Source organism: Herbaspirillum sp. C7C8 (assembly GCF_022627875.1).
In the GTDB taxonomy this organism is placed as follows: Bacteria; Pseudomonadota; Gammaproteobacteria; order Burkholderiales; family Burkholderiaceae_D; genus Herbaspirillum.
In genome coordinates this window covers 1-112,383 of the sequence record NZ_JABXGG010000014.1, presented here as the reverse complement: position 1 = coordinate 112,383, position 112,383 = coordinate 1, and the positions used below count along the sequence as shown (strand labels likewise).

Below are 112,383 nucleotides of genomic sequence, written 5' to 3'. Positions count from 1 at the left end.
CATCCTGGTCGCCCCGCTGATGACCTGTTCGGCGCGCCTGCCGGTGTATGCCCTGCTGATCGGCGCTTTCATTCCGCATCGCCCGGTGCTGGGCATCTTCAACCTGCAGGGGCTGGCGCTGTTCTGCCTGTATGTGGCGGGGATTGCGGCCGCCATGCTGGTGGCCTGGGTGGCCAAGCGCATTGGCCGCTCGCGCCAGGAGCGCGCGCTGTTGATGGAGCTGCCCTCCTATCGCCTGCCCAACGCCCGTGACATCGCGCTGGGCCTGTGGGAGCGCGGCGCCATCTTCCTCAAGCGCCTCACAGGCGTGATGCTGGCACTGACCGTGCTGATGTGGGCCATCTGTACCTTCCCCTCGGCACCCGAGGGCGCGACCCGCGCGGCCATCGATTATTCCCTTGCCGGTTATATCGGTCACAGCCTGCAAGCGATCTTCGCTCCGCTGGGCTTCAACTGGCAGATCAGCCTGTCGCTGATTCCGGCCTTTGCCGCCCGTGAGACTGCCGTGGCCACGCTGGCCACCGTCTATGCGGTCGGCGGCGAGGAAGGTGCGGCCCTGCAGAGCGCGCTGGCTGCGCATATCTCGCTGGCCAGTGCCCTGTCGCTGATGGTGTGGTTCGCCTTCGCGCCGCAGTGCATGTCGACCCTGGCCATCATCCGCCGCGAGACGCAGTCCTGGCGTCTGGTGGCGCTGTCCTTCGGCTACATGTTCGTGCTGGCCTATGCGGCCTCTTTCCTGACCTACAACGTGACGAGGTGGCTGGCGTGAATCACACCCTGTGGTGGCAATATGCGGTCATTGCCGCGCTGGTGACGGCCAGCGCACTCTACATGCTGCGCAAGCTGGCGCCCTCGGTGAGCTGGCGCTGGCAGGCGCGCCTGGCCAGCTGGCTGTTGCGACGTCGGTCGGGCATGTGGCAGGCGCTGGGCCGGCGCTGGTTGCCGCCGGCCAAGGCGGGCGGCTGTGGCGGAGGCGCCTGTGACGGCTGTGGCGACAGCAGCGAGGCGCTGCCACCGCTGGAACAGAAAATCCAGTTTCATCGCCGCCGCTGACGTCGCACGGCGGCGATGGTCCTGCTCAGTGCAATTCTTCGGCCTCGAAACCGGCGGCGCGCAAGGCTTGCAGCACCTGAGCCAGATGCGGTCGGCCGCGAGTCTGCAAGACCAGTTCGATATCCACGTTCTGCGCCGCCAACAGGGTGAAGGCGCGCTGGTGGTGCACTTCATCGATGTTGGCACCAGCCTCGGCCACGATGCCGGTGATGCGGGCCAGCGTACCGGGCACATCCCGTGAGCTGACCTTTACCCGCGCCAGGCGTCCGGCGCGCACCATGCCGCGTTCGATGATGGCCGTCAGCAACAGCGGGTCGATGTTGCCGCCCGACAGCACCAGCCCTACCCGCTTGCCGCGGAAGCGGTCCGGATAGCGCACCAGTGCGGCCAGGCCGGCGGCGCCCGCCCCTTCTACCAGCGTCTTTTCAATCTCCAGCAGCATCAGCACGGCTTGTTCGATATCGCCCTCGTCGACCAGCAGCAGCTCATCGGCTTCACGCGCGATGATGGCGCGGGTGAGCGTACCGGGCGTTCCTACCGCGATACCCTCGGCAATGGTGCTGGCGCCCACCGGGTGCTCGGTGCCCTTGACCGCGTTGACCATGGTCGGGAAGCGCCGCGTCTGCACGCCCACGATCTCGATGTCCGGCCTGATCGCCCGCGCGGCCACGGCCATGCCGGCCAGCAGGCCGCCACCGCCGATGGAGACCACCAGGCAATCCAGGTCCGGTACCGCCTTCATCATCTCCAGCGCCACCGTGCCCTGGCCGGCGATGATGGCCTCGTCGTCATAGGGATGGACGAAGGTCAGCCCTTCCTTCTCGGCCAGTTCGTAGGCATGGGTGCGGGCCGCTTCGAGAGTATCGCCATGCAGTACCACGTTGGCGCCGAAGCCGCGCGTACGTTCTATCTTCACGCCCGGCGTGAAGCGTGGCATGACAATGGTGGCCGGCAAGCCCAGCCGTTGGGCGTGATAGGCCACGCCCTGTGCATGGTTGCCGGCTGACATGGCCACTACCCCGCGCGCCCCGCCTTGGCTGGCGGCAACATCCACCATCTTGTTGCAGGCGCCGCGTTCCTTGAAGGAGGCGGTGAATTGCAGGTTCTCGAATTTGAGGAAGACCTGGGCGCCGACGATCTGGGACAGCGTGCGCGATTCCACGCAGGGTGTTTCCAGGATCTGGCCTTGCAGCCGGCGCGCGGCGGCTTCGATGTCGTTGAGCGTTGTCATGTTGAGATTGTAGAGCCAATGCACGGGTTTGTAGCAGTTCGATCAGGGATGGCGCAAGGATGGCGGTAAATCAAAGCCGAAGGCCCCGCCGCTTGCAGATTCGAAAAAGAAGCGGCCGATTTTTGCGCAGTCATTGATCGCCGGCCCCCGGAAAATTACCGTCCGAACAAAGCAAAATTTCTTTGCAAGTGGTCATTGAAGTCCGCCGCTGCGGCGACTAGAGTAAAGACTCGTCGCGCCGCCAGCTGCTTCTTCGAGCAGACGCCCGCCAGCCCGGTTGCGGCACCCGGAAGTGCCGTGTGCGGCCTTCCCTTCTACGCAGATCCGAACAGTCTCAGCAGTTCTCACCAAGGAGATACCCATGAGCATGGCCACCCGGCACCCGGATGCCCGATCGTCCCCGCCCCTGCCCTTCAGTCCTCTTGTCCCGCCGCGCGAACGGATGCGCTACCAGCAGCGCACCACCCCGCTGCTGTTGAAACTGGTCGAGCTGGACCCGCGTGAAGTGATCGACGGCGTCATGACCCCCCATGGTTACCTGACGGCCGACGTCACCCCGGTCGGCCCCATGCGCGAGGCTTGCCCGCATTGCGAGGGGGTGGCGCTGCAACTGGTGCTGCGGCATCACCATGTAAATCGCAGCCACCTGTTTTGCCGCGTATGCACGCGGGTGTATGACGCGCTCAACGAGAGCGGGTATTCGGTATTGACGATTTGATGCGGATCGGGACATCACGCGCAGGGCGCTGCTGAAAAGTGGCGCCCTGTTTTTTCGCCTGGATTTTGTAGGGAACGCGCACACCAGGCTCGTTCGCCGGAAAATCTTTGGTATTGCGGGATACCAACAGCAAGGAGTATTCCTGTGCCGACGCCCAGATGATGGCATCGGGCAAGCGGATACGACGTTGCTGCCGGATTTGCACTGTGTGTGTGGATTCCCTTGACCATCTTGCCTTCTTGCACAGTAGAATCAGCCCTCTCAATGCAACAAGAGAGATGCCAATGGAATACGCGTACAAGTTGATGGCCTCGCCGGCCGGTCTGCTCAAGCTGGTGGCCCGGGGCGATCATCTGGCGGCCATCCTGTGGGAAGACGACGACGCCCTGCGGGTGCGCCTGGGCGAGATGGTGGAGGATGAAGACCGCGCGGTCTTGATCGAGACCGAACATCAGCTGCGCCAATACTTTGCCGGTGAACGCGACAGCTTCGATATCCCGCTGCATTTCGAAGGCACCGAGTTCCAGCGCCAGGTGTGGTCGGCCCTGCTCGACATTCCTTATGGACAGACCCGCACCTATCTCGATATCGCGCGCCAGCTCGGCAACGAAAAGGCGGTGCGCGCCGTGGGCGCGGCCAATGGTCGCAATCCCATTTCCATCATCGCGCCCTGTCATCGCGTCATCGGCGCCGGTGGCGAACTGACCGGCTTTGCCGGTGGATTGCACGTCAAGAAACTGCTGCTGGCCATCGAGGGCATCTCCACCGAAGGCCGCGACATCGGCCAGGTCATCGATCCGCGTCGCAAAGCCCAGTCACGTAGGCGGGAAGATCCCAATCAGCTGTCGCTGCTGTAAAGTACAAATGATATAAACGATATAAATCATATAAATTATTGTTGCCTGGCCGCCTGCGCCTGCTTCCTCTCCATGTCGACATGGGCTTCGCGCTTAGAACCATCATGCTTGAAAATGATGGTTCTTTATTCTCCCGGGGTATATAGAGCGGGGATGAAAAACAATCCCCCGCTGCCCACCGAGTCAGCCGGGACCGGAGCCAGCATCGGAAACCCTTGTCCCGTGCCGGTTTGCGGCGATATGAAGGTTTTTGCGGCAGTGCAGTTCAGCAACCGCGTCCATGCGCTCCTGTCAAGTTTCTCGGGCTTTCCGAGAGGCTTGCACGCAACGTCAGGGTGAAGCCGACGGCATTTTGAGCCCACCACGGGCAGAGTGCGCTAAAGTACGCGTCCTGCCCGGACAGTGGTCAGCCCTCCGCGCCGAGGGTGGCATCCTCCCCAGGATCCCTGTCCGCCGGCACTCTATTTGAAGAAGCAAAGGGAGCAAGATGAGTTCATCTCACACCAATCCAGGCCTTTCCCTCCGGTCGTCCAAATTCCACATGATTACCCTGGCAGCGCTGGGCGTGGTGTTCGGCGATATCGGTACCAGCCCGCTGTATGCACTCAAGGAATGTTTCAGCCCCGACCACGGCATCGCCTTTTCACACGGCGCGGTGCTGGGCATCATCTCGATGCTGTTCTGGTCCATCTCCATCGTGGTGACCATCAAGTACGTGATGTTCGTGCTGCGCGCCGACAACAACGGCGAAGGCGGCGTGCTGGCGTTGATGGCCTTGTCGCTGCGCTCGGCCATATCGGGTTCGCCGCGCGCCAAGCTGCTGATGATGCTGGGCGTCTTCGGCGCCTGCATGTTCTACGGCGACGTGGTGATCACGCCGGCCATCTCGGTGCTGTCGGCGGTGGAAGGGCTGGAGATCGCCGCGCCGCAGACTGCCCATGCGGTCATTCCGTTGACGCTGCTCATCGTGGTGGTCCTGTTCCTGATCCAGCGGCATGGCACCAGCGTGGTGGGCCGCTTCTTCGGGCCGGTGATGTTCCTGTGGTTCTTCTCGCTGGCCTTGCTGGGCCTGTACAACATCATCAAGGCACCCCAGGTGCTGGTGGCGATCAACCCGTATTACGCCGTGCACTTCATGGCCGAGCACTCGCTGCAGGCCTTCATCGTGCTGGGGTCGGTGGTGCTGGTGCTGACCGGGGCCGAGGCGCTGTATGCCGACATGGGCCACTTCGGTATCAAGCCGATCCGCTATGCGTGGCTGTTTACGGTTATGCCTTCGCTGCTGATCAATTACTTCGGCCAGGGCGCCAACCTGATCGCCAATCCCAAGGCGCTGGCCAATCCCTTCTACCTGATGATCCCCGATCCGCTGGTGCTGCCCATGGTGCTGCTGGCCACCTGTGCCACGGTGATTGCCTCGCAGGCGGTGATTTCGGGCGCGTTCTCGCTGACCAGCCAGGCCATCCTGCTGGGCTTCGTGCCGCGCATGCGCATCCTGCACACCTCCGAGGACGAGCAGGGCCAGATCTACATCCCGCTCATCAACTGGATGTTGCTGGTGGTCGTGGTAGCCGTGGTGCTGGCCTTCAAGAAATCCGACAACCTGGCCGCTGCCTATGGCGTGGCCGTGACCACCACCATGGTGATCACTACCATGCTGCTGGGCGTGGTGATGCGTCATATCTGGAAGTGGCGTACTCCGGCCGTGGTGCTGGCCGTCGGCGGCCTGCTGGTGGTGGATCTGGCCTTCTTCTCGGCCAACCTGCTCAAGCTCACCGAGGGGGGCTGGTTCCCGCTGGTCATCGGCGGCGCGGCCTTCTTCCTGTTGATGACCTGGTACTCGGGCCGCATGTTGCTGCGCATGCGCATCAAGGATGACGGCATTCCGCTGGAGCCCTTCATCGAGGGTCTGCTGGCGCATCCGCCGCATCGGGTGGGCGGCACCGCCGTCTTCATGACCGGCAATATCGCCACCGTGCCGGTGGCGCTGCTGCACAACCTGAAGCACAACCGCATCCTGCATGAGCGGGTGTTCTTCCTGAAGATCAGCATCTGGGATGTGCCCTTCGTGGCCGACAGCGAGCGTCTGACCATGAAGGAGCTGGGCGGCGAGGTCTACCTGCTGCGCGCGGCCTTCGGTTTCAAGGAAGCGCCCGAAGTGCAGAAGGTCATGACGCTGACCGAACAGCAGTTCGGCCACCACTTCGACCTCATGGACACCTCCTTCTTCCTGGCGCGCGACACGGTGGTGCCCAGCAAGCTCCTGGGCATGTCACTGTGGCGCGAGCGTCTGTTTGCCTGGATGTACCAGAACGGCGCCAAACCGTCGGACTTCTTCCACATCCCGGCCAACCGGGTGGTGGAGCTGGGGACCAAGGTCGAGATCTGAGCAGGTGCGGGTTTGCTCAAAGGATGCCGTTCAGTGTGGTGCTGAACGGCATTTTTCTTGGTCGCGGAAAATGTCTCAGGAATTCATATGGCCGGGTAGTATCGAAGTGCCAGGGCCGCACCATGGCAGTATCGGTGCAGTATCGTTCACCATCAGCTTTAGGCAAGGAGCAGCAGGCACATGAACAAGATCAGGATGATGGGCGCCCCCACCGATGTGGGCGCCAGCCGTCGCGGCGCCTCGATGGGACCGGCGGCGCTGCGCGTGGCCGAATTGCAGCGCGGTCTGCAGCAGCACGGGCTGGAGGTCATCGATGGCGGCGACCTGGGCGGCCCGGCCAATCCGCAGCAGCCGCCGGTGCAGGGGCTGCGCCATCTGGAGCAGGTGGTGCAGTGGAACCGGACGGTCTTCGAGGCGGTATCGGCCAGCCTGGCGCAAGCCGAAGTGCCCTTGCTCATGGGCGGCGACCATGCCCTGGCGGTGGGCTCCATTGCCGCCGTGGCGCAGCACTGCCGCAGGCAGGGCAAGTCTCTGCGGGTGTTGTGGCTCGATGCCCATGCCGATGCCAATACCAGCGACTCCACCCCGACCGGCAATATCCACGGCATGCCGGTGGCCTGCCTGCTGGGCGTGGGGCCGGCGGCGCTGACCGGCCTGGGCGGCCAGACCCCGGCCTTGCAGCCGCAGCAGATCAGCCAGATCGGCATTCGCAGCGTGGACCGCGAAGAAAAGCGTCATCTGCGCGAGCTGGGCGTGCGCGTCTTCGACATGCGCCACATCGACGAGTACGGCATGCGCGCCACCATGCAGGCGGCGCTGGCCGACATCGGGCCCGATACCCACCTGCATGTCAGTTTCGATGTCGATTTCCTCGACGCCGCTCTGGCGCCCGGTGTGGGCACGGCCGTGCTGGGCGGGCCGACTTATCGCGAGGCGCAGCTTTGCATGGAGATGATCGCCGACACCGGTCGTCTGGCCTCGCTGGACGTGATGGAACTGAACCCGGCCTGCGACGTGCGCAACCAGACCGCCGAGGTGGTGGTGGATCTGGTCGAAAGCCTTTTCGGGAAATCCACCCTGATTCGACAAGACCTCTCATTGCCTGCAATTGGAGGTTGAAGGAAAGCCGGCAATGCCCGATCATTCAGGGTTTTGTAGCCGCCGGCGGGCGGGAACCAGGGCATGTTGCCCGCATTCCCGCACGCCGGGAAGCGCCCGCACACCGGGGCGGCAGCGAGCTGTGCACGCATCTTGCTCTCCCGGTTCATTCCTCCGTCAGAAAGAAGTCATCATGTCCCTCAAGAAATTGTTCACCCTGGCCGCCAGCGCGCTGGCCCTCTCCTGCGCTGCCGGCACCACCCTGGCCGCTGACCAGACCTATGTGGTCGGCGCCGGCGGCACCTACCGTCCCTTCGAGTTCGAAACCCCGAAGAAGGAACTGGTCGGTTTCGACATCGACCTGATCAAGGCCATCTCCAAGGCGTCCAACTTCAAGATCCAGCTGGTCAGCACACCCTGGGAAGGCATCTTCGCCACCCTCGGCCAGGGCGACCGCGACATCATCATCTCGGGCATTACCATCACCGACAAGCGCGCCCAGATCGTGGACTTCTCGCTGCCCTACTTCCCGGCCGAGCAGGTCATCATCACCAATGCCGATGCCAAGATCGGCTCGCTGGCCGACCTGAAGAAGACCCAGGTGGCCGTGGTCAATTCCACCGCCGGTGACATCGTGGTCTCCGACGAACTGGGCAAGTCCAGCACCGCCATCCACCGCTTCGACAATACCGTGCTGATGCTCGAAGAACTCTATCGCGGCGGTGTCGATGCTGCCGTGGGCGACGTGGGCGTGATCAAGTTCTACATCAAGAGCCACCCCGAGAAGAAGTTCAAGGTGGTCGGTGACACCAAGTTCGTGCGCCAGTACTTCGGCATCGCCGTCAAGAAGGGCAACACCGAACTGCTGGAGAAGATCAACGCCGGCTTGAAGCAGATCGTTGCCGATGGCACCTATGCCAAGATCTACAAGACCTGGTTCGACGGCGACGTGCCGACCCTGCCGCTGAAGTAAGCTCCCCCGGCGTACCGGCTTGCCCTGGCCGGGCGCCCCTCCGAGAGCGCCGCCCCGCACCATGGTGCGGGGTGTGCTGCCTGTCCTGCCGGTTTCATTTTTTCCGCTTTTCTCAACATCTCCGTTTGAACGGATTCATCATGCACTCCTTCTTCCAATGGGAAATCATCGGCGAATACGCACCGCTGTTCGTCGAAGGCACCTGGATGACCTTGAAGGCCGCGATCATCTGCGTCATTGCCGGCACCTGCTGGGGCCTGGTGCTGGGCGTGGGCCGCCTGGCCGAGGCGCGCCATGGTTTCTGGAAATATTTCCTGCGCTACTGCGTGCAGTGGCCGATTCGCTTCTATGTCAGCTTCCTGCGCGGCACGCCCCTGTTCGTGCAGATCCTGCTGATTCACTTCGCGCTCATGCCGATGCTGATCAACCCCAGTGGCGGCCTGATCCTCTCCGGTGACCTGGCGCGCGAGATCCGCTCGCACTATGGCGCCTTCACCTCGGCGGTGCTGGCCATCACGCTCAATTCGGGCGCCTATGTGTCGGAGATCTTCCGCGCCGGCATCCAGTCGATCGACCGTGGCCAGAGCGAAGCCTCGCGCTCCCTGGGCATGAGCTACCTCGGCACGCTGCGCCGCGTGGTGCTGCCGCAGGCCTTCCGCCGCATGCTGCCGCCGCTGGGCAACAATGCGATTGCCATCGTCAAGGATTCCTCGCTGGCCTCGGCCATCGGTCTGGCCGAACTGGCCTATGCTGCACGGACGGTCTCGGGCGCCTATGCGCGCTACTGGGAGCCGTACCTGACCATTTCGGTGATCTACTGGGTCATCACGCTGGCGCTGTCGGCGCTGGTGCGCCATCTGGAAGCGCGTTACGGCAAGGGAGATGCACGATGAGCACGATGATCAAGGTCAACCAACTGCAAAAGAGTTTCGGTCAGGCGCACATCCTGCGCGGCATCGACTGCGAGATCCGCGCGCGCGAGGTGGTGTGCGTGATCGGGCCGTCGGGCTCGGGCAAGAGCACCTTCCTGCGCTGCCTCAACGGCCTGGAGGAAGTCAGTGATGGCGACATCTTCATCGAAGGCGTCAAGCTCAATGATCCCAAGGTCAACCTCAATGCCTTGCGCGCCGAACTGGGCATGGTGTTCCAGCGCTTCAACCTGTTTCCGCACATGACGGTGCTGGAGAACCTGATCATGGCACCCATGCAGGTCAAGAAGCTCTCCCGCCGCGAAGCCGTGCTGGTGGCCGAGAAGCTGTTGCAGAAGGTGGGCCTGCTGGAGAAGATCGATGCCTTCCCCAACCAGCTCTCCGGCGGCCAGCAGCAGCGTGTGGCCATTGCCCGCGCGCTGGCGATGGAACCCAAGGTGATGCTGTTCGATGAACCGACCTCCGCCCTGGACCCGGAACTGGTGGGCGAGGTGCTGAGCGTCATGAAGCAGCTGGCCGAGGAAGGCATGACCATGGTCGTGGTTACCCACGAGATGGGCTTTGCCCGCGAAGTGTCGGACCGGGTCTTCTTCATCGACCAGGGCGTCATCATGGAAGAGGGGCCGCCGCAGCAGGTGCTGGGTGAACCGATTCATGAACGTACGCGCGATTTCTTGCGCAAGGTGCTGTAAGCCTCAGTGAAAAAGTGAAAACGCCGGGACGGATCCCGGCGTTTTTGATTTCAGTGATGCGCGCCCAGCACGATGGCGCCCGCCGCAATCACCAGGCAGGACAGCACGCGCCGCAGCGTCAGTCTTTCTCCCATGAAGAGCGTGCCGATCAGGAGCGCAAACAGCACCGAGGTCTCGCGCAGTGCCGAGACCATGCCCATGGGCGCCAGTGTCACGGCCCAGATCACGATGCCATAGGCCAGCAGCGACATCACGCCACCTGCCAGTCCGATCCAGGTGTCCTTGTGCGACAGTACCACCGGCGAGCGGCCGTGCTTGTACTGGTAGAGCAGCGCCAGCGGGATGCTGTCGCCCACGAACAGCCAGCCTGCATAGGCGATGGCATCGCCCGCCAGCCGCGCGCCAATGCCATCGGTGATGGTATAGGCCGCGATGAAGGCCCCGGTGGCCAGCGCCGCCAGCGGGGCGGACAGGTGTTCGCGCTGGCGCATGGCGCGCAGGTTGGCCAGGCTGACGATGCCCACCGAGACCAGCGCAATGCCGATGACCGTGTAGAGCCCCAGCTGCTCGCCCGCGAACAGGGCTGCGCCCAGCGCCACCAGCAAGGGCGAGGAGCCGCGTGCAATCGGATAGGACTGGCCGAAGTCGCCGATGCGGTAGGCACGGATCAGAAACAGGTTGTAGCCGGTGTGCAGCAGGCCCGAGAGAATGATGTAGAACCAGCTGTCGGCCTGTGGCAGAGGACGCCACAGCACCAGCGGCACCGCACCCAGACCGGCGCCCAGCGTCATGAGCGAGAGCGAGGCCAGGCGGTCGTGGCTGCTTTTGAGCAGGGCGTTCCAGGAGGCGTGCAGCAGGGCAGCCGCCAGGACCAGGGCGATGACGGCCAGGTTCATGCGGCCAATCCGGCATCCAGATCGGCCACGCAACGCCACAGCGCATGACCTGAGGCCAGGTACTTGCGCTCGAAGGGCGTGATGGGGTGCTCGGGGCACCAGGCTTCGGTCTGGAAAGTGCCGCCAGTCAGGTGGTTCAGGGCCGATGTGAATTCTTCGACATAGATTTGCCAGTTGCTGCGGCATTCCAGCCGTCCGCCCAGCGCCACGATGAAGGGAAACACCGGATGACCCTGCCAGCGCCGGGCCAGGTGGCCGATCTTGGGCCAGGGATTGGGGTAGAGCAGATAGTGCTGCGCCGGACGCAGACCGGCCTGATGCGCCAGGCGCCAGTAATCGACCAGATCGGCGCGTACGAAGCAGAGGTTGGTCGGCTGCGGACCATCCCAGTGGGTATTGCGCGCCAGGCGGTTGGCCGACTGATCGATGCCGATGACGAAATGGTCCGGATGGCGCATGGCCAGGTGCAGCGTCGACAAGCCCACTCCACAGCCGGTATCGAGGATCAGCGGCGCCTCGCCCGCCGCACGCCAAGCGGCCAGGCTGGCATCAAAGGCGCGCAGGTTGTAGTCGGTGACGGGTTTGCGGAAGGGGTGGGCCGGATCGGCGTGGCGCGCCACCAGGGTGGCCAGTTGCTCGTGCACGCCGGTCTGGGCGCTGCGGATGGGGGATGAATTCACGACAAGGTGCGGTAGGCGGCAAAACGCCATTTTAATGGACACCGCCACCCCGTCGCTGATGACAAGCTGACCAAAAAAAACGCCGCGCGGTGGGCGCGGCGTTGTTGCCTGTGAAGCGGGAAAACCCGACCGGATCAGTGCAAGGTCATGGGATGACGCATCATCACGTCATAACGGCTCAGGAAGTTGTCGATGTCTTCCATGGACGGCTCGGAGGCAATCAGTTCCTGGACATCCTTGCGGAACAGTTCGGCCGCCGGGCCATCGATGTAGATCTCGCGCTGGCCGGACTTGTCCATGATCTCGTAGCCGCCGAAGCGCAGGGCTTCGTGGTCGGTATCGGCACCGAATTCGACGACGCTGTACTGCTCACTGTTGTAGATCAGGTTCATAGTGACTCCTTATGCTGGAATACTGCTTCGAAAAGGAAGTGGCGCCTTCACCGTAAATTTCAAGACCCTTCACCTGGGCCGCGCCTCGTGTGCATTTCTGCTACTTCGATACAGCTCCCTCGGGGAACGCCGCGTCGCTTGCGCTCCTGAGTCTGTTGACGGCAGCTTTGCCCAAAAACTTTGATGGCTGCCTTCTTGCCTGATGATCCAAAACCGTCATGAAGCACTGTCACCTGCTGAAGATAGATGACAAGCCTGCCCGGAAGTTCATCATGCCGCCCCGGGCCGGGTTGCGCACTGGCAAGCCAGACGACACCTTCAGCATGCCGCTGTCGGACGCAAAAGAACATCAGGAAAATTCTGACGCCGCCACAGTCCCGTGACGGCGTTGCCCACGCACATGCTCAGGCTACCAAAAGAAACGGGACCGCGCTGCGGTCCCGTGGTGCTTGTCCCTTGTGCCATGTGGCTTGTCGATGGCTCAGTGATTCTTGCGCGCCAGCTTGCCTGGTTCCACGCCCAGCTGCTTGAGCTTGCGGTAGAGGTGGGTGCGTTCCAGGCCGGTGCGTTCGGCCACGCGGGTCATGCTGCCGTTTTCGCGCACCAGGTGGTATTCGAAATAGGCGCGCTCGAAGGCGTCCCGCGCTTCGCGCAGCGGCAGGTCGAAGGAGATGTTGGCGGCATTGTCAGCCACCTGACCGAAGGGGGCCGTAGCCGGCGTGCCATGATGCAGTGGTTCGCCGCCCAGCGTGGGCGCATAGGTGGTCACCGGGGCCGCGTGTTCGGGCGCATGCAGGCTGTCGGCGGCGCCATTGACCACGGCGGCCACCGGGGCCGGACGATAGCTGGCCGGGCGCACCGCTTCACGGCTGTGCGAGAGGCCCTGCTGCACGGCCTTGAGCAGCTTTTGCAGGGCGATCGGCTTTTCCAGGAAGTTGAGCGCGCCGATGCGGGTGGCTTCGACGGCGGTGTCGATGGTGGCGTGACCGGACATCATGATGACCGGCATGGTCAACAGGCCATCGCGTTGCCACTCCTTCAGGAGCGTGACGCCGTCGGTGTCGGGCATCCAGATGTCGAGCAGCACGAGGTCGGGGACACCGGCCTGGCGAAGCTCGCGTGCCTGCTGCGCGTTTTCCGCAGTGGTCACGACATGCCCCTCATCGCCCAGAATTTCTGAGAGCAATTCGCGGATACCCATTTCGTCATCGACGACCAGGATGTTAGCCATGTGCTGCTTTCCTCGCTGCTAGTTCATTGTCCAAGTGTTCGATCTTGTTCCGGGCCGGCGCGCTCAATGCGGCGTTGGCGAGCATGCCTTGATGAACTGCCGGGTCCCTCCCGGCGCCTTGCTGTCGAATCTTGATCCTGGGGACGGTTTCCGGAGAAAACTGTCTCTTAATCAATAGGTGCTAACTTTACCAGCAAAATTACAATTTTTGCGCCCCGGCCATCGGTCCGATTCTGGATATCGATGCGACCACCATGTTCCTCGACGATTTTCTTGACCATCGCCAGCCCCAGACCGGTGCCTCTGGCCTTGGAGGTGACATAGGGTTCAAAGGCGCGCGCCAGGATGGTGGGCGAGAAGCCGGGGCCGTTATCCATGATCGACAGACGCACCGCTGGCCGGCGCTGGCCGTCGGTGCCGGCAATATCGATCTGCTCGGTCAGCACGTCGATGCGCGGTGCGCTCTGGCCGTCATCGGTCACGGCATCCTGGGCATTCTGCAGCAGATTATGGATGACCTGGCGCATCTGGGTCGCATCGCCCATGACCTTGCTCATCTCCGGTGCCAGGCGCGCGTGGATCACGTCGCGGCCATCGCCGGCCAGGTAGAGGTTGAGGATTTCCTCGATCAGGGCATTCAGATCCAGTGCCACCGGCTTGGCTGGCGGGGTCCTGGCGTAGTCGCGGAAGTCGTCGACCATGCGTTTCATGGCCGTGACCTGGTTGACGATGGTGGTGGTGCCCTTGTCGAGGATGGCGGCGTCGGCTGGCATGAGCTTGTCGGCCAGGCGGTGCTGCAGGCGTTCGGCCGAGAGCTGGATGGGGGTCAGCGGGTTCTTGATCTCGTGCGCCAGGCGGCGCGCCACCTCGCCCCAGGCAATCGAACGCTGGGCCGAGATGACGTTGCTGATGTCATCGAACACCACCACGTAACCGACGCCGTTTTCCACCGGCAGGTGCGAGCCGCGTGCCAGCAGGGTCAGCTTGTCGTGGTCGGGCTTGCCGCCTGGTTCCTCGTTGGCATCGCGCAGTGCGCCGGGCTGGCGCGAGAGCTCGAACTGGCGCTGCCAGTGCAGGCCGTCGGCACCATCGCTGCTGTGCTGGGCCAGTTGTTCGGAGAAGGCGCGGATGATGGCCTGGGCAAATGGGGCCTGGCTGTCGATGGTCTGCAGGGGGGTGCCGATATTGGCCGAGAAATCGTGGCCCAAAATGCGGCGCACCGAATCGTTGGCGCTGACGATGTTGAACTGGCCATCCAGCACCATCACCCCGGCCGACATGTTGGCCAGCACCGACTCCAGGTAGGCCTTGGCGTTCTCCAGCTCGGCCCGGTTCCTTTCCACCGAGGTGCGCGCTTCCAGCAGCTGGCGCGTCATGGTGTTGAAGGATTGGGTGAGCGTGCCCAGTTCATCGGAGGTGCTCACGATGGGGCGAGGTGAGAGATTGCCCTCGGCCACCGCCTTGGTGCCTTCGGCCAGCAGCAGCAGCGGCTTGGCCAGGTCGCTGGCGATCAGGAAGGCACTGGCGATGGCGGCGAAGATGGCCAGCAGCAGGGTCAGGGTGAGGGTGACCAGGTAGATCTTGCGCAGGCCCGAGCGCGAGACTGAACGCTGCTGGTATTCGTTGTAGGCCAGTCGCAGTGTTTCGGCATTGCTGGCGAGGTAGTCGGGCACCGGCTGGAGGATCTGCAGGTAGCGCGTTTCGTTCTGCAGGGACATGCCGCGACTGGGGGCCGGTACCAGCACCACCACGTGCAGCCGCAGGTTGCCGTCGGCGTCGGACTCGCCATTGGACGGGCGGGTATCATCGCTTTCCACCGCCGAGAAGGCGCGCGAGACCCGCGCCTGGCGCATCGCCTGGCTGCTGGGCAGCACGGGCGTGAGTGAACCGATGGAGCCGCCCACCGTACTCATCACCTGGCCATTGCCGTTGACGATGGTGATTTCCATGTTCTGGTCGCGCTGGCGGGAGAGGTAGGTCACCTGCTCCGAGTCGCTCATGTCGGAGAGTTCCTGGGCCATGCCACGCGCCCGCGAAACCAGGTCCGAGAGCGAGGAATCCAGGGCATTGCGGCCCAGGTTGAGGCCCGATTCGAGCGCCGCCTCCATGCGCACGTCGAACCAGGATTCGATGGAGCGCGACACGAACTGCACCGACATCAGGTAGATCACCGCTCCCGGCACGATGCCCACCAGCGCAAACATCAGCACCAGTCGCGCCAGCAGCTTGGAGCCGAACTTGCCGCGCCGGTAGCGTTTGTAGAGCCGCCCCAGCAGCAGCAGCACCAGTCCCAGCAGCGAAATGGCGGCCAGACCGTTCAAGAACAGCAGCCACGGGTAGTGCTGCTCGAAGAGGGCGGAATTTTCGGAGGCCGAGGCCAGCAGGAACAGCAGGACGCTGATGACGCCCCCGCCGACCACCAGCAGATAGCGTAAGGTGCGGCTCATTCGGGTTTGTAGTTGAATTCGATCCAGTCCGAGGACAGGCGCCAGTCACTGTTGTTGAGCGCATTGACCTGGAAAGGCTTGGGCAGCTGCGCCACGTCCAGGCGCATGCGCAGGCCGACCTGGTAGGTCTCGCCGGACTTGAGGGTGTTGTTGTCGGCGACGATCCAGCGCGGCGGGCGGCGGATCAGGGTCAGCGCGTCCTCGAGGTTGGTGAAGCTCTGCTGCAGCTGGCCGCTGATGGCGGTGTGGTATTGCCGGGTCAGCACGTTGTAGGACAGACGCAGGGTGCGCGTGAGCGAGACGCTGGTTTCGTCGAACCAGTACCAGCGCCGCCGGGTCAGCTGGACCTCGGTGGTGAAGTACAGGGGCACACCGCGCGAGAGCGCATCTTCCAGGCCGCGATTGAGGTCGAAGTCATAGGAAACCGAGAGGCGGTAGCCTTCGTCACTGGCTTCGATGCTGGCCTGGTTGATGGTGATTTCGGCGGCCTGCACGGCCAGGGTGGAACAGGCCAGCAGCAGCGCCAGCAGCCATTGCAGCACCGCGCGCAACAGCCGGGAGGGCTGGCGGGCGGGCGCGGGAGTCGGGAAGGGGGCCGATTGCGTCAAATTCATGCACCAGGTTTTTGGAACAGCGCATAGAACAGGCCATCGTGATCGGCATCGGCACGGGCCGTCGGCAACAGTTGGCCTGGAGCGGGCAGCCGGATGGCATGGTTTTTCTGCGCGAAGGCGATCGCTTGCTGCTCCGATTCCTGGGGCCACAGCGAGCAGGTTACGAGCAGCAATTTACCATCCGGTCGCAGCATCTGCCAAAGCTTGTCCAAAATTTGCGCAGAAAGTGTTGCAAGCTGCACGGTGTCGGTCTTGCGACGCAGCCAGCGAATATCCGGGTGGCGCCGCACGATGCCCGAGGCAGTGCAAGGTACGTCGGCCAGGATGCGGTCGTAGCCCTGGCCATCCCACCAGCTGTCGTCGCGGGCGTCACCCGTGAGCAGCCTGGCCTTGAGCTGCAGCCGGTCGAGGTTCTCGGCGATGCGCTGCAGCCGGCGCGGGTCGTGATCCAGTGCCTGCAGGTCGAGGTCGGCCAGTTCCAGCAGATGGCCGGTCTTGCCGCCGGGTGCGGCGCAGGCATCGAGCACCCGCATGCCGTCGGCCACGTCCAGCAGCGGGGCGGCCAGTTGGGCGGCCGCATCCTGTACCGACACCACACCCTCGGCAAAGCCGGGGATCTGCTGCACCGGCATCGGCTTGTCCAGCCGCACCGCGCAGGGACCGACGGCACGCGCGCCGATACCGGTCTGCTGCAGCGTGGCCAGGTACTGCTCGACGCTGGCGCGGCGACGGTTCACGCGTAGCGTCAGCGGCGGCGGCTGGTTGCCGGCGTGGAGGATGGCCTGCCACTGCTCGGGATAGGCGGCCTTGAGACGGTCGATCCACCAGGTCGGGTAATTCCAGGTAGCGGGCGGGGTCTTGCCGGCCTGCGGCATGAGCGTCGCACGTTCGCGCAGGAAGCGGCGCAGGATGGCATTGACCACTCCCTTGGCGAAACTCATGTCCTGGCTGATGGCGGCCGCCTCCACCGCCTGGTCGACCACGGTGAAGCTGTCGTAGCCGGCTTCTTCTTCATTGACCAGCAAGGCCAGTGCCGTCACCAAGAGGCCGTGCAGCACTTCCGGTTGCGGCGGCTTGTTGGCCAGCAGGCCCAGCAGGCTGTCGCTCAGGCCGAGCTGGCGCATGGCGCGGTAGCTCAGGTCCTGGATGGCACCGCGTGCCGGGGGCGGCGCATCGCTGCGGGCGAAGATCTGCGCCAGCGCCTGCGGCAGCGCATGGCCGGCGCCCACGGCGGCCACTGCCTGGGCGGCATAGGCCAGCTGGTAGGCCAGGGAATCGGCCTTGGCGCCGGGGGAGAGGAGAGAAATCTGGATCACGTCTTGGCTGGCTCAGGAAGATACGACAGCGCCCGTGTTGCAGCACGGCAATGACCGGTGCGAGGGGCGCGGGCCGCCAGTGTACCAGCGGCCCATGCTGACCACACCTGCGTCATGCGTTTTCGTGCGGCGGTCCTGGCCGCAGCAGCGCAGTCGCAGGGTGCCCGGAAACGACAAACGGCTGCCGCGGTGGATGATCGCGGCAGCCGTTCGGCCAGGGTGCATCAGGTCCGCAAGCAGCCGGCGCCATCGCGGCCCCGGTCTTGCCCGGCCATCAGACGCCCCAGAGGATGTCGTAATTGCCCTTCTTGGCTTCGCGCAGCATGTCCAGCAGCGGATAGGCGCGGGCCGAGAAGCTGACCGGTTCGATCTTTTCGTGGTTGTGGTCGTCGACGTCGGCGTTGTGGTGGGCGTTGACGTCACGCGCCAGTGCCTCGGCCGCTTCGTGCGACTTGCTGGCGTTGATCTGCTGTTCCAGCACGGCGACGGCGTCACCGGCCTCGGCGGCAGTGATCACGCCACGGGCGAGGTCCTTGTGCAGCAGGTCCAGGATGGGTTTGGCGTGCGACTCGTACATCACCACATCGGCAGCCGCTTTTGATTTGAATGTGATCAGCATATTTCCTCAGGGTCTTTGATTGAAAACGTTTTTTGGGGCGCGTACGTCAACGCGCACGCGCTGGAAATGCGCTGCAGACTGCATCCGCATTTCTGCGGGAATGCCCGTTTGGAGTGACAGGCAACACAAGAATACTCTGCTAGCCGGAATCTTGTCATCCGGCTCGGCCCCGCTCAGCTTGGTTTGAAAGAGCTGAAAAAGGTTTCAATATTTTCCTCGGTGAAGGCTTTTTCTTCCCCTACGATGAGAATCTGGTACACCCGGCGTTCCCGTACCGCCAGGCGGGCCACCAGCCGCAGGGGGCGGCCCCGGGCCGCGCCGTGCGCATCCAGATCGAGCGTGCGCGTCAGGCCCGTGGTCTTGCCGGGCCAGCGCGGCGAGCCTTGCGGCTGGCCGCCGATGTTGTTGAGCAGGGCGGTGCGCATCGCGTCCAGCGCCCGGTCGGCCGCTGCCGCATCGGGCAGCTCGGCCGTACCCACGGCGAAGGTGAGGCCGTCGACCTCGGCGGCGGTCATGCTCATGTCGACCTTGGGGCCGTCCAGGTCCACCGGGCGCGTCACGCTGGCCGGCTTGGCTGGCAGCAGCACCACGAAATGCGCACCGTTGTCGCTGGCTTCGCGCCAGTTGTAGCGCGGCGAACAGGCCGCCAGGCACAGGCAGGCCAGCGACAGCAACAGCAACAGCAGGGCAGGACGAAGAGGGCGCATGGCAACGGTCCGAAAACGGCGAGAGAGGCATCATAACAAAGGCGCTTGCAAGCCAATATGAAGCAAATAGCGCGTTTGTCCGATGGTCTGCGCGCAATTCTTGCGGTATAAGAACGCATCGAAACGGACCCCCTCGACCGATATGAATCAACATACCCAAACCGGCCTGCCGGAACTGACCCTGCGCGGCATGCTGCTGGGCGCGCTCATCACGGTGGTGTTTACCGCCTCCAACGTCTACCTTGGCCTGAAGGTCGGCCTGACCTTTTCCTCGGCCATTCCCGCTGCGGTGATTTCGATGGCGGTGCTGCGCCTGTTCTCCAATGCCAACATCCTGGAAAACAACATGGTCCAGACCCAGGCGTCTGCGGCCGGCACCTTGTCTTCCATCATCTTCATCCTGCCGGGCCTGGTGATGATGGGCCACTGGCAGGGCTTCCCCTTCCTGCAGACGCTGGGCATCTGCGCCGCCGGCGGCATGCTGGGCGTGATGTTTTCCATTCCGCTGCGCCGGGTGATGGTGGTGCAAAGCGCGCTGCCCTATCCGGAAGGGGTGGCGGCCGCTGAAATCCTGCGCGTGGGCAGTGCCGACGCCGACGGTGGCGAGCAAACCCGGCGCGGCCTGCGCGATATTCTCTTCGGCGGCACCCTGGCAGCAGCCTTCAGCGTGATTGCCAGCGGACTGAAGCTGTTTGCCGAAAGCATCAGCCTCTGGTTCACCGCCGGGGCCTCGGTGGTGCGCCTGACCATGGGATTTTCGCTGGCGCTGGTGGGCGCGGGCTACATGATCGGCATCGTCTCCGGCATCGCCATCCTGATCGGGCTGGTGATTGCCTGGGGCGTGGCCGTGCCTTATCTCACGGCGGTGACCCCGCATGCGGCTGACGTGGCCATGTCGGACTTCGCCAATGGGCTGTGGAAAAGCCAGGTGCGCTTCATCGGTGCCGGCATGATCGGCGTGGCGGCGGTCTGGACCCTGGCCACGCTCTTCAAACCCATGCTCGAAGGCGTCAAGGCCTCGCTGTCGACGCTCGCGCGGCGCCAGCAGGGCAGCACCGAGCGCACCGATCAGGACATGTCGCCGCGCTGGATCATCGCCATCAGCCTGGCCATGATTGCGCTGCTGGCGGTGGTGTTTGCCTCCTTCCTGTCGGAGGCGCCGGTGTCGCCGGCGCTGTTCATCGGGCTGATCGTCTATGCGGTGGTGTTTGCCTTCGTGTTCGGCTTCCTGGTGGCGGCGGCCTGCGGCTACATGGCCGGGCTCATCGGTTCCTCCTCCAGCCCGATTTCCGGTATCGGCATCGTGGCGGTGATTCTGGTGTCGGTGCTGCTGCTGGTCTCGGGTGCGGTCGATCCGCTGCTGGCCACCCCCGACGGCAGCAAGCTGGCCATCGCGGTGGCGCTGTTCGTGACCGCCGCCATCATCGCGGTGGCCGCCATTGCCAATGACAACCTGCAAGACCTGAAGACCGGCCAGCTGGTCGGCGCCACGCCCTGGCGCCAGCAGGTGGCGCTGCTGGTCGGTTGCGTGGTGGGTGCGCTGATCATTCCTCCGGTGCTCAATCTGCTCTACAACGCCTACGGCTTCACCGGTGCCCTGCCGCGCGCCGGCATGGATGCGGCGCAGGCCCTGGCGGCGCCACAAGCCACGCTGATGACGGCCATCGCGACCGGCATCTTCACCCGTGAGCTGAACTGGACCATGCTGGGCGTGGGGGTGGCGCTGGGCATCGTGCTCATCGTCATCGACTGGCTGCTGGCTCGTCGTGGCGGTGTGGCGCGCCTTCCGGTGCTGGCGGTGGGCATCGGCATCTATCTGCCGCCGATGGTCAGTAGCGCCCTGTTCCTGGGGGCCTTGCTGGGCTGGCTGATCGAGCGCGCATTGCGGCGTCGTGCGCTGGCCGCTGGTGCCGATCCGCAGGCCTATGCGGACCAGCCGCGTCAGCGTGGCATTCTGGTGGCATCCGGCCTGATCGTCGGGGAGAGTCTGGTCGGCGTGCTCTTGGCGGCCATCATCGGCTTTACCGGCAAGGATGCACCGCTGGCCGTGGTGTCGGGGGCGTTTGAGTCGACCGCACAGTGGCTTGGACTGGTCGCGCTGGCGCTGGTACTGATCGCCTTTGCGCGGCGCATCCTGCCGGCGCGCTGAAGAGGCCCTAATACCCGCCCAGCATGCGCCGATACTGGACCGCCTCGGCCACGTGCGTCTGCAGGATGTGTTGGGCATCGGCCAGGTCGGCGATGGTGCGGGCCAGTTTCAGCACCCGGTGATAGGCCCGCGCCGACCAGTTCAGCCGCAGCATGGCGGCCTGCAGCAGTTGGGCGGCGGCATCGTCGTGCTGGCAGTACCGGTCGATCTGGCTGCCACCGAGCTGGCTGTTGGGTTTGCCCTGGCGCTGCCATTGACGTTCAAAGGCGTGTGCGACGCGCTTCGCGATGGCGGCGCTGGATTCGCCCGGTTGCTGGCTGGCCAGTTCGGCGGGGCTCAGGGCGCTCACATGGATCTGCATGTCGATGCGGTCCAGCAGCGGACCGGACAGGCGCGCCTGGTAGCGCTTGACCACCTCGGGCGTACAGCGGCAGCGGCCTTGCGGATCACCATGCAGTCCGCACGGACAGGGGTTCATCGCCGCAATAAGCTGGAAGCGCGCCGGGAACCGTGCCTGCCGCGCCGCACGCGATATCACGATATGCCCCGATTCCATCGGCTGGCGCAGCACGTCAAGCACGCTGCGTGGGTACTCGGCGATCTCGTCGAGGAACAGGACCCCATGATGCGCCAGCGAGATTTCTCCAGGCCGGGGCGCACTGCCGCCGCCGACCAGCGCCACGGCGGAGGCCGTGTGATGTGGTGCGCGATAGGGGCGTTGGCGCCAGCGATCCATGTCGACACTGCCGCTCAAGGATTGCACCGCCGCTGACTCCAAGGCCTCTTCCAGCGTCATCGGCGGCAGGATGCCGGGAAAGCGCGTGGCCAGCATCGACTTGCCGGCACCGGGTGGCCCGACCAGCAGGATGCTGTGCTGGCCGGCCGCGGCCACTTCCATCGCGCGTCGCGCCTGTAACTGCCCTTTGATGTCGCTGAAATCCGGATAGGTCGGCACGTCCACTGCCGACCGTGGCGGGTGCCGCTGCAGCCGGGCCGCAGGGTCGCGCGTACTGAAGTGGCTGCAGACCTCCAGCAAGGACCTGGCGGGAAGGATGTGCGCCTCGGGCAGCAGTGCCGCTTCGTCGGCATTGGCCGCCGGCAGGATGAAGCTGCGTGGCTGGCCGTGGTCCTGGTGCTCCCGCTGGATGGCGCAGGTCATGGCCAGCGCGCCGCGAATGGGCAGCAACTGGCCAGACAGCGACAGCTCTCCCGCATATTCATGATCGTCCAGCCGGTCCGCAGGAATCTGCTCGGAGGCGGCCAGGATGCCCAGCGCAATGGGCAGATCGAAGCGTCCGGATTCCTTGGGCAGGTCGGCCGGAGCGAGGTTGACGGTGATGCGGCGGGCAGGGAATTCAAACCGGGCGTTTTGCAGCGCTGCCCGAACGCGATCACGGGCTTCCTTGACCTCGGCTTCGGGGAGCCCGACGATGGTAAAGGCCGGCAAGCCATTGGCCAGGTGCACCTCGACCGTCACAGGCGGGGCGCTCATGCCGGCCAGGGCGCGGCTGCGCAAGACTGCCAGGCTCATCGCAATGCGCCCGGCAGCTTGTCAGCAGGAAGAAGGGAAGGGGGAGAAAAAGAGAAAAGTGTCCGGGCCAGGATCATGGAGTCTGTTTTTGCTGAGCCTCAAGCTCGGCAACACGCGCTTCCAGCGCCTCCAGGCGGGCACGGGTCTTGGCCAGTACCTGGGCCTGGACGTCGAATTCCTCGCGCGTGACCAGGTCCAGCTTGGCAAAACCCTGACTCAGCATGGCCTTGACGTTCTTCTCGATGTCCTTGGCCGGAGAGTTCTCGATCGCCTTGTTGATCTTGGATTGCAGGTCTTCAAAAAATGGGGGCTTGTCCATGTCGGATCTCCTTGGCTGATAGCTGTACTGCAAGTTTAGCGGTTTCCCGCTCATCCTCAAACCGCGATGTCCTGTACAGACTGCATTTTTGTGCACAGGTGCCGTCACGAGGTTGAATTTTCCTTCGGGAAATGCGCCGACTTGGTGATCCTGGCCTCGCCCGCCACCCACGCACCAAAATGTGATTGCCGCGTCCGATGCAGGTTTGACAAAAAACAAGCAATATCGCACCAATGACGTGCATTGACAGCCTTGATGCACTATTTTGAAGCTGTTCTCGAAAAAAATCGTTGCAAATCTCTGGTTTCACGCAAAAAGACAAGTCTGCCTTGCCGAACGGACATGGCACGGCTCCTGCTAAAGGGTTTGGGCAAAGACAAAAAACGACTTTATTGTTCAAACATAAACCAGAGGGAAAGTCATGAAGAAACTGATTCTTGCAACAGCCATCGCCGCATCCTTCGTTTCTACCGTGGCCCGCGCCGAAGACGCCAAGCCGGATAATGAATTGAGCTTCAACGCCGCCGTGGTGAGCGACTACCGCTACCGCGGCCTGACCCAGACCCGTTTCGACCCGGCGCTGCAGGTTGGTGCTGACTACACGCACAACCCGACCGGTCTGTACGCCGGCACCTGGCTGAGCAACATCAAGTGGATCAAGGACGCCGGCACCCTCACCGGTACCGATACCAAGGGTAACGTCGAGTGGGACATCTACGGCGGCAAGCGCGGTGACATCGGCGGCGGTTTCACCTATGACGTCGGCGGCCTGTACTACTACTACCCGGGCAACACCCTGGCCAACAGCGGCGCCAAGAACGCCAATACCTTCGAACTGTACGGTCAGGTCGGTTACGGTCCGGCCTACTTCAAGTATTCGCAATCGCTGACCAACCTGTTCGGCGCCGTCAACAGCAAGTACAGCCAGTACTTCGACCTGGGTGCCAACATCGAGACCTACTATGGCGTCATGCTCGGTCTGCACCTCGGTCACCAGAACGTGCGTGGCAACCCTGGCCAGTTCAGCTACACCGACTGGAAGGTCGGCCTGTCCAAGACCTTCGACGACGCTGCCGGCATCACCCTGGGCCTGGCCTATGTCGGTACCGACCTGAAGGACGGCGTGACGACCACCCCGGCATCGGATGGCACCAAGAACGTCGGCAAGAACGGCTTCGTCTTCTCCATCAGCAAAACTTTCTAACAAGAGGTTCGTATGAAACTGATCACAGCGATCATCAAACCGTTCAAGCTGGACGAGGTGCGTGAAGCCCTCTCCGCGATCGGTGTGCAAGGCATCACCGTGACTGAAGTCAAGGGCTTCGGTCGTCAGAAAGGCCATACCGAGCTGTATCGCGGTGCCGAGTATGTGGTCGATTTCCTGCCCAAGACCAAGATCGAGGCGGCCGTCGACGACGCCATCGTCGAACGCGCCCTGGAAGCCATCGAGACTGCTGCCCGTACCGGCAAGATCGGCGACGGCAAGATCTTCGTCCAGGACCTGCTGGATGTGATCCGTATCCGCACCGGCGAGACCGGTAAAGACGCTCTGTAAAAAAGGGGAATTCTAATGAGCATGAAGAAAATGTTTTCCGGCGCGCTCGCCATTGGCGCGCTGTTGTTGGCGGTAGGCTTTACCGCTCCGGCCCAGGCGCAGGACGCGCCCAAGCCTGAAGCCGCAGCGGCCACCGCCGCTGCCCCGGCCGCTGCCGCTCCGGCTGCGCCCAAGGCTGACGCCGCTGCCCCGGCGGCGGCTCCCGCCGCACCGGCCGCTGCTGCTGCCGCGCCGGCACCGGTGCCCAACAAGGGCGATACCGCCTGGATGCTGGTCTGTACCGCCTTCGTCATCCTCATGACCCTGCCTGGCCTGGGTCTGTTCTACGGCGGCCTGGTCCGCAGCAAGAACATGCTGTCGGTGCTGATGCAGTGCTTCATGATCTTCTCGCTGATCTACATCCTGTGGTTCGTCTACGGCTACAGCATCGCGTTCACCGAGGGCAATGCCTTCTTCGGCGGATTCGACCGACTGTTCCTGCACGGCTTGACGGGTGACTCCAACACCGGCACCTTCAGCAAGGGCGTGGTCATTCCGGAACTGGTCTTCGTGGCCTTCCAGGGAGCGTTTGCCGCCATCACCGTGGCGCTGATCATCGGTTCCTTCGCCGAACGCGTGAAGTTCTCGGCGGTGATCCTGTTCTCGATCCTGTGGTTCACCTTCTCCTACCTGCCGATGGCCCACATGGTCTGGTTCTGGCCGGGTCCGGACGCCTTCACCGACGCTGCTGCCGCTGAAAAGGCGACCGCCATCTCGGGCTGGCTGTTCCAGAAGGGCGCGCTGGATTACGCTGGTGGCACCGTGGTGCACATCAACGCCGCCATTGCCGGCCTGGTCGGTTCCTACGTGATCGGCAAGCGTATCGGTTTCGGCAAGGAAGCCTTCAAGCCCCATAGCCTGACCCTGACCATGGTCGGTGCCTCGTTGCTGTGGTTCGGCTGGTTCGGCTTCAACGCCGGTTCCGGTCTGGAAGCCAACGGCACTGCTGCCCTGGCCTTCGTCAACACCATCCTGGCTACTGCTGCCGCTGTTCTGTCCTGGAGCTTCGGCGAATGGATCGGCAAGGGCAAGCCTTCCATGCTGGGTGCCGCTTCCGGTGCCGTCGCTGGCCTGGTGGCGATCACCCCGGCCGCTGGCTTCGTGGGCGTCATCGGCGCCGTGGTCATGGGCCTGATCGCTGGTCTGCTGTGCCTGTGGGGCGTGAGCGGTCTGAAGAAGATCCTGGGTTCGGACGATGCGCTGGATGTCTTCGGCGTGCACGGTGTGGGCGGCATCCTGGGTGCCATCCTGACCGGCGTGTTCGCAGCCCCCAGCCTGGGCGGCACCGGCATCTATGACTACGTGGCCAACGCCGTGGCACCGGATTACTCCATCGGCGGCCAGGTCTGGATCCAGTTCCAGGGCGTGCTGACCACCGTGATCCTGTCGGGTGTGGTCTCCTTCATCGCCTACAAGATCGTCGACGTCGTCATCGGCCTGCGTGTGACCGAGGAAGAAGAACGCGAAGGCCTGGATATCTCCAGCCACGGCGAATCGGCTTACCACTAAGCATCTGTCGTACTGAGTCTGCAGTATTCCTTCGGGGCTGGAAACGGCCTCTTTATCAGGCGCCTTCGGGCGCCTGTTTTCATTTGTAGGCATTTGTACGCGTTCGTACGCTTCACAACATGAAGAAAAGCGCATACTTGTCATATCGCCAAGTTGTCTGCCGGGTTGTCGCTTTTTCGTCATTTTTCTTCATCAAAAAAGCTTTCCCGATGCAATGCCGCGTCGCAGGCGGATAATTCCCGAGTAATTGAGTCGGACTCTTTAAAATGCCGTCTTCATCGCCATGTGAACACTCCCGCCCACGCCTTTGCAGCGACCGTGGCCGGGCCGGGCTTTGCTGAAATGACAACGGCGGTTTCTACCGCGTTGCAACACGGTTTCAGGAATCCGCTAAAATCGACACTCGCTGCCGGCATTTACATCTCGTTAAGGTCTTTTATGGTCCCGCATCTTGTCACCGCTCTCAATGGTCCCCTGCTGGAGCTGGAGAAGAAAATCCTGGGCGCCACGCCGGCCATCGAACGCTGGTTCCGCATGGAGTGGCAGGAGCACACGCCGCCCTTCTATTGCTCGGTCGACCTGCGCAACGCCGGTTTCAAGCTGGCCCCGGTCGACACCAACCTGTTCCCGGGCGGCTTCAACAACCTCTCCCCGGAGATGCTGCCGCTGGCGGTGCAGGCGGCCATGGCGGCCATCGAGAAATACTGTCCGGATGCGCGCAATCTGCTGCTGATCCCGGAAACCCAGCCCGGCAACACCTTCTACCTGCAGAACATCGGTCGTCTGATGCAGATCTTCCGCCAGACCGGCCTGAACGTACGCCTGGGCAGCCTGGCGCCGGGCGCAGCCAAGCCGCAGCAGATCGAGCTGCCCGACGGCACTCATATCACGCTGGAACCGCTGGAGCGCTCGGCCAATGGCCGCCGCCTGGGCCTGAAGAACTTCGATCCCTGCACCGTGCTGCTCAACAATGACCTCTCCAGCGGCATTCCCTCGGTGCTGGAAGGGCTACATGAACAAAGCGTCCTGCCGCCGCTGCATGCGGGCTGGGCGCTGCGCCGCAAGAGCAATCACTTTGCCGCCTACGATGAAGTGGTGAAGAAATTTTCCAAAATGGTCGAGGTCGACCCGTGGATGCTCAATCCGCTCTTCGCTAAGGTTGGCGACATCGATTTCCAGGAGAACACCGGCACCGACGCGCTGGCCGACAGCGTCTCCTCGCTGCTGTCGAAGATCCGCAAGAAGTACAAGGAATACGGCATCAAGGAGCAGCCTTTCGTCTTCATCAAGGCCAATGCCGGCACCTACGGCATGGGCATCATGGCGGTCAAGGATGCCAGCGAGATCAAGGATCTGAACCGCAAGCAGCGCACCGGCATGCTGGCCGGCAAGGAAGGGCTGGAAGTCTCGGAGGTGATCGTGCAGGAAGGCGTGCACTCCTTTGAGCGCATCAACCAGGCCGTGGCCGAGCCGGTGGTCTACATGATCGACCGCTACGTGGTAGGCGGATTCTATCGCGTGCATGCCGAGCGCGGCGTCAATGAAAACCTCAATGCGCCCGGCGCGCATTTCGTGCCGCTGGCCTTCGCCCAGCAGCATGCCCTGCCGGACATGCACGCCAAGCCGGGCACGGCTGCCCCCAACCGTTTCTACATGTATGGGGTGGTGGCGCGGCTGGCCTTGCTGGCCGCCTCGGTGGAGATGGAAAAGACCGACCCCAACCCGGAAGTTTATTAATATCGCGCCCTTGCCAGGCACAACAGGACCCTAGCCTCATGAAAATCGCTTTCCTCGCCGATCCTCTGGAGTCGTTCAAGACGTACAAGGATTCCACCTTCGCCATGATGCGCGAGGCCGCGCGTCGCGGCCACAGTATCTACGCCTTTGAACAGGGCGACCTGGTGCTGGAAAGCGGCCTGGTGACGGCCAATGCCTGCAAGATCACCCTGACCGGTGATGCCGATGACTGGTATCGCGCCGACAAGCCGGCGTCGTCCTTCCTCTCCGAATTCGATGCGGTGATCGTGCGCAAGGATCCGCCCTTCGACATGGAGTACATCTACACCACTTACCTGCTGGAACTGGCCGAGAAGCAGGGCGCGCGCGTATTCAACAAGCCGGCAGCGATCCGCAGCCACAACGAGAAGCTGGCCATTGCCCAGTTCCCGCAGTACACCGCGCCGACCCTGGTCACGCGCGACGCCAGGCGTCTGCGCGCCTTCCACGACGAGCACCAGGACGTGATCCTGAAACCCCTCGATGGCATGGGCGGCATGGGCATCTTCCGCGTCAAGGCCGATGGCATGAACCTGGGCTCCATCATCGAAACCCTGACCGACAACGGTCAACGCACGATCATGGCACAGCGTTTCATTCCCCAGATCAGCGCAGGCGACAAGCGCATTCTCCTCATCGGCGGCAAGGTGGTGCCCAATGTGCTGGCACGCATTCCGCAGGGCAACGAGGTGCGCGGCAACCTGGCCGCGGGCGGTTTGGGCAAAGCGCAGCCGGCATCGGCACGCGACATCGAGATCGGCGAGGCGCTCGGTCCGATCTTGTATCAACGTGGCCTGTTGCTGGTAGGATTGGATGCGATCGGCGACTATCTCACCGAAATCAACGTGACCAGCCCGACCTGCTTCCAGGAAATCACCGAGCAGACCGGGTTTGATGTGGCGGCGATGTTCGTGGATGCACTGGAGGCAGCCGCAGGGGCAGCAGAGGCAACAGGGTCGGTCCGATAATGGGATCGACAGAGCATGACGGGCTGCTCGGGGAAAAGCGCGTCGCATCAGATGGCAACAATTCCATGGTTGGTATTCTTCTCTTGACGCACGCCCCGCTGGGGCAAGCTTTCCTGGCCGCCGCCACGCACGTCTTCCGCGGCCGTCCCGAACGGATGGAGGCGATCGACGTGATCGCCGACCAGAACCCGGCGGAGGTGCAAAAACTGGCCATCGAGGCCGTCGGTCGCCTCGATGATGGCAGCGGCGTACTGGTCATCACCGATGTCATGGGCGGCACGCCCTCCAACTGTACGGGCTTCCTGTGCGGATTGGGCAACGTGCAGGTGATCGCCGGCATCAGCCTGCCCATGTTGCTGCGGGCGCTGACCTACCGTAACGACACGCTGGATGTGGTGGTTGAAATGGCGCTGGCAGGCGGCCAGAATGGTGCGGTGCGCATCGACAACCGCATCCGGGTGGCGGCGTCGGCCTGAACCTTTCGCCTGGCTGCATCGAACCGCGCCAACACGATAAAAACGAAAGCAGAACATGATTCAAAAAGAACTCGAAATCGTCAACAAGCTGGGCCTGCACGCGCGCGCCTCGGCCAAGCTCACCCAGCTGGCCGGCAAGTTCAAGAGCGAAGTCTGGCTGACCTTCAACAAGCGCCGCGTCAATGCCAAGTCCATCATGGGCGTGATGATGCTGGCCGCCGGCAAGGGCAGCATCGTCACCCTGGAAACCGAGGGCGCCGACGAGCAGGAATGCTTCACCGCACTGGAAGCGCTGATTGCCGACAAGTTCGGCGAAGGCCAGTAATCCCCTTCACTGCACTTGCGGTATTGCGCCGCAACATCGCGGCATGGCTGGAATGCTTCTTGCGACATGTCAAGGCCCGTGCATTTCCTGTGCGGGCTGAAACAATGTTCATATACGCTGCTTGTCCTATAGTCTTTGGCGCAGCCCGCCCGGTCGTGATTGCCAAATCATTATTTGTTCGGTAACTTGCTTGAGCTACCGCGCGCTGGCAACACGGCGGACTATAAGAAAACAGGCAGGAGATACGCGATGGCTTCATTCAGCTTACATGGAATCGCGGTGTCGCAAGGCATCGCCATCGGACGCGCGCACTTGATGGCGCCGGCCGCACTGGACGTCAAACATTACCTGATCGCACCCGACCAGGTCGAGGCCGAGATCGGGCGCCTGAAGAGCGCGGTCAAGGCGGTGCACCAGGAACTTCATATCATCCGTTCCGAACTGCCCAAGGATGCGCCGCCCGAACTGGGCGCCTTCATCGATGTGCATTCATTGATTCTGTCGGACCCGATGCTGGCCGAGGTGCCGCAGGACATCATCCGCCATCGCTACTACAACGCCGAATGGGCACTGGTGACGCAGATCGAGGAATTGTCGGCGCAGTTCGACGAGATCGAGGATCCCTACCTGCGCGAGCGCAAGGCCGACATCCAGCAGGTCGGCGAGCGCATCCTCAAGGTCCTCACCGGCAGCGCCGGCCAACTGCCACCTACCGGCGAAGCCGCCGCCAACATCATCGTGGTGGCCCACGACATCTCGCCGGCCGACATGCTGCAGTTCCGCGAGAGCGCCTTCGCCGGCTTCGTCACCGATCTGGGCGGTCCCAATTCGCATACCGCCATCGTGGCCCGCAGCCTGGCCATTCCGGCGGCCGTGGGCATGCACAATGCTTCGGTGCTGGTCAAGCACGACGATGTGCTCATCATCGATGGCGATGCCGGCGTGGTCATCGTCGATCCTTCCCCGCTGGTGCTGGCGCAGTATCGCGCGCGTCAGGAACGCCTGCTGCGCGAGCGGAAGAAACTTTCACGTCTCAAGAAAACCCCGGCCATCACTCAGGATGGCGAACCCATCACGTTGCTGGCCAACATCGAGTTGCCCAACGATGCCGCCAATGCCTTCGAGGCCGGCGCCATGGGGATCGGTCTGTTCCGTTCGGAATTCCTGTTCATGGGGCGCGCCGGTCATCTGGAAAAATTCCCCAGCGAGGATGAACAGTTCGAGTCCTACAAGCAGGCCGTCATCGCCATGAAGGGCAGGGTGGTCACCATCCGTACCCTGGACGTGGGCGCCGACAAGCCGCTGGACGAGGACGAGGAAACGGCCCTGAACCCGGCACTGGGCTTGCGTGCGATCCGCTATTGCCTGTCCGAGCCGCAGATGTTTCTGACGCAGTTGCGCGCCATCCTGCGTGCCTCGGCTTATGGTCCCATCAAGCTGCTGGTGCCAATGATGGCGCATGCCTTCGAGATCGACCAGACGCTGGCCATGATCGAACAGGCCAAGCAGCAACTGCGCGAGCGCAAGCAGAAGTTCGATGAAGAGATCCCGGTCGGTGCCATGATCGAGATCCCGGCGGCGGCGCTGGCGCTGCCCTTGTTCATCAAGCGGCTGGACTTTCTCTCCATCGGCACCAATGACCTGATCCAGTACACCCTGGCCATCGACCGCGTAGACCACGAGGTGGCGCATCTCTACGACCCGCTGCATCCGGCGGTGCTGTTCCTGCTCTCCACCGTCATCACCCAGGGGCGCAAGGCCGGCATTCCGGTCTCGGTGTGCGGCGAAATGGCTGGTGATCTCAAATGGACGCGCCTGCTGCTGGGCATGGGGCTGCTGGAATTCTCCATGCACCCCTCGCAGATCCTGTCGGTGAAGAACGAGATCTTGAACAGCGACCTGCGCCTGCTGGAACCGCAGGTCAAGAAGGTGCTGCGCGCCAGCGAACCGGCTGCCATCGCGGCGGCCATGGCGCAGTTGCAGGCGCTGCAGGCCGAACCGGCCATGGCCGAGGCCAGGGTCGCGACGCGCCGCCGTTAAGCGGCATCGCGCATGCCGGGCAGGGCCGTTTGACGGGTCTGCCCGACTTGGGTATTCTTACGCCACTGCGCCGATTTGAACGGTTTGACCAACTTCAGCTTGCGGGCGCCGGGATACTGATCCCATCTAAATGCGGCTAAAGCGAGCTTGGATCAGCTGTTTCTCCCAAGACTGCCCCGCCCCATCGATGAGTGAGCCCGCAAGCAATGCTTCCGGGCTTTTTTGTTGCCCGCGCACGAGACTGGCCACCCCGCCCGGCGAAGCGACCGCCAGCATCGCTCGCACCGAGCCCCCTGGCGCCGAGTCACTTACGCAGAACAATCATGTCGATGGCAATCGTATCGCCCCAGGTCATGCACTTCGCCGAGCCGCTGCCGCTGCAGAGCGGCGCCTCGCTGGCGGACTACTCGCTGACCTATGAAACCTACGGCACCCTCAATGCCGACAAATCCAATGCCGTGCTGGTCTGCCACGCGCTCAATGCCTCCCATCACGTGGCCGGCGTCTATGCCGACGATCCTGACAACGTCGGCTGGTGGGACAACATGGTCGGTCCCGGCAAGTCGCTGGATACGGACCGCTTCTTCGTCATCGGTGTCAACAACCTGGGTTCCTGTTTCGGCTCGACCGGCCCGATGCACCCCAACCCGGCCACCGGCAAGCCCTATGGCGCCGATTTCCCGGTGGTGACGGTGGAAGACTGGGTCAACGCCCAGGCGCGACTGGCCGACCGGCTCGGCATCGCCTGCTTCGCCGCCGTCATGGGTGGCTCGCTGGGCGGCATGCAGGCGCTGGCCTGGAGCATGATGTATCCGGATCGCCTGCGTCACTGTCTGGTGATCGCCTCCACGCCCAAACTGTCGGCCCAGAACATCGCCTTCAACGATGTGGCGCGGCAGGCCATCCTGACCGATCCGCAGTATCACGGTGGCGATTTCTATGCGCATGGCGTGGTGCCCAAGAATGGCTTGCGGGTGGCGCGCATGGTGGGGCATATCACCTATCTGTCGGATGACGACATGGCCGAGAAATTCGGCCGCGACCTGCGCTCGGGGCAGTATCAGTTCGGCTATGGCGTGGATTTCGAGATTGAGTCCTACCTGCGTTACCAGGGCGACAAGTTCTCGACCTATTTCGACGCCAACACCTATCTGCTCATCACCAAGGCGCTGGACTATTTCGACCCGGCCCAGGAATTCGGCGGCGATCTGGCCAAGGCGTTCGCCCGTACCCGGGCCAAGTTCCTGCTGGTGTCCTTCACCACGGACTGGCGCTTCTCGCCCGAACGCAGCCGCGAGATGGTGCAGGCGCTGGTGGCCAACAAGCGCCGCGTGAGCTATGCCGAAATCGACGCCCCGCACGGGCATGACGCTTTCCTGCTGGACGATGCGCGCTACATGAAGGTGGTGCGCGAATACTACGGAAGTATCTGGACTGAACTGCAGCAGGAGGGCCGCGCATGACTTTCGAACAATTGAGCGCACTGCGCCCCGACCTGGCCTTCATTGCCCACTGGGTGCGCGAGAAGTCGCAGGTGCTGGACCTGGGTTGCGGCGATGGCGTGATGCTGGATTATTTGCAGAGCGACAAGGGCTGTACCGGCTACGGGGTGGAGATCGACGATGCGCAGATTCCCAAGTGCGTGGCACGCAATGTCTCGGTGATCCAGCAGGACTTGAACGGCGGCCTGGCCATGTTCGAGGACAATGCCTTCGATACCGTGCTGTGCCTGTCTGCGCTGCAGATGGTCAAGGATGTGGAGGGGACCCTGCGCGAAATCGCCCGGGTCGGGCGCGAGGTGACGGTGTCCTTCCCCAACTTTGCCTACTGGCCGCACCGCGTGGCGCTCCTGCGCGGGCGCATGCCGGTGTCCAGGAGCCTGCCGTACCAGTGGTATGATACGCCGAACCTGCGCTGCGCCACGATCCGCGACTTCGAGGCGCTGGCCAACGAGCTGGGGCTGGAAGTGCTGGAATGCGTCGCCCTGAAGGACGGCAAACCGGTGCGCTACTTCCCCAACTGGCGCGGCAGCCTGGCGGTGTTCAGGCTGCGCAAGCGCTAGCCGGAAATTTGCAGAAAGCTTCACCATGTCCCGCAGACGCCGGCCCGGCAGCGCCCACCGCTGGCCACCGGCGTTTTTTGTTTCATCTTCCGCGTTTTTCGAGCCGAGCCGCCCCACCTTATGACCGCACCCGCCGCTTCCTGGCATCAATACCTGAACCGGCGCATGCTGATCTGCGTCTTCCTTGGGTTCACCTCCGGCCTGCCGCTGTTCATCCTGCTGAGCCTGTTGCAGGCCTGGCTGGCCAAGTCCGGGCTGAACGTCAAGACCCTCGGGCTGTTCGCGCTGGTGATGTTCCCCTATACATGGAAATTCGTCTGGTCGCCGCTGATGGACCGCTTCCACTTCGGGCGCATGGGCCGACGGCGTGGCTGGATGGTGTCCACGCAGCTGCTGCTGTTCCTGGCCATTGGCGGCATGGGCATGCTCGACCCGCTCTCCGACGTCAGCACGATTGCCATCATGGCCTCGGTGGTGGCCTTCCTCTCGGCCAGCCAGGACATCGCCATCGATGCCTACCGGCGCGAGATCCTGCCCGAAGCCGAACTGGGCCTGGGCAGTGCCATCCACGTCAATGCCTACAAGCTCTCCGGCATGGTGCCGGGCGCGCTATCGCTGGTGCTGGCCGATCAACTGCCCTGGCCGACGGTGTTCTGGATCACGGCGGCCTTCATGCTGCCGGGGCTGCTGTGCTCGCTGGTAGTCAAGGAACCCAAGGTCTATGGCACCCCGCCCAAGAATCTATATGAAGCCGTGGTGCTGCCGTTCCGTGAATTCATCGCCCGTGGCGGCTGGGGCAATGCGCTGTGGGTGCTGGGCTTCATCTTCCTCTACAAGCTGGGCGACAGCATGGCCACCGCCCTGGCCACCAAGTTCTATATCGACCTGGGCTTTTCAATGACCGAGATCGGCGTGGTCTCCAAGACCACCAGCCTGTGGGCCAGCGTGGCTGGTGGCATCCTCGGCGGCATATGGATGGTGCGGCTGGGCATCAACCGGGGTTTGTGGGTGTTCGGGGTGCTGCAGGCCATTCCTATCCTGGGCTTTGCCTGGCTGGCCCACGTCGGTGCCAGCCTGCCGGTGCTGGCGGTGGTGATCGGGGTGGAAGCCTTTGGCGTGGGGCTGGGTACCACGGCCTTCGTGGCCTACATCATGCGTGAGACCGATCCACGTTATACGGCGACGCAGTTCGCCTTGTTCACCAGTTTGATGGCCGTGCCGCGTACTTTTGTGAATTCTTCGGTCGGTTATATCGTCGCCGACACCGGCTGGTTAAATTTTTTTCTAATTTGTTTCGTTCTGGCCTTGCCTGGAATGCTGATGTTGCCTAGAATTGCGCCCTGGAATGAAAAGCCGGTTGAGTCGCAGACACAAAAAGCCTGAAGATTCGAAAAAACGTCGCGGGTCGTTCCTCTGAGCAATATCCGGCAGTCGATAAAATATTTAGCGTTGAAGCGAAAATTTATTTGACAGTCCAGCGATGTTCCTCTATAGTTTTGAGTTCCCTGCACGGAGAGGTGGCCGAGTGGTTAATGGCAGCAGACTGTAAATCTGCCCTCTTACGAGTACGCTGGTTCGAATCCAGCCCTCTCCACCATTAGGCCGGGAGTCAAAGCAGTCTGCAGTACATACGCGATCGAAAGACGCGGCGGTTGTGAAGTGAACGTTGTTTCCTCGCGGGTGTAGCTCAATGGTAGAGCTGAAGCCTTCCAAGCTTAAGACGAGGGTTCGATTCCCTTCACCCGCTCCAAGTTTTGGTCCGGCTGCATGTTTGGTTGTTGTGCAGTCGGAAAAATGCCCTTGTAGCTCAGTGGTAGAGCACTCCCTTGGTAAGGGAGAGGCCACGTGTTCAATCCACGTCAAGGGCACCAGTTTCTCGTCGTATCGCTGACAAGTCAGTAATCAGTCGGGCGTGTTGCCTGGACATTCTCATCAAATTTAGGAGTCTAAGATGGCAAAAGGCAAGTTTGAACGGACCAAGCCGCACGTGAACGTCGGCACCATCGGTCACGTTGACCACGGCAAGACCACCCTGACCGCTGCAATCGCAACCGTTCTGTCGAAGAAGTTCGGCGGCGAAGCGAAGGCCTACGACCAGATCGACGCAGCGCCTGAAGAAAAGGCACGCGGCATCACCATCAACACCGCGCACGTCGAATACGAAACCGCGAACCGTCACTACGCGCACGTTGACTGCCCTGGCCACGCCGACTATGTGAAGAACATGATCACCGGCGCAGCCCAGATGGACGGCGCGATCCTGGTGTGCTCGGCCGCTGACGGCCCGATGCCCCAGACCCGCGAACACATCCTGCTGTCGCGTCAGGTTGGCGTTCCTTACATCATCGTCTTCCTGAACAAGGCTGACATGGTGGACGACGCTGAGCTGCTGGAACTGGTGGAAATGGAAGTCCGCGAACTGCTGTCGAAGTACGAGTTCCCTGGCGACGACCTGCCCATCGTGAAGGGTTCGGCCAAGCTGGCGCTGGAAGGCGACACCGGTCCCCTGGGCGAGCAAGCCATCATGGCCCTGGCAGAAGCCCTGGACACCTACATCCCGACCCCGGAACGTGCCGTTGACGGTACCTTCCTGATGCCGGTGGAAGACGTGTTCTCGATCTCCGGCCGTGGCACCGTGGTGACCGGTCGCGTTGAGCGCGGCATCATCAAGGTCGGCGAAGAAATCGAAATCGTCGGTATCGCTGACACCCAGAAGACCACCTGCACCGGCGTGGAAATGTTCCGCAAGCTGCTGGACCAAGGTCAAGCTGGCGACAACGTTGGCGTGCTGCTGCGCGGCACCAAGCGTGAAGACGTGCAGCGTGGCCAGGTTCTGGCCAAGCCGGGTTCGATCAAGCCGCACAAGCACTTCACCGGCGAGATCTATGTTCTGTCGAAGGACGAAGGCGGCCGTCACACCCCGTTCTTCAACAACTACCGTCCGCAGTTCTACTTCCGTACCACCGACGTGACCGGTGCGATCGAACTGCCGAAGGACAAGGAAATGGTCATGCCGGGCGACAACGTGTCGATCACCGTGCAACTGATCAACCCGATCGCCATGGAAGAAGGCCTGCGCTTCGCTATCCGTGAAGGCGGCCGTACCGTCGGCGCCGGCGTGGTTGCCAAGATCTTCGACTAAGATCAAGCTGTAAAACACATTGCCGCGGTGCGTAACGTATCGCGGCATTCGTGTCTCAATCGCGAGTTTTTGTAGGGGCGTAGCTCAATTGGCAGAGCGTCGGTCTCCAAAACCGAAGGTTGGGGGTTCGATGCCCTCCGCCCCTGCCACCGAATCTGGTGCAGGGTACTGAAAGTAAATATGTCTAGCCAGCCAGTTCAAACCGTCAACACCTCCAACGACAAGATCAAGATCGCATTGGCGATCGTGGCTGTGGTTGCGGGCGTGGTCGGTTTTTTTGTGTTGTCTGATCAGTCGACTCCGGTGCGCGCTGCCGCCCTGGTCGCCGGTCTGCTGGTGGCAGTGGCGTTTGCCTGGACCTCTGCACAAGGCCGCGGCTTCGTCGGTTTCGCCAAGGAATCCGTGCGCGAAACCAAGAAAGTCGTCTGGCCAACCCGCAAGGAAGCCATGCAGATCACCGGGGTGGTGTTCGCCTTCGTGCTGATCATGGCCATCTTCCTGTGGGGTACGGACAAGTTGCTCGAGTTCCTGTTGTACGACGTAATTTTGGGCTGGAAATAACATGAGCGATAGCACGCAAGACAGCGCACCGATTGGTGCGCAAAGCGTTTCAAGCGCCGGAAACAAGCGCTGGTACGTGGTGCATGCGTATTCCGGCATGGAAAAGAGCGTGCAACGCGCGCTGACCGAGCGCATCAACCGCGCCGGCATGCAAGACCAGTTCGGCCAGATCCTGGTGCCGACTGAAGAAGTCGTGGATATGAAGAATGGTCACAAGTCCGTGACCGAGCGTCGTTTCTTCCCGGGCTACGTCCTGGTCGAGATGGAAATGACGGACGAAACCTGGCACCTGGTGAAGAATACCGCCAAAGTGACCGGTTTCATCGGTGGCAAGTCGAATCGTCCGACCCCGCTGCCGCAGCGTGAAGTGGACTCGCTGCTCCGCCAGATGCAGGAAGGCGTCGAGAAGCCCCGTCCAAAGGTGCTCTACGAAGTGGGCGAAATGGTCCGCATCAAGGAAGGTCCGTTCACCGACTTCAACGGCAACGTCGAGGAAGTGAACTACGAGAAATCGCGCGTGCGCGTCTCGGTCACCATCTTCGGTCGCGCCACCCCGGTCGAACTCGAATTCGGCCAACTGGAAAAAGTCTGATCCCGCCTTTCGGAATCCCGCCTTTCCCTGTCAAGTTTTCAACGCCTGCTGGAGCGTACCGGACAAATCATCGTCCGCCAATTCAGCATTCCGAGGAGCCCGAGTAAGACGCCGCAAGGCCGATGAAACGGCGCTACAACTCAATCAATAAGGAGCCGTCATGGCAAAGAAGATTATTGGTTTTATCAAGCTGCAAGTGCCAGCTGGTAAAGCGAACCCGTCCCCCCCGATCGGCCCGGCCCTGGGTCAGCGCGGTCTGAACATCATGGAGTTCTGCAAGGCCTTCAACGCCCAGACCCAAGGTGTCGAACCGGGTCTGCCGATTCCGGTCGTGATCACCGCCTTCGCGGACAAGTCCTTCACCTTCGTGATGAAGACGCCGCCGGCGACCATCCTGATCAAGAAGGCTGCCGGTATCCAGAAGGGTTCCGCCAAGCCGCATACCGACAAGGTCGGCAAGATCACCCGCAAGCAAGCGGAAGAGATCGCAACCCAGAAGAAGCCGGACCTGACCGCTGCTGATCTGGAAGCTGCCGTGCGTACCATCGCTGGTTCCGCACGTTCGATGGGCATCACGGTGGAGGGTCTGTAATGGCTAAGGTATCCAAGCGCGTCAAGGCAATGAAGGAAAAGGTCGATCGTACCAAGGCCTATCCGTTCGACAACGCCGTTTCCCTGATCAAGGAATTTGCAACCGCCAAGTTCAACGAATCGATCGACGTGTCCGTCCAGCTGGGCGTGGACGCGAAGAAGTCGGACCAAGTGGTCCGTGGTTCGGTGGTGCTGCCTGCCGGTACCGGCAAGACCGTTCGCGTGGCCGTGTTCGCCTCCGGCGACAAGGCTGAAGCTGCCAAGGCAGCCGGCGCTGACGTGGTCGGCATGGAAGACCTGGCAGAGCGCGTGAAGGCCGGCGACATGCCGTTCGACATCGTCATCGCTTCGCCCGACACCATGCGTATCGTCGGTACCCTGGGTCAGATCCTGGGTCCCCGTGGCCTGATGCCTAACCCGAAGGTTGGCACCGTGACCCCGGACGTGGCAACTGCCGTCAAGAACGCCAAGGCTGGTCAAGTGCAATACCGTACCGACAAGTCCGGTATCATCCACGCCACCATCGGCCGCAAGTCGTTCTCCGACGCCGATCTGAAGGCCAACCTGCTGGCCCTGATCGATGCCCTGAACAAGGCCAAGCCGGCCAGCAGCAAGGGTGTGTACCTGCGCAAGATCGCTCTGTCGTCCACCATGGGCGCTGGCGTTCGCGTGGACCAGGCTTCCCTGGCTGCCTAAACAAGCAATACAGTCCCCGTTTCCTTGAGGAAGCGGGGCATCTCTTTGGGCTGTCGCCGTTGAGCAATCGGTGGCGGCAGGCCTTCAAAGACCGTTGGGCGGAAGCCGGCAGCAACAAGCCGGATGAAGTTAAAAACACTGTTCGCAAGTCCAGTGAACCCAACGCAGATGGTGAACCCGAGCAAGTTTCGTAGTCTCAGGCAGCATATTCAGTTTTGCCCTATGCTGCAGTGAACTCCTAAACGTCGGACGCCGTGTTCGAACCGGTGCAAGGCAAGCAGGCAATGGCCTGTGTAGTGGCCGAGTACTATTTTTGGAGGTTGATCTTGAGTCTCAATCTGAATGACAAGAAGGCCGTCGTCGCCGAAGTTTCCGCAAAGGTTGCATCTGCGCAAACGATCGTCGTGGCCGAATACCGTGGCATCCAGGTTGGTTCCTTGACGCAACTGCGCGCACAAGCGCGTGCCCAAGGCGTGTACCTGCGCGTGTTGAAAAACACGCTGGCTCGTCGCGCTGTTGAAGGCACGAAGTTTGCCGACCTCGCCCCGCAACTGACCGGTCCGCTGATCTACTCGATCTCGGAAGATGCCGTGGCCGCTGCCAAAGTCCTGTCGGACTTTGCCAAGACCAACGACAAGCTGGTTGTGAAGGCAGGTAACTACGAAGGCAAGCAGCTGGACAAGGCTGCTGTGGCTTCGCTGGCAAACATCCCGTCTCGCGAAGTTCTGCTGGCCCAGGTTCTGGGCATGATGCAGGCTCCGGTGTCGGGCTTTGCGCGCGCTCTGGCTGCCCTGGCCGCCAAGAAGGAAGCCGAAGCCGCATGAGGCACGGCCGCTTGAAGCGGCCCCGCTCTGCAGTTTCGACGCTTTCGCGTCACTACCAATCTGATGTTATTACCGAAATAAATTTAGGAGTTTCAAATGGCAATTAGCAAAGAAGACATCCTGGAAGCCGTTGGCGCGCTGTCCGTGATGGAACTGAATGACCTGGTCAAGGCATTCGAAGAGAAGTTTGGTGTTTCCGCTGCCGCTATGGCCGCTCCGGCCGCCGGTGGCGCTGCTGGTGGTGGTGCTGCCGCTGCTGAAGAACAGACCGAGTTCACCGTTGTGCTGGCTGAAGTCGGCGCCAACAAGGTCGGCGTCATCAAGGCCGTCCGTGAAATCACCGGTCTGGGCCTGAAGGAAGCCAAGGATCTGGTTGACGGTGCACCGAAGCCGGTCAAGGAAGGCATCGCCAAGGCTGACGCTGAAGCTGCCAAGAAGAAGCTGGAAGAAGCTGGCGCCAAGGCCGAACTGAAGTAATTCTCTTGCCTGCCAAGGCGAGTCATTACTCCGGAGTCAAAGTGCAGAATCCCTTGAAAAAGGGATTCGGCTTTGGCTCCTTTGTCGTTTCTTATTTTTGCTGGTGATGTTGATGCGTTGCAGTATTCGTTGTCGGGAATATTAAGCGCGATCTCAGCAAAAAACTAGGGTAGACATTTGAAGATTTGAGTGCCGATGGCCCGGACTGCTTTCCCGGCAAGTCGCGCGGTCTGATCGAATCTTGAATTCTCTATCCTTCCTGTCACTCACGGAGTGTCCATGCACTACTCATTTACTGAGAAGAAGCGCATTCGCAAATCCTTCGCGAAACGCGCAAACGTCCACAACGTTCCGTTCCTGCTCGCGACTCAGATCGAGTCGTATCAGAATTTCCTGCAACCCGAACGTGCTGCATCGGAACGCAAGAACGAAGGCCTGCAATCGGCTTTCACCTCGATTTTCCCCATCGTGTCGCACAATGGCTTTGCGCGCCTCGAATTCCTGTCGTATGTGCTGGGCGCTCCGCCGTTTGACGTCAAAGAGTGCCAACAACGTGGCCTGACCTTCGCGTCCCCGCTGCGCGCCAAGGTGCGCCTGGTGATCCTGGACAAGGAGTCGCCCACCAAGCCGGTCGTCAAGGAAATGAAGGAACAGGAAGTCTACATGGGCGAGCTGCCCCTGATGACCACCACCGGTTCCTTCGTCATCAACGGCACCGAGCGCGTGATCGTGTCCCAGCTGCACCGCTCCCCGGGCGTGTTCTTCGAACACGACCGTGGCAAGACGCACTCGTCGGGCAAGCTGCTGTTCTCGGCCCGCATCATTCCTTACCGTGGCTCCTGGCTGGACTTCGAATTCGATCCGAAGGACATCCTGTTCTTCCGCGTCGACCGCCGCCGCAAGATGCCGGTGACGATCCTGTTGAAGGCCATCGGGATGACCTCCGAGCAGATCCTGGCGAACTTCTTCGTCTTCGACAACTTCAACCTGCACGCCGAAGGCGCGGACATGGAGTTCGTCTCCGAGCGCCTGCGCGGTGAAGTCGCACGTTTCGACATCACCGACAAGTCGGGCAAGGTGATGGTCGCCAAGGACAAGCGCATCAACGCCAAGCACGTGCGTGACATCGAAGCCGCCGGCATCAAGCACATTTCCGTGCCTGAGGACTACCTGCTGGGCCGCGTGCTGGCCAAGAACATCGTCGATCCGGAAACCGGTGAAGTCGTGGCCAGCGCCAACGACGAGCTGACCGAAGAACTGCTGGCCAAGCTGCGCGAAGCCAACATCTCGGCCATCCAGACCCTGTACACCAACGACCTGGACCAGGGCGGCTACATTTCGCAGACCCTGCGCACCGACGACACCGCCGACCAGACCGCCGCGCGCGTGGCGATCTATCGCATGATGCGTCCTGGCGAACCGCCGACCGAAGAGTCCGTGGAAGCCCTGTTCAACGGCCTGTTCTACAGCGAAGACCGCTACGACCTGTCGGCCGTGGGCCGCATGAAGTTCAACCGTCGCGTCAGCCGCGACGAGCTGACCGGTCCGATGACCCTGTCCAATGACGACATCCTGGCCGTCATCAAGATCCTGGTCGAACTGCGTAACGGCCGTGGCGAAGTCGATGACATCGACCACCTGGGCAACCGTCGCGTGCGTTGCGTGGGCGAACTGGCTGAGAACCAGTTCCGTGCGGGTCTCGTGCGCGTGGAACGCGCCGTCAAGGAACGCCTGGGCCAGGCCGAGGCGGACAACCTGATGCCGCACGACCTGATCAACTCCAAGCCGATCTCGGCCGCCATCCGCGAGTTCTTCGGTTCGTCCCAGCTGTCGCAGTTCATGGACCAGACCAACCCGCTGTCGGAAATCACGCACAAGCGCCGCGTTTCCGCCCTGGGCCCTGGCGGTCTGACCCGCGAACGCGCCGGCTTCGAAGTGCGCGACGTGCACCCGACCCACTACGGCCGCGTCTGCCCGATCGAAACGCCTGAAGGCCCGAACATCGGCCTGATCAACTCGCTGGCGCTGTACGCCCGCCTGAACGAATACGGTTTCCTGGAAACCCCGTACCGCAAGGTCGAGGGCAGCAAGGTCACCAACCAGATCGACTACCTGTCGGCCATCGAAGAAGGTCGTTACGTGATCGCCCAGGCGAACGCGACCATTGACGCGGAAGGCAAGCTGTCCGACGAACTGGTGTCGGCCCGTGAAGCTGGCGAAACCATCCTGGTCTCGCCGGAACGCGTGCAGTACATGGACGTGGCCCCGGGCCAGGTGGTGTCGGTGGCAGCCTCGCTGATTCCGTTCCTGGAGCACGATGACGCGAACCGTGCACTGATGGGCGCCAACATGCAGCGCCAGGCCGTGCCTTGCCTGCGTCCGGAAAAGCCGCTGGTCGGCACCGGCATCGAACGTACCGTGGCGGTTGACTCCGGCACCACCGTGCAAGCCCTGCGTGGCGGCGTGGTCGATTACGTCGATGCAGGCCGTGTGGTGATTCGCGTCAACGACGACGAAGCGCAAGCTGGCGAAGTCGGTGTGGACATCTACAACCTGATCAAGTACACCCGTTCCAACCAGAACACCAACATCAACCAGCGTCCGATCGTCAAGATCGGTGACCGCGTGGCCAAGCATGACGTGATCGCCGACGGCGCCTCGACCGACATGGGCGAGCTGGCACTGGGCCAGAACATGCTGGTGGCGTTCATGCCCTGGAACGGCTACAACTTCGAAGACTCGATCCTGATCTCCGAAAAGGTGGTGGCTGATGACCGCTACACCTCGATCCACATCGAAGAACTGTCGGTGGTGGCACGTGACACCAAGCTGGGTGCAGAAGAAATCACCCGCGACATCTCCAACCTGGCCGAGAACCAACTGGCCCGTCTGGATGAGTCGGGTATCGTCTACATCGGCGCGGAAGTCGAAGCTGGCGACACCCTGGTCGGCAAGGTCACCCCGAAGGGCGAGACCCAGTTGACTCCGGAAGAGAAGCTGCTGCGTGCGATCTTCGGCGAGAAGGCTTCCGACGTGAAGGACACCTCGCTGCGCGTGCCCTCGGGCATGGTCGGTACCGTCATCGACGTGCAGGTGTTCACCCGCGAAGGCATCCAGCGTGACAAGCGCGCCCAGCAGATCATCGACGATGAACTCAAGCGCTATCGCCTGGACCTGAACGACCAGCTGCGTATCGTGGAAGGCGATGCCTTCCAGCGTCTGGAGCGTCTGTTGATCGGCAAGGTCGCCAACGGCGGCCCCAAGAAGCTGGTCAAGGGCACCAAGCTGGACAAGGCTTACCTGGACGACCTGGACAAGTTCCACTGGTTCGACATCCGCCCGGCCGATGACGACATTGCCAACGCGCTGGAAGCCATCAAGGAGTCCATCGCCGAGAAGCGTCACCAGTTCGACCTGGCCTTCGAAGAGAAGCGCAAGAAGCTCACCCAGGGCGACGAACTGCCTCCTGGCGTGCAGAAGATGGTCAAGGTCTACCTGGCCGTGAAGCGCCGCCTGCAGCCTGGCGACAAGATGGCCGGCCGTCACGGTAACAAGGGTGTGGTCTCGCGCATCCTGCCCATCGAAGACATGCCGCACATGGCCGACGGTACCCCCGCCGACATCGTGCTGAACCCGCTGGGCGTGCCGTCCCGTATGAACGTCGGCCAGGTGCTGGAAGTTCACCTGGGCTGGGCGGCCAAGGGTCTGGGCCTGCGTCTGGGCGAGATGGTGCAGGCGCAAGCCAAGGTTGCGGAACTGCGCAAGTTCCTGACCACCATCTACAACGAATCCGGCAAGAAGGAAGAGCTGGACTCGTTCACCGATGAAGAAATCATCGAGCTGGTGACCAACCTGAAGAAGGGTGTGCCCTTCGCGACCCCGGTGTTCGACGGTGCGCATGAAGAAGAAACCCGCCGCATGCTCGATCTGGCCTATCCGGACCCGATTGCCAAGCAGCTGGGCATGACGCCTTCGAAGAACCAGGTCACGATGTATGACGGCCGTACCGGCGAAGCCTTCGAGCGCACCGTGACGGTTGGCTACATGCACTACCTGAAGCTGCACCACCTGGTCGACGACAAGATGCACGCCCGTTCCACCGGCCCGTACTCGCTGGTGACCCAGCAGCCGCTGGGCGGCAAGGCGCAGTTCGGCGGCCAGCGTTTCGGCGAAATGGAAGTGTGGGCACTGGAAGCTTACGGTGCCTCCTACGTCCTGCAGGAAATGCTGACGGTCAAGTCCGACGACGTGAACGGCCGTACCAAGGTGTACGAGAACCTGGTCAAGGGCGATCACGTGATCGATGCCGGCATGCCGGAATCCTTCAACGTGTTGGTGAAGGAAATCCGCTCGCTGGGTATCGACATCGACCTGGAACGCGAATGATGTAAAGGGGTGCGCGGCGCAGGCTGCGCACCCCGCCGGTTTTTCCGGCGAACCAAGAATTCAAGAATTCAGTATTGACGCATCGCTCCACGGGCGATGTGAACGAATCAAGAGATTCAAGAGATTCAAGCGAAGTACGGCAGTAAGCTGGGGAGGTCTGTCCCGGTATCGAGCGGCACCACGAAGCAGAGGCTTCGCTGGCTCTCCCGCCGATGCGAACAGGGTTAAGCAGGGTGAACCGGCCACACGTAAATTTAGTTTCTCACGCCAACCTGGAGTGATACATGAAAGCACTGCTCGATCTATTCAAGCAAGTCCAGCAAAACGAACAATTCGACGCGATCAAGATCGGTCTGGCTTCGCCTGACAAGATCCGCTCGTGGTCCTTCGGCGAAGTCAAGAAGCCGGAAACCATCAACTACCGTACCTTCAAGCCTGAGCGCGACGGCCTGTTCTGCGCCAAGATCTTCGGCCCCATCAAGGACTACGAGTGCCTGTGCGGCAAGTACAAGCGCCTGAAGCACCGTGGCGTGATCTGCGAGAAGTGCGGCGTGGAAGTGACCCTGGCCAAGGTGCGCCGTGAGCGCATGGGCCACATCGAGCTGGCTTCCCCGACTGCCCACATCTGGTTCCTGAAGTCGCTGCCGTCCCGTCTGGGCATGGTGCTGGACATGACCCTGCGCGACATCGAGCGCGTGCTGTACTTCGAAGCCTACGTCGTGACCGATCCCGGCATGACCCCGCTGAAGAAGTGCCAGATCATGTCCGAAGACGACTACGCCGCCAAGTACGAAGAGTACGGCGACGACTTCATCGCCTTCATGGGCGCCGAAGGTATCCGCGAACTGCTGCGCTCGATCGATATCGACCGCGAAGCGGAAACCCTGCGCCAGGAACTGAAGGACTCCAAGTCCGAAGCCAAGATCAAGAAGTACGCCAAGCGCCTGAAGGTGCTGGAGGCGTTCCAGCGTTCGGGCATCAAGCCCGAGTGGATGATCATGGAAGTGCTGCCGGTGCTGCCGCCGGAATTGCGTCCGCTGGTGCCGCTGGATGGCGGCCGCTTCGCGACCTCCGACCTGAACGACCTGTACCGCCGCGTCATCAACCGTAACAACCGCCTGAAGCGCCTGATGGAGCTGCGTGCTCCTGAAATCATCACGCGCAACGAAAAGCGCATGCTGCAGGAAGCGGTCGACTCGCTGCTGGACAACGGGCGTCGCGGCAAGGCCATGACCGGCGCCAACAAGCGTCCGCTGAAGTCGCTGGCCGAAATGATCAAGGGCAAGGGCGGTCGTTTCCGTCAGAACCTGCTGGGCAAGCGTGTGGACTATTCGGGCCGTTCGGTCATCGTGGTGGGCCCGCAGCTCAAGCTGCACCAGTGCGGCCTGCCCAAGCTGATGGCCCTGGAACTGTTCAAGCCCTTCATCTTCAACAAGCTGGAACTGATGGGTCTGTCGACCACCATCAAGGCCGCCAAGAAGCTGGTGGAAGCGCAAGAGCCGGTGGTCTGGGACATCCTGGAAGAAGTCATCCGCGAACACCCGGTCATGCTGAACCGTGCGCCGACCCTGCACCGTCTGGGCATCCAGGCGTTCGAGCCGGTCCTGATCGAAGGCAAGGCGATCCAGCTGCACCCGCTGGTCTGCGCCGCGTTCAACGCCGACTTCGACGGCGACCAGATGGCCGTCCACGTGCCGCTGTCGATCGAAGCGCAGATGGAAGCCCGCACCCTGATGCTGGCCTCCAACAACATCCTGTTCCCGTCCAACGGCGAACCGTCGATCGTGCCGTCCCAGGATATCGTGCTGGGTCTGTACTATGCCACCCGTGAAGCCATCAACGGCAAGAACGAAGGCATGATGTTCCAGGACGTGTCGGAAGTCATCCGCGCTTACGACAACAAGGAAGTCGAGCTGGCCACCCGTATCACCGTGCGTATCGTGGAACACCCGAAGGATCCGGTCACCGGCGAATTCGTGCGTACCGTCAAGCGCTACGAGACCACCATCGGCCGCGCCATCCTCTCCGAGATCCTGCCCAAGGGCCTGCCGTTCTCGGTGCTGAACCGCGCGCTGAAGAAGAAGGAAATCTCCAAGCTGATCAACACGTCCTTCCGCAAGTGCGGTCTGCGTGCCACCGTCGTGTTTGCCGACCAGCTGATGCAGTCGGGCTTCCGCCTGGCGACCCGCGCCGGTATCTCCATCTGCGTGGACGACATGCTGGTGCCGCCGCAAAAGGCCACCCTGATCGCCGCTGCCGAGTCGGAAGTCAAGCAGATCGAACAGCAGTACTCCTCGGGTCTGGTGACCGCAGGCGAGCGCTACAACAAGGTCGTGGACATCTGGGGCAAGGCCGGTGACGAAGTCGGCAAGGCCATGATGGACCAGCTGAAGGTGGAAGACGTCATCACCCGCGAAGGCAAGAAGACCACCCAGGAATCGTTCAACGCGATTTACATGATGGCCGACTCCGGCGCCCGTGGTTCGGCTGCCCAGATCCGCCAGCTGGCCGGTATGCGCGGCCTGATGGCCAAGCCTGACGGCTCCATCATTGAAACGCCGATTACCGCGAACTTCCGCGAAGGCCTGAACGTGTTGCAGTACTTCATCTCGACGCACGGCGCCCGTAAGGGTCTGGCCGACACCGCGCTGAAGACTGCAAACTCCGGTTACCTGACCCGCCGTCTGGTGGACGTGACCCAGGATCTGGTCGTGATCGAAGACGATTGCGGCACCTCCAACGGTTCGGCCATGAAGGCGCTGGTGGAAGGCGGTGAAGTCATCGAAGCCCTGCGCGACCGTATCCTCGGCCGTGTGGCTGCGACCGACATCGTCAACCCGGAAGATCAATCCACCCTGTTCGAAGCCGGCACCCTGCTGGACGAAGACAAGGTCGAAGAGATCGAACGCATGGGTATCGACGAAGTGAAGGTTCGTACTCCGCTGACCTGCGACACCCGCTATGGCCTGTGCGCCAAGTGCTATGGCCGCGACCTGGGCCGTGGCCTGCTGGTGAACTCCGGCGAAGCCGTCGGTGTGGTGGCTGCGCAGTCCATCGGTGAGCCGGGTACCCAGCTGACCATGCGTACCTTCCACATCGGTGGTGCGGCATCGCGTGCAGCGGTGGCCTCCTCGGTGGAAGCCAAGTCCAACGGCACCGTGCGCTTCACCGCCACGATGCGTTACGTGACCAATGGCAAGGGCGAACAGATCGTCATTTCCCGTTCCGGCGAAGTGCTGATCACCGACGACCTGGGCCGTGAGCGCGAGCGTCACAAAGTGCCGTACGGCGCCACCCTGATCGTCAAGGATGGCCTGACCATCAAGGCCGGTACCGCCCTGGCGACCTGGGATCCGCTGACCCGTCCGATCATCACCGAGTACTCCGGTACCGTGAAGTTCGAAAACGTGGAAGAGGGTTCGACCGTGGCCAAGCAGATCGATGAAGTCACCGGTCTGTCGACCCTGGTGGTCATCGATGCGAAGCGTCGTGGTCCGTCCTCGAAGGTCATGCGTCCGCAGGTGAAACTGCTCAACGAACAAGGCGAAGAAGTGAAGATCGCCGGCACCGAACACTCGGTGACCATCGGCTTCCAGGTCGGCGCGCTGATCACCGTCAAGGACGGCCAGCAGGTGCATGTGGGTGAAGTGCTGGCCCGTATCCCGACCGAATCGCAGAAGACCCGTGACATTACCGGTGGTCTGCCGCGCGTGGCCGAGCTGTTCGAAGCCCGTTCGCCCAAGGATGCCGGCATGCTGGCCGAAGTCACTGGTACCGTTGCCTTCGGCAAGGAAACCAAGGGCAAGCAGCGTCTGGAAATCACCGACATGGAAGGCACCAAGCACGAGTTCCTGATCACCAAGGACAAGCAGGTGCTGGTGCACGACGGCCAGGTGGTGAACAAGGGCGAAATGATCGTGGACGGTCCGGCCGACCCGCAGGACATCCTGCGCCTGCTGGGTATCGAAGCGCTGGCCCGCTACATCGTGGACGAAGTGCAGGACGTGTACCGTCTGCAGGGCGTGAAGATCAACGACAAGCACATCGAAGTGATCGTGCGCCAGATGCTGCGCCGCGTGCAAGTGGTGGAGCCGGGCGACACCAACTACATCACCGGTGAGCAGGTCGAGCGCTCCGAGCTGCTGGACGAGAACGACCGCGTGACCGCCGAAGGCAAGATCCCGGCGACCTACGAAAACGTGCTGCTGGGTATTACCAAGGCATCGCTGTCGACCGACTCCTTCATCTCGGCCGCATCGTTCCAGGAAACCACCCGCGTGCTGACCGAAGCGGCCATCATGGGCAAGAAGGACGGCCTGCGCGGCCTGAAGGAAAACGTCATCGTCGGCCGCCTGATCCCGGCCGGTACTGGCCTGGCCTTCCACCGCGCCCGCAAGGAAAAGGACGCATGGGAAGCCGAAGAGCGCGCAGCACTGCTCGAGGCCGAACGTGCTTCCCGTTCCGAGTTCGGCGACGAGGAAATCTCCTCGACCGAATCCATCGGTGGCGGCGAAGGCGAAGCGTAAGCATCATTCGCATGGCATCACGGGGCGGCCAGTTGGTCCGGTCGCCCCGGCAAGACAAGCAGCTGCAAGAGAGAACGGCGCCGGAAGCAATTCCGGCGCCGTTTTTTCGTTCATAGGCGATGTGCGCCCGCAATGCGCAGCCTTCATATCCCTACATGGTGTAGGCCTTGCTGCTTGCGGGATTGCCAAGGATGAGTGAATCTTCTATCATTTACAAATAATAACGATTCTCATCTGACTCGTGCTCGATGGAATCGAGCTTCATATGCTCGACGACTGGTTTTTGCCGGTCGTTTTTTATCCAAGAGGTAGCCAGCCCGCGCTAGTAACCGATCCAGATCAAGGGGTGGTTACCAGTGTTCCCATGCAAATCGAAGTGTGCAGCGGCCGTGTTCCTGGCGCTGCAGTCGTGGCTGTGCGTGAGTGTCCTTGCGCAATCGGCCGATTCCAATACCCAGTCCAATTCCGCCCGCGCGTCCGCGAGCGAGGCCATCACATCGGCGCAGGCCAGCGGCAAGAAGCTGCAGGACGTGGTCGTCACGGCCAATCGCTCCGGCAGCAGTGACCTCGATCACGCGGCGGCAACGGTTTCCGTCATCACCTCTGAAGAGATCGAAGAGCACAACGCCAAGGACATCAAGGATGCCTTGCGTTACGAACCGGGGGTGGAGGTGCGGCGCTCGGTATATCGCATGTCCGGCATCACTGGCGCGGCCGCCATCACCGGGCGTGGCGGCAATGAGGGCATCACCATCCGCGGGCTCGATGGCAATCGCGTGCTGATGCTGGAGGATGGCATCGTCATGCCGCGTGCTTTCAGCCAGGGCGTGGCCAGCGTGGGGCGGGGCGCGACCACGGATACCGAACTGTATCGTCGCATTGAAGTGCTGCGCGGTCCGGCGTCTTCGCTGTACGGCAGCGATGGCCTCACCGGGGCGGTCAATTTCATCACCAAGGACCCGTCTGACTTGCTGGAGGTCTATGGCAAGTCCAGCTATTTCTCCTTCAAGCCTTCCTACGACTCGGTCGACAAGAGCTTTGGCGCCACCGCCAGTGCGGCCTGGGGCAGCCAGCAGTGGCAGGGCATGCTGATCCTCAATGCGCGCCACGGCAACGAGAGCGACAACAAAGGGACCAATGACGTGCGCGGCAGCGCCCGCACCACGCCCGACCCGATGAGCACTACCAATCGCTCGGCGCTGGGCAAGCTGGTCTTCAAGCCCAATGGCATCGACACCCTCAAGCTCACGCTGCAGGCTACCGAAGAGCGCGAGAGCGGCGACAGCCTTTCCGCAATCGGCAATGGCGTAACTGCCTACAGCACCAGCAGCAAATCCACCGGCCAGCGCGCCACGCTGGCCTATGAGCGCAACGATGCAGATCTGCCGTGGATACAGAAATTCAAGGCCAGCCTCACTTATCGCAATGCCGACACCGACCAGTTCACCAACGAAGCCGGCACCAGTACGGCCAGCATCGTGCGGCCGCGTTTCCGGGCGGTGTCGTACAGCGACCAGATGATCAGTGGCAGCCTGCTGGCCGAGAGCAACTTCGGTTCTGCCTCTTGGCGACACAAGCTGGTCTATGGGCTGGACCTGAGCCTGTCCACCTTGCAGACCAGCGCCAACGGAACCGGCTGGACCAGCTGCACTGGCACGCAGTATTGCCAGTATTTCCCCAAGACCGAATCCACCCAGCTTGGCGCGTACGTACAGGATGAGATGCGCACCGGCGCGCTGACCACCATCGCCGGTCTGCGCCTGGACGGCTATGAACTCAAGCCCAAGGCCAGCGCCAAATATGACGCCCAGGCCATCGCCAACGGGCAGCCGGCAGTGAGCAGCCGCGACAGCGCGCTTTCCCCGCGCCTGGCGTTCCTGTATGAGGTGACGCCGGCCTTCATTCCCTACATCCAGTACGCCCGCGGTTTCCGTTCGCCCTCGCCGCAGGAGGTCAATTCCTTCTTCAACAATACCGTGTACCGGCAGATCTCCAATCCTGATCTCCAGCCCGAGACCAGCAATACGGTGGAAGTCGGGCTGCGCGGCAAGCTGGCGGCAGGCCGCGGCGCGCTGCGCTACAGCGCTGCCGCTTACAAGGGCAATTACCGCAACTTCATCGATCTGGTGACGGTGCGCGGCAATCTTACGGTCGCCAATCCGACCATCTTCCAGTATCGCAATGCCGCCAAGGCGCAGATCCACGGATTGGAAGGGCGGATCGATTACGCGCTCGACAACGGCTTCACGGTCAAGGGCGGGTTCGCCTGGACCAAGGGCAGCACCACCACCAATGGCGTGAAGCAAGGACTGGAGTCCGTGGCTCCGCTGTCGGTGGTCGCGGGCCTGCGCTATGAGCCTGCGCAGCAGTGGTTCGTGCAGAGCGACCTGGTCTACAACGCGGCCAAGAAGAAGGAAGACATCCCGAGCGCCACCAACTTCGTCTCGCCGTCGTTCTTCGTCATGGATCTCTCGGGCGGCTACCACCTCACTCGCAACATGACCGTCTACGCTGGCGTACGCAACCTGTTCGATCGCAAGTACTGGAGCTGGACCGACATCCGCGGCCTGTCGCTGGCCGACAGCGCCGTCAACAAGGATGCCTATACCGAGCCGGGGCGCAGCTTCAACGTCAGCCTGAAGATCGCCTACTGATTCCCATTTTCCCGACCCGAGGACCCTCATGAGCAAGCACATCGTCGCCCGCCCCGCGCGAGGCCATATCACCATGACCTTGCTGCTGGTGACTGCGCTGGCCAGCGCCGGCTGCGCCACCCAGCGCCCCTTGGCCGAACGCTGGGCCGAGCTCCAGCGTTTGCAGCCAAAACTTCATACAAGAGATGCCGCACGTGAACTTGGTGTCAAGGAATCGGCCTTGCTGGCGACCCAGGTCGGCCGCAATGCCGTGCGCCTCAAGGGGGAGCAGGCTGCCCTTGAAGCCTTGTTCGCGCGTCTGCCTGAACTGGGACGCATCAAGGCCATTACCCGCAATGAAGATGCCGTCCTGGAACGTAGCGGCGAAGTTGCCCCCATCAAGCGCGACGAGCAGGGCAGGGTGATCCCCGGCACAGGTTTCGCCGGCGGGCCCATCGACCTGCGCTTTGCCATGTCGCGCTGGGGCAGCGCTTTTGCCGTGGTGCAGGCGGGCCGGGACGGCAAGACCAGCCGCAGCCTGCAGTTCTTCGACCGGCAGGGCGATGCGGTGCACAAGGTCTATCTGGACAACGAGCAGCATGTGCCGCAATTCGAGCGGCTGGTGGCCGATTTCCGTCTGGCCGATCAGCAGGCAGCCCTGAACCTCGAGCCCGCCCCTGCTCCTGCGACCCTGCAGCAAGTCGCGCCGCCCAGCCCGGAGGCCATCGGCGAACTGCGCCGGTCCTGGCAGGAGCTGACCGACGTGCATCAATTCCCGCGTCTGCTGCGCGAGCTCAAGCTCACCCGCGAACAGGCGCTGCAGCTCATCGGGCCGGAGTCGGCCTGGCGCATCGCACCCCAGGCGGCCCAGGCGCTGCTGGAGGAGGCCAGGCAACGCCAGCAGCCCATCATGGTGTTCGTCAGCAATGGCGGCATGACGCAGATATACAGTGGCCTGATCGGCAAGACTGCCGTGGCGGGCGACTGGTACAACGTCCTCGACCCGGACTTCAACCTGCACCTGCGTACCAAGGCGGTAGACCACGGCTGGGTGGTGCGCCGTCCGACCGATCACGGCATGATCACCTCGGTGGAGTTCTACGATGCCCAGGGCCGGCAGATCGTCAATTTCTTCTCGCGCCGCGACCGTGGCCAACCCGAGACGATGCAGTGGCGCAACATGGTCGAGGCACTGCCGCGCGGCTGAACTGCTCCCGCAGGCAATGGAGGCGCTGCAGGCAACCCTTGCATTACGGAAAACATTGCCATTGCGCCACCTGAAAGCGTGGCGAAATGGCCATAAACCGCGTCAAATCGGCGCTGGGGCCCGGTTCGGGTTGACCCGCTGGGCTTTCAGGCGTACACTCGCGAGTTCTCGAATTTAGGCTCTCCCGGGCTTATGCGTTCTTTGGTCTGAAACATCGCTTCTGCGACGCTATTCTCCCTTCCGGTCTTAAATCCGATTTGCGCATTGTCTTGCGCACAAGAGTTTCCTGTGTGGTTCCGGGCAACCGATTCCGGAACCTGTTTTCAATGTTGTACTTTGTTGGATTAAAACGATGCCAACCATCAATCAACTGATTAGCAAACCACGTGTCCGCGCGATCGTGAAGAGCAAGTCGCCGGCGCTGGAAAACAGCCCGCAAAAGCGCGGTGTCTGCACCCGCGTGTACACCACCACCCCGAAGAAGCCGAACTCGGCGCTGCGTAAGGTGGCCAAGGTGCGTCTGACCAACGGTTTCGAAGTCATTTCGTACATCGGCGGTGAAGGCCACAACCTGCAAGAACACAGCGTCGTGCTGATCCGCGGCGGCCGTGTGAAGGACTTGCCGGGTGTGCGTTACCACATGGTTCGCGGTGCACTGGATACCCAGGGCGTCAAGGATCGTAAGCAAGCTCGCTCGAAGTACGGTGCCAAGCGCGCCAAGGCAGCGAAGAAGTAATAATTGGTGTTTATCATGACGCTTTCGCGCGTCGTGTGAACAGACTCAGAGTCGGTCCAGGTTGGGCCGAGTAAGTGGAAGCCATGATGGCTCTCCGCGAGTGCAGGCGAAGTTGAAGCAGGGTTCGCCCACTCAACTGAAGATTGAAAGGAATCGAAATGCCACGTCGTCGTGAAGTCCCCAAGCGGGAAATTCTGCCGGATCCGAAGTTCGGCAACGTTGAAGTCGCCAAGTTTGTGAACGTGCTGATGCTGTCGGGCAAGAAGTCCGTCGCTGAAAACATCATCTACGGTGCCTTCGACTACATCCAGACCAAGTCGGGCAAGGACCCGCTGGAAGTGTTCTCCGCAGCCCTGAACAACTGCAAGCCGATGGTGGAAGTGAAGTCCCGCCGCGTCGGTGGCGCCAACTACCAGGTGCCCGTTGAAGTGCGTCCGGTGCGCCGTATGGCCCTGTCGATGCGCTGGCTGCGTGAAGCCGCCAACAAGCGCAGCGAAAAGTCGATGCCGCAGCGCCTGGGTGGTGAACTGATGGAAGCCGCCGAAGGCCGTGGTGGCGCCATGAAGCGTCGTGATGAAGTGCACCGTATGGCAGAAGCGAACAAGGCGTTCTCGCACTTCCGCTTCTAATCAAGACTGGGCTGGGGCGGACCCTATCCGGGTGTTTCCTGGCCTGCATCTAAATTGGTTCGAGCCGAGCGTTTATTTGAAAAAAATGACGCTCGGTTTCGTGCATTAAAGACTTAGGAATAAATCATGGCTCGCAAGACCCCCATTGAGCGCTACCGCAACATCGGTATCTCCGCGCACATCGATGCTGGCAAGACCACCACGACCGAGCGCGTGCTGTTCTACACCGGTGTGAACCACAAGATCGGTGAAGTGCACGACGGCGCCGCCACCATGGACTGGATGGAGCAGGAACAAGAGCGCGGTATCACCATTACCTCCGCTGCGACCACCTGTTACTGGAAGGGCATGGCGAACAACTTCCCGGCCCACCACATCAACATCATCGACACCCCGGGTCACGTTGACTTCACCATCGAAGTGGAACGTTCGATGCGCGTGCTCGACGGCGCCTGCATGGTCTACTGTGCAGTGGGCGGCGTGCAGCCGCAGTCGGAAACCGTGTGGCGTCAGGCCAACAAGTACAAGGTCCCGCGTCTGGCCTTCGTCAACAAGATGGACCGTACCGGTGCCAACTTCTTCAAGGTCTACGAGCAGATGCGTGCTCGCCTGAAGGCCAATCCGATCCCGATGCAAGTGCCTATCGGCGCCGAAGAAAACTTCGAAGGCGTGATCGACCTGGTCAAGATGCGCGCGATCTACTGGGACGACGCTTCCCAGGGCATGAAGTTCGACTACCGCGACATCCCCGAGCACCTGAAGGCCGAAGCCCAGAAGTGGCGCGAAAACCTGGTCGAAACCGCTGCTGAAGCATCGGAAGACCTGATGAACAAGTACCTGGAAGAAGGCGATCTGACCGAAGCCGAAATCAAGGGCGCCATCCGTCAACGCACCATCTCCGGCGAAATCGTCCCGATGATGTGCGGCACCGCCTTCAAGAACAAGGGCGTGCAAGCCATGCTGGACGGCGTGGTCGAGTACCTGCCGTCGCCGGTGGACATCCCCCCGGTTCCGGGCCTGAACGAAGACGACGAGCCGGTCGTGCGCGAAGCCAAGGACGACGAGAAGTTCTCCGCCCTGGCCTTCAAGATCGCCACCGACCCGTTCGTGGGCCAGCTGTGCTTCATCCGTTGCTACTCCGGTACCCTGAACTCGGGCGACACCGTGCTGAACTCGGTGAAGTCGAAGAAGGAACGTATCGGCCGTATCGTTCAGATGCACGCCAACCAGCGTGAAGAAATCAAGGAAATGATGGCCGGTGACATCGCCGCCGTCGTGGGCCTGAAGGACACCACCACCGGTGACACCCTGTGCGACGACAAGGCAATGGTCGTGCTGGAGCGCATGGTCTTCCCCGAGCCGGTGATCTCGCAGGCCGTGGAACCCAAGACCAAGGCTGACCAGGAAAAGATGGGCCTGGCCCTGAACCGTCTGGCTGCTGAAGATCCGTCGTTCCGCGTGCGTACCGACGAAGAATCGGGCCAGACCATCATCGCCGGTATGGGCGAGCTGCACCTGGACATCATCGTTGACCGCATGAAGCGCGAATTCAACGTGGAAGCCACCGTCGGCAAGCCGCAAGTGGCTTACCGCGAAACCATCCGCAAGACCTGCGAAGAATCCGAAGGCAAGTTCGTCAAGCAGTCGGGTGGTCGTGGTCAGTACGGTCACGTCGTCCTGAAGATCGAGCCGCAAGAAGCCGGCAAGGGCTTCGAGTTCGTCGACGCGATCAAGGGCGGTACCGTTCCTCGCGAATTCATCCCCGCCGTTGAAAAGGGCGTGCGTGAAACCCTGAACACCGGCGTGCTGGCTGGTTACCCTGTCGTTGACGTCAAGGTCACCCTGTTCTTCGGTTCGTACCACGATGTGGACTCGAACGAAAACGCCTTCCGCATGGCCGGTTCGATGGCCTTCAAGGAAGGTTGCCGCCGCGCCAGCCCCGTCATCCTGGAACCGATGATGGCTGTCGAAGTGGAAACCCCGGAAGATTACGCCGGTACCGTGATGGGCGACCTGTCCTCCCGCCGTGGCATGGTCCAGGGCATGGATGAAATCGCCGGCGGTGGTGGCAAGATCATCAAGGCTGAAGTGCCCCTGTCGGAAATGTTTGGTTACTCGACCACGCTGCGTTCGGCTACCCAAGGCCGTGCAACCTACTCGATGGAATTCAAGCACTACTCCGAAGCGCCCAAGAACGTGATCGACGCAATCGTCACCTCCAAGGCCAAGTAAGTTGCAGCAAGGGCGGTCCATCCCAAGTGGGGTGGACCGCCGGCTGGATCACCAGCCGATCATTGAATATTGAACATCGAACATATCGTTCTTTTGAAGGAAATTTAAAATGGCAAAAGGCAAGTTTGAACGGACCAAGCCGCACGTGAACGTCGGCACCATCGGTCACGTTGACCACGGCAAGACCACCCTGACCGCTGCAATCGCAACCGTTCTGTCGAAGAAGTTCGGCGGCGAAGCGAAGGCCTACGACCAGATCGACGCAGCGCCTGAAGAAAAGGCACGCGGCATCACCATCAACACCGCGCACGTCGAATACGAAACCGCGAACCGTCACTACGCGCACGTTGACTGCCCTGGCCACGCCGACTATGTGAAGAACATGATCACCGGCGCAGCCCAGATGGACGGCGCGATCCTGGTGTGCTCGGCCGCTGACGGCCCGATGCCCCAGACCCGCGAACACATCCTGCTGTCGCGTCAGGTTGGCGTTCCTTACATCATCGTCTTCCTGAACAAGGCTGACATGGTGGACGACGCTGAGCTGCTGGAACTGGTGGAAATGGAAGTCCGCGAACTGCTGTCGAAGTACGAGTTCCCTGGCGACGACCTGCCCATCGTGAAGGGTTCGGCCAAGCTGGCGCTGGAAGGCGACACCGGTCCCCTGGGCGAGCAAGCCATCATGGCCCTGGCAGAAGCCCTGGACACCTACATCCCGACCCCGGAACGTGCCGTTGACGGTACCTTCCTGATGCCGGTGGAAGACGTGTTCTCGATCTCCGGCCGTGGCACCGTGGTGACCGGTCGCGTTGAGCGCGGCATCATCAAGGTCGGCGAAGAAATCGAAATCGTCGGTATCGCTGACACCCAGAAGACCACCTGCACCGGCGTGGAAATGTTCCGCAAGCTGCTGGACCAAGGTCAAGCTGGCGACAACGTTGGCGTGCTGCTGCGCGGCACCAAGCGTGAAGACGTGCAGCGTGGCCAGGTTCTGGCCAAGCCGGGTTCGATCAAGCCGCACAAGCACTTCACCGGCGAGATCTATGTTCTGTCGAAGGACGAAGGCGGCCGTCACACCCCGTTCTTCAACAACTACCGTCCGCAGTTCTACTTCCGTACCACCGACGTGACCGGTGCGATCGAACTGCCGAAGGACAAGGAAATGGTCATGCCGGGCGACAACGTGTCGATCACCGTGCAACTGATCAACCCGATCGCCATGGAAGAAGGCCTGCGCTTCGCTATCCGTGAAGGCGGCCGTACCGTCGGCGCCGGCGTGGTTGCCAAGATCTTCGACTAATCGTCGGATCAGCAGTAGCAGTACCAGGTAACACTAGTCGCATTTTTAACATCGCCGGGGATGATCCCCATCCCCGGTTCGTTCTTTAAAGGAAAATCATGTCGGTTCCTAGCCAAAAAATCCGTATCCGTCTGAAAGCTTTCGACTATCGTCTGATCGACCAGTCCGCACTGGAAATCGTTGACACCGCCAAGCGTACCGGCGCTGTCGTCAAGGGCCCGGTTCCCCTGCCGACCCGCATCCAGCGCTTCGACGTCCTGCGTTCGCCGCACGTCAACAAGACCTCCCGCGATCAGTTCGAAATCCGTACCCATCAGCGCCTGATGGATATCGTCGATCCGACCGACAAGACGGTTGACGCATTGATGAAGCTGGACCTGCCCGCTGGCGTTGATGTTGAAATCAAGCTGCAGTAATCAGCTGGCATAGTGTTGGAAAAGCGCACAACCTCGGTTGTGCGCTTTTGTTTTACGGGCTATAATGCTCGGCTTCGATGTGGGTTTTGCGTTTGCAAGACCCATAATTTATGGTAGTACGAACATCAGCCCCGCCCAATCGCAGGCGGGAATGGAGAAAACAATGAGCCTGGGCCTTGTTGGTCGCAAGGTTGGTATGATGCGCATCTTCACGGAAGATGGGGATTCGATCCCTGTGACCGTGCTGGACGTGTCCAACAACCGCGTGACTCAAATCAAAACGCCTGAAGTGGATGGTTATTCCGCTGTTCAGGTGACCTTCGGTCAACGCCGCGCTTCGCGCGTGGTGAAAGCCGCCGCCGGCCACTTCGCCAAAGCTGGCGTCGAGGCAGGTACTGTCCTCAAAGAATTCCGTGTTGACGCTTCCAAGGCTGCCGAACTGAAGGCTGGCGACGTCGTTGGCATCGGCATGTTTGAAGCTGGCCAGAAAGTCGACGTGCAAGGCGTGTCGATCGGTAAGGGCTACGCCGGTACCATCAAGCGTTACAACTTCTCGTCGGGTCGCGCGACCCACGGTAACTCCCGCTCGCACAACGTTCCTGGCTCCATCGGTATGGCGCAGGATCCGGGTCGCGTGTTCCCCGGCAAGCGCATGACCGGTCATCTGGGTGATGTCAAGACCACCGTCCAGAACCTGGAAATCGCCCGTGTGGACGCAGAGCGTCAGCTGCTGCTGGTCAAGGGTGCCGTTCCTGGCGCCAAGAACGGTCAAGTGATCGTTTCGCCGGCAGTCAAAGTCAAAGCGAAGAAGGGGGCTTAATAATGGAACTGAAGCTCCTGAATGACCAAGGTCAAGCTGCTTCGAACGTCGCCGCACCGGATACCATTTTCGGTCGTGACTACAACGAAGCCCTGATCCACCAGGTCGTGGTTGCCTACCAAGCCAACGCTCGTAGCGGCAATCGCAAGCAAAAGGATCGTGAAGAAGTCAGCCACACCACCAAGAAGCCCTGGCGTCAAAAGGGTACTGGCCGTGCACGTGCCGGTATGTCCTCGTCGCCTCTGTGGCGCGGTGGTGGCCGTATCTTCCCGAACTCGCCTGACGAAAACTTCACCCACAAGGTCAACAAGAAGATGTATCGCGCAGGTGTCTGCTCGATCCTGTCCCAGTTGGCTCGTGAAGGCCGCCTGTCGGTCGTCGAAGAGTTCGCCGTCGAAGCCCCGAAGACCAAGCTGCTGGCCCAGAAGTTGAAGGGCATGGGCATGGAATCGGTGCTGGTTATTACCGACAGCCTGGACGAAAAGCTGCTGCTGGCCTCGCGCAACCTGCCGGGCGTGCTGGTGGTTGAGCCGCGTCAAGCTGATCCCGTGTCGCTGGTGTACTTCAAGAATGTCTTGATCACCAAGCCGGCTCTGGCAAAGATTGAGGAGTTGCTGGCATGAACGCAATCGTGAAACATAGCGAAGAGCGCCTGATGAAGGTGCTGCTGGCACCGGTGATCTCCGAAAAGGCAACCTTTGTCGCCGAGAAGAACGAGCAAGTCGTCTTCCTGGTTGCCAAGGACGCCACCAAGCTGGAAGTCAAGGCCGCCGTCGAACTGCTGTTCAAGGTGGAAGTGGAATCGGTGCAAGTCGCCAACCGTCAGGGCAAGCAGAAGCGCTCGCGCAACGGTATGGGCCGCCGCAACCACACCCGCCGTGCTTTCGTCAGCCTGAAGCCGGGTCAAGAAATCAACTTCACCGAGGAGGCTAAATAATGGCACTCGTAAAAGTGAAGCCGACCTCGCCCGGTCGGCGCGGCATGGTCAAGGTCGTCAATCCCGACCTGTACAAGGGCCGTCCGCTGGCATCGCTGGTCGAAAAGAAGTCCAAGACCGCCGGCCGTAACAACAACGGCCACATCACCACCCGCCACATCGGCGGTGGTCACAAGCAGCACTACCGTGTTGTCGACTTCCGTCGCAACAAGGATGGTATCCCTGCCAAGGTTGAGCGTATCGAATACGACCCGAACCGTACCGCGCACATCGCACTGCTGTGCTACGCGGACGGCGAGCGCAAGTACATCATCGCTCCCAAGGGCGTGTCGGTTGGCGATCAGCTGATCAGCGGTTCTGAAGCTCCGATCAAGTCGGGCAACACTCTGCCGATCCGCAACATCCCCGTCGGTACCACCATCCACTGCGTGGAAATGCTGCCGGGCAAGGGCGCGCAAATCGCCCGTACCGCTGGCGCCGCTGTCGTGCTGATGGCACGTGAAGGCACCTACGCTCAGGTTCGTCTGCGCTCCGGTGAAGTGCGTCGCGTTCACATCGAATGCCGCGCTACCATCGGTGAAGTCGGTAACGGCGAGCACAACCTGCGCAAGATCGGTAAGGCCGGTGCAACCCGTTGGCGCGGTGTGCGTCCGACCGTTCGTGGCGTTGTCATGAACCCGGTGGATCACCCGCACGGTGGTGGTGAAGGCAAGACCGCCGCTGGCCGTCACCCGGTTTCCCCGTGGGGCCAGCAGACCAAGGGCAAGAAGACTCGTAGCAACAAGCGTACGACTTCGATGATTGTCTCGCGTCGCGGCAAGAAATAAAGGATAAAACATGACACGTTCATTGAAAAAAGGTCCTTTCTGCGACGCCCACCTGGTGAAAAAGGTTGAGGCTGCCCAGGCTACCAAGGACAAGAAGCCGATCAAGACCTGGTCGCGTCGTTCGACCATCATGCCGGACTTCATCGGCCTGACGATTGCCGTGCACAATGGCAAGGCACACGTGCCGGTCTATGTGTCGGAAAACATGGTTGGTCACAAGCTCGGCGAATTCGCGCTGACCCGTACTTTCAAGGGTCACGCTGCCGATAAGAAGGCTAAGAAATAAGGTCCTATGATGGAAACTAAAGCTACTCTGCGCGGTGTGCACCTGTCGGCCCAGAAAGGCCGCCTGGTTGCAGACCTGATCCGCGGTAAAAAAGTTGATCAGGCACTGAATATCTTGGCCTTCAGCCCCAAGAAGGGCGCGGTCATCATCAAGAAGGTTCTGGAGTCCGCCATCGCGAACGCCGAACACAACGATGGTGCCGACATTGACGAGCTGAAAGTCAAGACCATTTATGTGGAAAAGGGTGCGGTCCTCAAGCGCTTCACGGCGCGTGCTAAGGGCCGTGGTGATCGTATTTCCAAGCAGTCGTGTCACATTTACGTGACCGTCGGAAACTAAGGAGTCACGATGGGACAGAAGATTCATCCAACCGGTTTCCGTCTGGCGGTTACGCGTAACTGGGGCTCGCGTTGGTATGCAGGCAACAACAACTTTGCCGACATGCTCAACGAGGACCTGAAGGTCCGCGCTTACCTGAAGAAGAAGCTGAAGAACGCTTCGGTTGGCCGTGTGGTCATCGAGCGTCCGGCCAAGAACGCCCGCATCACCATTTACAGCTCCCGTCCGGGCGTTGTGATTGGCAAGAAGGGTGAAGACATCGAAGTGCTGAAGTCGGCACTGGCCAAGCTGATGGGCGTGCCCGTGCACGTCAACATCGAAGAAATCCGCAAGCCGGAAGCCGATGCTCAGCTGATCGCTGACTCGATCTGCCAGCAGCTGGAAAAGCGCATCATGTTCCGTCGCGCCATGAAGCGTGCGATGCAGAACGCCATGCGTCTGGGCGCTCAAGGCATCAAGATCATGTCGTCGGGTCGTCTGAACGGCATCGAAATCGCACGTACCGAATGGTACCGCGAAGGCCGTGTGCCTCTGCACACCCTGCGCGCCGATATCGATTATGGCTTCGGCGAAGCTGAAACCACCTACGGCATCATCGGTGTGAAGGTGTGGGTCTACAAGGGCGATCGCCTGGCAAACGGCGAATCGCCGGTGCTGGTCGGCGAACTGGAAGACGACAAGAAGCGTCGTGGTCCCCGTCGTGACGACGGCAAGCCGGGTGCACGTCCCCGCTCCAAGACTGGTGCTCCTGGCGCCGGTGCAAAGCGTGGCGGTGGTCGTCCTCAAGCTGCCGATGCCGGTGTATCGGCTGAGAAAGCAGGAGAATAATCATGCTGCAACCAGCACGTAGAAAATATCGTAAAGAACAAAAAGGTCGTAACACCGGCATTTCGCACACCCGCGGAACTGCCGTCTCGTTCGGCGATTTTGGTCTGAAGGCAACCGGCCGCGGCCGTATCACTGCCCGTCAGATCGAAGCTGCTCGTCGTGCGATGACCCGTCACATCAAGCGCGGTGGTCGTATCTGGATCCGCGTCTTCCCGGACAAGCCAATTTCCCAGAAGCCCGCAGAAGTGCGTATGGGTAACGGCAAGGGTAATCCGGAGTACTACGTGGCTGAAATCCAGCCGGGTAAGGTACTGTACGAGATGGACGGTGTGGACGAAGCCCTGGCGCGCGAGGCGTTCCGTTTGGCTGCTGCCAAATTGCCGCTGTCGACGACTTTCGTTGTTCGCCAAGTCGGTCAATAATTAGGAGCGGAACATGAAAGCATCTGAACTCCGCGGTAAGGACAAGGCAGGACTGGAAAAGGAACTGGGCGAGCTGTTGAAAGCTCAGTTCAGCCTGCGCATGCAAATTGCGACCCAGCAACTGAACAATACCGCACAGCTGAAGAAGGTACGTCGCGACATCGCACGTGTGAAAACTGTGATCAACTCGAAGGATGGCCAACAATGAACGATCAAGTGAAACAAGCGCTCAAGCGCACGCTGATTGGCAAAGTTGTGTCGGACAAGATGGATAAGACCGTCACTGTCGAAATCGAGCGTCAAATGAAGCACCCGCTGTACGGCAAGATCATCAAGCGCACCAAGAAGTACCACGCGCATGATGAGCAAAACTCGGCGAAGGCCGGCGATGTGGTGGAAATCACCGAAAGCCGTCCGATCTCCAAGACGAAGGCGTGGACTGTGACCCGTGTGGTACAGGAAGCACAAATCGTTTAAGCAGTAAAGGTAGTACTTGCGTGCTCGATATTATGGTGCCATAATATCGAGCTCTTTCTTTGCAAAATAAAGTTTGCGAAGAGAGGCTCAAGAGTAGCTCTATTCGTCCCCTAACTAGCGAGTTCGCTTGCTAACAGGACCAAGACTGACCGCCAGCGCATCCTGCGAAGCGGATTAAGTTGGGAAAGAAAATATCATGATTCAAACTGAAAGCCGGCTCGAAGTGGCCGACAACACTGGTGCGCGCGAAGTTCTGTGCATCAAGGTCTTGGGTGGTTCCAAGCGCCGCTATGCGGGCATTGGCGATGTGATCAAGGTTACTGTCAAGAGCGCAGCACCGCGTGGTCGCGTCAAGAAGGGTGAAATTTATAACGCTGTCGTCGTTCGCACCGCCAAGGGCGTGCGTCGTCAGGATGGTTCGCTGGTCAAGTTCGATGGTAATGCTGCCGTCCTGCTGAACGCCAAGCTGGAGCCCATCGGCACCCGTATCTTTGGGCCGGTGACTCGTGAGCTGCGTACAGAGCGCTTCATGAAGATCGTCTCCCTGGCGCCTGAAGTTCTGTAAGGAGTAGTCATGGCAAAGATTCGTAAAAACGATGAAGTCATCGTGTTGACCGGCAAAGACAAGGGCAAGCGCGGTGTCGTGACTGCTCGTGTGGACGCCGATTATGTCATCGTGGAAGGCGTGAACGTCGCAAAGAAGGCGACCCGTCCGAACCCGATGACGGGTGCAACTGGCGGCATCGTCGATAAGCTGATGCCAATTCATGTGTCGAACGTCGCGTTGTTCAACGCTGCGACCGGCAAGGCAGATCGTGTGGCTTACAAGGAAGTGGACGGCAAGAAGGTCCGCGCTTACAAGTCCAACGGCGAAGTCGTTAAGGTTTAAACATCATGGCACGTCTTCAACAGTTTTATAAAGATAAGGTCGTCGCCGATCTGACTACGAAGTATTCGTACAAGTCGGTGATGGAAGTTCCGCGCATCCTGAAGATCACCCTGAACATGGGTCTGTCCGAAGCAGTTGCGGACAAGAAGATCATCGAGCACGCCGTTGGCGATCTGACGAAGATCGCTGGCCAGAAGCCGGTGGTGACCAAGGCTCGCAAGGCTATCGCAGGTTTCAAGATCCGCGAAGGCTACCCGATCGGCTGCATGGTGACCCTGCGTGGCGCCCGCATGTACGAATTCCTGGATCGTCTGATCACCGTGGCCCTGCCGCGCGTGCGTGACTTCCGTGGCGTGTCGGGTCGTGCGTTCGATGGTCGTGGTAACTACAACATCGGTGTGAAAGAGCAGATCATCTTCCCCGAAATTGAGTACGACAAGATCGATGCACTGCGTGGCATGAACATCAGCATCACCACGACTGCAAAGACCGACGACGAAGCGAAGGCGCTTCTCGCCGCATTTAAATTCCCGTTCAGAAACTGAGGATGCCATGGCAAAACTGGCACTGATTAACCGTGAACAGAAGCGCGCAGAAATGGTGAAGAAGTATGCTGCCAAGCGCGCCGAGTTGAAGGCTATTATCGACGACCAATCGAAGTCGGAAGAAGAGCGTTACGAAGCCCGCCTGAAGCTGCAGGCTCTGCCGCGTAACTCCGCTCCGACCCGTCAGCGCAACCGTTGCGCACTGACTGGCCGTCCCCGTGGTACTTTCCGCAAGTTCGGATTGGGCCGTATCAAGGTCCGTGAAATCGCCATGCGCGGCGAAATCCCGGGTTTGACCAAAGCTAGCTGGTAATAGGAGAAGAAGCAATGAGTATGAGCGATCCTATCGCCGATATGCTGACCCGTATCCGCAATGCGCAAGGCGTGAACAAGACTACCGTCGTCATGCCGTCTTCCAAAGTGAAGGTCGCCATTGCCAACGTCCTCAAGGACGAGGGCTATATCGAAGATTTCGCCGTTGTTGCCGCTGATGGCAAGGCTGAATTGAAAATCGGTTTGAAGTATTACGCTGGCCGTCCGGTCATCGAGCGCCTGGAGCGCGTGTCCCGTCCGGGTCTGCGCATCTACAAGGGCAAGGACGATATCCCCAACGTCATGAACGGCCTGGGTGTGGCAATCGTGTCCACGCCGCGCGGCGTGATGACTGATCGCAAAGCACGCGCAACCGGTGTCGGTGGCGAAGTGATTTGCTACGTGGCCTAAGGAGTGCAAGATGTCTCGTGTAGGTAAAATGCCTGTTGCACTGTCGAATGGCGCGGAAGCGACCATCACTGCAGAGCAAATCACCGTCAAGGGCCCGCTGGGCTCCTTGACCCAACCGCTGACCAAGAAGGTCAAGGTGGTCAACAACAATGGCTCGCTGAGCTTCGAAGTGGCTGATGACAGCCGCGAAGCCAACGCGATGTCGGGCACCCTGCGTGCTCTGGTCAACAACATGGTCAACGGCGTCACCAAGGGCTTCGAAAAGAAGCTGAACCTGGTTGGCGTGGGCTTCCGTGCACAAGCACAAGGCGACAAGCTGAACCTGTCGCTGGGCTTCTCGCACCCCATCGTTCACCAGATGCCCGCCGGCATCAAGGTTGAGACCCCGACCCAGACCGAAATCCTGATCAAGGGTATCGATCGCCAGGTGGTTGGCCAGGTCGCCGCTGAAATTCGCGCGTACCGCGAACCCGAGCCCTACAAGGGCAAGGGTGTGCGCTACGCTGACGAAGTGGTGACGCTCAAAGAAACCAAGAAGAAGTAATAGGGGTTGACGATGGACAAGAAACAATCTCGCCTGCGCCGTGCGACTCAGACTCGCGCCAAGATCGCAGAACTGAAGGTGAATCGTCTGGCTGTGCACCGTACCAACACGCACATCTACGCCAGCGTCATCGGCCCCGACGCCAACGTGCTGGCTTCTGCTTCCACCCTGGAAGCAGAAGTCCGCGCCCAGCTGGCAGGTCAGACCGGCAAGGGCGGCAATGCTGCCGCTGCTGCCCTGATCGGCAAGCGCGTGGCGGAGAAGGCTCTGAAGGCCGGTGTGACTGAAGTCGCATTCGACCGCTCCGGTTTCCGTTATCACGGTCGCGTCAAGGCGCTGGCTGAGGCTGCGCGTGAAGCCGGCCTGAAGTTCTAAGGATTATCGATCATGGCAAAAATGCAATCGAAAACGCAAAGCGACAAGCCTGATGACGGCATGCGCGAAAAAATGATCGCGGTCAACCGCGTCACCAAGGTGGTGAAGGGCGGCCGCATCATGGGTTTCGCAGCGCTGGCAGTGGTCGGTGACGGCGATGGCCGTATCGGCATGGGCAAGGGCAAGTCCAAGGAAGTGCCCGTGGCCGTGCAGAAGGCGATGGAAGAAGCTCGTCGCAAGCTGATCAAGGTGACCCTGAAGAACGGTACCGTGCAACACACCGTCATCGGCAAGCACGGCGCTTCGTCGGTGATGATCTCGCCGGCCAAGGACGGTACTGGCGTCATCGCCGGCGGTCCGATGCGCGCGATCTTCGAGGTGATGGGCGTGACCAACGTGGTGGCCAAGTCGACCGGTTCGACCAACCCCTACAACATGGTCCGTGCCACCCTGGACGGTCTGTCGAAGATGAACACTCCGGCTGAAATTGCTGCCAAGCGCGGCAAGTCGGTCGAAGAAATCCTGGGCTAAGGTGATCGAGATGGCTAACACAATCAAAGTCAAACTGGTCAAGGGTCTGATCGGTACTCGTCAGGACCACCGCGCTACCGTGCGCGGTCTGGGTCTGCGTCGCGTCAACTCGGTGTCCGAACTGGAAGACACCCCGTCGGTGCGCGGCATGATCAACAAAGTGTCCTATCTTGTGAAAGTTGTGTCGTAAGCCGCGGCTTGCGAACGGAGCGAATCATGCAATTAAACACTATCCAACCCGCAGACGGCGCCAAGCACGCTAAGCGTCGCGTCGGTCGTGGTATCGGCTCTGGCCTGGGCAAGACCGCTGGTCGCGGCCACAAGGGTCAGAAGTCGCGTTCGGGCGGTTTCCACAAGGTCGGCTTTGAAGGCGGCCAGATGCCCCTGCAACGTCGTCTGCCCAAGCGCGGTTTCAAGTCGCTGGCTATGCCTTACAAGGCTGAAGTGCGCCTGTCCGACCTGGAAAAGCTGCCCGTCGCCGAGATCGACGTGCTGGCACTGAAGCAAGCCGGCCTCGTGTCGGAACTGGCTCGTGTCGTACGTATCATCAAGGCTGGCGAACTGACCAAGAAGGTAACCGTCAAGGGTCTGATCGCAACCGCTGGTGCCAAGGCCGCTATTGAAGCTGCCGGTGGTTCCATCGCTGAGTGATCCGGTCCCGGAGCATTAATTGGCAACTACTCCTCAATTAGCAAAAGGCGCCGCAAAAGGATTCCCCTGGGGTCGTTTGTGGTTCCTGCTGGGGGCGTTGATCGTTTATCGCATCGGTGCACATATCCCGGTTCCGGGTATTGATCCGACGCAGTTGGCGCAGCTGTTCAAGCAGAATCAGGGCGGCATTCTGGGCATGTTCAACATGTTCTCCGGTGGTGCCCTGTCGCGCTTTACGATCTTCGCACTGGGGATCATGCCGTATATCTCGGCATCGATCATCATGCAGCTGCTGTCGGTGGTTTCGCCGCAGCTGGAAGCATTGAAGAAAGAGGGTGAAGCCGGTCGTCGCAAGATCACGCAGTACACCCGTTACGGCACCCTGGTGCTGGCGACCTTCCAGGCGCTGGGCATTGCGGTGGCGCTGGAATCGCAAGCCGGCCTGGTGCTGGATCCGGGTCTGGCCTTCCGTCTGACCACGGTGGTGACCTTGATTACCGGTACGATGTTCCTGATGTGGCTGGGTGAACAGATCACTGAGCGTGGTCTGGGCAATGGCATCTCGATCATCATCTTCGCCGGTATTGCGGCGGGTCTGCCGAATGCTCTGGGTGGCCTGTTCGAGCTGGTTCGTACCGGTTCGATGAATGCCCTCTCGGCAATCCTGATCTGTGCGATCGTGGCGCTGGTAACGTTCCTGGTGGTCTTCATCGAACGTGGTCAGCGCAAGATCCTGGTGAATTATGCGAAGCGTCAGGTCGGCAACAAGATCTACGGTGGCCAGAGCAGCCACTTGCCGCTGAAGCTGAACATGGCTGGTGTGATTCCGCCGATCTTTGCATCGTCGATCATTCTGTTCCCGGCCACGATCACCAGCTGGTTCACCTCCGGTGATACGTCGAACCCCTTCATTCGTTTCCTGAAGGATCTGGCGGCATCGATGGCACCAGGCGAACCGATCCATGCGTTGCTGTATGCGGTAGCTATCGTCTTCTTCTGCTTCTTCTACACCGCACTGGTGTTCAACAGCAAGGAAACGGCAGACAACCTGAAGAAGAGTGGTGCGTTTGTTCCGGGTATCCGTCCGGGTGACCAGACCGCGCGTTATATCGACAAGATCTTGATGCGCCTGACCCTGGCCGGCGCCGTGTACATCACCCTGGTGTGCCTGCTGCCAGAGTTCCTGATCGCACGCTGGAAGGTTCCGTTCTACTTCGGTGGCACATCGCTGCTGATCATTGTGGTCGTGACGATGGATTTCATGGCCCAAGTGCAGAACTATGTGATGTCTCAGCAGTATGAATCGTTGCTCCGCAAAGCTAATTTCAAGGGTGGCATGACACCGCGATAAGCGGGCTCATGCTCCAGAGGAAGAAGACACGGAATGGCAAAAGACGACGTTATTCAGATGCAGGGCGAGATTCTTGAAAATCTGCCCAACGCGACATTCAGGGTTAAGTTGGAAAACGGTCACGTTGTACTCGGCCATATTTCCGGCAAGATGCGCATGAATTACATCCGTATCTTGCCCGGCGATAAGGTAACGGTGGAACTGACGCCTTACGATTTGAGCCGGGCACGTATCGTGTTCCGAACCAAGTAACAGTGAAACATTGAAAGAAAGAGGGCCACAATGAAAGTGCTCGCATCAGTCAAGCGGATCTGCCGCAACTGCAAAATCATCAAGCGCAATGGCGTCGTTCGCGTGATCTGCACCGAACCCCGCCATAAGCAGCGCCAGGGTTAACTTAACGTTATTGATCGAGGAATAACGAATGGCACGTATTGCAGGGGTCAACATCCCCAACCATCAGCACACCGTGATCGGCCTGACCGCCATCTATGGTATTGGCCGTCCGCGCGCACAAGACATTTGCGCTGCTACCGGCGTTCCGACCAACAAGAAGGTCAAGGACCTGGACGATAACGAGCTGGAAAAGCTGCGTGACGAAATCGCCAAGTTCGTCGTGGAAGGCGATCTGCGCCGTGAGTTGTCCATGAACATCAAGCGTTTGATGGACCTGGGTTGCTACCGCGGTCTGCGTCACCGTCGTGGCCTGCCGGTTCGTGGTCAACGCACCCGCACCAACGCCCGTACTCGCAAGGGTCCGCGCAAGGCCGCTCAATCGCTGAAGAAATAATCCCGGCAGGCGCAAGCACTGGTCGGATTCAAGGAAGAAATTATGGCAAAGTCCCCCAACAACGCAGCAGCATCGCGTGTTCGTAAGAAAGTCAAGAAGAACGTTGCTGAAGGCATCGCGCACGTTCACGCTTCGTTCAACAACACCATCATCACGATCACCGACCGTCAGGGCAACGCTCTGTCGTGGGCAACTTCGGGTGGTGCTGGCTTCAAGGGTTCGCGCAAGTCGACTCCGTTCGCAGCCCAGGTCGCCGCTGAAAGCGCCGGCAAGGTTGCCATCGAATGCGGCATCAAGAACCTGGAAGTGCGTATCAAGGGCCCCGGCCCGGGCCGTGAATCCGCAGTGCGCGCTCTGAACAACCTGGGCATCAAGATCACCCAGATCCAGGACGTGACTCCGGTCCCGCACAACGGCTGCCGTCCGCCGAAGCGCCGTCGCATCTAAGTTGTAGTATAATCTTGCGCTTTCGCCTGTCAGTCAGGCAAAAGCGCAGGCAAATCACCCGCCAATCACCTTGGCGGGTTTTGTTCTTAAGACCACTGTCTGGCCGCATGCAGGTCAGACTAGCGTCCGGCAACATGGGACGTCATTGATAAAGGAAATACCGTGGCACGTTATATCGGACCGAAAGCAAAACTCTCCCGCCGCGAAGGCACCGACCTGTTCCTGAAGAGCGCACGCCGCTCGCTGGATTCCAAGTGCAAGCTGGATTCCAAGCCGGGTCAGCACGGCCGCACTTCGGGCGCCCGCACCTCCGACTACGGCAACCAGCTGCGTGAAAAGCAGAAGGTCAAGCGCATGTACGGCGTCCTCGAGCGTCAGTTCCGCCGCTACTTCGCTGAAGCCGACCGCCGCAAGGGCAACACCGGCGAAACCCTGCTGAAGCTGCTGGAATCGCGCCTGGACAACGTCGTCTACCGCATGGGCTTCGGCTCGACCCGCGCTGAAGCGCGTCAGCTGGTGTCCCACAAGGCCCTGACCGTGAACGGTCAAGTCGTCAACATCGCTTCCTACTCCGTCAAGGCTGGCGACGTCATCGCCATCCGTGAAAAGGCCAAGAAGCAAGTGCGTATCGCCGAAGCCCTGTCGCTGGCCGAATCGAACGGTTTCCCGCAGTGGGTTTCCGTGGATTCGAAGAAGCTGGAAGGCACCTTCAAGTCCTCGCCGGACCGTAGCGAAATCGCTGCCGACGTCAACGAATCGCTGATCGTCGAACTGTACTCGCGTTAATTCGTAGTACCGCCGTACCCCTGTGCCCACCTCATGGTGGGCATTTTTCCGAACTGCCATCAGCCTTATCGGTGTAACGAGCCGAGGGTATTGAAAAGGACAATTCATGCAAAACAGTTTGTTGAAGCCCCGCATCATCGAAGTGGAAACCCTGGCCCCCGGTCACGCAAAGGTCGTGATGGAGCCGTTCGAGCGTGGTTACGGTCACACCCTGGGCAACGCGCTGCGTCGCGTGCTGCTGTCGACCATGAGCGGTTACGCTCCCACCGAAGTGACCATCGCTGGTGTGGTGCACGAATATTCGTCGCTGGACGGCGTGCAGGAAGACGTGGTCGACATTCTGCTGAACCTGAAGGGCGTGGTCTTCAAGCTGCACAACCGTGACGAAGTCACCCTGACCCTGAAGAAGGAAGGCGAAGGCGCCGTCCTGGCTTCCGATATCGATCTGCCGCACGACGTCGAACTGATCAATCCGGATCACGTCATCGCCAACCTGACCGGTGGCGGCAAGCTGGACATGCAGATCAAGGTCGAAAAGGGCCGTGGCTACGTGCCGGGCAACGTGCGTCGCCTGTCCGAAGACACCAACAAGACCATCGGCCGCATCATCCTGGATGCGTCGTTCTCGCCGGTGCGTCGCGTGTCCTACGCGGTCGAATCCGCGCGTGTGGAACAGCGTACCGACCTGGACAAGCTGGTCATGAACATCGAGACCAACGGCGTCATCACCCCGGAAGAAGCGATCCGCCAATCGGCGCGCGTGCTGGTTGATCAGCTGAACGTGTTCGCCGCCCTGGAAGGCACCGAAGCGACTGCAGAAGCACCGTCGCGCGCACCGCAGGTCGATCCTATCCTGCTGCGTCCGGTCGACGACCTGGAACTGACCGTCCGTTCGGCAAACTGCCTGAAGGCCGAGAACATCTACTACATCGGCGACCTGATCCAGCGCAGCGAGAACGAACTGCTGAAGACCCCGAACCTGGGTCGCAAGTCGTTGAACGAAATCAAGGAAGTCCTGGCTTCGCGTGGCCTGACCCTGGGCATGAAGCTGGAAAACTGGCCGCCGGCTGGTCTGGAAAAGTAATTCACGTCACCTGGCGGGCTGCGGTGCAAGCCGCACCGCCAGGCTGACTTGAGGCTGTACCTGAAGTAGTCGTCACATCCGTAACAAAGAACTTTTATCCGATATTTACCGGTCCGCGGTCCGGACAGCCCAGCTGGCCTGCCGATAGAAGAACTGGATCAAAACTGTAACCTGAAAGGAAATTACCATGCGTCACCGTCACGGTCTCCGCAAACTGAATCGTACTTCGTCCCACCGTCTGGCCATGCTGCGCAACATGACTGTTTCGCTGCTGCGTCATGAAGCCATCAAGACCACCCTGCCGAAGGCCAAGGAACTGCGCCGCGTCGTCGAGCCTATCCTGACCCTGGGCAAGACCGACACCCTGGCCAACAAGCGCCTGGCTTTCAACCGCCTGCGCGACCGCGAAATCGTCGGCAAGCTGTTCTCCGAACTGGGCCCGCGCTACGCTGCCCGTAACGGCGGCTACCTGCGCATCCTGAAGATGGGCTTCCGCCAAGGCGACAACGCACCGATGGCCTTCGTTGAGCTGGTCGATCGTCCGGAAGTCACCGACGCTGCTGACGCGCCGACCGCTGAATAATTCACCGGACGTTGCATCACCAGGAAAAAGCCAGGCTCTGCCTGGCTTTTTTGTTTTGCGCGCCTGCATTTTCTTTCATCCGCTTGCTGAGCGCCGTCACGCCCGGGCTCTGGATGTGGTTGAATACGGTCTCTGCAAGGAGAGCTTTCCATGTCCGCATCCCTGTTGAATCAACCACTGCTGGTACTGGCCAATGTGCCCGACCAGGCCCTGGCCGAACGCATTGCCGATGCGCTGGTAGAACAGGGCCTGGCCGCCTGCGTCAATGTGCTGGCGCCGGTACGGTCGGTCTATCGCTGGCAGGGCAAGGTTGAGCGCGATACCGAGATCCCCTTGCTGATCAAGACGACCCAGGCGCGCTATCAAGAGCTGGAGCAGGCTATCGTCCGGGCCCACCCCTACGACGTGCCGGAGATCATTGCCTTGCCTGTCGCCGCGGGCCTGCCGGCCTACCTGGCGTGGATGCAGGATGAGACCGCACGGCCCCTGCGCGTGTAAGCACAGACCACCCCTTTCGAACGAGGACTACCGTTGAATCGCATCAACCGGCGCGAGCGCCTGACAAGATTTCCCCTGCTGGTCGTGCTGGCGCTCCTGGCGCTGCTCGGCCTGCTGGTGGCCAAGGCCGCCAGGGCGGCGGATGATTACCTGCCGCCCGAACAAGCCTTCCAGCTCAGCGGCCGCATGATCGATGCCCAGACCCTGGAGCTGAGTTATCGCATCGCCGATGGCTACTACATGTACCGGGACCGCTTTCACTTCAGCGCCGAGGGCGCCACGCTGGGGGAACCCCGGTTTCCGGAGGGTAAACGCAAGTATGACGAAAACTTCCAGAAGGAAGTCGAAACCTACCACCAGGCGGTGACCGTACGTATTCCGGTCAGCGGTGCAGTGAAGGATTTTGTCATTTCGGCCGTGTCGCAAGGTTGTGCCGACAAGGGCTTGTGTTATCCACCGATGACCTTGAAGCTGTCCCTGTCGCCCCAGGCCATCGGCCAGAGCGTCAGTCCGGTCGGTACGGGCGCTGAAGCGGTCGGCTCCGGTGGCAGTGATGTTGACCGCATCACCGCCGTGCTCAGGGCAGGCAAGCTGTGGCCTGTCCTCACGCTATTCTTCTTGTTGGGCATCGGCTTGTCCTTTACGCCCTGCGTGTTGCCGATGCTGCCGATTCTGTCGTCCATCATCGTTGGGCAGCAGTCGACGACGGGGGGCGGCCGGGGCCGCAGCTTCCTGCTTTCGGTGGATTACTCGCTCGGCATGGCGCTGGTCTATACCGCCTTGGGCGTAGCGGCCGGGATGCTGGGAGAAGGCCTGTCCGCCTACCTGCAGAATCCCTGGGTACTGGGTGCCTTCGCACTCCTGATGGCCGGACTGGCCTTGTCAATGTTCGATCTCTACACGCTGCAGGTTCCCGCTTCGCTGCAATCCAGATTATCCACAGCCTCTGGCGGCGGCAGTGGCAAATGGCTGGGCGTATTCCTGATGGGCGCGATCTCGGCATTGATCGTCGGCCCGTGCGTAGCTGCCCCGCTGGCCGGTGCGCTGCTCTACATCAGCCAGACCGGCAATGTCGTGCTGGGCGGTAGCGCCCTGTTTGCGATGGCGGCGGGCATGAGCGTGCCGCTGCTGCTGATCGGCGCCTCGGCCGGCACACTGCTGCCGCGTGCCGGGGCCTGGATGGATGCGGTCAAGCGCTTCTTTGGCGTGTTGATGCTGGGCACGGCGCTGTGGATGGTGTCGCCGGTCATCCCGGCCTGGCTGCAGGTGGCAGGCTGGGCCGCGCTGGGCATCGGCTATGGCGCCTTCCTGCTGTGGACGCGTCCGGCCGGATGGATGTCCCGCGCGCTCGGGCTGGCGGTGGTCACCCTGGGCTTGTTGCAGCTGGTCAGTGTCGCCACGGGTGGGCGCGATCCACTGACACCGCTGTCGCATCTGCGTGGACAGTCGGTCCCCGCAGGGGCTACCGACTTCGTGCGCATCCGTTCCGGTGCCGAGCTCGATGCCGCACTACAGCAAAATGCTGCCGGTGAGCGTCGTCCCGTCATGCTGGATTTCTATGCCGATTGGTGCGTGTCCTGCAAGGAAATGGAACGCTTCACCTTCAGCGATGCCCGCGTGAAGGAACGTTTTGGCCAGATGCTGCTGCTGCAGATCGACGTGACCGCCAACAATGCCGATGACCGCGCCATGTTGAAACGTTTCGATCTGTTCGGCCCGCCTGGCATCATGTTCTTCGATGCCGATGGCCGGGAACTGGCGCAGCGTCGTGTGATCGGTTATCAGGATGCAGACAAGTTCATTTCGACGCTACAGAACCTGTAATTGCTCATTGCATCACGTTATTTGAAAACCACTTTATAGTCGTTGGCCGCGGGCTGGCCTCGCGTTATAGTCAACCTTCCCGTTTTCACTCGTTCAACCAAGGAGACCATCATGACGCTGCGCCTGGGCGATACCGCACCGGATTTCGAGCAAGAATCCTCGATCGGCAAGATCAAATTCCACGACTGGGCGGGAGACTCCTGGGTCGTGCTGTTCTCGCACCCGGCCGACTTCACGCCGGTCTGCACCACCGAGCTGGGCCTGACCGCCAAGCTCAAGCCCGAATTCGACAAGCGCAACGTCAAGGCCATCGCCCTGTCGGTGGATGGTGCCGAGGCCCACAACCAGTGGATCAAGGACATCGAGGAAACCCAGCAGACCGTGGTCGGCTTCCCCATCGTGGCCGACGTGGACAAGAAGGTGGCGGGTCTGTACGACATGATCCACCCCAACCAGTCCGAAACTGCGACCGTGCGGTCGCTCTTCATCATCGACCCGAAGAAGAAGGTGCGCCTCATCATCACCTACCCGATGAGCACCGGCCGCAACTTCGACGAAGTGCTGCGCGTCATCGATGCCCTGCAACTGACCGACGGTTATACCGTGGCCACCCCGGGCAACTGGAAGGATGGCGACGACGTCATCATCCCGTTGTCGATCAAGGATGAGGAAGTCATCAAGCAGAAGTATCCCAAGGGCTACAAGTCGCCGCGTCCGTACCTGCGCATTACGCCGCAGCCGAACAAATAAGCCTGTTCCGCTGTACGGCCCGAAAGCGCTTCCGAGGGAGCGCTTTACGATGAGGCATGACAACCCCGTGTTTGCGAACACGGGGTTTTTTATGCGCAGAGGAATCGTACGTAGCTGGCCGAAGGTGCAATAGCCAAGCGTTCTGGCGAAGACTTGATAGAACGATTTCTAGGAGGTTTTTCGAGGGCCGTGGACCTTTTCACCGCTTCGGCTCCGCCTGCTGTCCTGAGCCTTATCGAGCGCAAACGATCTTGATAACGTATTCCGTTTCGCCAATTTGGAGACGGTATGGGAAGCAGGTCCATTTGCTGTGCAGTCGACACGACTGCAAACGCTGACGCGGGAGTCGGCGCTGGCAAAAACGATGGCGCTCGCAGCCAATGCTGAACGTCAAGCAAGCTGCAGCCCTCCCTGATTTGGTGGCGACGACCGCTGAGAAACTGACTGACCGCCATACGGATCAGTTGGCCTTCGGATGGCGTCGTCGGCCTGATCGCCTGGCCAACCCGGCGTTGGACTTCGCCGATCTTGTTGCTTACGACGACCGCATGCAGGCGTCATTGACCGCGCTGGTTCACCTGGGAGAGCCCGCACGGCAACACCTGCGCAAGCTCCTTGGCGAACCGGTGCGCAGCGCCGAGCTGTTCGCGGTGACCTGCTATGCACTGGCCACGCAGGATGCGGAGCTCTTCGACGCTGTCAGCGCACTGAGCACTGCGATCCCTGACTTGATGCCCGCGAGGGTGGCTGCGTTGCAGTGGGCACCGGACTCTGCGCTGCTGACATCGGCCATCGACTGCCTGTCCATGGCGCAGCAACTCAAACTGGTTGGTCTGCACAACCGCCAATGGCCCGACCTGGAGGAACGGGTACTGGCTTGTCTGCGGAGAACCTTCCGGAGATTCGCGCATGGCGATCACCATCAACGTCAACGGCCTGAGCCTGTGCCATCGCGGCAGTGGCGGGGTCAGCCACAACACGCTGCCCAATGTGTGCAAGACGCCCGACAAGGGCATCCCGGTGCCCTATCAGAACGAGGCCTACTCGCGCGACCTTACAAAGGGAACCGTCAGCGTGTTCGCCGACGGCGGCAACAGCATTGCCAAGGATGGTAGCCAATTCGCCAGGAGTGTGTTCGACGAAGCCGGGTCGATGGGGGGCGTGGTCTCCGGCACCCATTCGGCCGAGACCGACTGGATCAGCCACTCCTTCGACGTATTCTTCGAGGGCAAGCCCGCCTGTCGGCTCACCGACAAGCTGTTCATGAACCACCGCAACACGGTGAACATGGCCGGGCTGAAACAACGTGATTTGCCCAAGCCGGATCAGGATTTTTTCGACGAGATTTGCGAGCTGGCCTGCGAATGCTGGAATACCCACAAAAAAGACGGGCCGCAGCCGTTGCCAAAGGGGCATACGTTCCAGGAATGCATGCGCAAGAAAATCGATGACAAGTACTACGGCGGGCCGGCCAACGCCCGCAACGGTCGTTATCCCAAGTCCGATGCCCGCATGTGGCGTGAAGTGTCCTTCGACCGCGGCAACAACTGGGAAATGATCGGCAGCAAGTCCAACCCGGGCCTGCCCAGCTCGCAATACCCGTGGGCCGATTCACGCCGTCTGGACATCGCCCGTATCGGACCGGATGGCAAGGTAATCAAGATCTTCGATGTGAAGTTTGGCAAAGATACGCTCTCAGACGACGCGGCCGATGACTACCGCAGTATTGCCGAAAGGCATACAGGTAGCAAAAAGAACTTTGAGAAGTTCGAAGTTAATGAACGCTGTAACTGCGACGACGAGAATCCCCCTCAGCATCCAGTACCGGTCACCGCGTCCGAGCCGGAGAAAAGCCTCATCGACAAGTTTGGCGATGTGATCCACTCGACCACCGGTGTGCAGTTGACAGGAGGGCTATTGGTGCTCGCGCTGATCATTTCCGAAGCTACGCGGCTCTTCCCACCTCGCAATGCCATCCCCATCCCTTGACCCCATCCCGCACTATTAACCAGGAATAACTTCACATGGACATCAACCAAGCCATTACCGAACTTGTAGAACGAGAAGGCGGTATCTGCATTTTCGACAAGATTGCATTCCCTCTGCCCTACAACACCGATGCCGTCGCCTGCAAATTCGGCCTGGGGGCCGAGCTTTATATGGTGCCGACGGATCAGCCCGTGCTACGCCAGCGTGCTCTGGAATTCTTGGTGGATTATTGGAAGACTTTTCCGGACAAGGTAAACCGCTTTTTGGCCCGAGACACGAGACGGGCAGTCAAGTTCTCTGGCGACCCTCGCGGCCGTATTCAATCCGATATTGACCTTCCACCGCTAAATGGTTACGGCGCGGCGCTCATGGGCATGGTGGACATTGGCGTGAAGATTGACAATGTTAATCCGTACCGAGCCGATGTACTTGTCCGCCGCGCAGAACAACGCGAGCTTTCCTGTGTAACTGCTCATTTTCAAATCTGTAACGGCCAGGGCAAGACAAACTTCGACGTGCTGCTCGCTGCCACCCTGCGCTGGTGCGCTATTTGCCAGCCGGTACATGGTAGTGCAGGGTGTGCCTTCGTATTCGAGAACGACCAAAAGAGTGAGTACACCCAACAACTGTTCAAACGCTTTCCGGGGTTCGATTTCCAGGATGGAGGGTGGTTCGCCTTGGAGGCCCAAGACGTTCATTACCGCATCAAATGTGTGAACTGGCTGACCGTGCTATGTGATGCGCTGGTTGAAGAATTGGGAGGACGCGACAAGATGCGAGCGGCGCTGGAGCCGGTGTGCGAGGTGCACGACTACCCCGGCGGAGTGGTGATCCAGGCCGGAGCCTTTCCGCAGATCGGCGACACCTGGCGTGATGAGGTTCCGGAAGCCTACAGGTTGGTGGCCCGCTATACCAAAGCGATCCGGTTCGAAGCGTACCGCGAAGGTCTGTTCCGCGTCCCGCAGGGTCTGGACGACAATGAAGAAACCCTCGCATGGATTCGACGCTTCGATTGACTCGGCCTAGTCAGCCCGCCACCGCACGCGCAAATCCATCCACGAACAACCGCGCCACCGGCGACAGGAGCGTCCCGTGCCGTGTCACCAACTGATAGGGCTCGCTGCGCGTATGCAGCTTCAGCGGCAGGATGCGCGTCATGCCGAAGCGCGTGCAGAACTGCGCCACATCCACCGACAGCAGCGCCACGAAGTGCGGATTCTTCTGCAGCAGCGACAAGGTCGTGAAGGCCGAGGTGGTTTCCATCAGGTGCAGCGGGAAGCGCAGGTCGGCATCATGGAATTCGCGCTCCAGCGTCAGGCGCATGGGCATGTTGGCCGAATAGACCACCCAGCGCGAATCGGCCAGGTCGGCCAGTTGCAGGCTCTGTGCCCCGGCCAGCGGATGTTGCACGCTGGCTACCACAGCCAGCTCTTCGTCATGGATGTTGAAGGCGTCATACAGGTCCGGGCGCTGGCTGATGCTGGTGCGGCAGATCGCCAGGTCCAGCCGCCCCTGGTCCAGCAGGCGCAGCAGCCGCGCACTGGTGTCTTCGACAATTTCCACCGACAGCGTCGGATGCGCCTCCAGCAATTGCGTGAGCGCATCCGTCAAGAGCGGCACCGCGCCCATGATGGTACCCACCGCCAGCCGTCCACCGTGGCCTTGCATGATGGATAACATTTCTTCACGCAGGTGGGTCAGGTCGGTCTGGATCAGCCGCGCATAGCGGATCACGCAATGGCCCAGCTCGGTGGCCTCCAGTCCGCGATTGGTGCGGGTGAACAATTGCGCACCGAGCGTGCTCTCGATTTCCTGCAAGGCCTTGCTGGCGCCCGGCTGGGTCAGCGCTACCTGCTCGGCCGCCTTGAGCAGGGAACCATGGTCGGACAGCGCGATGAGCAGCCGCAACTGCCGCAGGTGCAGGCGCGAAGTGATGGAGGCCAGCGAGGGCAAGGTATTGTGCATGGAAGTGATCCCCAAAGAAGCCTCTAGTATGAGCGCTGGTTATACCCATATCAACAGCTCTCATTAGCCAAGTGCCCCTCGATAGCTTAGAGTCTGGCTTTCCAAAGCGGGACCCCATTGGGAAGCACCGGCTTCTGCAGGGTTTCGGAGCAAGCCCGCCGATGGCGGCCCCGGTGGAGACATCTATAAATCAAGGCTATGTAATGGCACTCATCAACTACATTACCCAGGTCCAGTTCGACTACGGCGCACTGGCGCTGCTGCAGCAGGAATGCGACCGCCTGGGCATCAAGAAGCCGCTGCTGGTGACCGACCCGGGCATCCGCAACGCCGGCCTGCTGGACAAGGTCCTGGGCCAGTTGAAGGAGGGTGCCGGCACCGTCGTCTACGACCAGACCCCGCCCAATCCCAACGAGGGTGCCGTGCGCGCTGCCGTGGCATTGTTCCGTGAGCATGGCTGTGATGGCATCGTGGCCGTCGGCGGCGGTTCCTCCATCGACCTGGCCAAAGGCGTGGCCGTGTGCGGCACCCACGAAGGCCCGCTGAAATCCTTTGCCCTCATCGAAGGCGGCCTGGCCAACATTACGGCCAAGACCGCACCGGTGATCGCCATTCCGACCACCGCCGGCACCGGCAGCGAAGTCGGCCGTGGCGCCATCCTGATCCTCGACGATGGCCGCAAGGTCGGCATCATCTCGCCGCACCTGGTGCCCAAGCTGGCCATCTGCGACCCCGAACTGACGTTGGGTCTGCCGCCGCTGATGACGGCGGCCACCGGTATGGATGCCATCGCGCACTGCCTGGAGACCTTCATGGCCCCGGCCTTCAACCCGCCTGCCGACGGCATCGCGTTGGATGGCCTGTGGCGAGCCTGGGCGCACATCGAGCGCGCTACCCGTGAACCGGGTGACCGCCAAGCGCGGCTGAACATGATGAGCGCCTCCATGCAGGGCGCCATGGCCTTCCAGAAGGGACTCGGTTGCGTACACAGCCTGTCGCACTCGCTGGGCGGCATCAATCCCAAGCTGCACCACGGCACCCTGAACGCGATCTTCCTGCCGGCCATCATCGCCTTCAACGAAAGCGCGCCCAGCATGGTCAAGGACAACAAGATGGCCCGCATGGCCCACGCCATGGGCCTGGCCAGCGGTGCCGAGATCGGCCCGGCAATCCGTGACATGAGCCGTCGCCTGGGCTTGCCCGCAGGGCTGCGCGAACTGGGCGTGAGCGAATCCCTGTTCCCTCAGATCATCAAGGGTGCCCTGGCCGACCACAGCCACAAAACCAATCCGCGCGAAGCCTCGGAACAGGATTACCTGAACATGCTGCAGCAATCCATGTGATGGCCGACAATGAACAGCGCGGGCAGGCTACTCTCGGCCTGCGGCGCATTTCCCCCTCAGCTGCCCCCGCCTCGCGCGGGCGCAGCTTTCTTGCCTGACCCGACCCCGGGCGGCATCAACGACACCAGCAGGAGCACAACGTGAGCGACAAGATCCTAGGACACAACTACATTGGCGGCCAGCGCAGCGGCCAGGGCGACGTCGCCCTGCACAGCGTGGACGCGACCACCGGCGCGCTCTTCGAGACGCCCTTCCTGACCGCCACCGAGCAGGAAGTCGCCGCCGCCGTGGATGCGGCCGAGAAGGCCTATCCGCTGTACCGCGCCATTGCCGCCGAACAGCGCGCGCTGTTCCTGGAAGCCATCGCCGACGAGATCGACGCCCTGGGCGAGGACTTCCTCGCCTGCGTGGCCCGCGAAACCGCCTTGCCGGCCACCCCGCGCCTGGCCGGTGAGCGCGCCCGCACCAGCGGTCAGATGCGCCTGTTCGCCAAGGTCCTGCGCCGTGGCGACTTCTACGGTGCCCGCATCGATACCGCCTTGCCGCAACGCCAGCCGCTGCCGCGTCCGGACATCCGCCAGTACAAGATCGGCGTGGGCCCGGTGGCCGTGTTCGGCGCCAGCAACTTCCCGCTGGCCTTCTCGGTGGCCGGTGGTGATACCGCTGCCGCCCTGGCGGCCGGCTGCCCGGTGGTGTTCAAGGCCCACAGCGGCCACCTGGTCACCTCCGAACTGGTGGCCAATGCCATCGAGCGCGCCGTCAAGAAGACCGGCATGCCGGCCGGCACCTTCAACATGATCTACGGTGATCGCGTCGGTGCCCAGCTGGTCAAGAGCGCCGGCATCCAGGCCGTGGGCTTTACCGGCTCGCTGCGCGGTGGCCGCGCCCTGTGCGACATGGCCGCAGCGCGTCCGCAGCCGATCCCGGTGTTTGCCGAGATGTCCAGCATCAACCCCATCATCCTGATGTCCGAAGCACTCAAGGTGCGCGGTGACGCCATCGCCAAGGACCTGGCCGGCTCCGTCACGGTCGGCGTGGGCCAGCTGTGCACCAGCCCGGGCCTGCTCCTGGGTGTGCGGTCGCCGGAACTGACTGCCTTCATCGAGAAGCTGTCGGCAGCCTTCGGCGGCAGCAATCCGGCCACCATGCTCAACAGCGGCGGCCTGACCCACTACAACGGCGGCGTCGCTCGCCTGACCCAGCTGCCGGGCGTGAAGGTCATCGCCACCGGCGGCACCAGCTACACCCAGGCCGTGCCGCACCTGTTCAAGGCTGATGCCGCGCTGCTGTTCTCCAAGGAAGCGCCGCTGGAAGAAGAAGTCTTCGGCCCCTCCACCGTGATCGTCGAGCTGGAAAGCCGTGAGCAACTGCTGGACTTCGCCGCCAAGATGAACGGCCAGCTGACCGCCACGCTGCAAGCCGAAATCGGCGACCTGCAAGGCAACCAGGACCTCATTGCCATCCTCGAACAGAAGGCAGGCCGCCTGCTCTTGAACGGCTTCCCGACCGGTGTCGAGGTGTGCGATGCGATGGTGCACGGCGGCCCGTATCCGGCCACGTCCGACGCCCGTGGCACTTCGGTGGGCACGCTGGCCATCGAGCGCTTCCTGCGCCCGGTGTGCTACCAGAACTACCCGGACGCGATGCTGCCGGCCGCACTGCAAAACGCCAACCCGCTGGGCCTGATGCGCCTGGTCGATGGCGAACAGACGCGCGCTACCGTCGGCTGATTGTCCGTACGCAAGACCGGACCGGCAAGGGACTGCCGGTCCCGCAAGACCTTCCCCGCACTCGATTGCGGGGTCGCAACAAGAACGACATTCCAAGACCCCTAGAGGAGGAGACCCCCATGACCGCATTCATCCGGCGCGCCGCGCTGTCGGCCGCCTGTGCCCTGCTGGGCGCAGCCACCCTGCCATCCGCTCACGCGGCGGGCGATACCATCAAGATCGGCTTCATCACCGACATGTCTGGCACCTATGCTGACTTCGACGGCCAGGGCGGTGTCGAAGCCATCCGCATGGCCATTGCCGATGCCGGCGGCACCATCAACGGCAAGAAGGTGGAACTGGTCTTTGCCGACCACCAGAACAAGGCCGACATCGCCGCCAACAAGGCCCGCGAATGGTTTGACCGCGACGGCGTGGACATGCTGGTGGGCGGCGTGAATTCGGCGGCCAGCCTGGCCATGGGCAAGGTGGCGGCCGAAAAGAAGAAGATCTTCCTCTCCGTCGGAGCCGGCACCACGCGCCAGACCAACGAGGAATGCAATGCCTACACCATCCAGTACGCTTACGACACCACGGCTCTGGCGCGAGGCACGGGCGCGGCCATCACGCGCCAGGGCGGCAAGTCCTGGTATTTCCTGACGGCGGACTATGCCTTTGGCACCTCGCTGGAAAAGGACACCAGCGACGTCGTCAAGAGCAATGGCGGCAACGTCGTGGGCGCGACGCGGGTGCCGCTGGCGACCTCGGATTTCTCGTCCTTCCTGTTGCAGGCGCAGTCGTCCAAGGCCCAGATCCTGGGCCTGGCCGTGGCCGGCGGTGACGTCATCAATGCCATCAAGGCCGCCAATGAATTCGGTGTGAACAAGACCATGAAGCTGGCCGGGCTGCTGATCTTCATCAACGATACCCATTCGCTGGGCCTGCAGCTGACCCAAGGGATGTACCTGACCGACGGCTGGTACTGGGACCTGAACGACCGGAGCCGCGCCTGGGCCAATCGTTATTTCCTGAAGATGAAGAAGATGCCCTCCATGTTCCAGGCCGGCGACGCTTCGGCCGTGGGCCAGTACCTGAAGGCGGTCAAGGCCGTGGGCAGTACCGATGCCGATCAGGTCATGGATTACCTGCGCAAGCATCGTATCGATGATTTCTTCACCAGCAATGGCGTGGTGCGTCCGGACGGCCGCATGGTGCACGACATGTACCTGATGGAAGTGAAGAAACCTTCCGAATCCAAGCGTCCCTGGGATTACTACAAGCTGGTGCAGACCATCCCCGGCGAGCAAGCCTACATGACCAAGGTCGAATCCAAATGCGCACTGTGGAAGTGAGCGCACCGACGTAATCAAATCAAGCCGGGTGGCGCGCGTGATGCCGCCGCCTGCCAGTTTTTGAGCAAGAAGTCTGATGTGGATCGGACCATGTTCAACGCATCCCGGGTGACCGGGGTGCGTTTTTTTTCGCCTGGGCGCCGATGGCTCAGGTGCGACGCGCCACTTGCGGGCGCATGGCCACACCCAGGCGATTCCAGGCGTTGATGATGGCGACCGCGAAGGTCAGGTTGGCGATCTCGGTATCGCTGAAATGCTCTTGCAGTTGGGCGAAGGCGGCATCTTCCTTGTCGGCGTCCTGCTGGTGCAGGTGGGTGAAGCGCTCGGCCCAGTTCAGCGCGGCGCGCTCGGCGTCGGTGAAGAAGGGGATTTCGCGCCAGGCCGCCAGGGTGTTGAGGCGCTGCTGGTCTTCGCCTTTCTGCAGCAGGTCATGGGAGTGCATGTCCACGCAGAAGGCGCAGCCGTTCAGTTGCGATACGCGCAGGAATATCAGTTCCAGCAGCTTGGGATCGACACCGCTCTGGTGGACCACCTCGCTGGCCTTGAGCAGGCCATTGAAGGCGGGTGCGGCGAGCTTGGCATGGGGCAGACGTTGCTTGAAGTCGGACATGAGGATTCTCCATCGGGGAAAAGGTGACAACGACGCCAATCGCCGCTGTTCCCCTTCTAGACGGAGTGGGCTCGCCCCTTGTGACAGATTCGATCAAAAATAAATGAAGAAATCTGAAAAATCTCAGGGCGGCGTGTTCTGCTGGACGATGGCGGCCAGCTTGTCGGGGTTGCGCACCACATAGATGGCGTGGATGCGCAGGCCATCCGATTCCAGCACTTGGGCTGATTCCAGCGCACCATCGACGTAGCGCAGCAAGCCCGGGCTGCCGTTGATCCAGGCCGCGCGATAGACGATGCGCCGGGCGAAGCGCCGCACGTTGGCGTAGTAGAGCCAGGAGATGCGCTCGCCACCGGCCAGCGGGTGCGGGAACGAGGCCACCTTGCCGCCACCGTCGCCGATCAGGCGCGCATCCTCGGCCAGCAGGCCCAGCATGGCCTCGCGCTGGCCGCTTTGCACGGCCTGCATGAATTTCTCCAGCAGCAGGGCGTGGGTTTCGCGCGTGACGGGGCTGGAAGCGGCGCGTACTGAGGTGCGGGTGATGCCATCGGCCTCCTGTCGCGCCAGCCGCTCGCGGGCGCGATGCACCAGCTGGCGGCAACTGGCTTCGGACTTCTGGAGGATGGCGGCGATGTCGGGGTAGTCGTTGTCAAATACTTCACGTAGCAGGAAAGCCGCGCGTTCCTCGGGCTTGAGGCGCTCCAGCAGCAGCAGGTAGGCGAAGGAAACGTCACTTTGCTGTTCCAGCAGGGCTTCCGGCGAGGGGGCCAGGCGGGCCGCGCCGAACAGGTCGATCTCCGGCGCCGGTTCGGCCAGGCCCACCAGCGGCTCCGGCAGCCAGTGGCCGACGTAGTGCTGGCGCTCCTGCTGCAGCTGGCGCAGGCGGTCGATGCACAGGCGCGTGACCACCGTGACCAGCCAGGCTTCGGCCGAGTTCAGGACCGACTTGTCCTGGGCATGCCAGCGCAGCCAGGCGTCCTGCAGGACGTCGTCGGCCTCGCTGCGCGAGGCCAGCATGCGGTAGGCCACGCCGAACAGGCGTGGCCGCAGCTGTGTGAACAGGGCGAGTACGGGATCGTCGGTCATCGGCCGGGCCTGGGGTGGCAGAGGGATCAGCCTTGCTTGAGCTTGCGTGCGATGTCCAGCGCGAAGTAGGTCAGCACGCCATCGGCGCCGGCGCGCTTGAAGGCCATCATCGCTTCCATCATGGTCTTGTCGTGGTCCAGCCAGCCGTTCTGGGCGGCGGCCTTGATCATGGCGTATTCGCCGCTGACCTGGTAGGCGAAGGTGGGCACGCGGAATTCATCCTTCACGCGGCGCACGATGTCCAGGTAGGGCATGCCGGGCTTGACCATGACCATGTCGGCGCCTTCCTGCAGGTCCAGCGCCACTTCGCGCAGGGCTTCGTCGCTGTTGGCCGGATCCATCTGGTAGGTGGATTTGCTGCCCTTGCCCAGGTTGGCGGCCGAGCCGACGGCGTCGCGGAAGGGGCCGTAGAAGGCCGAGGCGTACTTGGCCGAGTAGGCCATGATGCGGGTGTAGATGTGGCCTTGGGCCTCCAGCATGGCGCGGATGGCGGCGATGCGGCCGTCCATCATGTCCGAGGGGGCCACCACGTCCACGCCGGCATCGGCCTGGGTTTGCGCCTGCTTGACCAGCAGCGCGATGGTTTCATCGTTGAGGATGTAGCCGCTCTCGTCGAGCACACCGTCCTGGCCGTGGCTGGTGTAGGGGTCCAGCGCTACGTCGCACAGCACGCCCAGTTCGGGGAAGCGCTCCTTGAGCGCGCGCACCACGCGCGGCACCAGGCCGTCGGGGTTGGTGGCTTCGATGCCGTCAGGCGTCTTCAGGGCCGGATCGATCACCGGGAACAAGGCCAGCACCGGCACGCCCAGCTTGACGCATTCCTCGGCCACCGGCAGCAGCGCATCCAGCGACAGGCGCTCCACGCCCGGCAGCGAGGCCACGGGCGTGCGCAGGTTCTGGCCTTCCTGCACAAAGACTGGATAGATCAGGTCGGCGCTGGTGATGACGTTTTCGGCCATCAGGGCGCGCGAGAAGGCGTCGCGGCGCATGCGACGCATGCGCAGGGCAGGGTAGCCGGCGTTGGAACTGAAATCGGTCAAGGACATAGGTCAGCTTTCAAAAATTAGATGTTATTTGAGGCGATCTTGGAATTATTTCGAGACAAATATCGCTATCTTCGGAGATTTGATTCCTTTGATTGCAAATCCGCCCAAATTTCCGCGACTTACATTATCTTGGCTGCAGGTGATTTTTTCACCTCCCGCTTCCCCTTCCCTCCCTGAGCGGGGCTGATCGCGCAAGCGAAAAGCGTTCTTCCCCGGAGAATTTCCCTGTTCTCCGGGGTTTTTTTATTCATGCGTTGTACTCCGTTTGCAGGGATTCTGCCTTGTCGGCGATCAGGCTTGCGGGGTTTCGGGCTGGGTCCCGCCTTTTCCTTCACCTTGGGCCTGGTCCACCGGTGTGGCGGCGTCGTTGAGACCGGCCAGTTCAAGGATCTTGTCGTTGGCTTCTTCGAGACCGATGCGCTTCAAGGCCGAGAACAACTGGGCCGTGAAGGGGAAGGGCTGGCCATTCTCATCCACATAGCTGCTCAGGTAGGTCTGGGCCTGGCGCAGGGCATTGGTGGATTCGTTGCGGTTGAGCTTGTCGGCCTTGCTCAGGATGCAATGGATGGGTTTGCCGGTGGGGGCGAACCACTCGATCATCTGGATATCCAGATCGGTGAAGGGGCGCCGCGAATCGACGATCATCACCAGTGCCGCCAGCTGTTCGCGCTGGCGCACGTAGTCACCCAACAAGGCTTGCCAGTGATGCTTGGCCGAGCCGGACACTTCTGCATAGCCGTAACCGGGCAAGTCCACCAGCATGGCGCGGATCTCGTCGGGGCGCGCCTCGTCATTGCGGTGCTGGCCCACATGGGCGCCGCCCAGCGAGAAATAGTTGATGTGCTGGGTACGTCCCGGCGTCTTGGAGGCAAAGGCCAGGCGCTTCTGGTTGCACAGCACGTTGATGGCGCTGGACTTGCCGGCGTTGGAACGGCCGGCGAAGGCGATTTCCGGCACACTGGTCTTGGGCAGGTCCCGCAGGTGATTGACGGTGGTGAAGAAACGGGCTTGCCAAAGTTGCGACATGGTGGGGGGAAATCCGAAAGAGGAGGGAAAAACGCGGAGAAGCTATTGTACAATGGCCCGAAACCCAACGCCTCGTTGACGCCAGGCAAGCAAAAAATATGGCGGCCGTTGGAGACAGGTCAAACAACAGGCATTTGGGCAGGGGGCAGCCAGCCGCCGAACGGGCAAAATCTCTCAATTCCACAATAAGTATTAGGGTGACGAATGAACCGTGCCTTTTCCCCACTGTTGTATACCGTTCTTGCTGCCGTGCTGGCAGTGTCCTCGGCGGCCCATGCGGCCGATGACAAGAAAGCCCCGATCAAGGCCGACCCGGCCAAGGGGGAAGCCCTCTACACCAATGGCGACAATGCCCGCAACATCGTGGCCTGCGTGTCCTGCCACGGCGCGGCCGGCAATTCGACCATCACCCAGAATCCCAAGCTGGCGGGCCAGCACGAGGCCTACATCGCCAAGCAGCTGCTGAACTTCCGCACGCCCGAGCGCAACAATCCGGTGATGTCACCGATGGCCAAGGCGCTCTCGGATGAAGACATCCACAACATCGCCGCCTACCTGGCAGCCCAGGCACCCAAGCCGGGCGCGGCCAAGAACAAGGACACCATCGACCTGGGCAAGCACATCTGGCGCGCCGGCATCGCCGCCAAGAACGTGCCGGCCTGTGCCGGCTGCCACAGCCCCAACGGCGCCGGCATCCCGGCCCAGTATCCGCGCCTGGCCGGCCAGCACCAGGACTACACGGTGGCCCAGCTGACCAACTTCCGGGGCGGTGCCCGGTCCAACAGCGTCCAGATGAACGCCATCGCCGATCGCCTGTCGGACAAGGAAATCAAGGCCGTGGCCGACTACATCGCCGGCCTGAAGTAATCAGGCACCGCCGCCAGACGGTGCGGGTCAGGAAAGGGGCGGCCGACGTGCCGCCTTTTTTCATGTGGATTGACGTACATCGTAGTGCCGGGGCGCCGTTGCACGGCATGATGGCCTTTGGCCGGACCAGATAAGCGTCCCGGCATACCCGGGTTACGCAGGCGCGTATCACGGACTTTCTCCCGGAGCGGTAGAATTCCGGGTTCGCATCGCTTTGCCTGCTGGCAAGGAGATCCCCCCAAGGTAAGCGGAACCGGCAGGCCCGGTCCGGTAAGGCAGGAATATGACGACGGGCAGCAGTACCCAAGGAATCCAGATCAGGACCCGCCAGCGCTGGCTGGGCGAGGCCGTGGAACTGATCTCATCGATGCGCTTTGCGATCAGCCTGCTCACGCTCATTGCCATCGCCTCGGTGATCGGCACCGTGATGAAGCAGAACGAACCCATGCCCAACTACGTGAACCAGTTCGGCCCGTTCTGGTTCGAGATCTTCGGCAAGCTGGGTTTGTATGCGGTGTATTCGGCCTGGTGGTTCCTGCTGATCATGGGTTTCCTGGTGCTGTCGACCTCGCTGTGCATCGCCCGCAACGGCCCCAAGATGCTGCGCGACATCAAGAGCTGGCGCGACAACGTACGCGAGCAGTCACTGCGCAATTTCCATCACAAGCATGAGTGGACCACGGCCGAAGCGCCGGCCGACGCCGCTGCCCGGCTACGGCGCCAGGTGGGCGCGCGCGGCTACAAGACCAGGCTGGCCGACAAGGAAGGCGGCATGCTGCTGGCGGCCAAGCAGGGGGCGGCCAACAAGTGGGGCTACATCTTCGCCCACGCCGCCATCGTCATCATCTGCCTGGGCGGCCTGCTCGATTCGGACTTGCCGATCCGCTTCCAGCAATGGTTCTACGGCAAATCGGCCTTTGCCGGCAATGGCATCATTTCCGAGATTCCCGAACGCTATCGCCTGGGCCTGAACAATCCGACTTTCCGTGGCAACACCTTGATTCCGGAAGGTTCCAGCAGCAGCACCGCCATCATCCCGCAGAAGGATGGCGTGATGATCCAGGACCTGCCCTTTACCATCCAGTTGAAGCGCTTCATCATCGACTTTTACTCGACCGGCATGCCCAAGCTCTTCGCCAGCGAAGTGGTGGTGCGCGACCACGAAACCGGCAAGGAGACCGCCGCCACCATCAAGGTCAACGAACCGCTGATCTATCACGGTGTGGCGATCTACCAGTCCAGCTTCGAGGACGGCGGCAGCAAGCTCAAGCTGGTTGCCTATCCGATGCGCGGCGGTAGCAACAGCCACTTCGACCTGTCCGGCGAAGTCAACGGCAGCACGCCGCTGCCGGCGGGCATGGGCGATTACACCATCGAATGGAGCGGTTTCCGTCCGTTCAACGTGGAGAACATGCAGGCGGCCGCTTCCGGCCAGACGTCGGGCCCGACTGCGGGCGATGCCCGTGCGGTCAATGTCGGCAAGAGCGTCAATGGCGGCTTCATCGCCGATCTCGACAAGCATCTCGGCTCCGGTGCCAAGAACGCCAACAGCAAGGACTTCAAGAATGTCGGTCCGAGCGTGCAATACAAGCTGCGCGACAAGACCGGGCAGGCGCGCGAATATTTCAACTACATGCAGTCGCTGCCCATTGATGGCGCCGACGTCTTCCTGGCCGGCATGCGCGAGCAGCCCGACCAGCCGTTCCGCTACCTGCGCATTCCCGCCGATGACAACGACAGCGTGGCCGAATGGATGCGCCTGCGCGCCGCCCTGGCCAATCCCTCCCTGCGCGAGGAAGCGGCGCGCCGCTACGCCCGCCAGGCCATCAGCAACGGACGCGACGCTTCACCCGTGCTGCGCGAGCAACTGGAGCAGTCGGCCCTGCGCGGCCTGAGCATCTTTGCCGGTGACGGCAAGGTCTCCGGCTACATCGCCGTGACGCGCTTCCTGGAGCAACTGCCAGCCGCCGAACAGGAAAAGGCCGCCGACATCTTCATGAAGATCCTCAACGGCAGCATGTGGGAGTTGTGGCAAGCCGCGCGCGCCCAGGATGGTCTGGGCCCGGTGAGCAGCGACGAGAAACATGGCCGCTATCTGCAACTGGCCATCAATGCCCTGGCCGATGCGGCCTTCTACCCGGCGCCGGTGTTCCTGCAACTGACCAGCTTCCAGGAGATCAAGGCCTCGGTGCTGCAGGTGACGCGCTCGCCCGGCAAGAAGGTGGTCTACCTCGGTTGCCTGTTCCTGGTGCTGGGCGTGTTCTCGATGCTGTACATTCGTGAACGACGCCTGTGGATCTGGATCAAGCCCGGCCCCGAGGGGCAGGGCAGCCAGGCGCTGCTGGCCATGAGCACGCAGCGCCGCACGCTGGACTTCGACAAGGAATTCGAACAGATGAAGGGTCGTCTGACCGGTGCGGGACCATCCGCCCCAGGTCCCTCGGCCTAGATCCCTCATGCCGCCGGGCTCCGGCGGGAACCCCCGGCGCGCGCAGCATGGTCCGGGACAGCAGCATTGGAGAACGCAATGGAATTGACTCAAGCAAACCAGGCCTACGAGCAAGAGCAAGGCTATTTCCGGCGCCTCGGCATCGTCGACTGGATCTATGCCGCCGCGCTGGTGGCAGCATCGCTGTATGCCTTGGGACGCTTCGGCGGCTACATGGACTATTACGAGAAGGCCGTGCTGCTGCTGGCCGCTCCCACCTTCGCCGGGCTGGGCTGGCACTGGAAGCCGGTACGCCTGCTGATGCTGGTGATCGCGGTGCTCTCGCTGGGTGCCATTGCCATGTATGGTGGCGCGCTGGAAATGGCCGACAAGAAATTCTTGCTGAAATACCTGCTCTCCAGTCAGTCCGCCATCCTCTGGATGAGCGCGCTGTTTTGCCTGTCCACCCTGTTCTACTGGGGCGGCCTGGCCACCACCGCCGGCACCGGCAGCGCGATCGGTTCGCGCCTGTGCTGGTCCGCCGTGGTGCTGGGCTTCACCGGCATGATGGTGCGCTGGTATGAGTCCTACCTGATCGGTGCGGATGTGGGCCACATCCCGATTTCCAATTTATATGAAGTTTTCGTCCTGTTCTGCCTGATCACGGCGCTTTTCTACCTGTACTACGAAGAACGTTACGCAACGCGCCAGCTCGGCGCCTTCGTGCTGACGGTCATCACGGCGGCGGTGGGTTTCCTGATGTGGTATACCGTGTCCCGGGATGCGGCCGAGATTCAGCCGCTGGTGCCGGCCCTGCAGAGCTGGTGGATGAAGATCCACGTACCGGCCAACTTCATCGGCTACGGCACCTTTGCCCTGGCTGCCATGGTGGCGGTGGCCTATCTGCTGCGCGAGCGAGGTATCCTGGCCGACCGCCTGCCCACGCTGGAGGTGCTCGATGACGTGATGTACAAGGCCATTGCAGTCGGCTTTGCATTCTTCACCATCGCCACCATCCTCGGTGCACTGTGGGCGGCCGAGGCTTGGGGGGGATACTGGTCCTGGGATCCGAAGGAAACCTGGGCCCTGATCGTCTGGCTCAACTATGCGGCCTGGCTGCATATGCGCCTCATGAAGGGCCTGCGTGGGCGGACCGCAGCCTGGTGGGCGCTGGTAGGCTTGCTGGTGACGACCTTCGCCTTCCTGGGCGTGAACATGTTCCTCTCGGGCCTGCATTCCTACGGCGAACTTTGATGGCGTCGGCGGCTCCTTGAAGAGGGCGGCCCCCGCCTTCTGAATCACAAGGAGCAACGATGAAGCACCCCTCTGCCGCGCCGGAACTGGTCATCTTCGACTGCGACGGCACCCTGGTCGACAGCGAAGTGGTGGCCGCGCGTGCCTGGTCCGAATATGTCGCCGGGTATGGCGTCGTACTCAGTCCCGAGGAAGCGCTGGCGCGCTTTCGCGGGGTGAGCATGAAGTGGTGCATCTCGCATATCGAGCAATTGAGCGGCCAGGCCCTGCCGGGGCATTTCGAGCAGGAGTTGCGCGCGCGCATGGGCGTCATGCTGGAACGGCACCTGCAACCCATCAGCGGTGCCCTGGAGATGGTGGAGCAGCTGCATCTACCCTTCGCCCTGGCCTCCAATGCCCCGCATCACAAGATCGAGCTGTGCCTGCGGGTCACCGGCCTGCTGCCGCATTTCGCCGGCCGTATCTTCAGTGCCTACGACGTGCAGCGCTGGAAACCCGATCCTGCCCTGTTCCTGTTCGCCGCCGAACGCCTGGGGGTGGCCCCGCAGCGCTGCGCGGTGGTGGAAGACAGCCTGCCGGGCGTGCAGGCCGGACTGGCAGCGGGCATGAAGGTGATCGCCCTGCAGGAGCATGGCGTGCATCCGGAGATGCCGGAGGAGGTGGCGGTCATCACCCATCTGGCGCAGTTGCGTGCGCAACTGGGCTGACCGCAGGGACAGTTCCCGCTGCGCCCGATTTCGGTAAGATCAGCAAGAAACTTCATCCAACGGTTCCCATGCTCCGCTCCCTAGACCGCGAACGGCAAATCATCCATTGCGACCGCGCCATTGAAGTGCGTCCGCTGGGCCTGCGCGAGGCCCCGGCGCTGTATGACGCAGTACACCAGTCGCGCGCCGCCATCAGCCAGTGGGAAGCCTGGTGCACGCCCGAATACGGCCTGCTGGATGCCAAGCTGTTCCTGCAACGTTCCATCGAGCAATGGCATGTTCACGCGGCCTACGACTTCAACATCATCGATCGCAGCAACGGCCTGGTGATCGGCTCGGTGGCCATCAACCAGGTCAGCCAGCTGCACCAGATGGCCAACCTGGGCTACTGGGTGCGCGAGGGTTATACCGGGCGTGGCATTGCCGCCCTGGCCGCGCGGGCGGCGGCGGCCTTCGCCTTTTCCCGGGCCGGACTGACCCGGCTTGAAATCGTGGCCCAGGCCGGTAACCTGCGCAGCCAGCGGGTGGCCGAGAAGGCTGGAGCCACGCTGGAATGCCTGGCCCGCAATCGCCTGGTCTTTCATGGCGAACCACGCGATGCGAAGATTTTTTCACTGGTGCCGGCCGACCTGGGGCTGCTCGTTCCTGTGCATCCATGAACCGTCACGGCGCCAGACCCTCCAGCAGTTGAGTCATTCTTCGTCGCTTTTTTGTCGCGAAAACTGAAGGACGATACGTTTCGCAACACTTTTTTTTCTCTATTTTTGTTGAGTAAAAGCGCACGACGCGGAGCAATCTGACAGCGCCGTCAGCCTTGATGGATGCGGGTTTGCGCCGTTTGTGCACAGCCGCAAAGGATTGTTTCACGCAAGTAATTTCAATTTGGCTGACAAAATACTGACTTTTCGCGTATTCCAAAATGCGGTTCGGGCGTTACATACCTAAAGCGCTGTCAAGAAACGTAGCGCTTGTGTATCTGGAGCAGTCTCCCGGAATCAAGTTGGCAGGCAACATCTTCCGGGGCGCTGCGTGTTCTTCCGAACAACAACTCAGGATGGAAGAACGTTGAGCGTCAGCGACGTAAGAGGAAATACGATGCAAGCCATACAACGCAACAAGACCACGAACAATAACCACGCCGGCCGCGCCGCCCAGCAATACGTCATGGGCGGGGACGCGCGCAGTTCCCGTCTGGCCAAGCGCCTCAAGGGCGCCGAAGCCGCCCGTCAGGACGATGACTGCAGTGCGCGTTACGACAAGATCTCCAAGCAGATGGATGACGCGCTCGAAGGCGGTTCGCCGCAGCGCTTCAAGCGCCCCAAGATGGAAAGCGACATCATCGCGCGTTGAGGCAGGTCGGATTCAGGCGGTTTGCAGCCCGGATCCCTGTGAATCCCCGCGTGATAAAAAAACAGCCGGAGGCATGTCTGCTCCGGCTGTCATTTTCTTGGCTTTACTTGTGCAGTGAGGATTGGTGAATCTCCCGCCCGGATTGAGGCGCGGGAAAGGCCTGCCTACAGGCTTTCCTCGCGCGGGTCCCGCGCCAGCAGCCGGGCCACCATGTCCTGCACCGATACCCCGTCGAACAAGGCCGCCGCCACCGCATCGGTGATCGGCATCTCGATCCCTTTTTCGTGCGCCAGGGCGCGCACGGCCTGTGCGCAGCGGACTCCCTCGGCCACGTGACCCAGTTCGGCGACGATATCTTCCAGCTTCTTGTTCTGTGCCAACCCGAGTCCCACGCGCCGGTTGCGCGAGAGGTCGCCGGTGCAGGTGAGGATCAGGTCGCCCACGCCCGATAGTCCCATGAAGGTTTCTGCACGCCCACCCAGCGCTACGCCGAGTCGGGTGATTTCGGCCAGGCCGCGGGTGATCAAGGCGGCGCGGGCGTTCAAGCCCAGTTGCAGGCCGTCGGCCACGCCGGTGGCGATGGCCAGGATGTTCTTGACCGCGCCACCGATCTCCACGCCCACCAGGTCATCGCTGGAATAGATGCGGATGTTGTTGCCGTGCACGGCTGCGACCGCGCGTTCGCACAGGGCCGCGTCGGCACCGGCGATGGTCAGTGCGCAGGGCAGGCCGCGCGCCACTTCCTGGGCAAAGGAGGGCCCGGAGAGTACGCCGGCGGCCAGCGTCGAACCCAGTACTTCCTGCACCACCTGATGCGGCAGCAGGCGCGTACCTTCTTCCAGTCCCTTGCACAGCCAGACCAGGTTGGGGATGGGATAGGCGCGCAATTGTCCGGCCAGCTCACGCAGGCCCGACACCGACGAGGCCGCAATAAGCAGCGAATCTTCAGGCTCGTCGCAGACGTGCCGCACGGCGGCATCGAAATCCGAACTCACCGTCAGTTCAGGCGGCAGCGCAAATCCCGGCAGGTACAGACTGTTCTCGCGCTGCAGGCTGGCGTGCTGCATGGCCTGGGCATTGCGTCCCCACAGCACGACCTGGTGCTTGCGGGCCAGGGGAATGGCCAGCGCAGTACCCCACGCGCCAGCGCCCAGAATGGAGATCTTCATTGTCGCTGCTTCTTCGCTCAATCGCCCCAGACCTCGCCGGCCTTCACGAAGCCGCTCTGGCCATCGCGGTGGCGCACCTTGACCCAGCCATTGTTGGGACTTTCCAGCATCTCCAGCAGGACCGACTTGTCGGCGGTGAAGACCACCGGGCTGCTCTCATCGGCGGCGCCGAAGATGCGCGCATTGGCCACCGAGACCACCAGCATGCGCTTGGGCGTGAGCGCCTTGGAGGAGATCCAGGACAGCGTACCGGCGGCATCCCGTACCTTGCTCCATTCACCGTAGGTCAGCACCACCTCGACCGGCATGCCGCGCGGCGCCACGTAGACGCGCCGACCCTTTTCGGAGGGCGCGTCGTACATGATGGCAGGCGAGGCGCCGACCGACTTGAAGTCCAGGGCCAGGGCGTCCTTGGCCATGAAGGCGCCGAGCAGGGTAGCGCAAAGAATCAGGGGAAGGCGTTTCATCGTGAAGGTCTCCGCAGAAGGGAAAGCGCCGCAGCACAGGCTGCGGCGGCTTGTTGTCGTACCGGGCTGCCGCCGGGGATGCGGGGCGCCCGGCAGGCGGACAGCGGGTGAAGTCCGATCAGTTGACGGCGTTGGAGCCGTTGTTGACCAGGGTGGCGCCTTGCTGCTCGGCCAAGGCCTGCAGGCGTTGCTGGTAGAACACCTCGAAGTTGATCTCGGCCAGGTGCACCGGCGGGAAGCCGGCGCGGGTAATGGCGTCGGCGATGTTGGCGCGCAGGTACGGATAGATGATGTTGGGGCAGCCGATGCCAAGCAGCGGGTCCAGCTGTTCAGCGGGCACGTTGCGGATCTCGAAGATGCCGGCCTGCTTGCCCTCGACCAGGAAGGCCACCTTGTCCTTGACCTTGGCGGTGACGGTGATGGTCACGGTCGATTCGAACACGCCTTCAGCCAGCGCTTCGGCGCCGACGTCCACCGACACTTCGATCGAAGGCGCTTCCTGTTCCAGGAAGATGGCCGGGGAATTCGGCTGTTCCAGCGACAGATCCTTCAGGTACACGCGCTGGATCTGGAAAACGGGTTGCTGTTGGGCTTCTTGGTTCTGTTCCGACATGGATCTCTTTCAGGTTCGGTGAATCGATAGGGGGAGTTTGCTGCCCTGGCATCAAGCCTGCAGCAGCGGGTCCAGCTTGCCGGCGCGGTCCAGCGCGCTCAGATCATCGAAGCCGCCGACATGGGTGTCGCCGACATAGATCTGGGGCACGGTGCGGCGGCCGGTCTTTTGCATCATCAGCTCACGCTGCTGAGGGTCGAGATCCACGCGGATCTTCTCGATCTGCGTGATTCCCTTGCTGGCCAGCAGACGCTCGGCCATCATGCAGTACGGGCACACGGCGGTGCAGTACATGGTTACGGAAGCGCTCATTTGGCCTCCTTGGTGGTCAGCGGCAGGCCCTGGCCCTGCCAGGCGGCGATGCCGCCGTTCAGGCCGTAGACCTCGGTGAAGCCGGCCTTCTTCAGCGAAGCCTCGGCGCGGTTGGCCTGGGTGCCGGTCTGGCAGACCACGATGACCGGGCGGGCCTTGAGCTTGTCGAGCTCGCCGATGCGCTGCGGCAACTCTTTCAGGGGGATGTTGCGGGCGTCGCGCAGGTGGCCGGCGGCGAATTGCTCGGCCTCACGCACGTCCAGCACCAGTACCTTGCCCTGGTTGAGCATCTGCGTGGCCTGCAGCAGGCTCAGCTTGTTGCCGCGCTGCTGCAGGTAGGGAACCAGCAGCGCACCGCCGGAGACCAAGGCCAGGGCGATCAGGAAAATATTGTCGATGATGAATTTCACGGCAGTCCAATGAGTTTACTGAATCCCGGCATTATAAAATAGAAGCATTCGCGGTTTGCATTCGGACCGAACAGTCTAGTCTACGGCTTGTATCCGGTTTCGCGTAGTCGATCTTTAGGGCAGCCGCAGCGGTTTATCCATCATCAATCTAGTCCTGCTATGTACAAAATCGTATTCATGCGCCACGGCGAATCGACCTGGAACCTGGCCAACCGCTTCACCGGCTGGGTCGATGTCGACCTGACCGAGAAGGGCGTGGCCGAAGCCCGCCAGGCCGGCAAGCTGCTCAAGGAAGCCGGTTTCTCCTTCGACCTGGCCTATACCTCAGTGTTGAAGCGCGCCATCCGCACCCTCTGGACCACGCTGGACGAAATGGACCAGATGTACATCCCGATCAAGAACGACTGGCGCTTGAACGAACGCCACTACGGCGCCCTGCAAGGCTTGAACAAGGCCGAGACCGCCGCCCAGTATGGCGACGAGCAGGTGCTGGTCTGGCGCCGCAGCTACGACACCCCGCCCAATCCCCTGACCCCGGGCGAAGAGCGCGACGCGTTTGGCGATGCCCGCTACGCCGGTCTCTCGCGCGAGCAGGTGCCGCTGACCGAGTGCCTCAAGGACACCGTGGCCCGCGTGCTGCCGGCCTGGAATGACGCCATCGCCCCGGCCATCCGCGCCGGCAGGCAGATCATCATTTCGGCCCACGGCAACAGCCTGCGTGCCCTGATCAAGTATCTGGACGGCATCAGCGATGACGATATCGTCGGCCTGAACATCCCCAACGGCCAGCCGCTGGTCTATGAACTGGATGCCGACCTCAAGCCCATCAAGAGCTACTATCTGGGCGACCAGTCCGCCATCGAGGCAGCCCTCAAGGCGGTGGCCAATCAAGGGAAGTCGAAATAAAACTGCGTTTCTCCAGCAAGACGCCGGCCGCACAGGCGGCGTCCCTTACCGTCAAGTGCATTCCACCGGCGCGTTCGGCCCTGTTGTCGGGCGCGCCGCGAGTCGTTGTGCGCCTGCTCTCGGCGCTGGCGGCGGGTATGCTGCTGTGCGCTGCGGTGCAGGGCCAACCGCTCACCGAGCGCACTCGGCAGAAGCAGGCCGCCGAGAAGGAGCAGGCCGACCTGCAACAACGCCTCACCGCGCTCAAGCGCGATATCGACCAGACCGAAACCGCCAAGGACAATGCCGCCGACGCGCTGGCGGCCTCGGAACAGGCCATTTCCAAGGCCAATCGTTCACTGCGCGATCTGGCACAGGAACAGCAGGCCACCGAAGCACGCCTGGCGCAACTGGTCAAGCAGTTGAACGAACTGACCGTGTTGGTCAACGCCCAGCAGGCGCAGCTCTCCAGGCTGCTGCGCGAGCAATACGTAGCCGGCAATGAGGACCGCATCAAGCTGCTGCTCTCCGGTGACAATCCCAATCGCATCAACCGCGAGCTGCAGTACATGGGCTATGTCTCGCAGGCCCAGGCCAGGCTGATCGACACCCTGCGCGCCAACCAGCAGGCGATTCGCGCCAACAAGGCCGACACCCAGAACGCCAAGTTCGAACTGGAAGAAATCGCCCAGGAAGAACTGGAGCAGAAGAAAGTGCTGGAACGCGAAAAGGGCCGTCGCCAGGCCCTGTTGACGCAGCTGTCCACCAAACTCAATGCCCAGCGCCAGCAAGCCGGCCATCTCGAGCAGGACCAGCGGCGTCTGTCCAGCCTGGTGGACAAGCTGGCGCAGATCATCGAGCAGCAGAAAAAGGCCGAAGCCGAAGCCCGCGAGAGACGTCGTCAGGAACAATTGGCCAAAGCCAGGGCCGAACGCGAGAAGCGTCTGGCCGAACAGCGCGCCCGCGCCGAGAAGCGCGCCGCCGAAGCGGCCCGGGCCGCCAGGGAAGGCAAGCCGGCACCAAAGATGCCCGATCCGGCCGACGCCATCGATGATGACGAACCGCCGCAACAGGCCTCACTGGGCCGCAACGATACCCTGCCCGAGCTGCAGGCGGACAATTTTGGCAAGCCCTTTGCCAGCCTGCGCGGACAATTGCACCTGCCGGTCAAGGGTGAACTGATGTCGAAATTCGGCTCCCGTCGCGGCGACGGACCGGCCAGTCGTGGCCTGTTCATCCGCGCCCCTGAAGGGGCCGAAGTGCGCGCGGTGGCGGCAGGACGGGTGGTCTTCGCGGATTGGCTGCGCGGGTTTGGCAATCTGATCATCGTGGACCACGGCAACCAGTACATGACGATTTACGGCAACAACCAGTCGGTATTGAAACGCGCCGGCGACCTGGTCAAGGCCGGGGAAACCATCGCCACTGCAGGCAACAGCGGCGGTAATGAGCAATCGGGTTTATACTTTGAAATGCGGTATCAAGGCCGCGCATTCGACCCACAGGGGTGGGTAACTTCTAGGTGACACATGGGCAGCAAACTCAAGAATATCAGTTTGATCGGTTTGGGCATGGTGGCTGGAGCCACTGCGATGATTCAGTTCGACGCCATCGCGCAAAAGAATGCAACGGCGTCGCTGCCCCTGGAGGAGCTGCGCCAGATGGCCGACGTATTCGGTCTCATCAAATCGGATTACGTCGAGCCGGTCGATGACAGGAAGCTGCTGACCGAAGCCATTTCCGGCATGGTCTCCTCACTCGACCCGCACTCCGCCTATCTGGACAAGAAGGCCTACAAGGAGCTGCGCGAAGGGACCATGGGCAAGTTCGTGGGCCTGGGCATCGAGGTCGGCATGGAGGACGGCTATGTCAAGGTCATCTCTCCAATCGAGGATTCGCCGGCTTTCCGCGCCGGCATCAAGGCCGGTGACCTGATCACCCGTCTGGACAGCACCCCCGTCAAGGGCCTGACCCTGGACGAAGCCGTCAAGAAGATGCGCGGCGAACCCAACACCAAGATCACCCTGACGATTGCCCGCAAGGACGAAGACAAGCCCATCATCCTGACCATCACCCGCCAGGAAATCCGTGTGCAGAGCGTCAAGTCCAAGGTGGTCGAGCCCGGTTATGCCTGGGTGCGCGTGACCCAGTTCCAGGAACCGACGGTGGACGACATGTCCAAGAAGCTCGCTGCCATCTACGCCCAGGAACCCAACCTGAAGGGCCTCGTGCTGGACCTGCGCAATGACCCGGGTGGCGTGCTGCCGGGCGCCATCGGCGTGGCCGCGACCTTCCTGCCCAAGGATTCGGTGGTGGTCTCCACCAACGGCCAGCTTCCCAGCTCCAAGCAGACCTTCTACGCCAAGCGCGAGTACTACGCTTCCAACCCGCTGTCGGATCCGCTGTCGCGCCTGCCGGACGCCATCAAGAAGGTACCGATGGTGGTTCTGATCAACAGCGGCTCGGCGTCGGCCTCCGAAATCGTGGCCGGCGCCCTGCAGGATTACAAGCGCGCCACCATCATGGGCACGCAGTCCTTCGGCAAGGGTTCGGTGCAATCGGTGATCGCGCTGCCGCCCGAGAAGAACACCGCGGTCAAGCTGACCACCGCCCGTTACTACACGCCCAAGGGCCGTTCCATCCAGGCCCGTGGCATCGTGCCGGACATCATGGTGGACGAGTATCCCGATGGCGACGGCCTGAACGGCCTGCGCCTGCGTGAAGCCGATCTCTCCAAGCACCTCACCAACGACACGGACAAGTCCGCCGAGGTCAAGGCGCAATCGATGGATGAACAGTCCGAAGAACGCCTGATCGCCGCCGAGAAGAAGCGCAAGCCGCTGGAGTTCGGCAGCAAGGACGACTTCCAGCTGATGCAGGCCCTGAACCAGCTCAAGGGCTTGCCGGTCAAGGTCTCCAACGCCAAGCCCGAAGTGCGCAACGAAGAAGGCAAGAACGCCACCCCGGTCAAGGACGAGCGCCGTGACAACAAGGCGCCGGCCGAGAAGATCGATACCACCAAGTAATACGCCGCCTCCGGGCAGGCACATCGGGCCGCTAGCACTTGCCAGCGGCCCTTTTTTTCATATCAATCAGGGCAGATCTGACGATGGATGACCAACAGTTGCTGCGCTACTCGCGCCACATCCTGCTCGACGAGATCGATATCGAAGGCCAGACCCGTCTGCTGCAAGGTCATGCGCTGGTGATCGGAGCCGGCGGCCTGGGCTCGCCGGCGGCCATGTACCTGGCCTCGGCCGGCATGGGCCATATCACCCTGGTCGATCACGACACCGTCGACCTGACCAATTTGCAGCGCCAGATCATGCACACCACCGAGCGCGTGGGCCAGCCCAAGGTGCAATCCGGTCGCCAGGCGTTGCAGCAGATCAACCCCGGCGTGCAGGTCACCGCCCTGGCCGAACGGGTCGAGGGGGAGCGCCTGCAGGCCCTGGTGGCCGCAGCCGACGTGGTGCTGGACTGCAGCGACAACTTCGCCACCCGCCACGCCATCAACCGCGCCTGCGTGGCGGCAGGGGTACCGCTGGTATCGGGCGCGGCGATCCGTTTCGATGGCCAGGTCAGCGTGTTCGACCCGCGTCAGGACGCCAGTCCCTGCTATGCCTGCCTGTTCCCGCCGGAGCGTGAATTCGAGGAAGTGCAATGCGCGACCATGGGCGTGTTTTCGCCGCTGGTGGGCATCATCGGCACCATGCAGGCGGCTGAGGCCATCAAGCTGGTGGCCGGCATTGGCCGTTCGCTGGCCGGGTACCTGCTGATTCTGGATGCGCGCGAGATGGAGTGGACCCGCATTGCCATCGGACGCGACCGCCAGTGCCCGGTGTGCGCCCGGCGACACGGATAATCCCGGCGCCCGCAGGCCGCACGCTTCGCCGCTTCCATCCTGCCCCGTTCTTCTGGTATAAACACGGATGGATGTTGCAATGCAAATAGCATGCCGCATGCGCCAGGCTGATGTTCGGAACGACGACAATTCATAAGCGCGATCAGCCCGCCCCGCCTAGCCCGTCACAGGGGAAGTCATGAACCGCTCCATGAACCGGACCGCTGGCCGCACGTCGCCCCCCGCCATGATGGCACCCGGGCCGCTGCGCCAAAGGCTTGGCATCCGGAATCGTTGGTGTACAATCCTTGACCGCGAAAAAGCGTGCGCCATCCGCAGCGCCGCGGCCTGGAGACACCGGGCGGGCCAGCCGATCGCGTCAACGTCAATCGAAGAGGTGCCAACGCGGCAAGGGAAGTGGATTCACAAGCGACCTGTTCCGGCAGCCGTGCATCAGCCGGGATAATGGATATAGTTGAAAAACCCGTAGTATTGAAAGTAAGCGAAGTGGCAACCAAGACTCCCAAAACTACCCCTGCAGCGCAGTTGCTGACCGAGGAACAGATCCTCAAGATGGACGAGAAGGACTACATGAACGAAGCGCAGCTTGCTTTCTTCAAGGCCCGTCTCCAGCAACTGGAAAAGGATCTGCTCAAGAACGCGGACGAAACCACCGAACACCTGCGCGAAACCGTGCTGGTGCCGGACCCGGCCGACCGCGCCACCATCGAGGAAGAACACGCCCTGGAACTGCGCACCCGCGACCGCGAGCGCAAGCTGCTCAAGAAGGTGCAGCAATCCATCGTGGCCATCGACAATGGCGAGTACGGCTGGTGTGAAGAAACGGGCGAACCGATCGGCATCCCCCGCCTGCTGGCGCGTCCGACCGCGACCCTGTCGCTGGAAGCCCAGCAACGCCGCGAACTGAAGCAGAAACTCTACGGCGACTGATCCTCGCCACGCACGATGACGCCTGCGCCTTGCGGTGCGCAGGCGCAGTGCCGCTGTCGTTTTTACCTGGTCCTGTCCCATGAACCGTCTGCGCGCCCTGCGAAGCTCCACCGTCATCGCCTTGCTGGCGATGTCGCTGTTGTTCGCGCAGATGCTGGGTTTCGTGCACGGGATTGCGCACGCCGGCTGGGCACCGGGAACGGTCCATTCGCTGATCAGCGAAGCCCTGTTCGATGAGGGCGAGGAGGCACACGCCGAACTCGCTGCCGCCGATGGGCAGCCTGCCCATCACCACCATGCCCACGACCTGCACCACTCCTGCGTCGCCTATGATGCGGCGGCCCTGTCGGCGGGTGCATACTTTGATTTTCCTCCCCTGCCGCTGTTGCCGCCGGTGCGCGTACTGGCCCTGTGGCAGGCCTTCGCGTCCTGGGACGCCCCGCTGAACTGCCATTTCTTCTCGCGCGCCCCGCCGCGCTGAATTCCTTCCTCCTGCAAGACCCTCATGACTGGTTACCGGTTGTCCCTCGCGCATCCGTGCGCGGCGTTGCGTCGTCCTGACGCCGCCGCGCGTGATCGCGTGCCGACGGCCGGTGTATCCGCGCCGCCCCGTCACCCTCACGACAGAGCGGGCGGCGCTTCGTGCACAACAAGGAATTCACATGGCTCTTCAACGCCAACACATTGCCTCGGCTGTCCTCACGGCCCTGGCGGCCTGGTCTGTTTCGGCTGCAGCGCAGACTGCAGACAGCACCGCTGCCACTACCAATACCGCTAACACCGCTAACACCGCCAATACTTCTGCAACCCCTGCGGCCCAACCGGCCCTGCAACCCATCGTCGTCACCGCCACCCCCTTCGCCTCGGAGGAAGATGTGCAGGTGCTGGCACCGGCCAAGGTCATTACCGGTGACGAACTGCGCAACAAGCTTGGCAATTCGCTGGGTGACACGCTCTCCAACGAACTGGGCGTATCGGCTTCGGCCTTCGGTGCCGGGGCTTCCCGTCCCATCATCCGCGGCATGGAAGGGCCGCGCGTGATGATTCTGCAGAACGGCATGGGCGTCTCCGACGTCTCCACCGTCTCCAACGACCATGCGGTCGCCACCGAAGCGGCCACTGCCCGCCAGATCGAGATCCTGCGTGGTCCGGCGGCGCTGCTGTATGGCTCGGGTGCCATCGGCGGCCTGGTCAACGTGGTCAATGACCGTATCCCCACCGAGCTGGTCGGCAAGCCCACCGGCACCGTCGAAGGACGTTACGGTACGGTTGACGGCGAAAAGAACAGCTCTTTCTCGCTGGATACCTCGGCCGGCCAGATCGGCCTGCACCTGGACGGCAACTATCGCGACACCGACAACTACAAGATCCCGGGTAACGCCCGCCAGGGCGACAGCAGCAGTGCCTCGGGCCGCCTGCCCAACTCCTTCACGCATGAGACCAGCCTGGGTGCCGGCATTTCCTACGTGACCAACTGGGGCTACATCGGCCTGTCGGCGGCGACCCTGGATGATCACTACGGTATCCCGACCGATGAAATGTCCTTCATCGACCTGCACCAGAACCGCTACGACCTCGACACCGTGGTCAACCAGCCCTTCGCCGGTATCGAGAAGTTCCGGGTCCGCATGGGTTACACCGACTACACCCACATCGAGAAGGCGCAGGATGGGACGCCCAACACGGTCTTCTCCAACCGCTCCCAGCAGACCCGCTGGGAGCTGACGCACGCACCCCTGGCCGGCTGGCACGGCACCTTCGGCGTGCAGACCGAGCAGAGCAACTACTCGGCCCTGACACCCGATACCGGCGTGTCCGAACTGACCCCGCCGACCCGCTCATCCTCCTTTGCCGGCTTCCTGGTGGAAGAACGCCAGTTTGGCCAGGTGCTGGCCAGCGCCGGCCTGCGCGCCGAGAGCGTGAGCCGGCGTCCGGACAGCGGCAGCGGCCTGCCAGGACGCAATTTCAGCCTGATCTCCTGGTCCACCGGTGGGCTGTGGAGCTTCCAGCCCGGTTACGGCCTGGGCCTGACCTACTCCTTCGCCCAGCGTGCGCCAACGGTAGAGGAGCTGTACTCCAACGGTCCGCATGAATCGACCTCGACCTACGACATCGGCGACAACCAGTTGAAGAAGGAAACGTCACACAACATCGAACTGAGCCTGCAGAAGACCGAGGGATTGGTGCGCTGGAAGGGCAACGTGTTCCGCAACAAGGTCAATAACTACATCTACGGCCGGACCAATGGCCAGGTGGACGATACCGGCACGGCCGATGCCAATGGCGAGTTCACGCAGCGCTTCTGGTCGCAGGGCGACGCCACCATTCGCGGCGTGGAAGCCGAGGTCACCTACAACTGGAATGGCGAAGGCGTCTCCGGCCGGGTCTTTGCCGATACTTCGCGCGGTACGCTCGACAACCAGGGCAACCTGCCCCTGCAGCCGGCCACCCGCTATGGCATCGAGCTGGGCTACAAGACCGGCCCCTGGGCCAGCGGCGTGAAGGTCTTGCGCGCGCAAAAGCAGGATCGCCTGGCGTCCTTCGAAACCTACGAGACCCCGTCCTACACCCAGCTGGACGCCAACCTGTCCTACACCCAGCGCCTCAACGGCGTGAAGCTGACCTGGTTCGCGCTGGCCCGCAACCTGCTGAACCAGGACATCCGCCTGTCTACCTCGGTGCTGCGCGAGACGGTACCGCTGGGGGGCCGCAACTTCATCGTGGGGGTACGCACCGCTTTTTGACCGATATGAATGAAACGTCAGCTGCCTCGGGCAGCGACGTCCCCGGGTGCCAGCGGGAGACTGCGCCTCCCGCCAGCGCGGCTTGCCCGGCTGCCTCCGCAAGGAGGCCGCCGGGCTTTTTTTCGCGTATGAACGAATGGGTAATTTTTCGGATTTTTTTCTGGCCGATTACGGTGCCGGCGGGAAATCCAGAACAGTATCGTTCACACGGTTGAACAGATTAGTGAAGGTAATGGCAGTGACCGCCAGCAGCGTATCGACGATCTGGGCATCACTGTAGACGGCTCGCACGCGCTCGACCGCGCTGGCCTCGACGGTGCCCCGTGTGGCCACCAGGCTGCGGGCGAAATCGGCCAGTACGTCCAGTTTGTCATCGCCCGAGGGCCGGGCGTGACGTACGCCATCGATGGCCTGGGCTGGCAGGCCGACCTTCTTGCCCATGAGCGCGTGGGCCGCCAGGCAGTAGTCGCAACCGGCCTGTTCACTCACGGCCAGCTTGATGGCTTCGATTTCCTTGGCCGACAGGCTGCTCTTGCGCAGCGCGCCGTCCAGATGCAGGGCTGATTCCAGCGCCACCGGGCTCAAGGTGCCGATGCCGGCGTAGGCATTGGGCACCATGCCCACGGCGGACTTGATGGCGGCAAACAGTTGGGCGGCCTGACCGCTGGCTTCGCTGAGGGGGGCAATGTTCAAACGGGACATGATGGTTCTCCTTGATGAGGACAAGCGCGGCGGCCTGGGCGGGATTGCCGGTGGTCCGTGTTGCGCATGGACGTACTGTAGGCCTCTTGCATGAAATTATGAATGCCTGAAAATGACATAAAATTGCTCATCAATCTCATTGAAGGAAATCCATGGATGCCCTCAGTCGCCTCCTGTCCCTGCACCCGGTGCGTGCTGCGCTGGACATCCGCTGCCGCTTCGGCCAGCCGTGGAATCTCCTGCATGCGGCCTTGCCGGCTGGGGTGGCGCCATATCACTTCATCCTGGAGGGCAGGGCGCAGCTGCAACTGGCCACGGGTGCGGCGCTGCCGCTGGAAGCGGGCGACCTGGTGGTACTCACGCGGGGTGCGGCCCATGATCTCTTCATTGCGCCCGCCGCCGAGGCCATCGGGGCGCGCCTGGGCGTGACGGCGGCGCCGGTGCGGCTGCATGTGAACGATGATGCGGTCGGCGGTGCGCAAGCCTTGTCGGATTTCCTTTGCGGACAATTCCATTTCGATGCCCCGCATTCCAACGCTCTGGTGCAGGCCCTGCCGGAAGTCTTGCTGGTGAGGGGAGCCCTGCTGCCCGAGGGCGATGGCCTGCGCACACTGGCTACGCTGCTGCGCAGCGAATGCGGCGGTGCCGATGGCCGTGGAGAATTGCGCGCCGGTGCCCAGGCCGTGGTGGCGGGGCTGGCGGCGGCGCTGTTCGGACTGGCCCTGCGCGCCTGGCTGGCCCAGGGCGGACCGCAGCCGGGTCTGCTGGCGCTGCTGGCCCATCCCGGCCTGCAGCCCGCGATGCAGGCCATGCTGGAGGCACCGCAACAGGATTGGACTCTGCCCCGCCTGGCCGCGCTGTGCCACCTGTCGCGCGCGACCTTCGTGCGGCGTTTCCAGGCGGTCGGCAATACAACGCCGGGTGAGGTCCTGCAGCAATTGCGCATGGCGCGCGCCGCTCAGCTGCTGAGCTACAGCAAACTGCCCACTGCGCAGATCGGCGAAGCGGTGGGGTATCAGTCGGAGGCGGCCTTCAACCGGGTGTTCAAGAAATTCAGCGGGATGGGACCGGGCGCCTACCGGCGCACTGGGCGGCAGGCGCCGCCGCAGGGGATCAGCGGATAGGCAGGCGGATGGTGTTCTTCACTTCTTCCATCACGGCATAGGTGTGGGTTTCGCGCACGCCCTTCAATTGCAGCAGCGACTTGCCCAGAAATTCACGATAGGCGTTCATGTCCTTGACGCGGGACTTGACCAGATAGTCGAAGCCGCCGGCCACCATGTGGCATTCCATGATCTCGGGGATGCTCTGCACGCTCTTCTTGAATTCGGCAAAGACATCCGGCGTGGTGCGGTCCAGCACCACTTCGATGAAGACCAGCAGCGAGACATCCAGCAATTCCGGATTCAATTGCGCTGCATAACCCAGGATGTAGCCGGCTTCCTGCAGCTTGCGAACCCGCTCCAGGCAAGCGGCCGGCGACAGGTTCACGCGCGCGGCCAGGTCGACGTTGCTGATGCGGCCATCGTTTTGCAGCTCCGCCAGAATTTTCTTGCTGATCTTGTCGAGTCCGGCCATGGTTTCTGAACTTTATTCAGTTAAAAATATATTGAGAAAATTTTATTCCGATTATAAGGGGAATAAGCGGGCCTAATATCAAGGAAGAGTCAATAGAATCCTCCCTCATAAAAAACATAACGTAATGCGGGCATGAAGCGAAGTTCACCTCGCTTCTGCGCGGATCACAGCAGTATCTCGGCAATGGATGTTGACGAGTTTTGTTTGCAGGCTTGCCAGCGCGTGGCGGTAAGACCGGCCTCACGCGGCCAGCACGGCATCAACGGAATGCACCGCTCCGGCCCACGAGGCGGGGGATGGTGCAGATCCTGCTTTTCCGGCGTTTTCAATGCAATTACCCACCGCAGTCTGACTTTCTAGAAGAGAGGAAACACCCCATGTTCAAGCGCGTCTCCGGACTCAACATCATCGCCGCCTCGCTGGCGCTGATCCCTGCTTTCGCCATGGCGCAGGATACCCAGGTCGTCAAGATCGGTTTCTCCAGCCCGCTGACCGGTCCCCAGGCATCGGCCGGCAAGGACAACCAGGGCGGCCTGATGATGGCCGTCGAGCGTCTGAATGCGCAACCCATCACCGTGGGCGGCAAGAAGATCAAGTTCGAAGTCATCGCCGAAGATGACCAGGCCGATCCCAAGCAGGGCGTGGCCGTGGCACAGAAGCTGGCTGACGAGGGCGTCAAGGCCATCGTCGGTCCCTACAACTCGGGCGTGACCATCCCCGCCTCGCGCGTCTACAACGATGCCGGCATCGTGGTGGCTACCGTGGCCTCCAACCCCAAGATCACCCAGCAAGGTTTCGCCACCCTGTTCCGCGTGGCCGCCAGCGACAGCCAGCTGGGCGGCAAGATGGCCCTGTATGCTGCCAAGGAACTGAAGTTCAAGCGCGTGGCCGTGATCGATGACCGCACCGCCTATGGTCAGGGCCTGGCCGAGGAATTCACCAAGGTCGCCAAGGCCAACGGCATTGAAGTCATCAGCAAGGACTTCACCAACGACAAGGCCACCGACTTCACCGCCATCCTGACCTCGATCAAGGGCAAGAAGCCCGACGCCGTGTTCCTGGGCGGCTACGCTCCCCAGGGTGGTCCGATCAAGCGCCAGATGAAGCAGTTGGGCATCGACGTGCCCCTGATGGGCGGCGACGGCATCTGCTCGCCGGAAATGGGTCGCCTCGGTGGTGATGCCATCGGCGAGAGCGTCTACTGCACCCAGGGTGGCACCATGCTGGACAAGGCCAAGGATGGCAAGGTCTTCGCTGACGACTACCAGAAGAAATACAGCCGTCCTGCCGAGACCTATGCAGTTTCCTTCTACGATGGCATGATGCTCATCGCCCAGGCCATGAAGCAGGCCAACTCGGTCGAGCCCAAGGCCTTCGGTCCGGCCCTGGCCAAGATCAGCTACAAGGGTGTGGCCGGCCAGTACGACTTCGACGCCAACCACGACCTGAAGCAATCGCCGGTGACGGTCTATCGCTTCAAGGACGGTCTGCCGGTCCCCCTGACCAGCTACTGATCGCTCCTTCCCCTGGCCTGATCCTGCCGCCCGCCATGGCGGGCGGCTTGCCAGGCTTCCAGCCCAGCTCCACTGTGCAGTGCCCCGCTTCCCGCCGGTTTCGACCGGCCCGGGAGCGGTTTGCCGTACCCGCTTGCGGTGCCGACCTCATCCCCGGCAGTGTTACCCTCTGCCCAGGCGGACCCGCAGCACACCCGGAAGGAAGACCATGCTCAGCTATACCCGTACCGTCCAGACCATCGATGCCCACACCGGCGGCGAACCGCTGCGCATCGTGGTCTCGGGCCTGCCCAAGATCCCGGCCGGCACCATCCTGGAGCAGCGTGCCTGGCTGCGTGAACATCGCGACGACCTGCGCCGCTTCCTGATGAACGAACCGCGTGGACATGCCGACATGTACGGCGCCTACCTGCTGCCGCCGGTCACGGCCGGTGCCGACTTCGGCGTCATTTTCATTCACAACGAAGGCTACAGCGACATGTGCGGCCACGGCATCATTGCCCTGGGCAAGGTGCTGGTCGAGATGGGCTACGTCGAACGCACCCAGCCGCAGACCCGCATCTGCTTCGATGCCCCGGCCGGCTTCATCGAAGCCTTCGTCGAGTGGGACGGCGTGCGCGCCGGCAAGGTCAGCTTCAACAACGTACCGGCCTTCATCTATCGCCGCGATGTGGAGGTCCAGACGCCCGGGTTTGGCAAGATCGTCGGCGACATTGTCTTCGGTGGCGCCTTCTACTACTACATCAGTGCGGCGCAGGCCGGCCTGACGGTCAAGCCTGAACTGGTGCGCCAGCTGATCCAACTGGGCGCCGAGACCAAGGCTGCGGTGATGGCCAAGGTCGCCATCGCGCATCCGCTGGAGCCCGGCCTCAATACGCTTTACGGCACCATCATCGACAGCGAACCCAATTTCCCGGCCGCGGACCAGTCCAACGTCTGCATCTTCGCCGACCGCGAAGTGGATCGTTCGCCTACCGGCACCGGTACCTCGGGCCGCGCGGCCCAGCTGTTCCTGCGCGGCCGGCTGGCGCTGAACCAGTCCTACGTCAACGGCAGCATCGTCGGCAGCAACTTCGGCGTGCGCGTGACCGCTGCCACCAAGGTGGGCGATTTCGACGGTGCACTCACCGAAGTGAGCGGCTACGCCCACATCATGAGTACCAACCAGTGGGTGCTGGAAGACTCCGATCCTTTCCCGACCGGCTTCTTCCTGCGCTGACCTTCTCCAAGGATTCCCATGCACATTCTTGACTCCCGCCAGACCGCCGCTGCCCTGCCTTATGCCGCGCTGGTCGATGCCCTCGCGCGGGCCGCGCAGGAACTGGCCAGCGGCGCCATCCGCGCGCCCGAACGCCAGGTCGTTCCCATCGATGGCAACAGCGTCTTGCTGGGCATGCCGGCCATTGCCGAGGATCTCTCGGTGACCAAGCTCATCACCGTGCATGGCGACAATGCACGCCATCAGTTGCCGGCGATCCAGGGTGAGGTGATCGTCTTCGAGACCCACACCGGCCGCCGCCTGGCATTGATGGATGGTCCCACCGTCACAGCGCGTCGCACCGCCGCCATGAGCATGCTGGGCATTCGTACGCTGCTGCCGCGCAGGCCGCAATCGGCGCTGCTCATCGGCACCGGCGCCCAGGCAGCGGCACATGCCGATGCGCTGGCCGAAGTATTCGGTGTCCGTCAATTCTGGGTGGCCGCGCGTGACCTCGCGCGTACCCAGGCTTTCTGCCAGGCCATCAGCGAACGCCATCCGCAAGTGGTGGCCAGTCCGCTCCCGGCACAGATGTTGCAACAGGATCTGCCACGCACCGATGTGGTGATTGCCTTGACCACGTCGCGCGTGGCCGTGATTCCTGAACAGATCGCCGCTGATACGCTGGCCATCGGCGTGGGCGCCTTCAAGCCGGACATGGTGGAGTTCCCGGCCAGCCTGCTGCACGCTCGCCGCATTGTGGTCGATGACCTGGCCGGTGCGCATCACGAAGCCGGGGATCTGATCCAGGCCAAGGTTGATTGGTCCGGGGTGGTGGGCATCGGCGATGTGCTGGCCGGCAAGACCCTGGTCGATACACTGCATGGCGCGGGGGCGCTGCCGGTGTTCAAGACCGTGGGCCAGGCTGCATGGGACCTGGCGGCAGCGCGCGTGATGCGCACCACACTGGGGCTTTGAAATTTGCGCGTGCATGCGCGCCTAATTTGATAAATAATTTACGCTTTTTTCGCGGACGTTCACGCGTTTGCGGTTTCCTTGCAGTTTCCTGACGTTTCACAACAATCATCCTCCTGAAGGAGACACCGTTTCATGGATATTTTCCTCCAACAGATCATCAACGGATTGGTGCTAGGCAGCATGTACGCACTGATCGCCCTGGGCTACACCATGGTGTACGGGGTGCTGAACCTGATCAACTTTGCCCACGGCGACATCCTGATGGTGGGTGCCATGGTCGGCCTGTCGATCCTCAAATTGGTGCAGCAGGTGGCCCCTGACCTGCCGGGCATCGTCAAGCTGATCATCGCCATCGTCGGTGCCATTCCGGTGTGCGTGATCGTGAGCCTCTTGATCGAACGCATCGCTTACCGTCCGCTGCGCAATGCGCCGCGTCTGGC

General features: G+C 61.9%; 116 protein-coding genes, 4 tRNA genes and 1 pseudogene (1 of these 121 only partly in view). 96 read left to right on the top strand and 25 right to left on the bottom strand.

Annotated features, from left to right (window positions below; genetic code table 11):
• Positions 1-769 carry the end of a ferrous iron transporter B gene (gene feoB, locus HWE01_RS16775; RefSeq protein WP_034351729.1) on the top strand. Its footprint begins 1,058 nt before the window's first position, so only the last 769 of its 1,827 coding nucleotides appear in the window; its start codon lies beyond the left edge, outside the window; its stop codon occupies positions 767-769.
• Positions 766-1,053, top strand: a complete 288-nt coding sequence (locus HWE01_RS16770) for a DUF6587 family protein (RefSeq protein ID WP_008334008.1) — start codon at positions 766-768, stop codon at positions 1,051-1,053. The genes feoB and HWE01_RS16770 overlap by 4 nt, the downstream gene beginning before the upstream one ends.
• 25 nt (positions 1,054-1,078) lie before the next feature.
• Here the strand turns inward: HWE01_RS16770 and HWE01_RS16765 are convergent, their stop codons facing one another.
• Positions 1,079-2,284 carry a threonine ammonia-lyase gene (locus tag HWE01_RS16765; RefSeq protein WP_034351535.1) on the bottom strand — a complete coding sequence of 402 codons (1,206 nt, stop codon included), beginning with the start codon at positions 2,282-2,284 and terminating at the stop codon, positions 1,079-1,081.
• A gap of 361 nt (positions 2,285-2,645) precedes the next feature.
• On the opposite strand from HWE01_RS16765, the gene HWE01_RS16760 reads away from it, so the two are divergent.
• Positions 2,646-3,002: a hypothetical protein gene (locus HWE01_RS16760; RefSeq protein ID WP_241822366.1), complete on the top strand. Its 357-nt coding sequence runs from the start codon at positions 2,646-2,648 to the stop codon at positions 3,000-3,002.
• A 61-nt stretch (positions 3,003-3,063) separates the two neighbouring features.
• Here the strand turns inward: HWE01_RS16760 and HWE01_RS16755 are convergent.
• Positions 3,064-3,207, bottom strand: a pseudogene (locus tag HWE01_RS16755) (PIN domain-containing protein); the annotation flags it as partial.
• 79 nt (positions 3,208-3,286) lie between these two features.
• On the opposite strand from HWE01_RS16755, the gene HWE01_RS16750 reads away from it, so the two are divergent.
• The 6 genes from HWE01_RS16750 to HWE01_RS16725 all read left to right on the top strand — a co-directional run bounded on the left by HWE01_RS16750 (position 3,287) and on the right by HWE01_RS16725 (position 9,940).
• Positions 3,287-3,859 carry a methylated-DNA--[protein]-cysteine S-methyltransferase gene (locus tag HWE01_RS16750; RefSeq protein ID WP_008334014.1) on the top strand — a complete coding sequence of 191 codons (573 nt, stop codon included), beginning with the start codon at positions 3,287-3,289 and terminating at the stop codon, positions 3,857-3,859.
• Between the two features lie 541 nt (positions 3,860-4,400).
• A complete protein-coding gene (locus HWE01_RS16745) occupies positions 4,401-6,248 on the top strand; it encodes a potassium transporter Kup (RefSeq protein WP_008334015.1) in 1,848 nt (615 codons plus the stop codon).
• Between the two features lie 180 nt (positions 6,249-6,428).
• Complete coding sequence (gene rocF / locus HWE01_RS16740; RefSeq protein WP_241822365.1) at positions 6,429-7,367, top strand: arginase; 939 nt, start codon at positions 6,429-6,431, stop codon at positions 7,365-7,367.
• Positions 7,368-7,539: 172 nt separating this feature from the next.
• Entirely contained in the window at positions 7,540-8,319 is a 780-nt protein-coding gene (locus HWE01_RS16735) for a basic amino acid ABC transporter substrate-binding protein (protein WP_008334022.1), read from the top strand.
• Positions 8,320-8,459: 140 nt separating this feature from the next.
• Positions 8,460-9,212 carry an amino acid ABC transporter permease gene (locus HWE01_RS16730; RefSeq protein ID WP_008334024.1) on the top strand — a complete coding sequence of 251 codons (753 nt, stop codon included), beginning with the start codon at positions 8,460-8,462 and terminating at the stop codon, positions 9,210-9,212.
• Between the two features lie 5 nt (positions 9,213-9,217).
• Positions 9,218-9,940 carry an amino acid ABC transporter ATP-binding protein gene (locus HWE01_RS16725; protein WP_008334027.1) on the top strand — a complete coding sequence of 241 codons (723 nt, stop codon included), beginning with the start codon at positions 9,218-9,220 and terminating at the stop codon, positions 9,938-9,940.
• 50 nt (positions 9,941-9,990) lie between these two features.
• Here HWE01_RS16725 and HWE01_RS16720 read toward each other — a convergent pair whose 3' ends face one another.
• From HWE01_RS16720 to HWE01_RS16710, 3 genes are all read right to left on the bottom strand, one after another.
• Positions 9,991-10,836, bottom strand: coding sequence for a DMT family transporter (locus HWE01_RS16720; protein WP_241822364.1), 846 nt, complete (start codon positions 10,834-10,836; stop codon positions 9,991-9,993).
• Positions 10,833-11,516, bottom strand: a complete 684-nt coding sequence (gene trmB, locus HWE01_RS16715) for a tRNA (guanine(46)-N(7))-methyltransferase TrmB (protein WP_241822363.1) — start codon at positions 11,514-11,516, stop codon at positions 10,833-10,835. The genes HWE01_RS16720 and trmB overlap by 4 nt, the downstream gene beginning before the upstream one ends.
• Positions 11,517-11,650: 134 nt before the next feature.
• A complete protein-coding gene (locus HWE01_RS16710; RefSeq protein ID WP_008334032.1) occupies positions 11,651-11,908 on the bottom strand; it encodes a BTH_I0359 family protein in 258 nt (85 codons plus the stop codon).
• Between the two features lie 218 nt (positions 11,909-12,126).
• On the opposite strand from HWE01_RS16710, the gene HWE01_RS16705 reads away from it, so the two are divergent.
• Positions 12,127-12,291, top strand: coding sequence for a hypothetical protein (locus HWE01_RS16705; RefSeq protein ID WP_008334034.1), 165 nt, complete (start codon positions 12,127-12,129; stop codon positions 12,289-12,291).
• 98 nt (positions 12,292-12,389) lie between these two features.
• On the opposite strand, the gene HWE01_RS16700 is transcribed toward HWE01_RS16705, so the two are convergent.
• From HWE01_RS16700 to HWE01_RS16675, 6 genes are all read right to left on the bottom strand, one after another.
• Positions 12,390-13,139 carry a response regulator gene (locus HWE01_RS16700; protein WP_008334035.1) on the bottom strand — a complete coding sequence of 250 codons (750 nt, stop codon included), beginning with the start codon at positions 13,137-13,139 and terminating at the stop codon, positions 12,390-12,392.
• 167 nt (positions 13,140-13,306) lie between these two features.
• Positions 13,307-15,586 (bottom strand): sensor histidine kinase, encoded by a 2,280-nt coding sequence (locus tag HWE01_RS16695; RefSeq protein ID WP_008334036.1) that lies wholly within the window; start codon positions 15,584-15,586, stop codon positions 13,307-13,309.
• Complete coding sequence (locus HWE01_RS16690) at positions 15,583-16,200, bottom strand: DUF4390 domain-containing protein (RefSeq protein ID WP_008334037.1); 618 nt, start codon at positions 16,198-16,200, stop codon at positions 15,583-15,585. Before HWE01_RS16690 ends, HWE01_RS16695 begins: the two co-directional genes overlap by 4 nt.
• Positions 16,197-17,516 (bottom strand): 16S rRNA (cytosine(967)-C(5))-methyltransferase RsmB, encoded by a 1,320-nt coding sequence (rsmB, locus tag HWE01_RS16685; protein ID WP_241822362.1) that lies wholly within the window; start codon positions 17,514-17,516, stop codon positions 16,197-16,199. The genes HWE01_RS16690 and rsmB overlap by 4 nt, the downstream gene beginning before the upstream one ends.
• A gap of 274 nt (positions 17,517-17,790) precedes the next feature.
• The gene (locus HWE01_RS16680) at positions 17,791-18,135 is read right to left on the bottom strand and encodes a DUF1840 domain-containing protein (RefSeq protein WP_008334039.1); all 345 of its coding nucleotides are present in this window, start codon (positions 18,133-18,135) and stop codon (positions 17,791-17,793) included.
• Positions 18,136-18,308: 173 nt separating this feature from the next.
• Positions 18,309-18,842 carry a hypothetical protein gene (locus HWE01_RS16675; protein ID WP_241822361.1) on the bottom strand — a complete coding sequence of 178 codons (534 nt, stop codon included), beginning with the start codon at positions 18,840-18,842 and terminating at the stop codon, positions 18,309-18,311.
• A 142-nt stretch (positions 18,843-18,984) separates the two neighbouring features.
• Between HWE01_RS16675 and HWE01_RS16670 the strand changes: the two genes are divergently transcribed.
• The gene (locus tag HWE01_RS16670) at positions 18,985-20,991 is read left to right on the top strand and encodes an OPT family oligopeptide transporter (RefSeq protein ID WP_008334050.1); all 2,007 of its coding nucleotides are present in this window, start codon (positions 18,985-18,987) and stop codon (positions 20,989-20,991) included.
• Positions 20,992-20,998: 7 nt separating this feature from the next.
• On the opposite strand, the gene HWE01_RS16665 is transcribed toward HWE01_RS16670, so the two are convergent.
• Together HWE01_RS16665 and HWE01_RS16660 are read right to left on the bottom strand one after the other, a co-directional pair.
• On the bottom strand, positions 20,999-22,522 hold the full coding sequence (locus HWE01_RS16665) for a YifB family Mg chelatase-like AAA ATPase (RefSeq protein ID WP_241822360.1): 1,524 nt from the start codon (positions 22,520-22,522) through the stop codon (positions 20,999-21,001).
• A 73-nt stretch (positions 22,523-22,595) separates the two neighbouring features.
• Entirely contained in the window at positions 22,596-22,841 is a 246-nt protein-coding gene (locus HWE01_RS16660) for an accessory factor UbiK family protein (RefSeq protein ID WP_008334075.1), read from the bottom strand.
• Positions 22,842-23,262: 421 nt separating this feature from the next.
• On the opposite strand from HWE01_RS16660, the gene HWE01_RS16655 reads away from it, so the two are divergent.
• From HWE01_RS16655 to HWE01_RS16340, 64 genes are all read left to right on the top strand, one after another.
• A complete protein-coding gene (locus tag HWE01_RS16655; protein ID WP_008334077.1) occupies positions 23,263-24,045 on the top strand; it encodes a TorF family putative porin in 783 nt (260 codons plus the stop codon).
• 12 nt (positions 24,046-24,057) lie between these two features.
• Positions 24,058-24,396 carry a P-II family nitrogen regulator gene (locus HWE01_RS16650; protein WP_006713297.1) on the top strand — a complete coding sequence of 113 codons (339 nt, stop codon included), beginning with the start codon at positions 24,058-24,060 and terminating at the stop codon, positions 24,394-24,396.
• A 15-nt stretch (positions 24,397-24,411) separates the two neighbouring features.
• Entirely contained in the window at positions 24,412-25,944 is a 1,533-nt protein-coding gene (locus tag HWE01_RS16645; RefSeq protein WP_175344514.1) for an ammonium transporter, read from the top strand.
• 438 nt (positions 25,945-26,382) lie between these two features.
• On the top strand, positions 26,383-27,681 hold the full coding sequence (gene gshA, locus HWE01_RS16640; RefSeq protein ID WP_008334081.1) for a glutamate--cysteine ligase: 1,299 nt from the start codon (positions 26,383-26,385) through the stop codon (positions 27,679-27,681).
• 38 nt (positions 27,682-27,719) lie between these two features.
• Positions 27,720-28,688, top strand: coding sequence for a glutathione synthase (gshB, locus tag HWE01_RS16635; protein ID WP_175344513.1), 969 nt, complete (start codon positions 27,720-27,722; stop codon positions 28,686-28,688).
• A gap of 65 nt (positions 28,689-28,753) precedes the next feature.
• On the top strand, positions 28,754-29,164 hold the full coding sequence (locus tag HWE01_RS16630; protein WP_008334083.1) for a PTS sugar transporter subunit IIA: 411 nt from the start codon (positions 28,754-28,756) through the stop codon (positions 29,162-29,164).
• A 55-nt stretch (positions 29,165-29,219) separates the two neighbouring features.
• Entirely contained in the window at positions 29,220-29,489 is a 270-nt protein-coding gene (locus tag HWE01_RS16625) for an HPr family phosphocarrier protein (protein ID WP_175344512.1), read from the top strand.
• A gap of 249 nt (positions 29,490-29,738) precedes the next feature.
• Positions 29,739-31,529: a phosphoenolpyruvate--protein phosphotransferase gene (ptsP, locus tag HWE01_RS16620; RefSeq protein ID WP_008334085.1), complete on the top strand. Its 1,791-nt coding sequence runs from the start codon at positions 29,739-29,741 to the stop codon at positions 31,527-31,529.
• A 323-nt stretch (positions 31,530-31,852) separates the two neighbouring features.
• Positions 31,853-32,992, top strand: coding sequence for a homoserine O-succinyltransferase MetX (gene metX / locus HWE01_RS16615; RefSeq protein ID WP_008334086.1), 1,140 nt, complete (start codon positions 31,853-31,855; stop codon positions 32,990-32,992).
• Positions 32,989-33,591 carry a methionine biosynthesis protein MetW gene (gene metW, locus HWE01_RS16610; RefSeq protein ID WP_008334087.1) on the top strand — a complete coding sequence of 201 codons (603 nt, stop codon included), beginning with the start codon at positions 32,989-32,991 and terminating at the stop codon, positions 33,589-33,591. The genes metX and metW overlap by 4 nt, the downstream gene beginning before the upstream one ends.
• A gap of 120 nt (positions 33,592-33,711) precedes the next feature.
• Entirely contained in the window at positions 33,712-34,974 is a 1,263-nt protein-coding gene (locus tag HWE01_RS16605; RefSeq protein ID WP_008334088.1) for an AmpG family muropeptide MFS transporter, read from the top strand.
• 128 nt (positions 34,975-35,102) lie between these two features.
• A tRNA-Tyr gene (locus HWE01_RS16600) sits at positions 35,103-35,188 on the top strand.
• Between the two features lie 79 nt (positions 35,189-35,267).
• A tRNA-Gly gene (locus tag HWE01_RS16595) sits at positions 35,268-35,341 on the top strand.
• A 46-nt stretch (positions 35,342-35,387) separates the two neighbouring features.
• Positions 35,388-35,462 (top strand) — tRNA-Thr (locus HWE01_RS16590).
• 80 nt (positions 35,463-35,542) lie between these two features.
• Positions 35,543-36,733: an elongation factor Tu gene (tuf, locus tag HWE01_RS16585; RefSeq protein ID WP_008334097.1), complete on the top strand. Its 1,191-nt coding sequence runs from the start codon at positions 35,543-35,545 to the stop codon at positions 36,731-36,733.
• Positions 36,734-36,806: 73 nt separating this feature from the next.
• Positions 36,807-36,882, top strand: a tRNA-Trp gene (locus tag HWE01_RS16580).
• Positions 36,883-36,913: 31 nt separating this feature from the next.
• Positions 36,914-37,294, top strand: a complete 381-nt coding sequence (gene secE, locus HWE01_RS16575; protein ID WP_008334099.1) for a preprotein translocase subunit SecE — start codon at positions 36,914-36,916, stop codon at positions 37,292-37,294.
• A gap of 1 nt (position 37,295) precedes the next feature.
• Positions 37,296-37,886 (top strand): transcription termination/antitermination protein NusG, encoded by a 591-nt coding sequence (gene nusG, locus HWE01_RS16570; RefSeq protein WP_008334101.1) that lies wholly within the window; start codon positions 37,296-37,298, stop codon positions 37,884-37,886.
• A gap of 160 nt (positions 37,887-38,046) precedes the next feature.
• Positions 38,047-38,478, top strand: a complete 432-nt coding sequence (rplK, locus tag HWE01_RS16565) for a 50S ribosomal protein L11 (RefSeq protein WP_007875265.1) — start codon at positions 38,047-38,049, stop codon at positions 38,476-38,478.
• Entirely contained in the window at positions 38,478-39,173 is a 696-nt protein-coding gene (gene rplA, locus HWE01_RS16560) for a 50S ribosomal protein L1 (RefSeq protein ID WP_006465497.1), read from the top strand. The genes rplK and rplA overlap by 1 nt, the downstream gene beginning before the upstream one ends.
• A gap of 326 nt (positions 39,174-39,499) precedes the next feature.
• Entirely contained in the window at positions 39,500-39,997 is a 498-nt protein-coding gene (gene rplJ / locus HWE01_RS16555) for a 50S ribosomal protein L10 (protein WP_034351747.1), read from the top strand.
• Between the two features lie 96 nt (positions 39,998-40,093).
• Positions 40,094-40,474, top strand: coding sequence for a 50S ribosomal protein L7/L12 (gene rplL, locus HWE01_RS16550; protein WP_008334117.1), 381 nt, complete (start codon positions 40,094-40,096; stop codon positions 40,472-40,474).
• Between the two features lie 279 nt (positions 40,475-40,753).
• Entirely contained in the window at positions 40,754-44,860 is a 4,107-nt protein-coding gene (gene rpoB, locus HWE01_RS16545; RefSeq protein ID WP_241822359.1) for a DNA-directed RNA polymerase subunit beta, read from the top strand.
• Positions 44,861-45,144: 284 nt separating this feature from the next.
• The gene (gene rpoC, locus HWE01_RS16540) at positions 45,145-49,386 is read left to right on the top strand and encodes a DNA-directed RNA polymerase subunit beta' (protein ID WP_008334119.1); all 4,242 of its coding nucleotides are present in this window, start codon (positions 45,145-45,147) and stop codon (positions 49,384-49,386) included.
• A 389-nt stretch (positions 49,387-49,775) separates the two neighbouring features.
• A complete protein-coding gene (locus tag HWE01_RS16535) occupies positions 49,776-52,040 on the top strand; it encodes a TonB-dependent hemoglobin/transferrin/lactoferrin family receptor (RefSeq protein WP_241822358.1) in 2,265 nt (754 codons plus the stop codon).
• Between the two features lie 28 nt (positions 52,041-52,068).
• Positions 52,069-53,226 (top strand): hemin-degrading factor, encoded by a 1,158-nt coding sequence (locus HWE01_RS16530; RefSeq protein WP_241822357.1) that lies wholly within the window; start codon positions 52,069-52,071, stop codon positions 53,224-53,226.
• A 352-nt stretch (positions 53,227-53,578) separates the two neighbouring features.
• Positions 53,579-53,962 (top strand): 30S ribosomal protein S12, encoded by a 384-nt coding sequence (gene rpsL / locus HWE01_RS16525; protein ID WP_006465490.1) that lies wholly within the window; start codon positions 53,579-53,581, stop codon positions 53,960-53,962.
• 158 nt (positions 53,963-54,120) lie between these two features.
• Positions 54,121-54,591: a 30S ribosomal protein S7 gene (gene rpsG / locus HWE01_RS16520; RefSeq protein WP_006465489.1), complete on the top strand. Its 471-nt coding sequence runs from the start codon at positions 54,121-54,123 to the stop codon at positions 54,589-54,591.
• 126 nt (positions 54,592-54,717) lie between these two features.
• Positions 54,718-56,823 (top strand): elongation factor G, encoded by a 2,106-nt coding sequence (fusA, locus tag HWE01_RS16515; protein WP_008334124.1) that lies wholly within the window; start codon positions 54,718-54,720, stop codon positions 56,821-56,823.
• A 109-nt stretch (positions 56,824-56,932) separates the two neighbouring features.
• The gene (gene tuf, locus HWE01_RS16510) at positions 56,933-58,123 is read left to right on the top strand and encodes an elongation factor Tu (RefSeq protein ID WP_008334097.1); all 1,191 of its coding nucleotides are present in this window, start codon (positions 56,933-56,935) and stop codon (positions 58,121-58,123) included.
• Between the two features lie 98 nt (positions 58,124-58,221).
• Positions 58,222-58,539 (top strand): 30S ribosomal protein S10, encoded by a 318-nt coding sequence (gene rpsJ / locus HWE01_RS16505; RefSeq protein WP_006464935.1) that lies wholly within the window; start codon positions 58,222-58,224, stop codon positions 58,537-58,539.
• Positions 58,540-58,690: 151 nt separating this feature from the next.
• Complete coding sequence (gene rplC, locus HWE01_RS16500; protein ID WP_013232185.1) at positions 58,691-59,359, top strand: 50S ribosomal protein L3; 669 nt, start codon at positions 58,691-58,693, stop codon at positions 59,357-59,359.
• A gap of 2 nt (positions 59,360-59,361) precedes the next feature.
• Complete coding sequence (gene rplD / locus HWE01_RS16495) at positions 59,362-59,982, top strand: 50S ribosomal protein L4 (RefSeq protein WP_006464933.1); 621 nt, start codon at positions 59,362-59,364, stop codon at positions 59,980-59,982.
• Entirely contained in the window at positions 59,979-60,296 is a 318-nt protein-coding gene (gene rplW, locus HWE01_RS16490; RefSeq protein WP_006464932.1) for a 50S ribosomal protein L23, read from the top strand. Before rplD ends, rplW begins: the two co-directional genes overlap by 4 nt.
• Positions 60,296-61,123 (top strand): 50S ribosomal protein L2, encoded by an 828-nt coding sequence (gene rplB, locus HWE01_RS16485; RefSeq protein ID WP_006464931.1) that lies wholly within the window; start codon positions 60,296-60,298, stop codon positions 61,121-61,123. The genes rplW and rplB overlap by 1 nt, the downstream gene beginning before the upstream one ends.
• Before the next feature lie 10 nt (positions 61,124-61,133).
• Entirely contained in the window at positions 61,134-61,409 is a 276-nt protein-coding gene (rpsS, locus tag HWE01_RS16480) for a 30S ribosomal protein S19 (protein ID WP_006464930.1), read from the top strand.
• Between the two features lie 6 nt (positions 61,410-61,415).
• Positions 61,416-61,748 carry a 50S ribosomal protein L22 gene (rplV, locus tag HWE01_RS16475; protein ID WP_008334132.1) on the top strand — a complete coding sequence of 111 codons (333 nt, stop codon included), beginning with the start codon at positions 61,416-61,418 and terminating at the stop codon, positions 61,746-61,748.
• A gap of 9 nt (positions 61,749-61,757) precedes the next feature.
• Positions 61,758-62,576 (top strand): 30S ribosomal protein S3, encoded by an 819-nt coding sequence (rpsC, locus tag HWE01_RS16470; RefSeq protein ID WP_008334135.1) that lies wholly within the window; start codon positions 61,758-61,760, stop codon positions 62,574-62,576.
• A 2-nt stretch (positions 62,577-62,578) separates the two neighbouring features.
• A complete protein-coding gene (rplP, locus tag HWE01_RS16465; RefSeq protein WP_008334136.1) occupies positions 62,579-62,998 on the top strand; it encodes a 50S ribosomal protein L16 in 420 nt (139 codons plus the stop codon).
• Between the two features lie 13 nt (positions 62,999-63,011).
• Positions 63,012-63,206, top strand: a complete 195-nt coding sequence (gene rpmC / locus HWE01_RS16460; protein ID WP_006464926.1) for a 50S ribosomal protein L29 — start codon at positions 63,012-63,014, stop codon at positions 63,204-63,206.
• Positions 63,203-63,475, top strand: a complete 273-nt coding sequence (gene rpsQ / locus HWE01_RS16455; protein ID WP_008334137.1) for a 30S ribosomal protein S17 — start codon at positions 63,203-63,205, stop codon at positions 63,473-63,475. The genes rpmC and rpsQ overlap by 4 nt, the downstream gene beginning before the upstream one ends.
• A 196-nt stretch (positions 63,476-63,671) precedes the next feature.
• Entirely contained in the window at positions 63,672-64,040 is a 369-nt protein-coding gene (gene rplN / locus HWE01_RS16450) for a 50S ribosomal protein L14 (protein ID WP_006464924.1), read from the top strand.
• Positions 64,041-64,049: 9 nt separating this feature from the next.
• Positions 64,050-64,364 (top strand): 50S ribosomal protein L24, encoded by a 315-nt coding sequence (rplX, locus tag HWE01_RS16445; protein WP_034339785.1) that lies wholly within the window; start codon positions 64,050-64,052, stop codon positions 64,362-64,364.
• Between the two features lie 5 nt (positions 64,365-64,369).
• On the top strand, positions 64,370-64,909 hold the full coding sequence (gene rplE / locus HWE01_RS16440; RefSeq protein WP_006464922.1) for a 50S ribosomal protein L5: 540 nt from the start codon (positions 64,370-64,372) through the stop codon (positions 64,907-64,909).
• Between the two features lie 7 nt (positions 64,910-64,916).
• Positions 64,917-65,222 carry a 30S ribosomal protein S14 gene (gene rpsN, locus HWE01_RS16435; RefSeq protein ID WP_008334139.1) on the top strand — a complete coding sequence of 102 codons (306 nt, stop codon included), beginning with the start codon at positions 64,917-64,919 and terminating at the stop codon, positions 65,220-65,222.
• A 14-nt stretch (positions 65,223-65,236) separates the two neighbouring features.
• Positions 65,237-65,632 (top strand): 30S ribosomal protein S8, encoded by a 396-nt coding sequence (gene rpsH / locus HWE01_RS16430; RefSeq protein ID WP_006464920.1) that lies wholly within the window; start codon positions 65,237-65,239, stop codon positions 65,630-65,632.
• Between the two features lie 10 nt (positions 65,633-65,642).
• A complete protein-coding gene (rplF, locus tag HWE01_RS16425; protein WP_241822356.1) occupies positions 65,643-66,176 on the top strand; it encodes a 50S ribosomal protein L6 in 534 nt (177 codons plus the stop codon).
• Positions 66,177-66,188: 12 nt separating this feature from the next.
• On the top strand, positions 66,189-66,551 hold the full coding sequence (gene rplR / locus HWE01_RS16420) for a 50S ribosomal protein L18 (protein ID WP_008334143.1): 363 nt from the start codon (positions 66,189-66,191) through the stop codon (positions 66,549-66,551).
• Positions 66,552-66,563: 12 nt separating this feature from the next.
• Positions 66,564-67,082: a 30S ribosomal protein S5 gene (rpsE, locus tag HWE01_RS16415; protein WP_006464917.1), complete on the top strand. Its 519-nt coding sequence runs from the start codon at positions 66,564-66,566 to the stop codon at positions 67,080-67,082.
• Between the two features lie 10 nt (positions 67,083-67,092).
• Positions 67,093-67,272: a 50S ribosomal protein L30 gene (rpmD, locus tag HWE01_RS16410; protein ID WP_006464916.1), complete on the top strand. Its 180-nt coding sequence runs from the start codon at positions 67,093-67,095 to the stop codon at positions 67,270-67,272.
• A gap of 26 nt (positions 67,273-67,298) precedes the next feature.
• The gene (gene rplO, locus HWE01_RS16405) at positions 67,299-67,733 is read left to right on the top strand and encodes a 50S ribosomal protein L15 (RefSeq protein WP_241822355.1); all 435 of its coding nucleotides are present in this window, start codon (positions 67,299-67,301) and stop codon (positions 67,731-67,733) included.
• A 19-nt stretch (positions 67,734-67,752) separates the two neighbouring features.
• Positions 67,753-69,084 (top strand): preprotein translocase subunit SecY, encoded by a 1,332-nt coding sequence (gene secY, locus HWE01_RS16400; RefSeq protein ID WP_034351560.1) that lies wholly within the window; start codon positions 67,753-67,755, stop codon positions 69,082-69,084.
• 33 nt (positions 69,085-69,117) lie between these two features.
• The gene (gene infA, locus HWE01_RS16395) at positions 69,118-69,336 is read left to right on the top strand and encodes a translation initiation factor IF-1 (protein WP_005663428.1); all 219 of its coding nucleotides are present in this window, start codon (positions 69,118-69,120) and stop codon (positions 69,334-69,336) included.
• A 30-nt stretch (positions 69,337-69,366) separates the two neighbouring features.
• A complete protein-coding gene (gene rpmJ, locus HWE01_RS16390; protein WP_006464913.1) occupies positions 69,367-69,480 on the top strand; it encodes a 50S ribosomal protein L36 in 114 nt (37 codons plus the stop codon).
• Between the two features lie 28 nt (positions 69,481-69,508).
• Entirely contained in the window at positions 69,509-69,874 is a 366-nt protein-coding gene (gene rpsM / locus HWE01_RS16385; protein WP_006464912.1) for a 30S ribosomal protein S13, read from the top strand.
• 42 nt (positions 69,875-69,916) lie between these two features.
• The gene (gene rpsK, locus HWE01_RS16380; protein WP_006464911.1) at positions 69,917-70,321 is read left to right on the top strand and encodes a 30S ribosomal protein S11; all 405 of its coding nucleotides are present in this window, start codon (positions 69,917-69,919) and stop codon (positions 70,319-70,321) included.
• A 162-nt stretch (positions 70,322-70,483) separates the two neighbouring features.
• Positions 70,484-71,107 (top strand): 30S ribosomal protein S4, encoded by a 624-nt coding sequence (rpsD, locus tag HWE01_RS16375; protein ID WP_008334157.1) that lies wholly within the window; start codon positions 70,484-70,486, stop codon positions 71,105-71,107.
• A gap of 106 nt (positions 71,108-71,213) precedes the next feature.
• Positions 71,214-72,191, top strand: a complete 978-nt coding sequence (locus HWE01_RS16370; protein WP_006464909.1) for a DNA-directed RNA polymerase subunit alpha — start codon at positions 71,214-71,216, stop codon at positions 72,189-72,191.
• 187 nt (positions 72,192-72,378) lie between these two features.
• Entirely contained in the window at positions 72,379-72,774 is a 396-nt protein-coding gene (gene rplQ, locus HWE01_RS16365) for a 50S ribosomal protein L17 (protein WP_008334167.1), read from the top strand.
• A 150-nt stretch (positions 72,775-72,924) separates the two neighbouring features.
• Complete coding sequence (gene cutA, locus HWE01_RS16360) at positions 72,925-73,272, top strand: divalent-cation tolerance protein CutA (protein WP_241822354.1); 348 nt, start codon at positions 72,925-72,927, stop codon at positions 73,270-73,272.
• Between the two features lie 33 nt (positions 73,273-73,305).
• Positions 73,306-75,096 carry a protein-disulfide reductase DsbD gene (gene dsbD, locus HWE01_RS16355; RefSeq protein WP_241822353.1) on the top strand — a complete coding sequence of 597 codons (1,791 nt, stop codon included), beginning with the start codon at positions 73,306-73,308 and terminating at the stop codon, positions 75,094-75,096.
• 111 nt (positions 75,097-75,207) lie between these two features.
• On the top strand, positions 75,208-75,846 hold the full coding sequence (locus HWE01_RS16350) for a peroxiredoxin (protein WP_008334172.1): 639 nt from the start codon (positions 75,208-75,210) through the stop codon (positions 75,844-75,846).
• Positions 75,847-76,755: 909 nt separating this feature from the next.
• A complete protein-coding gene (locus tag HWE01_RS16345; RefSeq protein WP_241822352.1) occupies positions 76,756-77,835 on the top strand; it encodes a DUF4150 domain-containing protein in 1,080 nt (359 codons plus the stop codon).
• Between the two features lie 35 nt (positions 77,836-77,870).
• On the top strand, positions 77,871-78,851 hold the full coding sequence (locus tag HWE01_RS16340; protein WP_241822351.1) for a type VI immunity family protein: 981 nt from the start codon (positions 77,871-77,873) through the stop codon (positions 78,849-78,851).
• A 10-nt stretch (positions 78,852-78,861) separates the two neighbouring features.
• Here HWE01_RS16340 and HWE01_RS16335 read toward each other — a convergent pair whose 3' ends face one another.
• Positions 78,862-79,800, bottom strand: a complete 939-nt coding sequence (locus HWE01_RS16335; RefSeq protein WP_241822350.1) for a LysR substrate-binding domain-containing protein — start codon at positions 79,798-79,800, stop codon at positions 78,862-78,864.
• 203 nt (positions 79,801-80,003) lie between these two features.
• Between HWE01_RS16335 and gbd the strand changes: the two genes are divergently transcribed.
• The 3 genes from gbd to HWE01_RS16320 all read left to right on the top strand — a co-directional run bounded on the left by gbd (position 80,004) and on the right by HWE01_RS16320 (position 84,204).
• The gene (gbd, locus tag HWE01_RS16330) at positions 80,004-81,143 is read left to right on the top strand and encodes a 4-hydroxybutyrate dehydrogenase (RefSeq protein ID WP_008334182.1); all 1,140 of its coding nucleotides are present in this window, start codon (positions 80,004-80,006) and stop codon (positions 81,141-81,143) included.
• Between the two features lie 140 nt (positions 81,144-81,283).
• Positions 81,284-82,873 carry an aldehyde dehydrogenase (NADP(+)) gene (locus HWE01_RS16325; RefSeq protein WP_008334183.1) on the top strand — a complete coding sequence of 530 codons (1,590 nt, stop codon included), beginning with the start codon at positions 81,284-81,286 and terminating at the stop codon, positions 82,871-82,873.
• A 119-nt stretch (positions 82,874-82,992) separates the two neighbouring features.
• On the top strand, positions 82,993-84,204 hold the full coding sequence (locus HWE01_RS16320) for an ABC transporter substrate-binding protein (RefSeq protein WP_241822349.1): 1,212 nt from the start codon (positions 82,993-82,995) through the stop codon (positions 84,202-84,204).
• A gap of 148 nt (positions 84,205-84,352) precedes the next feature.
• On the opposite strand, the gene HWE01_RS16315 is transcribed toward HWE01_RS16320, so the two are convergent.
• The 4 genes from HWE01_RS16315 to yihA form a co-directional block, all read right to left on the bottom strand.
• Positions 84,353-84,814, bottom strand: a complete 462-nt coding sequence (locus HWE01_RS16315; protein WP_008334185.1) for a carboxymuconolactone decarboxylase family protein — start codon at positions 84,812-84,814, stop codon at positions 84,353-84,355.
• 123 nt (positions 84,815-84,937) lie between these two features.
• Complete coding sequence (sigJ, locus tag HWE01_RS16310; protein ID WP_241822348.1) at positions 84,938-85,900, bottom strand: RNA polymerase sigma factor SigJ; 963 nt, start codon at positions 85,898-85,900, stop codon at positions 84,938-84,940.
• 26 nt (positions 85,901-85,926) lie between these two features.
• Positions 85,927-86,946 (bottom strand): porphobilinogen synthase, encoded by a 1,020-nt coding sequence (gene hemB / locus HWE01_RS16305; protein ID WP_241822347.1) that lies wholly within the window; start codon positions 86,944-86,946, stop codon positions 85,927-85,929.
• A gap of 291 nt (positions 86,947-87,237) precedes the next feature.
• Positions 87,238-87,972: a ribosome biogenesis GTP-binding protein YihA/YsxC gene (gene yihA / locus HWE01_RS16300; RefSeq protein WP_008334188.1), complete on the bottom strand. Its 735-nt coding sequence runs from the start codon at positions 87,970-87,972 to the stop codon at positions 87,238-87,240.
• 204 nt (positions 87,973-88,176) lie between these two features.
• Here yihA and HWE01_RS16295 point away from each other — a divergent pair, with 204 nt between their 5' ends.
• The 6 genes from HWE01_RS16295 (at position 88,177) to HWE01_RS16270 (ending at position 94,578) form a co-directional block, all read left to right on the top strand.
• Positions 88,177-88,839 (top strand): c-type cytochrome, encoded by a 663-nt coding sequence (locus tag HWE01_RS16295; protein ID WP_008334189.1) that lies wholly within the window; start codon positions 88,177-88,179, stop codon positions 88,837-88,839.
• A gap of 283 nt (positions 88,840-89,122) precedes the next feature.
• On the top strand, positions 89,123-91,288 hold the full coding sequence (locus HWE01_RS16290; RefSeq protein ID WP_008334191.1) for a cytochrome c biogenesis protein ResB: 2,166 nt from the start codon (positions 89,123-89,125) through the stop codon (positions 91,286-91,288).
• Positions 91,289-91,366: 78 nt separating this feature from the next.
• Positions 91,367-92,521 (top strand): c-type cytochrome biogenesis protein CcsB, encoded by a 1,155-nt coding sequence (ccsB, locus tag HWE01_RS16285; protein ID WP_008334198.1) that lies wholly within the window; start codon positions 91,367-91,369, stop codon positions 92,519-92,521.
• 59 nt (positions 92,522-92,580) lie between these two features.
• Positions 92,581-93,228: an HAD family hydrolase gene (locus HWE01_RS16280; protein WP_241822346.1), complete on the top strand. Its 648-nt coding sequence runs from the start codon at positions 92,581-92,583 to the stop codon at positions 93,226-93,228.
• A gap of 68 nt (positions 93,229-93,296) precedes the next feature.
• A complete protein-coding gene (locus HWE01_RS16275; protein ID WP_241822345.1) occupies positions 93,297-93,887 on the top strand; it encodes a GNAT family N-acetyltransferase in 591 nt (196 codons plus the stop codon).
• A 436-nt stretch (positions 93,888-94,323) separates the two neighbouring features.
• Entirely contained in the window at positions 94,324-94,578 is a 255-nt protein-coding gene (locus tag HWE01_RS16270; protein WP_008334201.1) for a hypothetical protein, read from the top strand.
• Positions 94,579-94,742: 164 nt separating this feature from the next.
• Here HWE01_RS16270 and HWE01_RS16265 read toward each other — a convergent pair whose 3' ends face one another.
• From HWE01_RS16265 to HWE01_RS16245, 5 genes are all read right to left on the bottom strand, one after another.
• A complete protein-coding gene (locus HWE01_RS16265; protein WP_008334202.1) occupies positions 94,743-95,747 on the bottom strand; it encodes an NAD(P)H-dependent glycerol-3-phosphate dehydrogenase in 1,005 nt (334 codons plus the stop codon).
• 17 nt (positions 95,748-95,764) lie between these two features.
• Positions 95,765-96,214: an SH3 domain-containing protein gene (locus HWE01_RS16260; protein ID WP_241822344.1), complete on the bottom strand. Its 450-nt coding sequence runs from the start codon at positions 96,212-96,214 to the stop codon at positions 95,765-95,767.
• Positions 96,215-96,332: 118 nt separating this feature from the next.
• Positions 96,333-96,827 (bottom strand): protein-export chaperone SecB, encoded by a 495-nt coding sequence (gene secB / locus HWE01_RS16255; RefSeq protein ID WP_008334205.1) that lies wholly within the window; start codon positions 96,825-96,827, stop codon positions 96,333-96,335.
• 51 nt (positions 96,828-96,878) lie between these two features.
• Entirely contained in the window at positions 96,879-97,139 is a 261-nt protein-coding gene (gene grxC, locus HWE01_RS16250; RefSeq protein WP_008334207.1) for a glutaredoxin 3, read from the bottom strand.
• The gene (locus tag HWE01_RS16245) at positions 97,136-97,549 is read right to left on the bottom strand and encodes a rhodanese-like domain-containing protein (RefSeq protein ID WP_008334209.1); all 414 of its coding nucleotides are present in this window, start codon (positions 97,547-97,549) and stop codon (positions 97,136-97,138) included. Before HWE01_RS16245 ends, grxC begins: the two co-directional genes overlap by 4 nt.
• Positions 97,550-97,708: 159 nt before the next feature.
• On the opposite strand from HWE01_RS16245, the gene gpmA reads away from it, so the two are divergent.
• The 7 genes from gpmA (at position 97,709) to HWE01_RS16210 (ending at position 105,973) form a co-directional block, all read left to right on the top strand.
• Positions 97,709-98,455, top strand: coding sequence for a 2,3-diphosphoglycerate-dependent phosphoglycerate mutase (gpmA, locus tag HWE01_RS16240; RefSeq protein WP_008334213.1), 747 nt, complete (start codon positions 97,709-97,711; stop codon positions 98,453-98,455).
• A gap of 137 nt (positions 98,456-98,592) precedes the next feature.
• Positions 98,593-99,960, top strand: a complete 1,368-nt coding sequence (locus tag HWE01_RS16235; RefSeq protein ID WP_241822389.1) for a murein hydrolase activator EnvC family protein — start codon at positions 98,593-98,595, stop codon at positions 99,958-99,960.
• A 3-nt stretch (positions 99,961-99,963) separates the two neighbouring features.
• Complete coding sequence (locus tag HWE01_RS16230) at positions 99,964-101,460, top strand: S41 family peptidase (RefSeq protein WP_008334217.1); 1,497 nt, start codon at positions 99,964-99,966, stop codon at positions 101,458-101,460.
• An 83-nt stretch (positions 101,461-101,543) separates the two neighbouring features.
• Positions 101,544-102,299 (top strand): HesA/MoeB/ThiF family protein, encoded by a 756-nt coding sequence (locus HWE01_RS16225; protein WP_008334218.1) that lies wholly within the window; start codon positions 101,544-101,546, stop codon positions 102,297-102,299.
• Positions 102,300-102,743: 444 nt separating this feature from the next.
• A complete protein-coding gene (gene dksA / locus HWE01_RS16220; RefSeq protein ID WP_175344725.1) occupies positions 102,744-103,229 on the top strand; it encodes an RNA polymerase-binding protein DksA in 486 nt (161 codons plus the stop codon).
• Between the two features lie 79 nt (positions 103,230-103,308).
• Positions 103,309-103,710 carry a hypothetical protein gene (locus tag HWE01_RS16215; RefSeq protein ID WP_175344726.1) on the top strand — a complete coding sequence of 134 codons (402 nt, stop codon included), beginning with the start codon at positions 103,309-103,311 and terminating at the stop codon, positions 103,708-103,710.
• Between the two features lie 181 nt (positions 103,711-103,891).
• Positions 103,892-105,973, top strand: a complete 2,082-nt coding sequence (locus tag HWE01_RS16210; protein ID WP_241822343.1) for a TonB-dependent receptor — start codon at positions 103,892-103,894, stop codon at positions 105,971-105,973.
• Between the two features lie 168 nt (positions 105,974-106,141).
• Here the strand turns inward: HWE01_RS16210 and HWE01_RS16205 are convergent, their stop codons facing one another.
• Entirely contained in the window at positions 106,142-106,675 is a 534-nt protein-coding gene (locus HWE01_RS16205) for a carboxymuconolactone decarboxylase family protein (protein ID WP_008334226.1), read from the bottom strand.
• A gap of 152 nt (positions 106,676-106,827) precedes the next feature.
• Here HWE01_RS16205 and HWE01_RS16200 point away from each other — a divergent pair, with 152 nt between their 5' ends.
• Positions 106,828-107,799 carry an AraC family transcriptional regulator gene (locus tag HWE01_RS16200; protein ID WP_241822342.1) on the top strand — a complete coding sequence of 324 codons (972 nt, stop codon included), beginning with the start codon at positions 106,828-106,830 and terminating at the stop codon, positions 107,797-107,799.
• Here HWE01_RS16200 and HWE01_RS16195 read toward each other — a convergent pair.
• On the bottom strand, positions 107,789-108,253 hold the full coding sequence (locus HWE01_RS16195) for an Lrp/AsnC ligand binding domain-containing protein (protein ID WP_008334229.1): 465 nt from the start codon (positions 108,251-108,253) through the stop codon (positions 107,789-107,791). The two genes, HWE01_RS16200 and HWE01_RS16195, sit on opposite strands and share 11 nt — an antisense overlap.
• A gap of 377 nt (positions 108,254-108,630) precedes the next feature.
• On the opposite strand from HWE01_RS16195, the gene HWE01_RS16190 reads away from it, so the two are divergent.
• The 4 genes from HWE01_RS16190 to HWE01_RS16175 form a co-directional block, all read left to right on the top strand.
• Positions 108,631-109,767: a branched-chain amino acid ABC transporter substrate-binding protein gene (locus tag HWE01_RS16190; protein WP_175344730.1), complete on the top strand. Its 1,137-nt coding sequence runs from the start codon at positions 108,631-108,633 to the stop codon at positions 109,765-109,767.
• Between the two features lie 208 nt (positions 109,768-109,975).
• Positions 109,976-110,986 (top strand): trans-3-hydroxy-L-proline dehydratase, encoded by a 1,011-nt coding sequence (gene lhpH / locus HWE01_RS16185; protein ID WP_241822341.1) that lies wholly within the window; start codon positions 109,976-109,978, stop codon positions 110,984-110,986.
• Positions 110,987-111,004: 18 nt separating this feature from the next.
• Entirely contained in the window at positions 111,005-111,943 is a 939-nt protein-coding gene (locus HWE01_RS16180) for a delta(1)-pyrroline-2-carboxylate reductase family protein (RefSeq protein WP_241822340.1), read from the top strand.
• 132 nt (positions 111,944-112,075) lie between these two features.
• Positions 112,076-112,383 (top strand): ABC transporter permease subunit (locus tag HWE01_RS16175; RefSeq protein WP_502798448.1); only part of this gene is annotated, 308 nt, incomplete at its 3' end.

Bases quoted from the DNA above. Each gene is read 5' to 3' on its own strand.
- HWE01_RS16765 (WP_034351535.1), bottom strand. From the start codon at position 2,284: ATGACAACGCTCAACGACATCGAAGCCGCCGCGCGCCGGCTGCAAGGC.
- HWE01_RS16760 (WP_241822366.1), top strand. From the start codon at position 2,646: ATGAGCATGGCCACCCGGCACCCGGATGCCCGATCGTCCCCGCCCCTG.
- HWE01_RS16750 (WP_008334014.1), top strand. From the start codon at position 3,287: ATGGAATACGCGTACAAGTTGATGGCCTCGCCGGCCGGTCTGCTCAAG.
- HWE01_RS16745 (WP_008334015.1), top strand. From the start codon at position 4,401: ATGATTACCCTGGCAGCGCTGGGCGTGGTGTTCGGCGATATCGGTACC.
- rocF (WP_241822365.1), top strand. From the start codon at position 6,429: ATGAACAAGATCAGGATGATGGGCGCCCCCACCGATGTGGGCGCCAGC.
- HWE01_RS16735 (WP_008334022.1), top strand. From the start codon at position 7,540: ATGTCCCTCAAGAAATTGTTCACCCTGGCCGCCAGCGCGCTGGCCCTC.
- HWE01_RS16730 (WP_008334024.1), top strand. From the start codon at position 8,460: ATGCACTCCTTCTTCCAATGGGAAATCATCGGCGAATACGCACCGCTG.
- HWE01_RS16725 (WP_008334027.1), top strand. From the start codon at position 9,218: ATGATCAAGGTCAACCAACTGCAAAAGAGTTTCGGTCAGGCGCACATC.
- HWE01_RS16720 (WP_241822364.1), bottom strand. From the start codon at position 10,836: ATGAACCTGGCCGTCATCGCCCTGGTCCTGGCGGCTGCCCTGCTGCAC.
- HWE01_RS16710 (WP_008334032.1), bottom strand. From the start codon at position 11,908: ATGAACCTGATCTACAACAGTGAGCAGTACAGCGTCGTCGAATTCGGT.
- HWE01_RS16705 (WP_008334034.1), top strand. From the start codon at position 12,127: ATGAAGCACTGTCACCTGCTGAAGATAGATGACAAGCCTGCCCGGAAG.
- HWE01_RS16700 (WP_008334035.1), bottom strand. From the start codon at position 13,139: ATGGCTAACATCCTGGTCGTCGATGACGAAATGGGTATCCGCGAATTG.
- HWE01_RS16695 (WP_008334036.1), bottom strand. From the start codon at position 15,586: ATGAGCCGCACCTTACGCTATCTGCTGGTGGTCGGCGGGGGCGTCATC.
- HWE01_RS16690 (WP_008334037.1), bottom strand. From the start codon at position 16,200: ATGAATTTGACGCAATCGGCCCCCTTCCCGACTCCCGCGCCCGCCCGC.
- HWE01_RS16680 (WP_008334039.1), bottom strand. From the start codon at position 18,135: ATGCTGATCACATTCAAATCAAAAGCGGCTGCCGATGTGGTGATGTAC.
- HWE01_RS16675 (WP_241822361.1), bottom strand. From the start codon at position 18,842: ATGCGCCCTCTTCGTCCTGCCCTGCTGTTGCTGTTGCTGTCGCTGGCC.
- HWE01_RS16670 (WP_008334050.1), top strand. From the start codon at position 18,985: ATGAATCAACATACCCAAACCGGCCTGCCGGAACTGACCCTGCGCGGC.
- HWE01_RS16665 (WP_241822360.1), bottom strand. From the start codon at position 22,522: ATGAGCCTGGCAGTCTTGCGCAGCCGCGCCCTGGCCGGCATGAGCGCC.
- HWE01_RS16660 (WP_008334075.1), bottom strand. From the start codon at position 22,841: ATGGACAAGCCCCCATTTTTTGAAGACCTGCAATCCAAGATCAACAAG.
- HWE01_RS16655 (WP_008334077.1), top strand. From the start codon at position 23,263: ATGAAGAAACTGATTCTTGCAACAGCCATCGCCGCATCCTTCGTTTCT.
- HWE01_RS16650 (WP_006713297.1), top strand. From the start codon at position 24,058: ATGAAACTGATCACAGCGATCATCAAACCGTTCAAGCTGGACGAGGTG.
- HWE01_RS16645 (WP_175344514.1), top strand. From the start codon at position 24,412: ATGAGCATGAAGAAAATGTTTTCCGGCGCGCTCGCCATTGGCGCGCTG.
- gshA (WP_008334081.1), top strand. From the start codon at position 26,383: ATGGTCCCGCATCTTGTCACCGCTCTCAATGGTCCCCTGCTGGAGCTG.
- gshB (WP_175344513.1), top strand. From the start codon at position 27,720: ATGAAAATCGCTTTCCTCGCCGATCCTCTGGAGTCGTTCAAGACGTAC.
- HWE01_RS16630 (WP_008334083.1), top strand. From the start codon at position 28,754: ATGGTTGGTATTCTTCTCTTGACGCACGCCCCGCTGGGGCAAGCTTTC.
- HWE01_RS16625 (WP_175344512.1), top strand. From the start codon at position 29,220: ATGATTCAAAAAGAACTCGAAATCGTCAACAAGCTGGGCCTGCACGCG.
- ptsP (WP_008334085.1), top strand. From the start codon at position 29,739: ATGGCTTCATTCAGCTTACATGGAATCGCGGTGTCGCAAGGCATCGCC.
- metX (WP_008334086.1), top strand. From the start codon at position 31,853: ATGTCGATGGCAATCGTATCGCCCCAGGTCATGCACTTCGCCGAGCCG.
- metW (WP_008334087.1), top strand. From the start codon at position 32,989: ATGACTTTCGAACAATTGAGCGCACTGCGCCCCGACCTGGCCTTCATT.
- HWE01_RS16605 (WP_008334088.1), top strand. From the start codon at position 33,712: ATGACCGCACCCGCCGCTTCCTGGCATCAATACCTGAACCGGCGCATG.
- tuf (WP_008334097.1), top strand. From the start codon at position 35,543: ATGGCAAAAGGCAAGTTTGAACGGACCAAGCCGCACGTGAACGTCGGC.
- secE (WP_008334099.1), top strand. From the start codon at position 36,914: ATGTCTAGCCAGCCAGTTCAAACCGTCAACACCTCCAACGACAAGATC.
- nusG (WP_008334101.1), top strand. From the start codon at position 37,296: ATGAGCGATAGCACGCAAGACAGCGCACCGATTGGTGCGCAAAGCGTT.
- rplK (WP_007875265.1), top strand. From the start codon at position 38,047: ATGGCAAAGAAGATTATTGGTTTTATCAAGCTGCAAGTGCCAGCTGGT.
- rplA (WP_006465497.1), top strand. From the start codon at position 38,478: ATGGCTAAGGTATCCAAGCGCGTCAAGGCAATGAAGGAAAAGGTCGAT.
- rplL (WP_008334117.1), top strand. From the start codon at position 40,094: ATGGCAATTAGCAAAGAAGACATCCTGGAAGCCGTTGGCGCGCTGTCC.
- rpoB (WP_241822359.1), top strand. From the start codon at position 40,754: ATGCACTACTCATTTACTGAGAAGAAGCGCATTCGCAAATCCTTCGCG.
- rpoC (WP_008334119.1), top strand. From the start codon at position 45,145: ATGAAAGCACTGCTCGATCTATTCAAGCAAGTCCAGCAAAACGAACAA.
- HWE01_RS16530 (WP_241822357.1), top strand. From the start codon at position 52,069: ATGAGCAAGCACATCGTCGCCCGCCCCGCGCGAGGCCATATCACCATG.
- rpsL (WP_006465490.1), top strand. From the start codon at position 53,579: ATGCCAACCATCAATCAACTGATTAGCAAACCACGTGTCCGCGCGATC.
- rpsG (WP_006465489.1), top strand. From the start codon at position 54,121: ATGCCACGTCGTCGTGAAGTCCCCAAGCGGGAAATTCTGCCGGATCCG.
- fusA (WP_008334124.1), top strand. From the start codon at position 54,718: ATGGCTCGCAAGACCCCCATTGAGCGCTACCGCAACATCGGTATCTCC.
- tuf (WP_008334097.1), top strand. From the start codon at position 56,933: ATGGCAAAAGGCAAGTTTGAACGGACCAAGCCGCACGTGAACGTCGGC.
- rpsJ (WP_006464935.1), top strand. From the start codon at position 58,222: ATGTCGGTTCCTAGCCAAAAAATCCGTATCCGTCTGAAAGCTTTCGAC.
- rplC (WP_013232185.1), top strand. From the start codon at position 58,691: ATGGAGAAAACAATGAGCCTGGGCCTTGTTGGTCGCAAGGTTGGTATG.
- rplD (WP_006464933.1), top strand. From the start codon at position 59,362: ATGGAACTGAAGCTCCTGAATGACCAAGGTCAAGCTGCTTCGAACGTC.
- rplW (WP_006464932.1), top strand. From the start codon at position 59,979: ATGAACGCAATCGTGAAACATAGCGAAGAGCGCCTGATGAAGGTGCTG.
- rplB (WP_006464931.1), top strand. From the start codon at position 60,296: ATGGCACTCGTAAAAGTGAAGCCGACCTCGCCCGGTCGGCGCGGCATG.
- rpsS (WP_006464930.1), top strand. From the start codon at position 61,134: ATGACACGTTCATTGAAAAAAGGTCCTTTCTGCGACGCCCACCTGGTG.
- rplV (WP_008334132.1), top strand. From the start codon at position 61,416: ATGATGGAAACTAAAGCTACTCTGCGCGGTGTGCACCTGTCGGCCCAG.
- rpsC (WP_008334135.1), top strand. From the start codon at position 61,758: ATGGGACAGAAGATTCATCCAACCGGTTTCCGTCTGGCGGTTACGCGT.
- rplP (WP_008334136.1), top strand. From the start codon at position 62,579: ATGCTGCAACCAGCACGTAGAAAATATCGTAAAGAACAAAAAGGTCGT.
- rpmC (WP_006464926.1), top strand. From the start codon at position 63,012: ATGAAAGCATCTGAACTCCGCGGTAAGGACAAGGCAGGACTGGAAAAG.
- rpsQ (WP_008334137.1), top strand. From the start codon at position 63,203: ATGAACGATCAAGTGAAACAAGCGCTCAAGCGCACGCTGATTGGCAAA.
- rplN (WP_006464924.1), top strand. From the start codon at position 63,672: ATGATTCAAACTGAAAGCCGGCTCGAAGTGGCCGACAACACTGGTGCG.
- rplX (WP_034339785.1), top strand. From the start codon at position 64,050: ATGGCAAAGATTCGTAAAAACGATGAAGTCATCGTGTTGACCGGCAAA.
- rplE (WP_006464922.1), top strand. From the start codon at position 64,370: ATGGCACGTCTTCAACAGTTTTATAAAGATAAGGTCGTCGCCGATCTG.
- rpsN (WP_008334139.1), top strand. From the start codon at position 64,917: ATGGCAAAACTGGCACTGATTAACCGTGAACAGAAGCGCGCAGAAATG.
- rpsH (WP_006464920.1), top strand. From the start codon at position 65,237: ATGAGTATGAGCGATCCTATCGCCGATATGCTGACCCGTATCCGCAAT.
- rplF (WP_241822356.1), top strand. From the start codon at position 65,643: ATGTCTCGTGTAGGTAAAATGCCTGTTGCACTGTCGAATGGCGCGGAA.
- rplR (WP_008334143.1), top strand. From the start codon at position 66,189: ATGGACAAGAAACAATCTCGCCTGCGCCGTGCGACTCAGACTCGCGCC.
- rpsE (WP_006464917.1), top strand. From the start codon at position 66,564: ATGGCAAAAATGCAATCGAAAACGCAAAGCGACAAGCCTGATGACGGC.
- rpmD (WP_006464916.1), top strand. From the start codon at position 67,093: ATGGCTAACACAATCAAAGTCAAACTGGTCAAGGGTCTGATCGGTACT.
- rplO (WP_241822355.1), top strand. From the start codon at position 67,299: ATGCAATTAAACACTATCCAACCCGCAGACGGCGCCAAGCACGCTAAG.
- infA (WP_005663428.1), top strand. From the start codon at position 69,118: ATGGCAAAAGACGACGTTATTCAGATGCAGGGCGAGATTCTTGAAAAT.
- rpmJ (WP_006464913.1), top strand. From the start codon at position 69,367: ATGAAAGTGCTCGCATCAGTCAAGCGGATCTGCCGCAACTGCAAAATC.
- rpsM (WP_006464912.1), top strand. From the start codon at position 69,509: ATGGCACGTATTGCAGGGGTCAACATCCCCAACCATCAGCACACCGTG.
- rpsK (WP_006464911.1), top strand. From the start codon at position 69,917: ATGGCAAAGTCCCCCAACAACGCAGCAGCATCGCGTGTTCGTAAGAAA.
- HWE01_RS16370 (WP_006464909.1), top strand. From the start codon at position 71,214: ATGCAAAACAGTTTGTTGAAGCCCCGCATCATCGAAGTGGAAACCCTG.
- rplQ (WP_008334167.1), top strand. From the start codon at position 72,379: ATGCGTCACCGTCACGGTCTCCGCAAACTGAATCGTACTTCGTCCCAC.
- cutA (WP_241822354.1), top strand. From the start codon at position 72,925: ATGTCCGCATCCCTGTTGAATCAACCACTGCTGGTACTGGCCAATGTG.
- HWE01_RS16350 (WP_008334172.1), top strand. From the start codon at position 75,208: ATGACGCTGCGCCTGGGCGATACCGCACCGGATTTCGAGCAAGAATCC.
- HWE01_RS16345 (WP_241822352.1), top strand. From the start codon at position 76,756: ATGGCGATCACCATCAACGTCAACGGCCTGAGCCTGTGCCATCGCGGC.
- HWE01_RS16340 (WP_241822351.1), top strand. From the start codon at position 77,871: ATGGACATCAACCAAGCCATTACCGAACTTGTAGAACGAGAAGGCGGT.
- HWE01_RS16335 (WP_241822350.1), bottom strand. From the start codon at position 79,800: ATGCACAATACCTTGCCCTCGCTGGCCTCCATCACTTCGCGCCTGCAC.
- gbd (WP_008334182.1), top strand. From the start codon at position 80,004: ATGGCACTCATCAACTACATTACCCAGGTCCAGTTCGACTACGGCGCA.
- HWE01_RS16320 (WP_241822349.1), top strand. From the start codon at position 82,993: ATGACCGCATTCATCCGGCGCGCCGCGCTGTCGGCCGCCTGTGCCCTG.
- HWE01_RS16315 (WP_008334185.1), bottom strand. From the start codon at position 84,814: ATGTCCGACTTCAAGCAACGTCTGCCCCATGCCAAGCTCGCCGCACCC.
- sigJ (WP_241822348.1), bottom strand. From the start codon at position 85,900: ATGACCGACGATCCCGTACTCGCCCTGTTCACACAGCTGCGGCCACGC.
- hemB (WP_241822347.1), bottom strand. From the start codon at position 86,946: ATGTCCTTGACCGATTTCAGTTCCAACGCCGGCTACCCTGCCCTGCGC.
- yihA (WP_008334188.1), bottom strand. From the start codon at position 87,972: ATGTCGCAACTTTGGCAAGCCCGTTTCTTCACCACCGTCAATCACCTG.
- HWE01_RS16295 (WP_008334189.1), top strand. From the start codon at position 88,177: ATGAACCGTGCCTTTTCCCCACTGTTGTATACCGTTCTTGCTGCCGTG.
- HWE01_RS16290 (WP_008334191.1), top strand. From the start codon at position 89,123: ATGACGACGGGCAGCAGTACCCAAGGAATCCAGATCAGGACCCGCCAG.
- ccsB (WP_008334198.1), top strand. From the start codon at position 91,367: ATGGAATTGACTCAAGCAAACCAGGCCTACGAGCAAGAGCAAGGCTAT.
- HWE01_RS16280 (WP_241822346.1), top strand. From the start codon at position 92,581: ATGAAGCACCCCTCTGCCGCGCCGGAACTGGTCATCTTCGACTGCGAC.
- HWE01_RS16275 (WP_241822345.1), top strand. From the start codon at position 93,297: ATGCTCCGCTCCCTAGACCGCGAACGGCAAATCATCCATTGCGACCGC.
- HWE01_RS16270 (WP_008334201.1), top strand. From the start codon at position 94,324: ATGCAAGCCATACAACGCAACAAGACCACGAACAATAACCACGCCGGC.
- HWE01_RS16265 (WP_008334202.1), bottom strand. From the start codon at position 95,747: ATGAAGATCTCCATTCTGGGCGCTGGCGCGTGGGGTACTGCGCTGGCC.
- HWE01_RS16260 (WP_241822344.1), bottom strand. From the start codon at position 96,214: ATGAAACGCCTTCCCCTGATTCTTTGCGCTACCCTGCTCGGCGCCTTC.
- secB (WP_008334205.1), bottom strand. From the start codon at position 96,827: ATGTCGGAACAGAACCAAGAAGCCCAACAGCAACCCGTTTTCCAGATC.
- grxC (WP_008334207.1), bottom strand. From the start codon at position 97,139: ATGAGCGCTTCCGTAACCATGTACTGCACCGCCGTGTGCCCGTACTGC.
- gpmA (WP_008334213.1), top strand. From the start codon at position 97,709: ATGTACAAAATCGTATTCATGCGCCACGGCGAATCGACCTGGAACCTG.
- HWE01_RS16235 (WP_241822389.1), top strand. From the start codon at position 98,593: ATGCTGCTGTGCGCTGCGGTGCAGGGCCAACCGCTCACCGAGCGCACT.
- HWE01_RS16230 (WP_008334217.1), top strand. From the start codon at position 99,964: ATGGGCAGCAAACTCAAGAATATCAGTTTGATCGGTTTGGGCATGGTG.
- HWE01_RS16225 (WP_008334218.1), top strand. From the start codon at position 101,544: ATGGATGACCAACAGTTGCTGCGCTACTCGCGCCACATCCTGCTCGAC.
- dksA (WP_175344725.1), top strand. From the start codon at position 102,744: ATGGATATAGTTGAAAAACCCGTAGTATTGAAAGTAAGCGAAGTGGCA.
- HWE01_RS16215 (WP_175344726.1), top strand. From the start codon at position 103,309: ATGAACCGTCTGCGCGCCCTGCGAAGCTCCACCGTCATCGCCTTGCTG.
- HWE01_RS16210 (WP_241822343.1), top strand. From the start codon at position 103,892: ATGGCTCTTCAACGCCAACACATTGCCTCGGCTGTCCTCACGGCCCTG.
- HWE01_RS16205 (WP_008334226.1), bottom strand. From the start codon at position 106,675: ATGTCCCGTTTGAACATTGCCCCCCTCAGCGAAGCCAGCGGTCAGGCC.
- HWE01_RS16200 (WP_241822342.1), top strand. From the start codon at position 106,828: ATGGATGCCCTCAGTCGCCTCCTGTCCCTGCACCCGGTGCGTGCTGCG.
- HWE01_RS16195 (WP_008334229.1), bottom strand. From the start codon at position 108,253: ATGGCCGGACTCGACAAGATCAGCAAGAAAATTCTGGCGGAGCTGCAA.
- HWE01_RS16190 (WP_175344730.1), top strand. From the start codon at position 108,631: ATGTTCAAGCGCGTCTCCGGACTCAACATCATCGCCGCCTCGCTGGCG.
- lhpH (WP_241822341.1), top strand. From the start codon at position 109,976: ATGCTCAGCTATACCCGTACCGTCCAGACCATCGATGCCCACACCGGC.
- HWE01_RS16180 (WP_241822340.1), top strand. From the start codon at position 111,005: ATGCACATTCTTGACTCCCGCCAGACCGCCGCTGCCCTGCCTTATGCC.